Source organism: Nocardioides sp. URHA0020 (genome assembly GCF_000620705.1).
Lineage (GTDB): Bacteria > Actinomycetota > Actinomycetes > Propionibacteriales > Nocardioidaceae > Nocardioides.
Map to the genome: position 1 here is coordinate 406073 of NZ_KK211166.1, position 110598 is coordinate 516670.

Annotated in this window: 119 protein-coding genes and 2 tRNA genes (2 of these 121 only partly in view); 67 read left to right on the forward strand and 54 right to left on the reverse strand. The window is 71.2% G+C overall.

The genetic code is table 11. The features are described from left to right. On the reverse strand, positions 1–485 hold the 5' portion of the coding sequence (locus N542_RS26465) for a hypothetical protein (RefSeq protein ID WP_155992872.1). 211 nt of this gene lie to the left of the window's left edge; only the first 485 of its 696 coding nucleotides appear in the window; the start codon lies at positions 483–485; its stop codon lies off the left edge, out of view. A 67-nt stretch (positions 486–552) separates the two neighbouring features. Continuing rightward, positions 553–1797 (reverse strand): HNH endonuclease signature motif containing protein, encoded by a 1245-nt coding sequence (locus N542_RS26470; RefSeq protein WP_051551448.1) that lies wholly within the window; start codon positions 1795–1797, stop codon positions 553–555. 544 nt (positions 1798–2341) lie between these two features. Between N542_RS26470 and N542_RS0106400 the strand changes: the two genes are divergently transcribed. The 4 genes from N542_RS0106400 (at position 2342) to N542_RS23685 (ending at position 5515) form a co-directional block, all read left to right on the forward strand. After that, complete coding sequence (locus N542_RS0106400) at positions 2342–3100, forward strand: alpha/beta fold hydrolase (RefSeq protein WP_028643217.1); 759 nt, start codon at positions 2342–2344, stop codon at positions 3098–3100. An 82-nt stretch (positions 3101–3182) separates the two neighbouring features. Further along, complete coding sequence (locus tag N542_RS0106405) at positions 3183–3848, forward strand: response regulator transcription factor (RefSeq protein WP_028643218.1); 666 nt, start codon at positions 3183–3185, stop codon at positions 3846–3848. Positions 3849–4076: 228 nt separating this feature from the next. Further along, positions 4077–4805 (forward strand): GAF and ANTAR domain-containing protein, encoded by a 729-nt coding sequence (locus N542_RS27420; RefSeq protein WP_028643219.1) that lies wholly within the window; start codon positions 4077–4079, stop codon positions 4803–4805. Further along, entirely contained in the window at positions 4805–5515 is a 711-nt protein-coding gene (locus N542_RS23685) for an ANTAR domain-containing protein (protein ID WP_051551449.1), read from the forward strand. The genes N542_RS27420 and N542_RS23685 overlap by 1 nt, the downstream gene beginning before the upstream one ends. A 40-nt stretch (positions 5516–5555) precedes the next feature. Here N542_RS23685 and N542_RS0106420 read toward each other — a convergent pair whose 3' ends face one another. Both N542_RS0106420 and N542_RS23690 read right to left on the reverse strand, forming a co-directional pair. Then, positions 5556–5834 carry a hypothetical protein gene (locus N542_RS0106420; RefSeq protein WP_028643220.1) on the reverse strand — a complete coding sequence of 93 codons (279 nt, stop codon included), beginning with the start codon at positions 5832–5834 and terminating at the stop codon, positions 5556–5558. A 30-nt stretch (positions 5835–5864) separates the two neighbouring features. Further along, the gene (locus N542_RS23690) at positions 5865–6530 is read right to left on the reverse strand and encodes a cysteine hydrolase family protein (protein WP_155992873.1); all 666 of its coding nucleotides are present in this window, start codon (positions 6528–6530) and stop codon (positions 5865–5867) included. Positions 6531–6835: 305 nt separating this feature from the next. Between N542_RS23690 and N542_RS28250 the strand changes: the two genes are divergently transcribed. From N542_RS28250 to N542_RS0106440, 3 genes are all read left to right on the forward strand, one after another. Further along, the gene (locus tag N542_RS28250; RefSeq protein WP_269319761.1) at positions 6836–6961 is read left to right on the forward strand and encodes a hypothetical protein; all 126 of its coding nucleotides are present in this window, start codon (positions 6836–6838) and stop codon (positions 6959–6961) included. 119 nt (positions 6962–7080) lie between these two features. Then, the gene (locus N542_RS0106435; RefSeq protein WP_028643221.1) at positions 7081–7497 is read left to right on the forward strand and encodes a DUF7144 family membrane protein; all 417 of its coding nucleotides are present in this window, start codon (positions 7081–7083) and stop codon (positions 7495–7497) included. A 10-nt stretch (positions 7498–7507) separates the two neighbouring features. Further along, a complete protein-coding gene (locus N542_RS0106440) occupies positions 7508–9127 on the forward strand; it encodes an MFS transporter (protein WP_028643222.1) in 1620 nt (539 codons plus the stop codon). A 24-nt stretch (positions 9128–9151) separates the two neighbouring features. Here the strand turns inward: N542_RS0106440 and N542_RS0106445 are convergent, their stop codons facing one another. The 12 genes from N542_RS0106445 to N542_RS0106500 all read right to left on the reverse strand — a co-directional run bounded on the left by N542_RS0106445 (position 9152) and on the right by N542_RS0106500 (position 19675). Further along, on the reverse strand, positions 9152–10234 hold the full coding sequence (locus N542_RS0106445) for a sulfite oxidase (protein WP_051551451.1): 1083 nt from the start codon (positions 10232–10234) through the stop codon (positions 9152–9154). 39 nt (positions 10235–10273) lie between these two features. Continuing rightward, positions 10274–11134, reverse strand: a complete 861-nt coding sequence (locus N542_RS0106450) for an enoyl-CoA hydratase/isomerase family protein (protein WP_051551452.1) — start codon at positions 11132–11134, stop codon at positions 10274–10276. Between the two features lie 26 nt (positions 11135–11160). Beyond that, complete coding sequence (locus N542_RS0106455) at positions 11161–12501, reverse strand: Dyp-type peroxidase (RefSeq protein ID WP_028643225.1); 1341 nt, start codon at positions 12499–12501, stop codon at positions 11161–11163. Between the two features lie 2 nt (positions 12502–12503). After that, positions 12504–13649 (reverse strand): DUF4331 family protein, encoded by a 1146-nt coding sequence (locus N542_RS0106460; RefSeq protein WP_028643226.1) that lies wholly within the window; start codon positions 13647–13649, stop codon positions 12504–12506. Between the two features lie 21 nt (positions 13650–13670). After that, positions 13671–14219, reverse strand: coding sequence for a hypothetical protein (locus tag N542_RS23695; RefSeq protein WP_051551453.1), 549 nt, complete (start codon positions 14217–14219; stop codon positions 13671–13673). Between the two features lie 193 nt (positions 14220–14412). Next, a tRNA-Ala gene (locus tag N542_RS0106470) sits at positions 14413–14488 on the reverse strand. A 59-nt stretch (positions 14489–14547) separates the two neighbouring features. Next, positions 14548–15390: a divisome protein SepX/GlpR gene (sepX, locus tag N542_RS0106475; protein WP_155992874.1), complete on the reverse strand. Its 843-nt coding sequence runs from the start codon at positions 15388–15390 to the stop codon at positions 14548–14550. Between the two features lie 61 nt (positions 15391–15451). After that, positions 15452–16072, reverse strand: coding sequence for a GNAT family N-acetyltransferase (locus N542_RS0106480; RefSeq protein ID WP_231482468.1), 621 nt, complete (start codon positions 16070–16072; stop codon positions 15452–15454). Positions 16073–16076: 4 nt separating this feature from the next. Continuing rightward, a complete protein-coding gene (locus N542_RS0106485; protein ID WP_036506589.1) occupies positions 16077–16556 on the reverse strand; it encodes a MogA/MoaB family molybdenum cofactor biosynthesis protein in 480 nt (159 codons plus the stop codon). Beyond that, positions 16553–17041, reverse strand: coding sequence for a cyclic pyranopterin monophosphate synthase MoaC (moaC, locus tag N542_RS0106490; protein ID WP_028643230.1), 489 nt, complete (start codon positions 17039–17041; stop codon positions 16553–16555). Before moaC ends, N542_RS0106485 begins: the two co-directional genes overlap by 4 nt. After that, a complete protein-coding gene (gene glp / locus N542_RS0106495) occupies positions 17041–18282 on the reverse strand; it encodes a molybdotransferase-like divisome protein Glp (RefSeq protein WP_028643231.1) in 1242 nt (413 codons plus the stop codon). The genes moaC and glp overlap by 1 nt, the downstream gene beginning before the upstream one ends. A gap of 4 nt (positions 18283–18286) precedes the next feature. Next, a complete protein-coding gene (locus tag N542_RS0106500) occupies positions 18287–19675 on the reverse strand; it encodes a UTP--glucose-1-phosphate uridylyltransferase (protein ID WP_028643232.1) in 1389 nt (462 codons plus the stop codon). A gap of 23 nt (positions 19676–19698) precedes the next feature. On the opposite strand from N542_RS0106500, the gene N542_RS0106505 reads away from it, so the two are divergent. The 4 genes from N542_RS0106505 to N542_RS23700 all read left to right on the forward strand — a co-directional run bounded on the left by N542_RS0106505 (position 19699) and on the right by N542_RS23700 (position 21787). Next, positions 19699–20286, forward strand: coding sequence for a 5-formyltetrahydrofolate cyclo-ligase (locus tag N542_RS0106505; RefSeq protein WP_028643233.1), 588 nt, complete (start codon positions 19699–19701; stop codon positions 20284–20286). 91 nt (positions 20287–20377) lie between these two features. Continuing rightward, positions 20378–20686 (forward strand): FmdB family zinc ribbon protein, encoded by a 309-nt coding sequence (locus N542_RS0106510; RefSeq protein ID WP_028643234.1) that lies wholly within the window; start codon positions 20378–20380, stop codon positions 20684–20686. Between the two features lie 63 nt (positions 20687–20749). Further along, positions 20750–21379 carry an SAF domain-containing protein gene (locus N542_RS0106515; RefSeq protein ID WP_028643235.1) on the forward strand — a complete coding sequence of 210 codons (630 nt, stop codon included), beginning with the start codon at positions 20750–20752 and terminating at the stop codon, positions 21377–21379. A gap of 9 nt (positions 21380–21388) precedes the next feature. Next, positions 21389–21787 carry an MscL family protein gene (locus tag N542_RS23700; RefSeq protein ID WP_051551454.1) on the forward strand — a complete coding sequence of 133 codons (399 nt, stop codon included), beginning with the start codon at positions 21389–21391 and terminating at the stop codon, positions 21785–21787. 2 nt (positions 21788–21789) lie between these two features. Here the strand turns inward: N542_RS23700 and N542_RS27790 are convergent, their stop codons facing one another. Both N542_RS27790 and N542_RS0106530 read right to left on the reverse strand, forming a co-directional pair. Next, positions 21790–21963, reverse strand: a complete 174-nt coding sequence (locus tag N542_RS27790) for a hypothetical protein (protein WP_197025913.1) — start codon at positions 21961–21963, stop codon at positions 21790–21792. A gap of 10 nt (positions 21964–21973) precedes the next feature. After that, on the reverse strand, positions 21974–23179 hold the full coding sequence (locus tag N542_RS0106530; protein ID WP_028643236.1) for an LCP family protein: 1206 nt from the start codon (positions 23177–23179) through the stop codon (positions 21974–21976). 213 nt (positions 23180–23392) lie between these two features. Here N542_RS0106530 and N542_RS0106535 point away from each other — a divergent pair. Continuing rightward, positions 23393–23465: transfer RNA gene (locus tag N542_RS0106535), tRNA-Arg, on the forward strand. A gap of 102 nt (positions 23466–23567) precedes the next feature. On the opposite strand, the gene darG is transcribed toward N542_RS0106535, so the two are convergent. From darG to N542_RS0106555, 4 genes are all read right to left on the reverse strand, one after another. Then, a complete protein-coding gene (gene darG / locus N542_RS0106540) occupies positions 23568–24602 on the reverse strand; it encodes a type II toxin-antitoxin system antitoxin DNA ADP-ribosyl glycohydrolase DarG (RefSeq protein ID WP_028643237.1) in 1035 nt (344 codons plus the stop codon). A gap of 10 nt (positions 24603–24612) precedes the next feature. Next, a complete protein-coding gene (gene darT / locus N542_RS0106545; protein ID WP_051551455.1) occupies positions 24613–25245 on the reverse strand; it encodes a type II toxin-antitoxin system toxin DNA ADP-ribosyl transferase DarT in 633 nt (210 codons plus the stop codon). A gap of 550 nt (positions 25246–25795) precedes the next feature. After that, positions 25796–26998, reverse strand: a complete 1203-nt coding sequence (lhgO, locus tag N542_RS0106550; RefSeq protein ID WP_028643239.1) for an L-2-hydroxyglutarate oxidase — start codon at positions 26996–26998, stop codon at positions 25796–25798. Positions 26999–27457: 459 nt separating this feature from the next. Continuing rightward, positions 27458–28633 (reverse strand): saccharopine dehydrogenase family protein, encoded by a 1176-nt coding sequence (locus tag N542_RS0106555; RefSeq protein WP_028643240.1) that lies wholly within the window; start codon positions 28631–28633, stop codon positions 27458–27460. Between the two features lie 43 nt (positions 28634–28676). Between N542_RS0106555 and N542_RS0106560 the strand changes: the two genes are divergently transcribed. Together N542_RS0106560 and N542_RS0106565 are read left to right on the forward strand one after the other, a co-directional pair. Continuing rightward, on the forward strand, positions 28677–28946 hold the full coding sequence (locus N542_RS0106560) for a DUF2277 domain-containing protein (RefSeq protein WP_028643241.1): 270 nt from the start codon (positions 28677–28679) through the stop codon (positions 28944–28946). Further along, positions 28943–29758 (forward strand): NAD-dependent protein deacetylase, encoded by an 816-nt coding sequence (locus tag N542_RS0106565; RefSeq protein ID WP_028643242.1) that lies wholly within the window; start codon positions 28943–28945, stop codon positions 29756–29758. The genes N542_RS0106560 and N542_RS0106565 overlap by 4 nt, the downstream gene beginning before the upstream one ends. Before the next feature lie 3 nt (positions 29759–29761). Here the strand turns inward: N542_RS0106565 and N542_RS0106570 are convergent, their stop codons facing one another. Continuing rightward, positions 29762–30109 (reverse strand): hypothetical protein, encoded by a 348-nt coding sequence (locus N542_RS0106570; RefSeq protein WP_155992876.1) that lies wholly within the window; start codon positions 30107–30109, stop codon positions 29762–29764. A gap of 186 nt (positions 30110–30295) precedes the next feature. Then, positions 30296–30982, reverse strand: a complete 687-nt coding sequence (locus N542_RS0106575) for a metal-dependent transcriptional regulator (RefSeq protein ID WP_028643244.1) — start codon at positions 30980–30982, stop codon at positions 30296–30298. A gap of 47 nt (positions 30983–31029) precedes the next feature. Here N542_RS0106575 and N542_RS0106580 point away from each other — a divergent pair, with 47 nt between their 5' ends. From N542_RS0106580 to N542_RS0106595, 4 genes are all read left to right on the forward strand, one after another. Then, the gene (locus tag N542_RS0106580) at positions 31030–32367 is read left to right on the forward strand and encodes a cryptochrome/photolyase family protein (protein WP_028643245.1); all 1338 of its coding nucleotides are present in this window, start codon (positions 31030–31032) and stop codon (positions 32365–32367) included. A gap of 68 nt (positions 32368–32435) precedes the next feature. Beyond that, positions 32436–33422, forward strand: a complete 987-nt coding sequence (locus tag N542_RS0106585) for a hypothetical protein (protein WP_028643246.1) — start codon at positions 32436–32438, stop codon at positions 33420–33422. Next, positions 33415–34116, forward strand: coding sequence for a hypothetical protein (locus N542_RS0106590; RefSeq protein ID WP_028643247.1), 702 nt, complete (start codon positions 33415–33417; stop codon positions 34114–34116). The genes N542_RS0106585 and N542_RS0106590 overlap by 8 nt, the downstream gene beginning before the upstream one ends. A 26-nt stretch (positions 34117–34142) precedes the next feature. Beyond that, positions 34143–35744 (forward strand): glycoside hydrolase family 13 protein, encoded by a 1602-nt coding sequence (locus N542_RS0106595; RefSeq protein WP_028643248.1) that lies wholly within the window; start codon positions 34143–34145, stop codon positions 35742–35744. Positions 35745–35777: 33 nt separating this feature from the next. On the opposite strand, the gene N542_RS0106600 is transcribed toward N542_RS0106595, so the two are convergent. The 7 genes from N542_RS0106600 to N542_RS0106630 all read right to left on the reverse strand — a co-directional run bounded on the left by N542_RS0106600 (position 35778) and on the right by N542_RS0106630 (position 41625). Beyond that, on the reverse strand, positions 35778–36230 hold the full coding sequence (locus N542_RS0106600; protein WP_051551456.1) for a MarR family winged helix-turn-helix transcriptional regulator: 453 nt from the start codon (positions 36228–36230) through the stop codon (positions 35778–35780). 17 nt (positions 36231–36247) lie between these two features. Next, positions 36248–37861 carry an MDR family MFS transporter gene (locus tag N542_RS0106605; protein WP_028643250.1) on the reverse strand — a complete coding sequence of 538 codons (1614 nt, stop codon included), beginning with the start codon at positions 37859–37861 and terminating at the stop codon, positions 36248–36250. Between the two features lie 200 nt (positions 37862–38061). Then, positions 38062–38298 (reverse strand): carbon storage regulator CsrA, encoded by a 237-nt coding sequence (gene csrA, locus N542_RS0106610; protein WP_028643251.1) that lies wholly within the window; start codon positions 38296–38298, stop codon positions 38062–38064. Between the two features lie 73 nt (positions 38299–38371). After that, positions 38372–38773: a flagellar assembly protein FliW gene (fliW, locus tag N542_RS0106615; RefSeq protein WP_036506596.1), complete on the reverse strand. Its 402-nt coding sequence runs from the start codon at positions 38771–38773 to the stop codon at positions 38372–38374. Positions 38774–38829: 56 nt separating this feature from the next. Further along, positions 38830–39720, reverse strand: a complete 891-nt coding sequence (flgL, locus tag N542_RS0106620; RefSeq protein ID WP_051551457.1) for a flagellar hook-associated protein FlgL — start codon at positions 39718–39720, stop codon at positions 38830–38832. A gap of 11 nt (positions 39721–39731) precedes the next feature. Further along, complete coding sequence (gene flgK / locus N542_RS0106625; RefSeq protein WP_028643254.1) at positions 39732–41147, reverse strand: flagellar hook-associated protein FlgK; 1416 nt, start codon at positions 41145–41147, stop codon at positions 39732–39734. 1 nt (position 41148) lies between these two features. Then, positions 41149–41625: a flagellar protein FlgN gene (locus tag N542_RS0106630; protein ID WP_028643255.1), complete on the reverse strand. Its 477-nt coding sequence runs from the start codon at positions 41623–41625 to the stop codon at positions 41149–41151. A gap of 242 nt (positions 41626–41867) precedes the next feature. Here N542_RS0106630 and N542_RS23705 point away from each other — a divergent pair, with 242 nt between their 5' ends. The 30 genes from N542_RS23705 (at position 41868) to N542_RS0106785 (ending at position 66816) form a co-directional block, all read left to right on the forward strand. Further along, the gene (locus N542_RS23705) at positions 41868–42716 is read left to right on the forward strand and encodes a sigma-70 family RNA polymerase sigma factor (protein ID WP_231482473.1); all 849 of its coding nucleotides are present in this window, start codon (positions 41868–41870) and stop codon (positions 42714–42716) included. A gap of 166 nt (positions 42717–42882) precedes the next feature. Beyond that, positions 42883–44073 (forward strand): flagellin N-terminal helical domain-containing protein, encoded by a 1191-nt coding sequence (locus tag N542_RS28255; RefSeq protein WP_028643256.1) that lies wholly within the window; start codon positions 42883–42885, stop codon positions 44071–44073. A 121-nt stretch (positions 44074–44194) separates the two neighbouring features. Further along, a complete protein-coding gene (gene fliD, locus N542_RS0106645; RefSeq protein WP_028643257.1) occupies positions 44195–45535 on the forward strand; it encodes a flagellar filament capping protein FliD in 1341 nt (446 codons plus the stop codon). Between the two features lie 51 nt (positions 45536–45586). Beyond that, positions 45587–45973, forward strand: a complete 387-nt coding sequence (gene fliS / locus N542_RS0106650) for a flagellar export chaperone FliS (RefSeq protein ID WP_028643258.1) — start codon at positions 45587–45589, stop codon at positions 45971–45973. 6 nt (positions 45974–45979) lie between these two features. After that, positions 45980–46294, forward strand: a complete 315-nt coding sequence (locus N542_RS23710; RefSeq protein ID WP_036506599.1) for a hypothetical protein — start codon at positions 45980–45982, stop codon at positions 46292–46294. Between the two features lie 144 nt (positions 46295–46438). Further along, complete coding sequence (locus N542_RS0106660; RefSeq protein ID WP_028643259.1) at positions 46439–46789, forward strand: flagellar basal body rod protein FlgB; 351 nt, start codon at positions 46439–46441, stop codon at positions 46787–46789. Beyond that, on the forward strand, positions 46789–47181 hold the full coding sequence (locus N542_RS0106665; RefSeq protein WP_028643260.1) for a flagellar basal body rod protein FlgC: 393 nt from the start codon (positions 46789–46791) through the stop codon (positions 47179–47181). The genes N542_RS0106660 and N542_RS0106665 overlap by 1 nt, the downstream gene beginning before the upstream one ends. Continuing rightward, a complete protein-coding gene (gene fliE, locus N542_RS0106670) occupies positions 47178–47510 on the forward strand; it encodes a flagellar hook-basal body complex protein FliE (protein WP_028643261.1) in 333 nt (110 codons plus the stop codon). The genes N542_RS0106665 and fliE overlap by 4 nt, the downstream gene beginning before the upstream one ends. Further along, a complete protein-coding gene (gene fliF / locus N542_RS0106675) occupies positions 47507–49111 on the forward strand; it encodes a flagellar basal-body MS-ring/collar protein FliF (RefSeq protein WP_028643262.1) in 1605 nt (534 codons plus the stop codon). The genes fliE and fliF overlap by 4 nt, the downstream gene beginning before the upstream one ends. Continuing rightward, a complete protein-coding gene (fliG, locus tag N542_RS0106680) occupies positions 49111–50127 on the forward strand; it encodes a flagellar motor switch protein FliG (RefSeq protein WP_197025881.1) in 1017 nt (338 codons plus the stop codon). Before fliF ends, fliG begins: the two co-directional genes overlap by 1 nt. Further along, a complete protein-coding gene (locus tag N542_RS0106685) occupies positions 50120–50803 on the forward strand; it encodes a FliH/SctL family protein (protein ID WP_028643264.1) in 684 nt (227 codons plus the stop codon). The genes fliG and N542_RS0106685 overlap by 8 nt, the downstream gene beginning before the upstream one ends. Further along, a complete protein-coding gene (locus N542_RS0106690) occupies positions 50800–52104 on the forward strand; it encodes a FliI/YscN family ATPase (RefSeq protein ID WP_028643265.1) in 1305 nt (434 codons plus the stop codon). The genes N542_RS0106685 and N542_RS0106690 overlap by 4 nt, the downstream gene beginning before the upstream one ends. After that, the gene (locus N542_RS0106695; RefSeq protein ID WP_028643266.1) at positions 52101–52553 is read left to right on the forward strand and encodes a flagellar export protein FliJ; all 453 of its coding nucleotides are present in this window, start codon (positions 52101–52103) and stop codon (positions 52551–52553) included. The genes N542_RS0106690 and N542_RS0106695 overlap by 4 nt, the downstream gene beginning before the upstream one ends. After that, on the forward strand, positions 52553–53497 hold the full coding sequence (locus tag N542_RS28260; RefSeq protein ID WP_036506604.1) for a transglycosylase SLT domain-containing protein: 945 nt from the start codon (positions 52553–52555) through the stop codon (positions 53495–53497). The genes N542_RS0106695 and N542_RS28260 overlap by 1 nt, the downstream gene beginning before the upstream one ends. Beyond that, positions 53494–54810, forward strand: coding sequence for a flagellar hook-length control protein FliK (locus N542_RS0106705; RefSeq protein ID WP_028643268.1), 1317 nt, complete (start codon positions 53494–53496; stop codon positions 54808–54810). Before N542_RS28260 ends, N542_RS0106705 begins: the two co-directional genes overlap by 4 nt. A gap of 9 nt (positions 54811–54819) precedes the next feature. Continuing rightward, positions 54820–55308, forward strand: a complete 489-nt coding sequence (locus N542_RS23715) for a flagellar hook assembly protein FlgD (RefSeq protein ID WP_051551460.1) — start codon at positions 54820–54822, stop codon at positions 55306–55308. Between the two features lie 53 nt (positions 55309–55361). Then, positions 55362–56216 (forward strand): flagellar hook-basal body complex protein, encoded by an 855-nt coding sequence (locus N542_RS0106715; protein WP_028643269.1) that lies wholly within the window; start codon positions 55362–55364, stop codon positions 56214–56216. Positions 56217–56388: 172 nt separating this feature from the next. After that, complete coding sequence (locus N542_RS0106720; RefSeq protein ID WP_028643270.1) at positions 56389–56691, forward strand: flagellar FlbD family protein; 303 nt, start codon at positions 56389–56391, stop codon at positions 56689–56691. Continuing rightward, a complete protein-coding gene (locus N542_RS0106725; RefSeq protein WP_028643271.1) occupies positions 56691–57458 on the forward strand; it encodes a motility protein A in 768 nt (255 codons plus the stop codon). The genes N542_RS0106720 and N542_RS0106725 overlap by 1 nt, the downstream gene beginning before the upstream one ends. Continuing rightward, positions 57458–58522, forward strand: coding sequence for an OmpA/MotB family protein (locus N542_RS23720; RefSeq protein ID WP_081795047.1), 1065 nt, complete (start codon positions 57458–57460; stop codon positions 58520–58522). The genes N542_RS0106725 and N542_RS23720 overlap by 1 nt, the downstream gene beginning before the upstream one ends. A gap of 1 nt (position 58523) precedes the next feature. Then, a complete protein-coding gene (locus N542_RS0106735; RefSeq protein ID WP_028643272.1) occupies positions 58524–58979 on the forward strand; it encodes a flagellar basal body-associated FliL family protein in 456 nt (151 codons plus the stop codon). Between the two features lie 80 nt (positions 58980–59059). Continuing rightward, entirely contained in the window at positions 59060–60016 is a 957-nt protein-coding gene (locus N542_RS23725; protein ID WP_269319762.1) for a flagellar motor switch protein FliM, read from the forward strand. Beyond that, positions 60013–60804 carry a flagellar motor switch protein FliN gene (fliN, locus tag N542_RS0106745; protein ID WP_028643273.1) on the forward strand — a complete coding sequence of 264 codons (792 nt, stop codon included), beginning with the start codon at positions 60013–60015 and terminating at the stop codon, positions 60802–60804. Before N542_RS23725 ends, fliN begins: the two co-directional genes overlap by 4 nt. Before the next feature lie 9 nt (positions 60805–60813). After that, on the forward strand, positions 60814–61326 hold the full coding sequence (locus tag N542_RS26475) for a flagellar biosynthetic protein FliO (RefSeq protein ID WP_051551463.1): 513 nt from the start codon (positions 60814–60816) through the stop codon (positions 61324–61326). After that, complete coding sequence (fliP, locus tag N542_RS0106755; RefSeq protein WP_028643274.1) at positions 61323–62132, forward strand: flagellar type III secretion system pore protein FliP; 810 nt, start codon at positions 61323–61325, stop codon at positions 62130–62132. The genes N542_RS26475 and fliP overlap by 4 nt, the downstream gene beginning before the upstream one ends. Before the next feature lie 5 nt (positions 62133–62137). Continuing rightward, positions 62138–62407, forward strand: coding sequence for a flagellar biosynthesis protein FliQ (gene fliQ, locus N542_RS0106760; RefSeq protein WP_028643275.1), 270 nt, complete (start codon positions 62138–62140; stop codon positions 62405–62407). Between the two features lie 19 nt (positions 62408–62426). Beyond that, on the forward strand, positions 62427–63188 hold the full coding sequence (locus tag N542_RS0106765; protein ID WP_028643276.1) for a flagellar biosynthetic protein FliR: 762 nt from the start codon (positions 62427–62429) through the stop codon (positions 63186–63188). Positions 63189–63195: 7 nt separating this feature from the next. Further along, complete coding sequence (locus N542_RS0106770; protein WP_028643277.1) at positions 63196–64341, forward strand: EscU/YscU/HrcU family type III secretion system export apparatus switch protein; 1146 nt, start codon at positions 63196–63198, stop codon at positions 64339–64341. 103 nt (positions 64342–64444) lie between these two features. Beyond that, positions 64445–66481, forward strand: coding sequence for a flagellar biosynthesis protein FlhA (gene flhA / locus N542_RS0106780; protein ID WP_155992877.1), 2037 nt, complete (start codon positions 64445–64447; stop codon positions 66479–66481). Further along, positions 66478–66816 (forward strand): hypothetical protein, encoded by a 339-nt coding sequence (locus N542_RS0106785; RefSeq protein WP_028643279.1) that lies wholly within the window; start codon positions 66478–66480, stop codon positions 66814–66816. Before flhA ends, N542_RS0106785 begins: the two co-directional genes overlap by 4 nt. Positions 66817–67283: 467 nt before the next feature. Here the strand turns inward: N542_RS0106785 and N542_RS0106790 are convergent, their stop codons facing one another. The 4 genes from N542_RS0106790 to pdxH are packed head-to-tail and all read right to left on the reverse strand — an operon-like array spanning position 67284 to position 72295. After that, positions 67284–69281: an ABC transporter ATP-binding protein gene (locus tag N542_RS0106790; RefSeq protein WP_028643280.1), complete on the reverse strand. Its 1998-nt coding sequence runs from the start codon at positions 69279–69281 to the stop codon at positions 67284–67286. Next, positions 69278–71014 carry an ABC transporter ATP-binding protein gene (locus N542_RS0106795; protein WP_028643281.1) on the reverse strand — a complete coding sequence of 579 codons (1737 nt, stop codon included), beginning with the start codon at positions 71012–71014 and terminating at the stop codon, positions 69278–69280. The genes N542_RS0106790 and N542_RS0106795 overlap by 4 nt, the downstream gene beginning before the upstream one ends. Beyond that, complete coding sequence (locus tag N542_RS27795; protein WP_197025882.1) at positions 71008–71595, reverse strand: TetR/AcrR family transcriptional regulator; 588 nt, start codon at positions 71593–71595, stop codon at positions 71008–71010. The genes N542_RS0106795 and N542_RS27795 overlap by 7 nt, the downstream gene beginning before the upstream one ends. A 58-nt stretch (positions 71596–71653) precedes the next feature. Continuing rightward, complete coding sequence (gene pdxH / locus N542_RS0106805) at positions 71654–72295, reverse strand: pyridoxamine 5'-phosphate oxidase (RefSeq protein WP_028643283.1); 642 nt, start codon at positions 72293–72295, stop codon at positions 71654–71656. Positions 72296–72374: 79 nt separating this feature from the next. Between pdxH and N542_RS0106810 the strand changes: the two genes are divergently transcribed. Both N542_RS0106810 and N542_RS0106815 read left to right on the forward strand, forming a co-directional pair. Then, positions 72375–73481 carry a citrate synthase 2 gene (locus N542_RS0106810; protein ID WP_028643284.1) on the forward strand — a complete coding sequence of 369 codons (1107 nt, stop codon included), beginning with the start codon at positions 72375–72377 and terminating at the stop codon, positions 73479–73481. Next, complete coding sequence (locus N542_RS0106815; protein WP_197025883.1) at positions 73478–74329, forward strand: SDR family NAD(P)-dependent oxidoreductase; 852 nt, start codon at positions 73478–73480, stop codon at positions 74327–74329. The genes N542_RS0106810 and N542_RS0106815 overlap by 4 nt, the downstream gene beginning before the upstream one ends. Here the strand turns inward: N542_RS0106815 and N542_RS0106820 are convergent. Beyond that, positions 74326–75411 (reverse strand): NAD(P)H-dependent amine dehydrogenase family protein, encoded by a 1086-nt coding sequence (locus tag N542_RS0106820; RefSeq protein WP_028643286.1) that lies wholly within the window; start codon positions 75409–75411, stop codon positions 74326–74328. The two genes, N542_RS0106815 and N542_RS0106820, sit on opposite strands and share 4 nt — an antisense overlap. Positions 75412–75474: 63 nt before the next feature. On the opposite strand from N542_RS0106820, the gene N542_RS0106825 reads away from it, so the two are divergent. Continuing rightward, positions 75475–76212: a glucose 1-dehydrogenase gene (locus N542_RS0106825; protein WP_028643287.1), complete on the forward strand. Its 738-nt coding sequence runs from the start codon at positions 75475–75477 to the stop codon at positions 76210–76212. 17 nt (positions 76213–76229) lie between these two features. Here N542_RS0106825 and N542_RS0106830 read toward each other — a convergent pair whose 3' ends face one another. Together N542_RS0106830 and N542_RS23735 are read right to left on the reverse strand one after the other, a co-directional pair. Next, entirely contained in the window at positions 76230–76793 is a 564-nt protein-coding gene (locus tag N542_RS0106830) for a hypothetical protein (protein WP_028643288.1), read from the reverse strand. A 17-nt stretch (positions 76794–76810) separates the two neighbouring features. Beyond that, complete coding sequence (locus tag N542_RS23735; RefSeq protein WP_036506610.1) at positions 76811–77404, reverse strand: hypothetical protein; 594 nt, start codon at positions 77402–77404, stop codon at positions 76811–76813. Positions 77405–77427: 23 nt separating this feature from the next. On the opposite strand from N542_RS23735, the gene N542_RS0106840 reads away from it, so the two are divergent. Further along, entirely contained in the window at positions 77428–78024 is a 597-nt protein-coding gene (locus tag N542_RS0106840; RefSeq protein WP_028643289.1) for a class I SAM-dependent methyltransferase, read from the forward strand. Here the strand turns inward: N542_RS0106840 and N542_RS0106845 are convergent. Further along, positions 77994–78476, reverse strand: a complete 483-nt coding sequence (locus tag N542_RS0106845) for a GNAT family N-acetyltransferase (RefSeq protein WP_231482498.1) — start codon at positions 78474–78476, stop codon at positions 77994–77996. The two genes, N542_RS0106840 and N542_RS0106845, sit on opposite strands and share 31 nt — an antisense overlap. A 47-nt stretch (positions 78477–78523) precedes the next feature. On the opposite strand from N542_RS0106845, the gene serC reads away from it, so the two are divergent. Beyond that, on the forward strand, positions 78524–79645 hold the full coding sequence (gene serC / locus N542_RS0106850; protein ID WP_028643291.1) for a phosphoserine transaminase: 1122 nt from the start codon (positions 78524–78526) through the stop codon (positions 79643–79645). A 240-nt stretch (positions 79646–79885) separates the two neighbouring features. Next, complete coding sequence (locus tag N542_RS0106855; RefSeq protein WP_028643292.1) at positions 79886–80515, forward strand: VOC family protein; 630 nt, start codon at positions 79886–79888, stop codon at positions 80513–80515. Between the two features lie 10 nt (positions 80516–80525). On the opposite strand, the gene N542_RS0106860 is transcribed toward N542_RS0106855, so the two are convergent. Next, positions 80526–81761: an RNA polymerase sigma factor gene (locus tag N542_RS0106860; RefSeq protein WP_028643293.1), complete on the reverse strand. Its 1236-nt coding sequence runs from the start codon at positions 81759–81761 to the stop codon at positions 80526–80528. Between the two features lie 13 nt (positions 81762–81774). Then, positions 81775–82194 (reverse strand): YciI family protein, encoded by a 420-nt coding sequence (locus N542_RS0106865; RefSeq protein ID WP_028643294.1) that lies wholly within the window; start codon positions 82192–82194, stop codon positions 81775–81777. 147 nt (positions 82195–82341) lie between these two features. On the opposite strand from N542_RS0106865, the gene N542_RS0106870 reads away from it, so the two are divergent. Both N542_RS0106870 and N542_RS0106875 read left to right on the forward strand, forming a co-directional pair. After that, positions 82342–82821, forward strand: coding sequence for a DUF2975 domain-containing protein (locus N542_RS0106870; protein ID WP_028643295.1), 480 nt, complete (start codon positions 82342–82344; stop codon positions 82819–82821). Then, entirely contained in the window at positions 82821–83027 is a 207-nt protein-coding gene (locus N542_RS0106875; RefSeq protein ID WP_028643296.1) for a helix-turn-helix domain-containing protein, read from the forward strand. Before N542_RS0106870 ends, N542_RS0106875 begins: the two co-directional genes overlap by 1 nt. Here the strand turns inward: N542_RS0106875 and N542_RS0106880 are convergent. From N542_RS0106880 to N542_RS0106895, 4 genes are read right to left on the reverse strand one after another with little or no spacing between them, the layout of a single operon-like run. Next, complete coding sequence (locus N542_RS0106880) at positions 83024–83521, reverse strand: macro domain-containing protein (protein WP_028643297.1); 498 nt, start codon at positions 83519–83521, stop codon at positions 83024–83026. The two genes, N542_RS0106875 and N542_RS0106880, sit on opposite strands and share 4 nt — an antisense overlap. Continuing rightward, a complete protein-coding gene (locus tag N542_RS0106885) occupies positions 83518–84522 on the reverse strand; it encodes a DNA topoisomerase IB (protein WP_028643298.1) in 1005 nt (334 codons plus the stop codon). Before N542_RS0106885 ends, N542_RS0106880 begins: the two co-directional genes overlap by 4 nt. Next, positions 84506–85510, reverse strand: coding sequence for a hypothetical protein (locus N542_RS23740; RefSeq protein ID WP_051551464.1), 1005 nt, complete (start codon positions 85508–85510; stop codon positions 84506–84508). Before N542_RS23740 ends, N542_RS0106885 begins: the two co-directional genes overlap by 17 nt. After that, the gene (locus N542_RS0106895; protein ID WP_081795048.1) at positions 85510–86766 is read right to left on the reverse strand and encodes a class I SAM-dependent methyltransferase; all 1257 of its coding nucleotides are present in this window, start codon (positions 86764–86766) and stop codon (positions 85510–85512) included. Before N542_RS0106895 ends, N542_RS23740 begins: the two co-directional genes overlap by 1 nt. Positions 86767–87017: 251 nt before the next feature. On the opposite strand from N542_RS0106895, the gene N542_RS0106900 reads away from it, so the two are divergent. Together N542_RS0106900 and N542_RS0106905 are read left to right on the forward strand one after the other, a co-directional pair. Next, entirely contained in the window at positions 87018–87347 is a 330-nt protein-coding gene (locus tag N542_RS0106900) for a hypothetical protein (protein ID WP_155992878.1), read from the forward strand. A gap of 132 nt (positions 87348–87479) precedes the next feature. After that, positions 87480–88220, forward strand: a complete 741-nt coding sequence (locus tag N542_RS0106905; protein WP_155992879.1) for a hypothetical protein — start codon at positions 87480–87482, stop codon at positions 88218–88220. 27 nt (positions 88221–88247) lie between these two features. On the opposite strand, the gene N542_RS0106910 is transcribed toward N542_RS0106905, so the two are convergent. Further along, the gene (locus N542_RS0106910) at positions 88248–88772 is read right to left on the reverse strand and encodes an SRPBCC domain-containing protein (protein ID WP_028643302.1); all 525 of its coding nucleotides are present in this window, start codon (positions 88770–88772) and stop codon (positions 88248–88250) included. Then, entirely contained in the window at positions 88769–89086 is a 318-nt protein-coding gene (locus tag N542_RS0106915) for an ArsR/SmtB family transcription factor (protein WP_028643303.1), read from the reverse strand. The genes N542_RS0106910 and N542_RS0106915 overlap by 4 nt, the downstream gene beginning before the upstream one ends. 116 nt (positions 89087–89202) lie before the next feature. On the opposite strand from N542_RS0106915, the gene N542_RS0106920 reads away from it, so the two are divergent. Continuing rightward, on the forward strand, positions 89203–90699 hold the full coding sequence (locus tag N542_RS0106920) for an amidase (RefSeq protein WP_028643304.1): 1497 nt from the start codon (positions 89203–89205) through the stop codon (positions 90697–90699). 114 nt (positions 90700–90813) lie between these two features. On the opposite strand, the gene N542_RS0106925 is transcribed toward N542_RS0106920, so the two are convergent. The 4 genes from N542_RS0106925 to N542_RS0106940 form a co-directional block, all read right to left on the reverse strand. Then, positions 90814–91590, reverse strand: coding sequence for a sulfite exporter TauE/SafE family protein (locus N542_RS0106925; protein ID WP_197025884.1), 777 nt, complete (start codon positions 91588–91590; stop codon positions 90814–90816). An 81-nt stretch (positions 91591–91671) separates the two neighbouring features. Next, complete coding sequence (locus tag N542_RS26480) at positions 91672–92919, reverse strand: HNH endonuclease signature motif containing protein (protein ID WP_028643306.1); 1248 nt, start codon at positions 92917–92919, stop codon at positions 91672–91674. A gap of 757 nt (positions 92920–93676) precedes the next feature. Next, positions 93677–96409, reverse strand: coding sequence for an FAD-binding and (Fe-S)-binding domain-containing protein (locus N542_RS0106935; protein WP_028643307.1), 2733 nt, complete (start codon positions 96407–96409; stop codon positions 93677–93679). Between the two features lies 1 nt (position 96410). Further along, the gene (locus N542_RS0106940) at positions 96411–97670 is read right to left on the reverse strand and encodes a hydroxyacid-oxoacid transhydrogenase (protein ID WP_028643308.1); all 1260 of its coding nucleotides are present in this window, start codon (positions 97668–97670) and stop codon (positions 96411–96413) included. 58 nt (positions 97671–97728) lie between these two features. Between N542_RS0106940 and N542_RS0106945 the strand changes: the two genes are divergently transcribed. The 8 genes from N542_RS0106945 to N542_RS0106980 all read left to right on the forward strand — a co-directional run bounded on the left by N542_RS0106945 (position 97729) and on the right by N542_RS0106980 (position 107633). Further along, positions 97729–98904, forward strand: a complete 1176-nt coding sequence (locus N542_RS0106945; protein WP_028643309.1) for a glycoside hydrolase family 5 protein — start codon at positions 97729–97731, stop codon at positions 98902–98904. A gap of 173 nt (positions 98905–99077) precedes the next feature. Next, positions 99078–99290, forward strand: coding sequence for a hypothetical protein (locus tag N542_RS0106950; RefSeq protein WP_028643310.1), 213 nt, complete (start codon positions 99078–99080; stop codon positions 99288–99290). Beyond that, on the forward strand, positions 99287–101422 hold the full coding sequence (locus tag N542_RS23750; RefSeq protein WP_051551465.1) for a glycosyltransferase: 2136 nt from the start codon (positions 99287–99289) through the stop codon (positions 101420–101422). Before N542_RS0106950 ends, N542_RS23750 begins: the two co-directional genes overlap by 4 nt. Beyond that, positions 101419–103128, forward strand: coding sequence for a hypothetical protein (locus N542_RS0106960; protein WP_028643311.1), 1710 nt, complete (start codon positions 101419–101421; stop codon positions 103126–103128). Before N542_RS23750 ends, N542_RS0106960 begins: the two co-directional genes overlap by 4 nt. Then, complete coding sequence (locus tag N542_RS26485) at positions 103128–103976, forward strand: hypothetical protein (protein WP_028643312.1); 849 nt, start codon at positions 103128–103130, stop codon at positions 103974–103976. The genes N542_RS0106960 and N542_RS26485 overlap by 1 nt, the downstream gene beginning before the upstream one ends. Next, complete coding sequence (locus tag N542_RS0106970) at positions 103976–105157, forward strand: hypothetical protein (RefSeq protein WP_028643313.1); 1182 nt, start codon at positions 103976–103978, stop codon at positions 105155–105157. Before N542_RS26485 ends, N542_RS0106970 begins: the two co-directional genes overlap by 1 nt. Then, positions 105157–106611 carry a substrate-binding domain-containing protein gene (locus N542_RS0106975; RefSeq protein ID WP_028643314.1) on the forward strand — a complete coding sequence of 485 codons (1455 nt, stop codon included), beginning with the start codon at positions 105157–105159 and terminating at the stop codon, positions 106609–106611. The genes N542_RS0106970 and N542_RS0106975 overlap by 1 nt, the downstream gene beginning before the upstream one ends. Positions 106612–106616: 5 nt before the next feature. After that, positions 106617–107633, forward strand: a complete 1017-nt coding sequence (locus tag N542_RS0106980) for a hypothetical protein (protein ID WP_155992880.1) — start codon at positions 106617–106619, stop codon at positions 107631–107633. Here the strand turns inward: N542_RS0106980 and N542_RS0106985 are convergent. The 3 genes in view from N542_RS0106985 to N542_RS23765 are tightly spaced (at most 12 nt apart) and all read right to left on the reverse strand, a layout consistent with a single transcriptional unit that may run on beyond the window. Then, a complete protein-coding gene (locus tag N542_RS0106985; protein WP_028643316.1) occupies positions 107596–108495 on the reverse strand; it encodes an NUDIX hydrolase in 900 nt (299 codons plus the stop codon). The two genes, N542_RS0106980 and N542_RS0106985, sit on opposite strands and share 38 nt — an antisense overlap. Beyond that, on the reverse strand, positions 108492–109739 hold the full coding sequence (locus N542_RS0106990; protein WP_028643317.1) for a geranylgeranyl reductase family protein: 1248 nt from the start codon (positions 109737–109739) through the stop codon (positions 108492–108494). Before N542_RS0106990 ends, N542_RS0106985 begins: the two co-directional genes overlap by 4 nt. 12 nt (positions 109740–109751) lie before the next feature. Continuing rightward, positions 109752–110598 carry the 3' portion of a hypothetical protein gene (locus N542_RS23765; RefSeq protein WP_197025885.1) on the reverse strand. 182 nt of this gene lie beyond the right edge of the window, so only the last 847 of its 1029 coding nucleotides appear in the window; its start codon lies beyond the right edge, outside the window; its stop codon occupies positions 109752–109754.

The window sequence follows — 110598 nt, forward strand, 5'->3', positions numbered from 1 at the left end:
CCGAGGAGCGCCGCGACCGCGAGGTGCGCGACCATCATCGGCGCGTGCGCCGACAGGTCGTCGACCAGGTGGCCGACGGGCAGCGTTGGTGCCAGCGCACCCGGTTGGTCGCCGGCCCCGTCGTACGCGTCCTGGAGCGATCCGACCCGGCGGCCGTCGAGGACCGGGAGGGTGTCCAGGGCGGCGCCCCGTGCCACGCCCACACCGGCAACCTGGTCGCCGGCGTGGCCCGCGGTGACCGACAGCACGAGGTGCAGCAGGGTCTGGCCGCCGACGAGCATCGCGACGATGCGCGACGACGACGCCGGCCGGCCGAGCATCGGGGCGCTCAGCAGCACCGACATCACCAGCAGGGCTCCGAGGAACGTCGGCCCGGGCAGCAGCCCGTCGGCCGTCACGTGGCCGACGACCCCGAGGAAGAACGCCAGGCCGCCCAGCACCAGCGCGCGCGCCCACAGCACACCGGCGTCGACACGGGCTCCCACGGCAGGAGTGTCCCACGTGGAGCCGTGGCCCTCCGACTCCGGTGATCCGTTGGGCCGTCGTGCCTCGCTAGCTCCTGCGGTGGAAGCTGACCTTGCCGGGATGTCGGGTCGTCTCGTACGTCGGGTCGTGGGCTCGGGCGTGATGTCTCGGGCAGAGGAGTCCGGCGTTGTCGAGATCGGAAGGACCTCCGTCGGTCCACCTGGTCCAGTGGTGGGCGTGGCACATCCACGGTGGCCAGTCGCAACCCTCAGCCACACAGCCTCCGTCGCGCAGACTGATGGCGGTGAGCTGGGCCTTGGTGAAGAACCGTCTGGCTCTCCCGACGTCGAGGACCTCGGAGTCCGCGCCGAGGACGACGGGGATGATCCTCGCGGTGCACGCCAGCCGTCTGGCTGTAGCTGCGGAGATCCGTTCTCCGGTGTCGAGGACCCCGGCCTTCTCGAGCCGGCCGAGGAGGGTGTCGTGGTCGATGGTCACCACGATCGTCGCGTCCCTGCCGCCGACCTGGGGGAGGTCCTTGGCGCTGATCCTTTCGATGAGCTCGGCGAACGCTCTGCCCATCCGCTCGGGTCCGGGTCTGCGTTCGACGCCGGGGCTGTGGGTGGCGGCGAGGTGCTTGGGTGCGGCGAGGCCGATGAGCATCTTCTTCAGCTCTGCTGCCTCCAGGGCGGGGAGGGTGAACCGTCCGTGGACCTTGCCGTGTCCGTCGTCGCTCATCGTGAGCCGGCACGCCTGTGCCGCCTTTGCTTCTTCCCTCTCGAGGAGGTCGGACTCGTGCTGGTCGGCCAAGTCCGGGGCGATGACCTCCAGCAGCCGGCGCCCGAGGATGGTGAGGCGCTTCGCGTCGTGCTCTTCCGCGGCGGTGACGAGGTGCTCCTCGGCCTTGATCAGCAGCTCCGGGTCCAGACCTTCGGGCAGTGCCTTGACCGACCGGATGATCACGTCCGCCTGCTCCAAGCGGAGGTCGCCGCGGGCGAGCGCTGATCGGACCCGGTCGTAGATGCCGAGGTCGTAGCCGCGGCGCACGGTCCGGTATGCGGCAGACCTGGTCTCGCGGGTCTGGTGGGCGTACCAGTTCGATGTGCTCGTGGCGCCGGTCTCGGTGCCGACCTGGACCTCGTCGGCATGCGCGGCAACCCGGGTCTTCAGCTCCACGACCTGCGCCTCCAGGCGCGTGAGCTCGACTAGCGTCGACGCCGCTTCGGAAGCGCTCATCGACCACACCGACGCCTCCACCAGACCATCGGCGATCCCGCGCATCTGCGCGGTCGCTTGCGCCACCTGGTGGTGGGGCGTGGTCATCGTGGTCATGGTTCTAGCCAAGCACTGACCACCGACAGTGAGAGGCTCAGAACCCCTGTTTTCACAGGGTCCTGGGTCACGAAGAGGTCACGATCAGTGGGGTTCATCCACACCTGGAGCGGCGGTCTGTGGAGGGGCTTCCAGCAACGTTTGGGCCACGCGGACGACGTGTCTCTGGGTGGTGGTTTCGAGGCTCGGCGCTGGCGCGCCTCACACCTCAACCACCGGTAGGCCGGCAGGCGACCGCAACCACCGCTCGCGGTACCCGCGTAGCTGGCCTGTCGGCGAACGACCCGAGCGGACCTGGATGCCGTGCTCGTTGCCCTGCGTTCGCTGCGGGGGTTTCGAGGCTCGGGCCTGGCGGCCCTCACACCTCAACCACCGGGACGACGTACCGCGTCACCTCAACCACCGGGACGACGTACCGCCCCGTGCGGGTTTCGAGGCTCGCGCGTGGCGGCCCTCGCACCTCAACCACCGGGACGACGTACCGCGTCACCTCAACCACCGGGGAGCCGGGCAGGGCGTGTGGGCAACGCCTAGAGTCTGCGCCGTGCCCTACGTCGACGTGCTCGGCCACGCGAGCTACCACGAGGTGGCGGGTGCGGGTGAGCCGGTGCTGATGCTGCACGGCGGCTACTGCTCGATCGAGAACCTGCGCTCCCTGGGCGACGGGCTGATCGACGCCTACCGCGTGCATGCGCCGGAGCGCGTGGGCCACGGGCGCACGGCGGACCGCGTGGGCTCGCTGAGCTATGCCGGCGCGCTCGCGGAGACGATCGCCTACCTCGACGTGGTCGGGGTCGACTCGGCCCACGTCGTCGGGTTCAGCGACGGCGCGATCCTCGGGCTGATGATGGCGATGGAGCACCCCGCACGGGTCCGGTCGGTCGTGTCCATCAGCGCGAACCTCGACCCCGACGGCTTCGTGCCCGCCGAGGACTTCGCCCGCGCGACGTCGGCGGAGGCCAGCGCGCAGATCGAGCGCGAGTACCGCGACCTGACCCCCGACGGTCCCGGGCACGAGGAGGTCATCGTCGCCAAGCTCACCCGGATGTGGGAGACGGAGCCGCAGATCAAGCCGGCCCAGCTGGAGGCGGTGCGTGCGCCGGTCCTCGTCGTGGTCGGCGACCGCGACGTCATCCGCCCCGAGCACACGCTCCTGATCTCGCGGAGCATCCCCGAGGCCCAGCTCGCCGTCGTACCGGACGCCGGACACCTGGTCGCCCAGGACCGACCGGCGCTGCTCGGCCTGATCGTGCGCGAGTTCCTCGACGATGTCGCCGGAGGCCCGCGCGAGCTGTCGGAGTAGCAACGGAGCGTGGCGCGGACGGCGTCGGGCCCGGCCCCTCCGGCGCGATGACGCACCCGGCCGACGTGCGAAGGCTCGCGACATGGCCGCTGCCGCCCCGCCCGTGCGGATCGCGATCAACGACGACTACGAGCTCGTGGTCGCCGGAGTGGCCACGCTTCTCGCTCCGTACGCCGACCGGATCGAGATCGTCGAGCTGGACTCCAACGAGCCGACGGCGTCCGACGTCGACATCATCCTCTACGACACCTTCGCCCAGGCCCAGGGCGACGGCATCGACGTCGCCGGGCTGTCGGCCGGGGGCACGCCCAAGGTCGTCGTCTTCACGTGGAACCTCCATCACGAGCTGATCGAGCAGGCGATGGCGGCCGGGGCCGCGGGCTACCTGTGGAAGGGGATGCCGGTCGTCCGCATGGTGGAGGCCCTCGAGAAGATCCACGCCGGGGCGAGAGTGACGCCGCCCGCCGACGCGCGGCCCGACAGTGAGACCGGTGCGTGGCCCGGCAAGGACCTGGGACTGTCGGCCCGCGAGGCCGAGGTCATCGCGCTCATCACCCAGGGCCTCACGAACCAGGAGATCGCCGACAAGGCCTACCTCAGCATCAACTCGGTCAAGTCGTACATCCGCAACGTCTACCGCAAGCTGGGCGTCCAGCGCCGCTCCCAGGCGGTGGCCTGGGGGCTGAGGCACGGATTCGAGCCGGAGCGGTTCCGCTCGGTCAACGGCACCGAGCAGCCGGATCACTGACCGGGCGGCGACATGGGGAGCCTGGCGGACCTCGGCCTCCACACTGCGTAAGGGGATCGCCGAGGTCCGCCCCTACCCGTCCGTTATGTTGCCGCCACAACCGGTCCGGAAACCACCCGAACGGGTGGAGTTCGCCCGATCGGACCGCCTGCCGCCGCCGGCTCGGACCTGCGACCCGGCTGCCGGAGTACGGTTGAGCACCCAGCGTTCGCGAGAGGTGTTTGTTCGGTGAACGACCGTGGCGCCCTCGTGACCAGCCTGACCCGTGAGCTCGCGCGGATGGCGCCCGGAGAGCCGTTCGCGCTGCGCCTGTGCCGCGCTTACACCAAGTTCGCCGCCGCCGACGGCGGCGCCATCTCGCTCGGGTTCCCCACCGCCGAGCGGACCGTGCTGTGCGTGACCGACGAGATGGTCTCCCTTCTCGAGGACGTCCAGGACACGCTGCGAGAAGGGCCCAGCCTCGACGCCCTCCGCACCGCACGACCGGTCGCGAGCACGTCCTGGGACGAACAGCTCACGCGGTGGCCCGTCCTGATGACCTCGGCACCGCCTCCGGTGGCGTCGACGCTGATCTACGCCTTGCCCATGCTTCCGGACCGGACCCTGGTCGGGGTCGTCAGCCTCCACGTGCGTCAGAACCGTCCGCTCACCCGCTCGGTCGATGACCTCGCCTTCCTCGCCGACGTCATCGGGGCCGCCCTCGTCGGCGGCATCCCCGAGGAGGACGGCGACCACACGGTGTGGTCCGAGCGCGACAAGGTGTCCCAGGCCACCGGCATGATCGTGGCTCAGCTCGGCCTCGCACCTGCTGACGCGCTCGCCGTCCTGCGCGCCCATGCCTTCGCCCACGAGGCGACGATGGGCGAGGTCAGCCGCGCGGTCCTCGCGCGCGAGCTGACCTTCAGGCCCGACCCCGACTCCGACCTCGACGACGCCACCGATCAGAGGGAGACCTGATGTCGACTCGACCTACGACCGCCGAGGCGTTCGCCGACGCAGCCGCCGCGCTCGTCGCCGAGCCCGATGTCGCCGACGTCCTGCACCACCTCGTCACCGACTGCGCCCACCTCCTCGACGCCGACGCCGTGGCGATCCTCGCCCGCGACGCGGGCGGTGAGCTGTCGCTGCTGTCCGCGACGTCGCACCGCGTCGCCGAGCTCGAGATGCTGCAGGCCCAGCGCACCCAGGGGCCTTGCATCGACGTGCTGGCCACCAGTGCAGCCCTGTCCCTGTCCGGCGCCGACCACCTCAGGTCCAGGTGGCCCGAGGTGGGCCCCGCCATCGTCGACGCCGGCTACGCCCACGTGGAGGCGTTCCCCATGCGCTGGCGCGGGGTCGCGGTCGGTGGCCTCAACGTCTTCCGCCAGGCTCCGCGGTCCGTGGCCACCGATCCCCGGGCCGGCCAGGCGTTCGCGGACGTCGCCACCATCGCGGTCGTCCACTCCGTCCCGGTCTCCGTCGACGAGGCCGCCGCCCGCGTCCACGCAGCCATCGGTGCCCGTGAGCTCGTCGAGCAGGCCAAGGGCGTCATCGCCTACACCGACGACGTCGACATGAGCGCGGCGTACGACGCGCTCATCGCCCGCGCCGAGGCCTCCGGTCAGACCCTGACCCAGACGGCTCGAGGCGTCCTGCAGGCTCAGCGCCGAACGCCGAGCCCCGACTGAGGCCGGGCGGTCGGTCTCGACCGATCGGGGCGGACGTCGGTCACGGCGTCGCCTGGCCGCCGGGGGGCGATCCGTCCGGGCGACCGACGGACGGTGTCCGACCGGCTCGGATCCCCCGCTGGATCTCGTCGAGGGTCTCGGCGTCCGCGGCGACGATCCCGCGGCTCGCGAACTCCGCCTCCAGCCGCCGCTCGACGTCGGTCGCGGCATCGTGGGCGTAGGCCAGCGCGACCGCGTCGATCGCCTCCTGCGCCACGTCCCCGATGCGTGCACCCAGGTCATCCTGCTTGTCGCGGGCCACCTCGAACCTCAACATCATGCCGTGGGACGTACCCCGCAACGGCGGCCCTCATGTCGGTCCGGCACCCGGGTCTCCACCCCACCGTGCTGCGGTGCTGCTCCTGTCGGCGCCCACGGCGCTGCCCGGCGGCGCGTCGGCCAGGGCGACGATCGCCTCGTCCGCGCTCAGCGACGGCTGGCGGTACTGCGCGCGCAACCCGGCCAGCGTGTGGTCGTGCAAGTCCCACCGGACCGAGGCCGTGGCGTCGAGGACCACGGCCACGCTGAGGTCACGCGCGTACGCGTCGGTCGCGGTCGCCGCGATGCAGGACTCGGTCGAGACGCCGCACAGCAGGAACGACTCGACCCCGTGTGCGGCCAGCAGGTCGCTCAGGTCGGTGCCGTGGAAGGCGCTGTCCCGGGTCTTGGTCACGAGCGCGACGTCCCCGGTGCAGCCCGCATGGTGCAGTCCGTCGACCGGTGCGGCACCGGCGGTCCCCTCGATGGTCATCCCGGCGCCGTCGTCCACCATGTTCAGGGCCCACGTGCTCCCGTCGCGGCGGTGGACCGTGCGGATCTCGATGACCGGCAGACCGCGCTGGAGCGCTGCGTCGACCAGACGGTTGCAGGTCGTGACCAAATCCTCGCGACAGCGCTCCAGCTCGGCGTCGTTGAAGAAGTCGACCTGCATGTCGACCATCACCACGCCCTGCCAGGGCCGGTGCCTCTCGTTCACGACCACCCCACCGACGGTCGTCGCCGCCTGCGGAGGTGGCCCCGCCCTGCTCGTGACCGTCGATCACCGGAGGCGGGACCGGCGCCGCCACTCACGATGTCTCGTGCGGTTGTCATGGCTCCGTCCTCCCTGCCTGGCGCCGCCCGACCGGCGGCTGTCACGGGATCTCCGGTACCGACCGGGCACCCACGGCAAACCCACCGAGAGGGGTGACGTACGGCGGGATGCGCCCGGGACCGGCATGACCGCGCCGCCGTGGGCTACCGCCTCCACGACGTGGAGGTCGCGGGAGAGGAGCGTTGCCCATGCACCCGGCTCGAGACCGTGCGCCCCGGGCAGTCGTGGGCGGGGTGGCGGCGTACGTCGCGTGGTTCGTCGCGAGGCTCGTCCACGGCGCGGTGATCGTCGGACGCCGCCCTCCGCAGCGCTAGCCGACCGCGGGCGGTCGTCGGGCCGTCCTCGCCCGACGCGGGGGTCCACCCGTCCTGGGGTGGGGCGCCTCCACCCGCGCCGGAGGCACGATCGTGCTCCGACCTTCGGAGGAGGACACGTGAGCGCTCAGACCCGACCCGACGTCGACGACTCGGCACGGGGGTTCGTCGCGGACCTGACGGCCACCTTCGCCGGCGTGCTGCTCCTGCTCACCTCGGCCTTCGACATCCTCCAGGGCGGCTCCGCCGTCGCGAACGACGACCTCTACGCGCAGGGCAGCGAGTACCTCTACAAGTTCGACATGACGGCCTGGGGCTGGGTGCACATCATCCTCGGGGTGCTCGGCCTGGCGGTCGGCGTCGGCATCCTCCGGCGCGCGAGCTGGGGGCAGATCACGGGCATCATGATCGCGAGCCTGTCGATGCTGACCAACTTCATGTTCCTGCCGGTCTACCCGGTCTGGAGCGCGTTCATCATCGGCTTCAACGCCATCGTCATCTGGGCGCTGTGCGCGCAGCTCAAGACCACCCGGTGACCGGCAGCCGGTGAGGAGCACCACCGCGCACGGCACCGTCCTGCTGACGCTGGCGTCCGGCCAGTTCCTGATGACCCTGGACAGCTCGGTCATGAACGTGTCCATCGCGCAGGTCGCCGAGGACGTGGGCACGACGATCACCGGGGTGCAGACCGCCATCACGCTCTACACCCTGGTGATGGCGACGATGATGATCACCGGCGGCAAGATCGGCTCGATGATCGGTCACCGCCGGGCGTTCGCCATCGGGTGCGTGATCTACGGCGCCGGGTCGCTGACCACCGCCCTGTCACCCAACCTCGCGGTGCTCATCGTCGGCTGGTCGGTGCTCGAAGGGGTCGGAGCGGCGCTGATCATGCCGGCGATCGTGACGCTGGTGGCCTCCAACTTCGGCGCCGCCGACCGACCCCGCGCCTACGGTCTGGTCGCCTCCGCAGGCGCCATCGCCGTCGCCGCGGGTCCACTGATCGGCGGCGCCGTCACGACGTACTGGACCTGGCGGCTGGTCTTCGCCGGCGAGGTGATCGTCGTGATCGGCATCCTGCTCATGACCCGGAGGATCCAGGACGCGGCTCCCGGGGTGCGGGCGCGCCTCGACCTGGTCGGCGTGGTGCTCTCGGCGCTCGGGCTCGGCCTCGCCGTCTTCGGGGTGCTGCGCTCGGGCGCGTGGGGCTGGGTCACGCCGAAGCCCGGTGCCCCCGAGCTGCTGGGCATCTCGGCCACGGTGTGGCTGGTGCTCGCCGGCCTCGTGGTCCTCCGGGTCTTCTTCTGGTGGGAGGCGCGGATGGCGCGCCTCGGCCGCGAGCCCCTGGTCGACCTCGGCCTGCTGCGCAACGCCCGGCTCGTCGGCGGGCTGACCATGTTCTTCTTCCAGTTCCTGCTCCAGGCCGGGCTGTTCTTCACGATCCCGCTCTTCCTCTCCGTCGCGCTGGGGCTCAGCGCGCTGGACACCGGGGTGCGGCTGCTGCCGCTGTCCGTGACGCTGCTGGTCGCGGCCATCGGGATCCCTCGGGTCTGGCCGCGGGTCTCACCGCGGCGGATCGTGACCGGCGGCCTGGCCTGCCTGCTCGCCGGGATCATCTCGATGATCGGCGCCCTGGAGTACGGCGCCGGGGCCGAGGTCGTCACGGTCCCCCTGCTGCTCGCGGGCCTGGGTGTCGGCGCGCTCTCCTCCCAGCTCGGTGCCGTGACCGTCTCGTCCGTCTCCGACCAGCGCAGCGGCGAGGTCGGCGGGCTGCAGAACACCGCGACCAACCTCGGGGCCTCGCTCGGTACGGCGCTGGCGGGGTCGGTGCTCATCGGCGCGCTGTCGGCCAGCTTCTTCCTCGGCATCGAGGGCAACCCCGACGTCCCGGAGTCCGTCAGCGACCAAGCGCAGGTCGAGCTCGCCGGCGGCGTCCCCTTCGTCTCCGACCGGGACCTCGAGGACGCCCTGGCTCAGACCGACCTCACCTCGGCCGAGGCGGACGCCGTCGTCGACGAGAACACCACGGCACGGCTGACCGGGCTGCGGACCAGTCTCACGGTGCTCGCGGTCATCGCGGCGCTCGCCATCTTCCTGACCCGGCTGCTGCCGACCCGGCCGGTGGGCTCGGTCGACGACGGCACGACCGTCGGTGCCGAGACCTAGGCGCGACCACCGTCTCCGTCCGGCTCACCGTCGGTCGACGTAGATCACCTCGATGGCGTTGTTGCCGTAGCCGAGGCGGTTCCACGGCGGCACGTCCGGCTGGACGTTGCCGGCCGCATCGGTCGCGCGGGCGCGCAGGGTGTGCCGGCCGACGCCGGTGCCCTCCCAGGTGAAGCTCCACTCCTGCCACCCGAAGTCGCCCGGGGAGGCCGCCTCGAGCTGCGCAGGCTGCCAGTCACCCTCCCCCGTCAGGCTGACGTCGACCCGGGTGACGGGACCGGTGCCGGACCACGCCTTGCCGCGGACGGTGTGGGTCCCCTGGTCGATCGTCGACCCGGGTGCGGGGTCGGTGATGCGGGCGCGCACCCGCATCAGGGTGACGGGCTCGTGGGGACGGTCGGGCCACTCGTAGATGTAGTGGCCGGTCTGGAACTCCCCGGTGTGCGGCTCGGTCAGGACGTCGAGGCGTGCCAGCCACTTCACCGACGCGACGGCGTACCAGTGCGGCACGATCAGCCTGAACGGGGCGCCGTGGTCGCGCCCGAGGGGCTGACCGTTCATCTCGTAGGCGATCAGGATGCCGGACTCGGGGTCGGTGGCCTGCGCGATCGGGAGCGACCGGACGAAGGTCAGGTCGTCCTGGTCGGTGTCGGGAAGGATCGCCTGCAGGTGGTAGGGCCCGTGGTCGGCGCCCTGGGCGAGGAGCTCGACCGCGTCCGCCGCCGGCTGCACCGTGGCGAGGACGTCGTGGAGCAGGGCGCCGGTCCACCGCGCCGTGGAGACGGCGAAGTCACCCCAGGGCTCGCCGGTGGGCAGTGGCCGCATCTCCAGGCGGCCGTTGCCGGCGCACTCCAGGGTGACCGTGTGGTGGTGGGCCGGCAGCGCGCGCAGGTCGTCGAGGGTCAGGGTCCGAGGCGCCCCGACCGCGCCTGCTATCTCCAGGGTGCCGTCGTGGTCGGGGACCGCGAAGTTGCTGCGCACGTAGTGCAGCTCCGTGGGCGTGACGTCTCCCCTCAGGGCGGCCGGCGGCGCCTCCGCGTTGTACGGCGCCGGGTTGATCATCACGAGCGCGGCGCGTGCCGCCTCCAGATCGTCAGCAACGGTCATGCTGTTCGGCCTCCTAGGCGCGATGGACGTGGCATGGGCTCAGAAGTCGGAGTCGACGAACGTGGGCTCGCGACCGTCGTTGAACGCGCCAATGCCCTCGACGCGGTCGGGGTGGACCGCGGAGCGCCAGTGGGCGTCCATCATGATCGCGATCGCCTGCTCGACCGGCTGCCCCTCGCCCAGCTGCACCGCACGCTTCACGGACTGGACGGCGGTCGGGGAGTTGCCGGCGATCTTGTCGGCGATCCCCAGGGCCGCCGCCATCAGCTCGCCCGGTGGGTGGAGCTCGTTGACCATGCCCAGCCGGAACGCCTCGGCGGCGGGGAGCGGGTCTCCGGTCATGAGCATCTGCAGGGCCTTGCCGCGTGGCAGCAGGCGTGGCAGCAGGGCGGGCGAGCCGCCGCCGGCGGCCAGACCCAGCATGGCCTCCGGCTGCCCGAAGGTGGCGCTCGTCGCGGCGATGATGAAGTCGGTGCTCTGGGCCAGCTCGCAGCCACCGCCGTAGGCGAGGCCGTTGACGGCGGTGAAGATGGGCTTGCGGAGCTGGCGGACCGTGTAGAGGGTGCGGTCGAAGGCCTGGCGCTGGCGCAGCCAGTCCTCCTTGGTCATGGCCTTGCGCTGCCGCAGGTCGCTGCCGATGGAGAACGCCCGGTCGCCGGCCCCGGTCAGGACGACGACCCGCACGGCCGTCCGTACGGCGATCCCCTCGACGACCTCGGTCAGCAGCGCGCCCATCTCGGTGGTGATCGCGTTGTCGGCGTGCGGGCGGTTGAGCGTGATCCGTGCGACCCGGCCCTCGGAGAGGTAGTCCAGCAGGACCGGAGGCTCCGTCTCCTCGATCCCCGCAGCTGGTGGGGCGAAGTCGAGTGCTGCCCAGCGGTCGGTGCCTGATGTGCTCATCTGCTTCCTCTCTGGGTGGCGGTTCGTCAGGTGTCCAGGTCGGCGAGCCAGGCCAGGGCGCTCAGGCTCGGGGCGAAGCAGTACTCCCCGCCGCGGGTGACCACGAACGGCGGCAGGTCCTGCAACCGCCGTCGGATCGGGCGTTGCGGGACCGTGAACGACCCCACCCCGTCCCGCGGACCGACGAGCGGGTCGGACTCGAGCGGGGCACCGATGAAGATGCCGTCGTTGAGCCACTGCGTTTTCACGAACTCAAACTGTCGCTTGAGGTGGGCGCCTGCGAAGACGAAGATGATGCCGCGATCGATGCCGTCGTCGTCGGTCACGCCCTCCGGCAGCGGGGGCCCGTAGCTGGTGCCTCGTCGGATCATCCGGTGGAGCCGGACGTCGACGCTCCCTTCGTGGTCCAGTGCGTCCCGCGGGTTGGCCCTGCGGGCATGGGCACCGACCGGGCACTTGAACCCACGGGGGTCGTCGCCGAAGCCGAAGTCGTTGTTGCGTCTCGGGTCGCCCCCGAGCTCGCCGTCGTCCTCGTCGGGCGTGAGGGCGAGCGGCGCACCGCTCTGCCAGCGCCCGACCATCTTCGCGCCCAGCAGGTCCTCCTCTGCACGCGTCGCCGAGCGGGCGCGCAGATAGCTCCGGTACGCGGCGACCTTGGTGTGCAGCTTGCGGAACACGACGTACGTACCGTTGCGACCCAGGACGTCCGGGACCGGCATCGGGGGCAGGTCACCCGTCTCGTCGGGGTATCCCAGGACGACCTCGCCCGCCTTGAGGGGCCGCTCGCGGGGGTCCGTCGGTGGGCGGCCGCTCCCCTCCACAGCGGGCTGGCCGATGCCGTCCTTGAACCCGAACGACGTCCGCCCCGTCGCCAGCTGGTGGCAGTCCTGGCGCCAGATCAGCTCGATGCCCGGGAGCTCCGCGTGGGCTTCGCGCGCCCTCACCGCGACCTGCTCGAGCTGCGTCTCGTCCGGGGAGAGCACGGCGATCGCCACGTGCACGTCGGGCGAGCCGAGGGGCTCCTCCCATCGCTCCGGTCCGCTCTCACCGGTGTCGCCCAGCACCGCGGCGCGGGCCGCCATCCCCTGCCGGAACTCCGGGGAGAAGCTGTCCAGCGACGCCTGCGGCACGCCGAGGGCCTCGAGGCCGCGATAGGTGAACGCCACCGTCACCGAGGTCTCGCCCACCGGACCGACGGCCGTGGCCGGCTCGACGAGCCGGCGCAGCCGGCGGACCAGCTCACGCCCGTCCCGACGATCCCGGATGCAGAGCAGCAGGTAGGTCCCGACGTACGGCGAGGGGCGCTCGTAGAGAGCACCCGCCTGGATGTCGTCGAGCTCGAGGCTCACGCCTGTCGTGGCATCCATGGTCAGTGGTGCTCGGGGGGCTCGGGCGGGTGCGGGTTCGGCGTCGCCAGGTAGGGGAACGTGACGGTGCCGGGCCGCGTGGCGGCATCGACCCCGTCGCGGATCGTCGGGCCGCGACCCGCGTTGACGAGCTGGGTGAAGATCGTGTCCATGACGTCGTCGTTCAGCGTCCGGCCGCCGCTGGTGGCGTGCGGCTCACCGCGCCGGGCGGCGAGCTCGATCTCGAGGAACGACCCCTGCTCGACGTACGGCTTGCTGACGTCGACGACCAGGTAGTCGGCCAGGACCAGGTCGGTGAGCGGGTGGCTGCCACCGTCGTCGACCGGCCAGTCCTGCTTGCCGTCGAGGCCGTCCCAGAACGCGAGGTTGGCGTCCAGCCTCGCGCGGAAGGCGCCGGCGTAGGAGTCGCCCAGGCTGAAGGCGTCCTCCATGTTGTACAGGTCGCGGATCTCGAGGTCACGGTTGACCTGGTCGAAGTCCTTGGGTGCGAGCATCATGTTCTTCACCTCGGGACGTCCCACCCGCTCGATGCGGACGTTGAACTCGCCGCGGGTCAGGGTCTCGGCGACGACACCCACGAGGGGGCCGCCGGTCAGGAGTCCGGTGTCGAGCTCGACGACGACGCTCAGCACGTTCTTGCCGTCGAGGAAGATCGACCCGGACTCGCTGAAGGCGAGCTTGCGGGTGGCGATCGTGGCCAGGGCGGCGCGGGCATCCATGATGAACGGGTCCCACCGGACGCCCCCGAAGACCCGGACCCCGTGCCCCGCCCCGCCGCTCTCGTCGTTCACGCGGAAGGACACCGACTCCCCGCCGGTTGCGGTGCAGCTGCCGGTCTGCGCGTGGCCCGGTCGGCCCGTCGGGTCGGTGACGTGCTCCGGAGGGTCGAAGACACAGTCGACGACCACCTCCTCGTTCCCCGGCACGAACCCCCAGCCCGGTGCGTGCCCCGCCGCCGGAGCGAGCGGACGCAGCCGGAAGCGGTAGAGGAGTCCCGCGGAGAAGAGGTCCGAGGGCTTGGCCATCGGCATCGTGTTCAGGACGAGCACCAGGCGACCCGGGTCCTCCGGGCTCGGGAACGCGTAGACGTCGGTGATGTCCGCGATCGGGTCGGAGAGGGCGCGGGGCCCGGAGATGTGGTCAGACACGGCGTCGCGTCCCAGCCCCCGCTAGTCCGCGGCCTCGTCCAGCAGGGGTTGCAGCGCCGGATGCTGGAGGGCCTCGGCGGCCTGCGGATGGTCGAGGACAGCCTGGAACGCGGCGTTCACGCGTTGCGCCTTGCGGATCTCCTTGACCGTGCCGCCGTAGTTGCGGGCGTACGCCGCGGCGCCCTGCTCGGCGCCCAGGACGAACGAGCGCACGGCCGCCACGTCCGGCAGCCCCTCGTACCCCTCGACGTGGTTGAAGACCGCGTCGAAGAGCGCCAGCGTCGGACCCGAGGTGAAGAAGTCGTCCATGTACGCCTCCCACGGGCCGTCGAAGCTGGTGATGAACGCCAGCCGCGTGTCGTCGTCGAACAGCACGAACCGCGCCTCGTGGATGGTCTGGATCGTGATCCCGTAGTCGCCGGGGCGGTAGCCGGGGGTGTCCTGCAGGCTCGTGAGCGCCGCCCGGAGCGGCGCTGCTTCGCCCGGCTTGACCCGGAAGAACAGGCTGAACTCGCTGGTCGGCCCGACGCTCCGCCCCGGTGCGATCGCTGCATCGTCAGCTGCGGTCATCGAGTGCCTCCACGTCGTCCTCAGCCGGAGGGGGTCCGGCCACCAGCGACGCTAGGACCGGTCGGGGTGGGTGGTCCCCACCCTCCTCCGGGTGACTCGCCCGTCGAGGTGCGGCCACGGTGCCGGTGACATGCGGAGAGGCCGTGCCGGGGTCCTGTCTCAGGATCCCGGCACGGCCTCTGACCAGCGGTCTTGGTGGAGCTGAGGGGATTCGAACCCCTGACCTTCTCATTGCGAACGAGACGCGCTACCAACTGCGCCACAGCCCCAGTGCGTCGGAAACGTTAGCACCCGGATTCGGGAGCCACCGAATCGCCCCGCGGGTCGGTCAGGAGCCGACCGCCTGCTGGTCGTCGCCGTCACGGCGCGACTTGCGCGCGGCCTTGTCGGCCTCGTCGGACTCGCGGGCGATGGCCGCGTCTGCGTCGGTGCGACCGGAGGTCCACACGCCGGTCGAGTCCAGGTCGATGGTGCGGACGGTACGCCGCGTCGCGGCCGGCTTCGTCACGTACGTCGGCAGCGTGACCGGCACCGGGTCCCACATCGCCGGGTCGACGATCGCGGCGATCCCGGCCGACGTGTCCACCATCGGGTCGATCTCGTCGAGCTCGGGCTCGGCCTTCTCGACCCGCTGCTCCTCGGCCGGCGACTCGGCCGGGATCCGCGCGGTCGGGGCGACCGGCACGCGGCGCTCGCTCTTGACCATCAGCCGGCAGGCCACCAGCCAGGCGACCAGCAGGCCCACCGGGAGGGCGACGTACGGCCAGGAGACGACGGAGAAGGCGGCGAGGGCGATCACGACGAGGTTGACGGCCAGCACGACGGCCAGCACGTTGCGGCGCCGCTTGGTCGCCCGCTGGGCCGCGGCACGACGGGCGCGCAACTGCACCGGCGTCAGCTCAGCAGCCTTCTCAGCGGGCTTCTCGGCGGTCCGCTCGGCAGGCGCCGGAGCCGGCGCCGGCGTCTCAGCCTGCGGCTTGGCGTCCGGCGACACGAGACGGGCCGTTCTGCGGTCGATCACCTCGCGGCGGGCGAGCACCCGCAGGGTGTGCGAGAAGCGGTCCACCGTGCGGCTCCGCTCCGCCTCGTCGTGGCGCTTGATCGCCATCGGGACGAGATAGACGGCCCACGCCACGGCGAGGGCGACGAAGATCAATGCGCTGGGGTCCACGAGAGAGAGGCTATGAGGGTTACCTCACGGACCCTCGGATGTCTACAGGTGTGTCGCAAAATCACTCGTGTGACTTGTGGGGCTCCAGCCGGGCCAGCATCCCCTCCGGGCACTCCTCCGCGGTCATCGCATAGATGCGGTGGTCGCGCCAGGCGCCGTCGATGTGCAGGAACTTGGGCGCGTAGCCGACCTCCCGCAGGCCGAGCTTCTCGACCACCCGCAGCGAGTTGGAGTTCTCCGGCCGGATCGCGATCTCGATCCGGTGCAGCCCGGCGGCGGTGAAGCAGTGGTCGATCACCATCGCCACCGCACGGGGCATCACCCCCCGCCCGGCGTACTGCTGGTCGATCCAGTAGCCGACCGAGGCGAACTGCGCGGAGCCCCGCACGATGTTGTTGACGGTGACCTGGCCGGCGAAGCGGCCGTCCACCTCGATCGCGAAGGGGTACGTCGTGCCGTCGCGGGCCTGTCGGTGCAACCGGCGCACCAGGCTGCGGAAGGTCGACGGCCGCGCGTCGGCCCCGGGAGGGACGGTCGCGTCCCACGGGACGAGCCAGGCGGCGTTGCGGCGCCGGGCCTCCCGCCAGGCGGTCGCGTCGGCCACCGTCAGCGGCCGGACCGTCACGTCGCCGGACTGCAGGCGGACCGGCCACCCTCGGGTCACCGCTCGCTCCCCGCGCACGGGCTCAATGGTCGCTCCCGACGACCTGCTCCACGGCGTGGACCAGGATCGGGCGCAGCACGGCGAGCCCGTCCCGGACCCCTCCACGCGAGCCGGGGAGGTTCACGACCAGGCAGCTGCCCACCACCCCGGCCACGCCGCGCGAGAGCACGGCGGTGGGGATGTCGTGGGCGACGCCGTACGCCCGGATCGCCTCGGCGATGCCGGGCACCTCGAAGTCCAGCAGCGCCCGGGTCACCTCGGGCGTCCGGTCGGTCGGCGTGAGACCGGTGCCTCCCGTGGTGAGCACGACCCGCGCACCACCGTCGGCGGCAGCCGCGATCGCGGCACCGACGGGCTCGCCGTCCGGCACGACGACAGGTGCCTCCACCAGGAAGCCGAGCTCGGTCAGGAAGTCGACGATCAGCGGACCGGTGGTGTCCTCGTAGACGCCGGCGGCGGCACGGTTGGAGGCCACGACGACCTCGGCCCGCAGAGCGGTCATCGCGACCAGTCCCCGGACTTGCCGCCGGTCTTGGTCTCAACCCGGACGTCGGTGATGACCGCGCCCTTGTCGACCGCCTTGACCATGTCGATGACGGTGAGCGCCGCGACGGAGACCGCGGTAAGCGCCTCCATCTCCACGCCGGTCCGGTCGCTCGTGCGCACGGTGGCACTGATCTCGACGCACGGCGCCGGGTCGTCGGCGAGGGTGAGGTCGACCGTGACCCCGGAGATCGCCAGCGGATGGCACAGCGGGATCAGCGCCGGCGTCTGCTTGGCGCCCATGATCCCGGCGATCCGCGCGACGGCGAGCGCGTCGCCCTTCGGCACGCCCTCGCCTCGCAGGAGCCCCACCACCTCGGCCGAGACCAGCACCCGGCCCGACGCCGTGGCGACGCGCGTGGTGACGGCCTTGCCCGAGACGTCGACCATCCGGGCCGCGCCCGACTCGTCAACGTGGGTGAGCCGTCCGGACGGTTCGGACATCAGAACTCCTCGTCGAGCCTCAGCACCTGGACCTGCTCGCCGGCCGCGACCGCGGTCACGGCCGCCGGCACCACGACCAGCGCGTTGGACGATGCCAGATCGCCGATCAGGTGGGAACCGTGTCCACCGACCGGGGTGGCGTACGCACCGCCGGAGTCGACGCCGTGCTCGGCCCGGACCAGCTGCTCGCGCCCGTCGGGCGACGAGATCGCGTGGGTGAGCCGGGCCGTGACCGTCGGCCGGGCGTACGGCGTGAGCCCCATCAGCTTGCGGATCGCGGGCAGCACGAACTGCTCGAAGGAGACGTACGACGAGACCGGGTTGCCCGGCAGCGTGAAGATCGGCGTCCGGTCGTCACCGACGTGACCGAAGCCCTGCGGCTTGCCCGGCTGCATCGCGATCCCGCCGAACCACACCGTGCCCAGCGGGCGCAGCGCCTCCTTGACCACGTCGAAGTCGCCCTGCGACACGCCGCCGCTGGTCACCACGATGTCGGCGCGGACCAGCTGGTCCTCGAGCGCGGCGAGGAACGCGCGCGGCTCGTCGGGCACGATGCCGACCCGGTAGGCGATCGCGCCGGCCCGGCGCGCCGCCGCGGCGAGGAGGTAGGAGTTGCCGTCGTAGATCGAGTCGCGCCCCAGCGGGGTGCCGGGGTCGCGGAGCTCGGAGCCGGTGGAGATGACCACGACGCGGGGGCGCGGGCGCGACCGCACGCTGGCCCGCCCGACCGAGGCGAGCAGCCCGATGTGGCGCGGTCCCAGGACGGTGCCGCGCGAGATCAGCATGTCGCCGACCGAGACGTCCTCGCCGGCCGGGCGCACGTGCTGGCCCGGGGTGCTCGCCCGAGCGATCCGCACCCGGGCGACCCCGCGGTCGGTCCACTCGTACGGCACGACGCTGTCGGCGCCGGTCGGGACCGGGGCCCCGGTCATGATCTTGGCGGCCGTCCCGGGCGCCAGCGCCATCAGCCCGCCCTGGCCGGCACCGATCTCACCGACCACCGGCAGGTGGACCGGGGACTCGTCGGTCGCGCCCTCGACGTCCTCGGCACGTACGGCGTACCCGTCCATGCCCGAGTTGTCGAAGGACGGCAGCGCCACCTCGGCGACGACGTCCTCCGCGGCCGCGAGGCCGAGGGTCTCCATCAGCGGCTGCGGGAAGTCGGCCAGCGGCTCGATGGTCTCGAGGATGCGCGCCCGATGGTCGGCGACCGATCGGAGCCCGGGTCCGGGTCCACCCATCCCGTCAGGCGTCCGAGCCGGCTCTGAGCACGGCGTCGGCGGGGACCCGCTGCGCCGAGGTGGCCTCGAGGTCGACGTCGCCGACGACCTGGACGCCCTGGCCGAAGGTCCAGTCGCCGGCCACCCGCAGCGAGTTCGCCTTCTTCATCGACGGCGCTCCCTGCGGGAAGCGCTTGTCGAAGTCACCGACCAGCTTGTAGAAGTGGCTGTCGAGCTCGACGAAGGGCACCTCGTCGGCGACCTGGTCGAGCACGAAGTCCTGACCGATGGCGTAGACGTCGGAGCGCAGCACCAGCAGGTCGTTGGTGGTCTTCACCGGCACGAAGCGCTCGCGACCGACCTCGATCAGCTGCGAGCCCGCGAAGACCTCGACGGCCGCGCCCATCGCGGTCTCGATCTGGATCACCTCGGGCGTGCTCTTGTCGGCCGGGTCGAGGTTCTTCACGTTGCGGATCAGCGGCAGGCCGAGGATCCCGTCGCGGCGGTCGAGCTCGTTCTGCATCGCCACCAGGTCGAACCACAGGTTGTTGGTCGAGCAGAACCGGTGCCGGTCCAGGTCGGCCAGGGCCTCCAGGTCGGCGGCCGGCGTCTGGGCGGTCTCGCGGAGCACGATCCGGCCGTCGGACCGCCGGCGCGCGAAGTGGCCGCCCTTGCGGTCCGAGGGCGTACGACGGACCGCCTCGATCGCGAACGGCGCGCCGCTCGTGGCGAACCAGCCCGCGACCTTCGGGTCCGGAACCGCGCCGAGGTTGTCGGAGTTGGAGACGAAGACGTAGCGGTAGCCGGCCTCGATGAGCCGGTCCAGCAGCCCGGTGCCGCGCAGCGCCGTGTAGAGGTCGCCGTGGCCGGGCGGGCACCACTCGAGGTCGGGATCCCTGGGGTACGTCGCGGGGCTGAGGTCCTTGGCGAGGAGCTTGGGCTCCTTGTTCTGCAGGAACTCCAGCGGGAGGTCGGTGACCGGGAGGTCCGCGTAGCGCGCGAGCGCGGCCATGGTGTCGCCGGAGGTGCGGAAGCTGTTCATGAAGATCAGCGGCAGCGGGGCGCCGTACTCGCTGCGCAGGTGCAGCACCTGCCGGGCGATGATGTCGAGGAAGCTCAGCCCGCGGCGCACGCAGAGCAGCGACTTCGCGCGGTCCATCCCCATCGACGTGCCGAGGCCGCCGTTGAGCTTGATGACCGCGGTCTGCCGGATCGCGTCGGCACCGGCGGCGGCGGAGACCTCCACGTCGGCCAGCGACTCCATCGACACCGGGTCGATCGACGCCTCGGGGATCATCCCCGTCTCGCCGTGCTCGAGGAGCCGGTAGTAGTGCGCGAACGTCTCGACCGCCGTCGGGTCCACGCCGGCAGCGGCCATCTTGTCGCGCGCCTTCTTCAACCCTGCACTACCCATGCTCACGATCGTAGGCTTCCCCCGTGGGCCGCACCCAACCACCTGCCAAAGTCGCCTTCAGGGACCAGCTCCTGGCCGGCCGTCACCGGCGGCCGCTGGTGGAGGTCGTCGCCGCCGCGGAGGCCATCGCGACGCATCTCCTGGCCACCTCCGACGTACGCCGGGCCGCGACCGTCGCGGCGTACGTCTCGATGAGCGCCGAGCCCGGCACGGGCGTCCTCCTCGACGCGCTGGTCGCGGCCGGGAAGCGGGTCATCCTCCCGGTCCTGCTGCCCGACGCAGACCTGGACTGGGCCGCCTACCGGGGTCCGCAGCACCTCGAACCATCGCGGCTCGGCATGCTGCAGCCGTCCGGTCCACGGCTGGGCGTCGGGTCCGTCGCGACCGCCGACGTCGTCCTCGTCCCGGGCCTCGCGGTCGCCCCCGACGGAGTCCGGCTGGGGCGCGGCGGCGGCTCCTACGACCGGGCACTCGGGAGGGTGCCGGTCGGCACCTTCACCTGCGTGCTGCTCTACGACGGCGAGGTCGGGGTGCCCGTCCCGGTCGAGCCGCACGACCGTCCGGTCGGCTGGGCGGCGACGCCGACGGGTGTGGTCCGGCTCGGCTCCTGACCCGTGGGGCGCCTCGGGTATCCTTGGCACTCGTCCGGGTCGAGTGCCAGTTGTCGGACCGCCGAACGAACGCAGCCATCGAAGGAGAACCGTGCCCACCTATCAGTACGCCTGCACCGAGTGCGGCCACGCCTTCGAGCAGGTCCAGAGCTTCTCCGACGACGCGCTGACCGTCTGCCCGAACTGCCAGGGCAAGCTGCGCAAGGTCTTCAACGCCGTCGGTGTCGTCTTCAAGGGCTCCGGGTTCTACCGGACCGACTCCCGCTCGGGGAGCTCCGCCACCGACGGCGCGGCGCCGAAGAGCGAGACCAAGACCGAGACCAAGGCGGACGCGGCGCCCGCCGCCAAGACCGAGTCGAAGCCGGCTGCGTCGACGACCACCTCGTCGTCCTCGGACTGACCGCGGTCCGGGGCCTGTGGAGAGCCGGAGCGCGCTGCCCCGCCCCTCTCCTACCGTCACGGGATGTCTGTCCGTGACCGCCTCACCGCCACGCGACGCTCGCTGCGCCGCGCGGTCCTCGCCCGTCGTCGGCTCCTCGCCGCCCTGCTGACCGCGATCGCCGTCGCCGTCGGGCTGCACGCGACGATGGCGCCGCCGCCTGCGACGGTCCGGGTGCTGGTGGCCTCCCACGACCTCCCCGCCGGCGCGGTGATCGGTGCGGACGACGTACGCCGCGTCGGGTTCGCGCCCGGGTCGGTCCCGGAGGGGCTGGCGCGGGACCCAGCGGGTCGCACGCTCGCCGGCCCGCTGCGGGCGGGCGAGCCGCTGACCGACGTACGCCTCGTGGGCCCGGCGCTGATCGACGGCTACCCCGGACTGGTCGCCGTCCCGATCCGGCTGCCCGACGCCGGCATGGCCGGGCTGCTGCGGGTGGGCGACCGGATCGACCTGGTCTCCGCCGACCCCCAGGGTCGCGCGGCCGAGATCGTCGCCGTCGGCGTACCGGTCCTCGCGCTGCCCGACACGCCCACCGAGGTCGGAGCCGCCGGCCTGTCCGGTCGCCTGGTCGTGGTCGGTGTGGCACCCCGCGAGGTGGCCCGCATCGCGGATGCGTCGGTGCGGACCTTCGTCACGATCGCGTTTGCCCACTAGCGTCAGGGCATGACCGGATTCAAGAACTTCATCCTCCGAGGCAACCTCGTCGAGCTGGCCGTCGCCTTCATCATGGCCGGTGCCTTCGCCGCGGTGGTCACCGCGACCGTGGGCCTGATCATGGACCTCATCGGGAAGATCGGCGGCACGCCGGACTTCTCCGACTACGAGTACAAGGGCATCTCCGTCGGCGTCTGGCTGACCGCAGTGATCTCCTTCGTGGTGATCGCCACGGTCGTGTACTTCTTCATCGTGACGCCGTACACGAAGGCGAAGGAGAAGTTCTTCCCGAGCCCGGCCCCCGGCACGCCGGAGGACATCAAGCTGCTGCAGGAGATCCGCGACCTGCTCGCGGAGCAGCAGGGGAAGCGGGCGACGGCCACGGACGGCCAGTCCCCGAGCGTCTGAGCTCAGCCACCGTGGTGCGGGGGCACCTGCTCCCGCAACCACTGGTCGGTGCCGGACTCGCGCGCGGTCGAGGGCTGGTCGCGCTCGTCGCTGGTGGTCTCCGGCAGGACGTCGCCGAAGACCTCGGCGAGGCGTCGCCGTCGCTCCCAGTCGCTCTCGGTCCGACCGTCGCTCACCACGACAGCGTCACACGCACAGACCGGCGTCGGCGAGCGCCTGCTTGCTGGCCTCGTCCTCGGCGCTGCTCGACGGGGTGCTGCTGGGGCTGCCCGACGGGCTGCTGCTCGGGTCCGCCGACGGGCTCGACGACTCGCCCTTGCCGGGCAGGTCGCCGGCGCTGATGACGTCGGTCGAGAGCCGCTTGGTCAACGGCTTGTCCTTGCGGACCTTGCGCCAGACCTGGTCGGCCTCGGGCTGCTGGAAGGCGAGCCGGTTGGGGTCGGTGGGCGCGGTGATGATCGGGATGGTGATGAACTGGATGTTGTCCAGGCCGATGCCCTTGAACTGGTCGCCGAGCTTCGCGAGCTTGACGACGTTCTTGAGGCCCGGGTCGACGGTGAGCGACTTGGTCGCCGAGTCCAGGAAGCGCACCAACCGGTCGGGGCGGGCCAGCGTGCCGGCGGTGACGACCTGGTGGGCCATCGACGCGATGAACGCCTGCTGCCGCTTCATCCGGCCGACGTCCGAGCCGTTGCCCACGACGTACCGCTCACGGACGTAGTTGAGCGCCTGCTTGCCCTTGAGCTTGCGGGTGCCGGCGGAGATGTGGATGGCGTGGGCGGGGTCGTCGATGTCCTCGGGGATGCACACCTCGACGCCGCCGATGGCGTCGACCATGCCGCGGAAGCCCTCGAAGTCGACCACGACGAAGTGGTCGAGACGGATGCCCGACACCTGCTCGAACTGCTGGATCGTGCAGGCCGGGCCACCGAGCGCGAACGCCTCGTTCCACATCACCTGCGTGGCCCCGGGGATCGTGGTGCCGTCCTTCTTCTTGCAGTCCGGCCGGTCGACGAGCAGGTCGCGCGGGACGCTGATCCCGTAGGCGCGCTTCCGGTCGGCCGACAGGTGCATCAGGATCGTGGTGTCGGACCGCTCACCGCCACCGGTCAGGCCGTCGATGTTGTTGCCGGCGCCTTCGCGGCTGTCGGAGCCCATGACGAGCACGTTCAGCGGCTCGCGCGGACCCTCGACCACGGCCTTCTCGGGCCGGTTCGACAGCTGCGAGGTCGGGTCGAGGACCTGGAGGTTGCCGTTGAGGTGGCGGTAGAGGAAGACGACGCTGAGGCCGGTCGCCAGGGCCAGCACGACGATGCTCGCCAGGAGCACCTTGCCGACGGTGTGCCGCTTGCGGACCTTGCCGCGGCGCTTGGGGCCCCCGGGGGTCGCCACGCTGGGCTCGGACGGAGTACCGTCGAGTTCAGCGTCGGACACAGATCTACCTCGGAGTCGAAGGCTCGGGAGCCGCTCGGCGGCACCGCGAGCGTACGGTGCCAACCTGAATTGTCCCTGTGACGAGTCGGTAGCGCCAAACCGGCGCACTGCGCCCCCTCCCGTGCCGCTAAGGTGGGCGACCGGTCGGCGGCACCGCCGTACGACCGCGACGCCCCAGTAGCTCAGTGGATAGAGCAGCCGCCTCCTAAGCGAAAGGTCGCGAGTTCGACTCTCGCCTGGGGCACAAATTCGAGACCAGCACTGCCTCTGTCGAACTCTCAGCCGGGTGATCGACGTCCTCGACCGACCTGCCTTCGGCAGGTCGCAGATCGAACGCGCAGGGCACCTACGCGACGAGGGACGCCTCCTTCAGACGCTGAAGTGCCTTGCCTACGTGCCTGGGCGTGAAGATTTCACCCTTCCGCGGAGTCCAGGACTGCACATACTCGACAATCGCATCCGTATCCGACGTCTTCAGATCCTCGGAGGCCCAATGAACCGTCGCTAGGAGCTCGAGCCCGTAAGTGGTCTCGAAGCCTCGGACTAGGTCGGCGACGTTCCGGACTGCGCTAGCCGCGGCTTCGTCTTCTTGAAGGTAGGCCTCGACGCGTGGCTCGGCCTCCGGGAGAACTCGCAGAGCCATCTCAGTGCTGCGGTCCCCGTAACCACGTACATAGTGGCCTTCAAGTGCCTGAAGCGCGTGATTAAGGTTCTCGGCGTACGGTCCGTACTGACCCTTGATGTAGTTCAATTTCATCGGGTACCCAGATGCCTGGATGAAGTACGCGAGTTTCTGCGTCTCGATGGCAGTCAGCGGGTAGTCCGGCAGAAGGTACCGGCGCATCACAGCAAGAATGGCCGCACGCGGTCCGGTCATCCCAGGTGCTTTCGTGCCGATGAGCATGTCCTCGTTCGCCGGCGCACCGTCAGGGGCATGCAAGTACACGGTCACGTCCGGCAGCTGATTCAACGCCGCGCGGATCAGAGGTTCGACCACGGCCCACTCAAGGCCACCGTTACCGCATCCGAGCGGCGGCACTGCCACCGACTTGATTTCGTACTCGCGGAGGACGCGCACGAGATCCTCAAGTCCGCTTTCGATGTACTCCAGCTTGGACTTGCCCTTCCAATGCCTCTTGGTAGGGAAGTTGATGATGTAACGAGCCGACGGGCCGAGCTGACCAGTCTCGAAGACGAACATCTTGCCGGTCTCGACCTCGCCCCGCTTGCAAGCAGCGGCGTACGCCTTGAAGGCGTCGGGATACGCGTTCTTGAACTGCAGGGCGATGCCCTTACCCATCACCCCCACGGTGTTGACCGTGTTGACCAGGGCCTCTGCATCCGAAGCCAGCAGGTTTCCAGTTCCATGCTCGATCGTCATGAAGTCCTCACTAGTAGTACCAGTCCTTGTGTATCTCGACCGGCGGGATATGCGCACACCCGGCCAAGAGCGCCAGCACACGCTCAGCGCACGCATCCGACGGAACGCCGATGCTCTGAACGTGCTCCCAAGCCACGGCGGTCTTCGCCAGGAACTCAGACTGCTTCTTGCGCTTCGTTTCGTCGGTGGGGTCGTAATAGTGACCCCACTTCTGACTGTTGACGGCCGCCCAGTCCAGCTCAGTTAGATCCGTCAGATCTGTGAAGAAGTCACTCAGATCCATGATCGCGTGACCGTTTGTGAAGACGCACTCTTGCTCGTCCATAAGATCATCTGCCGACAGGACAAGGTGCACGATCTGCTTCTGCCCGTCGGTGACGCTCGCAACGTTGCCCTTGTTGATCGTGTACAACATGGGCGACCTGGGTGCGAAGTAGAAGGGCACGTACTCATCCAGTGTTCCCCCTGGTTCGCACGGGACTTCTGTCTCAGCACGGATCTGCTTGATCTCGTTGTGCGCGATGCTGTGGAACGGCGTGCCGAGTGCGACCTCGCTATCGCACAGTAAGCCAAGCTCCGCGATGCTCCGCAAGTTGTCTGCGTGAGTGATGTGGTAGATCGACGTCGGCACAACCACCTCCACTTCCCCGACTCTCCGGAGTGTAGGAGGCCCCACCGACATGCGTCCCGTCGACGGGCCGCAAGGGACTCGCACGGGCATGCGAGGTTCCACGTCGCGTGAACGGCGAGGTTCCCCGACTTCCTAGTGCTTGACACCCGGTCGCGGAGCGGCCGGACGCAATGCAACGCCACGACGCTTGAGCGCTCGCTGAATCGTGCTGGCGTATACCTCGAAAAATTCGCCGATCTCGGTCGTGGTCAGGCCGCTTCGGTAGAGCCGCTGAATCTCGTCGACCTGATCCGCTGTGAGTCGCTGCCTCGTTCGCACCGGCACGCGGACTCCAGCGACCACCGCACGAACTGTTTGACGGTGCATGCCGAACTCCGCGGCCAACGCCTTAACCGTCTCACCGGCCTTATAGCGCCGTGCCAGGTCCGCGTGTAGGGCCTCGGTCGCCGCCGCTCGCCTCTGCCGGGACGTCGTTGAGACGGCTAGCTTCTCCCTACCATGAGGGATCTCCCCTTGGATCAGTTCAAAGTTCGACAGTGCTGCCACGAGGCGCACGCCAGCTTCATCGTCGAGGTGGATCCATCCGGTCCACGACGTACGCCGCGATCGCCAGGCTGGAGGTCGCCGCGGGCGACGGCGCGTTGCGCACGCTGGTGATCCCGTCCTCCTGCTGGATCACGAAGTCGTCGACCAGCGAGCCGTCGCGCTCCACGGCCTGGGCGCGCAGCCCAAGCCGGTTGCGGGTGACGTCGGTGACGCCGATCGCGGGCACGTAGCGGGTGGCCGCCCTCAGGTACGCGCGCGTCGACAGCACGCCCTGGACCTCGGAGAGGCCGGTGCGCCAGTGCTGCCCGGCGAAGCGCCAGAACCCCGGCCACGTCAGGGTGTCGGCCAGGTCGCGCGGCGAGACGGACAGCCGCCCGTAGTCCTGCCGACTGAGGGCGAGGAAGGCGTTGGGACCGACCTCGAGCCCGCCGTCCACCCGGCGTGTGAAGTGGACGCCGAGGAAGGGGTAGCGCGGGTCGGGCACCGGGTAGACCATCCCCCGGACCAGCTCCTGCTTGGCGGGGACGACCGCGAGGTACTCGCCGCGGAACGGCACGATCCGTGGTGACGGGCTGCCGCCGACGAGCCGTCCGAGGCGGTCCGACTGCAGGCCCCCGCAGACCACCAGCCGGTCGACGACCTGGCGGCCGGAGCCGGCGACGACCTGGATCCGGCCCCCGGACCGCTCGACGCCGGTGACCTCGGTCGAGAGCAGGATGCGTCCGCCGGCCTCCTCGATCTCCGCCCCGAGCCGCTGCGCCACCGCGACGTAGTCGGTGATCGCAGTGTGCGGCGAGTGCAGGGCGGCCAGGCCGACGGCGTACGGCTCGAGCTCGGTGATCCCGGCTCCGTCGACGCGGCGCAGCCCGGGGACGCCGTTGTCGCGGGCGGTCCGCTCCAGCGCATCGAAGCGCCCCAGCTCACCTGGGTCGACCGCGACGACCAGCTTGCCGCACTCGACGTACGGCAGCGCGTGCTCGACGCAGTAGTCCCGCATCAGCGCGCGGCCGCGGGCGCACAGCTCGGCCTTGAGGCTGCCCGGCCGGTAGTAGAGGCCCGCGTGCACGACACCCGAGTTGTGACCCGTCTGGTGCGCCGCCAGCCGATCCTCCCGCTCCAGGACGACGACCCGCACGCCGGGACGCCGACGGACGAGCTCGCGGCCGATCGCCAACCCGACGATCCCACCTCCCACGATCCCGACCGTCTCCTCCAGCATGGCCCGATCCTCCCCGACTCCGCCCCGGAGCTGGCTGAGAGCCCGGTGGTTGAGGTGCGAGGCGCGCCAGCGCCGAGCGGTGGGTCCCGGTGGTTGAGGTGCGAGGCGCGCCAGCGCCGAGCCTCGAAACCCCCGCAGCGAAGAAGTGGCAACAGGCGTGGCCTGCGGGTCCGCTCGGCTAGCCCCCGACAGGCCGCTACGCGGGTAGCGCCGCCCTGATCCTGTCTGGCCGGGTGGTTTCGAGGCTCGGGCCTGGCGGCCCTCGCACCTCAACCACCGAGCCGTCAGCTCGGTCATCGTCGTCGTCCTCGGCGCCGACTCCGACCTCCACCACAGCGGACTGCTCTGCCCAAGAGATCACGCCCGAGCCCACGACCCGGCCTACGCCATGGCGAAGCAACCCAACGGCAAGATCACCTTCACCCGACGCCACTAGGCCGAGCTAGCTGGGCATCACGGCTAGCCCAGCACGACCTCGAACCGCATGCCGGCTGCCTGCAGCCGGGCGAGCAATGCGTCCCCCATCGCCTGGGCGGTGGTGACCTGGCCGGCCGTCTGGGGGTTGTCGTCGAGGGCCAGGCACAGGGCGGCCTCGGCCAGCATCTTCGCGGTCTCGTCGTAGCCGGGGTCGCCGCCCGAGACCCGGGTGTGCAGCGTGCGGTCGTCGCCCTCGGCGACGAAGTCGACCTGGAACCACGACTTCGCCCGGCGAGCCTCGTCGGGGCCGTCGCCCTGCTTGACCCGGTCGAGGGCCAGGCGGCGCAGCGGCGGCACCTGCGCCGTCAGGAACATGGCGGCCGCGGCCGCGGCACCGCCGGCGGCGTACCGCAGCGTCTTGGTGCCGGCGTAGTGGGAGTAGCGGAAGTCCGGGCCGTACGACGCGAGCGCCGCGCCGCTGCGCGCGACCACGAGCGGGTCGATCGTCGGCAGCGGGAGCAGCCAGTAGCCGAGGAGCGGATCCTTGTGCGGCTTGCCCTGCACGGCCCGCGACCGACGGCCCTCGGGACGGCCCTCGGCCTGACGGCGCTGCTTCGTGACGGCGCCCGTCTGGCGCACACGGGAGAAGGCCGTCATCGCGGAGTGGAAGGTGCCGCCGGAGAACGTCGCACTGGCGCGGACGACGCCGCGCACGCTCACCGGACCACGGACGTCGAGCTGCTGCAGCGTGTAGAGGACCCCGAGGTCGTGCGGCACGGAGTCGAAGCCCGCGGCGTGGACGATCCGGGCGCCTGTGCGGACGGCGGTCTCGTGGTGGGCGAGGTACATCCGGTCGACGAACTCCGGCTCACCGGTCAGGTCGACGTAGTCGGTGCCGGCGGCCGCACAGGCGGCGACCAGCGGCTCGCCGTACGCCAGGTAGGGCCCGACGGTGGTGATCACGACGCGGGCCCGGGCGGCCACGTCGGCCAGCGAGTCCGGATCGTCGACGTCCGCGTGGAGGAGCGGGAGCTCGGCCAGCGCGGGATCCACGTCGGCGAGGCTGCGGCGAACGTCCTCGAGCTTGGCCCGGTTGCGGCCGGCCAACCCCCAGCGCAAGCCGTCCGGGGCATGCCGCGCGAGGTAGTCGGCGGTCAGCGCGCCGGTGAAGCCGGTGGCGCCGAAGATGACCAGGTCGAGCTCACGAGGATCGGGCATGTGACCCATGTTGACAGGCCTCCGGGCGACGTAGGCTCGGAGCATGTGCCGCAACATCCGCCCGCTGAACAACTTCGAGCCGCCGGCCACCTCCGACGAGGTCTCCGCCGCCGCACTGCAGTACGTGCGCAAGGTCAGCGGCGCGACCAAGCCGTCACAGGCCAACCAGGCGATCTTCGACCAGGCCGTGCGCGAGATCGCGCACATCACCGCGCACCTGCTCGAGGACCTCACCACGACGGCACCGCCCAAGAACCGCGACATCGAGGCCGCGAAGGCACGCGCCCGGGCGGAGCTGAGGTACGCCCGGTGACGCTGTCCTCCCTGGAGGCGGTGGACGCGCTCGCGTTACTGCGCGGGCGCCCGCTGGTCGTGCTGACCGGGGCCGGGGTGTCGACGGACTCGGGCATCCCGGACTACCGCGGACCGGGCGCCGTCACGCGGCTGCCGATGACCTACCAGGAGTTCGTCTCGGGACCGGCGGCGCGACAGCGGTACTGGGCGCGCAGCCACCTCGGCTGGGGCCGGATGCGCCGCGCGGAGCCCAACGCGGGGCACCAGGCGCTGGCCCGGCTGGGTCCGGAGCTCCTCATCACCCAGAACGTCGACGGGCTGCACGAGCAGGTCGGCACCCCCCGTCTCGTGGCGCTGCACGGGCGGATCGCCGACGTCGTCTGCCTGGACTGCCGTACGACGTCCCCGCGCGCGGCGCTCCACCGGCGGCTGGCCGAGCTCAACCCCGGCTTCGCCGAGCAGCACGCGGCGGTGGCCTCACGCCCGGACGGCGACGTCGACCTCCAGGAGACCGCCGACTTCGTCGTGCCGGCGTGCCCGGAGTGCGACGGCGTGCTCAAGCCCGACGTCGTGTTCTTCGGCGAGAACGTCCCCGCGCCCCGGGTCGCCCGGTGCTACGAGGCGGTCGACGCCCTGGTGGACGTCGACGGCGCGCTGCTCGTGGCGGGTTCCAGCCTGACCGTGATGTCGGGGCTGCGGTTCGTACGCCGCGCCGCGAAGTCCGGGACTCCGGTCGTGATCGTCAACCGGGGAGAGACGCGGGGCGACCCGTTGGCGGCGTACCGGATCGATGCCGGGTGCAGCGAGTTCCTGACGACGCTCGCCGGCTGAGGATCAGGAGGCGCGGCCGCGCAGCTGGCCGAGGAGGTCCACCAGCTCGTGCAGCGACAGGTCGTGCACCTCCGGGTCGAGTCCCTCGACCCGCTCGACCGCGAGGTCCTCGGGGAGGCGGGCACCGACGGTCAGGGTGTAGATGGTGTCGTCGATCTCGAACTCGATGCCACCGACCTGGGCGGCGTAGAAGTCACCTGAGGCGGTCTCGAGCACGACGGACTCCCGCGGCTCGAGGCCGCGGGTCAGCTGCGTCAGGGAATGACCGATCACGAGGGTGCGCTCCCCGCGCACACTCACCGTCGAGTCAAGTACAACGATCTCCATCATGACCTTCCCACTGCCCAGCATGGCAGGCCCCCGTGTCGCCGCATCCATGCCGCGCCGATCGGAAAACTATCCTTTGGCGACCCACGGGTAACCCACAAGTCGGACAATTCTCGTCCACAAACCGCTGACGAGACGTGATCTGCCCCACACTGCGCCCTGCTGGTGGCGGCGGGATGAACCGGAGACGGCTCCGAGGTGACGAGCGCCTCAGAGGCGGCGTACGAAGATGTGGTCTGCGGCCTCGGGGACGATCTCCGCGGTCTCGCCACCGGAGCCGACGAGCACCCCGGCCTCGGTCGTCACGACCGTGACGGTCTTGTCCGGCAGCGCGCCGACCCGGCGCATCGCACTCATCAGGATCTCGTCCTTCTGCATCTCCTCGGAGATGCGGCGCACCAGCACCCGCCCCTCCGTCGGGCTGGCCGCCCGCGACAGCGGCTCCACGCCCTCCATGAAGCTCTCGCCGACCTCGAGCTCACCGAGCTCGTCGAGGCCCGGGATCGGGTTGCCGTACGGCGACTCCGTCGGGTGGTCGAGCAGCTTGAGCAGCCGCCGCTCCACGGTCTCGGACATCACGTGCTCCCAGCGGCAGGCCTCCTCGTGCACGAGCTCCCACTCGAGCCCGATCACGTCGATCAGCAGCCGCTCGGCGAGGCGGTGCTTGCGCATCACCCGGGTCGCGAGCCGCATGCCCTCGTCGGTCAGCTGGAGGTGCCGGTCGCCCTCGACGGTCAGCAGCCCGTCGCGCTCCATCCGGGCCACGGTCTGCGAGACGGTCGGGCCGCTCTGGTGCAGCCGCTCGGCGATCCGCGCACGCAACGGGACGATGCCCTCCTCGACCAGCTCGTAGATGGTCCGGAGGTACATCTCGGTGGTGTCGATCAGGTCGCTCACGCGGACCATTCTGTCGCATCCACCTAGTGCCTGGCAGGCTGGCGTCGATGGCATCCATCATGTGGTTCCGCCGAGACCTCCGGCTCGCGGACAATCCAGCCCTGGCCGCGGCGGCCGCCGACGGGCCGGTGGTGCCGCTCTTCGTCCTGGACCCAGCCCTCTGGGGGCCGGCCGGGCCGAGCCGTCGGCACTACCTCGCCGCGTCGCTGCGGTCCCTCGACGCGAGCCTGCGCGGCCTCGGCGGTCGGCTGAGCCTGGCCCAGGGCGACCCCGCGCAGCAGGTGCTGGCCGCCGCTCAGGAGGTCGGCGCCGATCAGGTGCACATCGCCGCGGACGTCGGTCCCTACGGCCGGGAGCGCGACGCCGCCGTCGAGCGGACGCTCGCCGAGCACGGGATCGAGCTGGTGCGCACCGGCTCGCCGTACGCCGTGACCCCGGGGCGGGTGACCACGGGGGCGGGCGAGCCCTACAAGGTCTTCACGCCCTACCACCGGGCCTGGGCCGAGCACGGTTGGCGCGGGCCGATCGACGCCCCGAGAGGCGTGGACTGGGCCGAGCTGGCCGAGAGCGTCGCGATCCCCGAGGTGACGCTGCCCGACGGGCTGACGCTCCCGGAGGCCGGCGAGGACGCCGCCCGCCGGCGCTGGCACGACTTCCTCGACCAGGTGGCGGCGTACGGCGCGGAGCGCGACCGGCCCGGCGTCGAGGGCACGTCGCGGATGTCGGTGCACCTGAAGTGGGGCGAGATCCACCCGCGCACGCTGCTGGCCGACCTGGCATCGCTGCGCAGCGACGGCGCCGCGACGTACCGCAAGGAGCTCGCCTGGCGGGAGTTCTACGCCGACGTCCTCGCGGCGCGCCCCGAGACGGCCCGGGAGTACCTGCGACCCGAGTACGCCCGGATGCGGTACGACGAGCCGGGTGACCAGCTGACCGCCTGGCAGGAGGGCCGCACCGGCTACCCGGTGGTCGACGCCGGCCTGCGCCAGATGCGCGCGACCGGCTGGATGCACAACCGGGTCCGGATGATCGTCGCCAGCTTCCTGGTCAAGGACCTGCACCTGGAGTGGCAGCACGGCGCCCGGCACTTCATGACCTGGCTCGTCGACGCCGACCTCGCCTCCAACCAGCACGGGTGGCAGTGGGCGGCGGGCTGCGGCACCGACGCGGCGCCGTACTTCCGGGTCTTCAACCCGACCGGCCAGAGCCGCAAGTTCGACCCGCAGGCGGCGTACATCCGGCGATGGGTCCCCGAGCTCGCCGACGTCGCCGACCCGCACGAGCCCTCCGCCGACGACCGCGACCTCGTCGGCTACCCGATGCCGATCGTCGACCACGCGGCCGAGCGCCGCGAGGCGCTGGACAGGTGGGAGGAGATCCGCTGACTTAGGTCGGGGGTCGTCGCCGACCTGGGGCGGTTCCGGGGCTCGTCGCGCCCCCCTAGCGTCCAAGGGTGCGCACCGCCTGGCTCCCGGCTCTCGGGCTCTTCGTCCTGGCCCCGGTCTGCGCCGAGTACCTCTGGGGCTACGACGACAGCACCGGCCACCCGGGCACGCTCCTCGGCAACCTCGTCGTCTTCTCCCCGCTGTACGGCGCTCCCGCGCTGCTGATCCGCGAGCGGGCTCGGCGACGCGGGCTGGGGTGGCCGGGCATCCTGCTGCTCGCGGCAGCGTTCGGCGTCGTGGAGGCGGCCATCGTGGACCAGTCGATGTGGAGCACCGGCTACCGCGACATCCCGTACTGGGAGGAGATGTCGGTCCCGACGTACCTCTCCCCGATCGGGCTGAGCCTCTACCTCGCGCTCTCCTTCGTGGGCGGCCACGTCATCTTGAGCATCGGCTCGCCGATCGCCCTGGTCGAGACGCTGGCACCCCGGCGCCGTCACGACCGCTGGCTCGGGCCGGTCATGACGTGGGTGGTCGCCGCCCTGTACGCCGCGGCGTGCGCGCTGGTGCTCGCGGATGCCCACGCCACCGGCGAGGCCAGCGCCACCTGGGGCCAGCTGCTGGCCTCGGGCGTCGCGGCCGTCGGGCTCGTCGTCGCTGCGCACGTCGTCGGCCGCCGGCCGGCGCTGATCGTGCCGGGCCCGGTCCCCCGACCGGCCCTCGTCGGGGCTGCTGCGCTCGTGGCGATGATCGGCTGGGTCGCGATCCCGCCGACCCGGATCGGCACGGCCCTGGTGGCGCTGCTCGCCGTGGGCGCGGTGACGCTCGTCCTGCGGTGGTCGCGCCGGGGCGACTGGGGCCAGCGCCACGTGCTCGCCCTCGCGAGCGGCGCGCTCGTCGCTGCGGGGTGCTTCGCCTTCCTCACGACGCCGATCGGCGACGTCGGCGACGCGCAGAAGTACGGCCACAACATCGTGCTGCTCCTCGTGGTCGCGCTGCTCAGCGCCTGGGCGGCCCACCGCGCGCGACCCGGGTACCGTCGGGCCCGTGCCTGACCTGCTCGTGCCCCGCCGCTTCTGCGGCCCCCCGTCGTCGGGCAACGGCGGCTACACCGCCGGCGCGCTCGGCACCCGCGTCGACGCGGCGACCGTCTCGGTGTCGCTGCTGGCCCCACCGCCGCTGGACACCCCGATGGGCGTCGACGTCTCCGGCGGCAAGACTGTCGCGAGCGTCGACGGCAGGCCCATCGCCCGCGCCGAGACCGGCGACCTCGACGGACCGACGGTGGACAGCGTCCCGGTCGACGAGGCGCGAGCCGCCGAGGCGTCGTACGCCGGCCTCACCGCCCACCCCTTCCCGACCTGCTTCGTGTGCGGCACCGGCCGCGACGACGGGCTGCGGATCTTCCCCGGCCCGGTGGCCGACCAGGACGGGCGACCGCGGGTGGCCGGCACGTGGACGCCCGACGAGACGGTCGCCGACGACCTGCTCGCCGTCACCTGGTCGGCCCTCGACTGCACCGGTGGCTGGGCCGGCGGTCTGGCCGAGCGCACGATGGTGCTCGCCCGGATGACCGCCCGGGTCGACGCGCTCCCCCGCGTCGGCGACGAGCACGTCGTGGTGGGGCTGGGACGCCGTACCGAGGGTCGCAAGACCTTCACCGCCGCCGCCCTCCACGACGCCAGCGGTCGCCTGCTCGGGCGCGCGGAGCACCTCTGGATCGCAGTGGACCCCGCTGCCTTCGCCTGACCGATGCGCTGCCTAGGATGGAAACCATGGGCTTGACCGATAAAGACAGCGGCCACGAGTGGTGGCGGCACGCCGTCACCTACCAGATCTACCCCCGCAGCTTCGCCGACGCCAGCGGCGACGGCGTCGGCGACATGCTAGGCATCACCACGCGCCTGCCGTACCTGCGCGACCTCGGCGTGGACGCGATCTGGCTGTCGCCGTTCTACACCTCTCCCCAGCACGACCACGGGTACGACGTCGCGAACTACTGCGACGTCGACCCGCTCTTCGGCACGCTGGGCGACGCCGACGCGATGATCTCCAAGGCGCACGCGCTGGGGCTCAAGGTGATCGTCGACCTGGTCCCCAACCACAGCTCCACCGAGCACGTGTGGTTCCAGGCCGCCCTGGCCGCCGGTCCGGGCAGCCCCGAGCGGGCCCGCTACATCTTCCGCGACAGCCCCGAGGGCGCCCCCGAGGGGACACCGCCGAACAACTGGCACTCCGTCTTCGGTGGCCTCGCGTGGACCCAGGTGCCCGACGGCCAGTGGTACCTCCACCTCTTCGACTCCAGCCAGCCCGACTTCGACTGGCGCAACCCCGAGGTCGGCGACATGTTCGTCGATGTGCTGCGCTTCTGGCTCGACCGGGGCGCGGACGGGTTCCGGGTCGACGTGGCCCACGGCCTCTTCAAGGAGGAGAGCCTCCGCGACCAGGTCGTCGAGGAGGGCGAGACCCCGGACAGCGGGGCGCAGACCGACACCTCGATGGTCGAGCGCACGCTGCGCGACGAGCCGATGTGGGACCAGCCCGAGGTGCACGACGTCTACCGGCGCTGGCACCAGGTGCTGGCCGAGTACGACGGCGACCGGATGTTCGTGGCCGAGGCCTGGACGCAGACGCCGGAGTCGATGGCGCGCTACGTCCGGCCCGGCGAGTTCAGCCAGGCGTTCAACTTCGCGTGGCTGCTGGCCTCGTGGTCGGCGGCCGAGTTCAGCGACGTCATCACCGGCACGATGGACGCCCTGCGCCCGGTCGACGGCTCCCCCACGTGGGTGCTGAGCAACCACGACGTCGTCCGCCACGTCACCCGGTACGGCGGCGGAGCGGTCGGCCTGGCCCGCGCCAAGGCGGCCACCATGACGATGCTGGCCCTGCCCGGCTCGGCGTACGTCTACCAGGGCGAGGAGCTCGGCCTGCCCGAGGTCGAGGTCGCCGACGAGTTCCGCACCGACCCGCTCTTCATCCGCACCGGACAGGGCGGCCGCGACGGCTGCCGGGTGCCGATCCCGTGGAGCGGCACGGCAGCGCCGTACGGCTTCGGACCGGGCAGTGGCCAGCCGTGGATCCCGCAGCCCGACGACTGGGCCGACCTCACGGTCGAGGCCGAGGAGGCCGACCAGGAGTCGACCCTCGCGTTCTACCGGGCAGCGCTCGCGGCGCGCCGTACGTTCGCGACGACGGCGGGCGACGACGTCGAGATCCTCGACGCCGGCTCCGACGTGCTGTCCTTCCGGCGGGGCCCGGTGACCGTGGTCCTCAACTGCGGCACCGACCCGGTCGCCCTGCCCGACGGCGAGGTGTTCCTGGCAAGCGGCCCCGTCGACGGCAAGCTGCCCGCCGACACCGCCGTCTGGCTGCGCTGACGGGCTGCACCGACCGGTGGCCCGGACCAGAGGTCAGGCGTCGAGCGCGGCGTTGTAGCTGGCGAGCATCCGGACGAACTCCGACAGGTCCTGGTCGGGCCAGTCGCCGAGCCGCTCGTCCAGCCAGCGCCGCCGGTCGTGCTTCACCTCGGTGATCCGCTCGGCCGCGGCGGCGCTGATCGAGATCAGCGTCGCCCGGCCGTCGTCGGGGTCCGGGGTGCGGTCGACCAGGCCGAGGTCCAGCAGGTGCTGGACCTGGCGGCTGATCGCACCCTTGTCGATGCCGAGCGACTCGACCATCGCCGACGAGCGCTGCGCGCCGTGCTGGGTGAGCCAGGTGAGCATCAGGTACGACGAGGACTGCAGCTCGGGGTGCACGGCCCGGGCCCGCTCGCCGATGACCCGCCGGATCCGGCGGATCATCACCCCGACCTCCTGCTCGAGGCCGCCCAACAGGTCGGCGCGCGACGTGCTCGTCTCCGTCATGGCGCTCATTGTGGCGCTCACTTGCTCGGGACGGCGTGGTGCAGCTCGGCCGCGACCTCGGGGGACGCCTCCGCCTGCTCCTCGATGTTGGAGGTGCGCAGCGGCACCTCCTTGATGAAGAGGACGCAGACCAGGGCGACGAGCGCGAACGGCACCGCGACCAGGAAGATCTCGCCGAAGGCCTGACCGAAGGCGTGCTCGAAGACCTCACGCACCGGGGCCGGCAGCGTGGCGAGGTCCGGGACGGAGTGGCTCTCGGTGCCGGAGCCGTCGATGCCGATCGCGGCCAGGCCGCTGGTGACCTTGTCGGCGACCTGGGCGCTCAGCAGCGCACCCAGCGCGGAGATGCCGATGGAGCCACCCATGGACCGGAAGAACGCGACGACCGCGCTGGCCGAGCCCATGTCGGACATCTTCACGTTGTTCTGCACCGACAGCACGAGGTTCTGCATGGTCGCGCCCAGGCCGATGCCCAGGATCGCCATGAAGCCGCCGACGGCGACCAGGCTGGTGGTGTCGTCGATCGTCGAGAGCAGCGCCAGGCCGATGACGACCAGGACCATGCCGCCCACCAGGAAACGCTTCCACCGGCCGCTGTCGCTGATGATCCGGCCGCTGATGACGCTGGAGATCGAGAGACCACCGACCATCGCGATCGACATCAGACCGGCGTGCGTCGGGCTCATCCCGCGCGCCACCTGGAAGTACTGGCTCAGGTAGACCGTGGAGCCGAACATCGCGACGCCGATCATCACCGACGCCGTCGTGGCGAGCGAGATGGTGCGGTCCTTGAAGAGGTAGACGGGGATGATCGGCTCGATGGCGACCTTGGCCTCGACGTACACCGCGACGGCCAGGATCAGCACGCCCCCGACGACCATCACCGCGGTCGTCGTCGATGCCCAGGCGAAGTTGTTGCCGGCGAGCGAGACCCAGATCAGGAGGGTCGAGATGCCGGCGACGATCAGGGTGGCGCCCAGGTAGTCGATGTGCACCGGGCGCTTGACGACCGGCAGGTGCAGGGTCTTCTGCAGCAGGAAGAAGGCGATCACGGCGAAGGGCAGGCCGATGAAGAAGCAGCCGCGCCAGCCGAGCGCCGAGTCCACGACGACGCCGCCGATGAGGGGGCCGCCGACGGTGGCGAGGGCGAAGGTCGCGCCGAGGTAGCCGGAGTAGCGTCCGCGCTCGCGCGGCGACACCATCGTCGCGATGACGACCTGGACCAGCGCCGTCAGACCGCCGACACCCAGGCCCTGGACGACGCGCGCGCCGATCAGCACCTCCATGCTCGGCGCGAACGCCGCGACCAGCGACCCAGCGGTGTAGATCACCAGGGCGGTCTGCACCAGCAGCTTCTTGCTGAACAGGTCGGCGAGCTTGCCCCAGATCGGCGTGCTGGCGGTCATCGCGAGCATCGTCGCGACGACGATCCAGGTGTAGCCGGTCTGGCTGCCGTGCAGGTCACTGACGATGCGGGGCAGGGCGTTCGAGACGACGGTGCTCGAGAGCATCGCGACGAACATGGCCAGCAGCAGGCCGCTGAGGGCCTCCAGGATCTGACGGTGGGTCATCTGCACGGCCTGCTCGGCCGGAGCAGCAGGTACGGCGGGGACGGGTGACGCCTGGGACACGGAAGCTCGATTCACGTTCGATATAAGGTTGCCGTCGGCAACTATATTCCGGAATCGTTGCAGACGACAACCAAATCGACGTGTGGCCCGGGGCACAGCAGCGGGGTAGTCCCTGACGCTTGCGGGGTCTTCCGGCGCAGATCACCCCCGAAACGTCAGGGACTACCCCAGCGGTGTGGCGACCGAGACCAGGACGAGGGTCACTCGCGCTCGCGGCCGAGGGCCTGCGAGAGCTGGGCGACCAGGTCGTCGCTGGGAGACGCCGCATTGCGGTTGCTCTCCTCGAGCTGCGCGAGCAGCTCGGCGCGGTGGACCTTCAGGGACCGGGGTGCGTCGATGCCGATCCGCACCACGTCACCACGGACCTCGAGCACCGTGACAGTGATGTCGTCCCCGAGAACGATGCTCTCGCCCGCCCGGCGACTCAGAACCAGCATGGACACACCGTACCCGCCGCAGCTCATGCGGCGTCGGCAACGACCCGATCGTGGTCAGATCGCTGCACGACGGTCACCCGAGCAGGGGCGCCGCCACCGAGAGACCGGGCTCGTCGAGCACGACCTGGCCCGCCCGCAGGTTGAGCGGGTTGAAGAGCACCGGCGCGGCGAGGTTCGCGGTCGTGTCGTGGAGACCCCGGCCGGCGTTGAGGACCACCAACACGAGCACGTCCGAGGCCGACTCGATGCCGAGCGCGGCGATGACGTCCTCGCCCACCTCCGCGACATAGTCGGGGAAGAACGCGTCGGGCGGGACGACCAGGAAGCGCAGTCCGTCCTCGTCGAGCGAGACGAGGCTGCACAGGTCGCTGGCGCCGTCGAGCTGCACGAGCGCGAAGCCGCGGTGCTCGGGGAAGCCCAGCATCGGGAGCACCATGTCGATCACGGGGATCTCGATCGGGTCGGTCTCGGCCACGGTGCCTCCGTCAGCTCGGTCAGGGGCAACCATCATGTCAAGGGCCTGGGTCGCCGTCATCGCAGGAAGTCCAGGAGGCTCGACTGCAGCGCCTTGGCGGTCGCCCCGAGGGCTGCCTGGTAGGCCACCTGGGTCAGCCCCAGGTCGACCGTGGCCTTGGCCAGGTCGACGTTCTCGACGCTCGAGAGCGCGTTCGAGAGGGTGAGGGTGGCGTCGGTCGCCACGCTGCGGGCGTTCTCGACCCGCACGGTGCGCGCGCCGATGTCGGCCTGGGCGTTGGACACCCGGTCCGAGTCGGCCTTGAGCTTGCCGATGGCGCCCTGGATCGCGACGGAGTCGCCGCCCTTCAGCGCGATCGACAGGTCGTCGAGGTGCTTGAAGACCGAGTCGCCCTCGGGTCCGAAGGCGGCCGGGCCCTCCACGTCGATGCGGATCCGGGCGCCGTCGGCGACCGTCCGTACGACGCCGGAGGCGGTGCCGATCGCGTCCGGGTCCGCCAGTGTGCCGTCGGGCAGGTAGGCCTGTGCGCCGGAGGTGATGCCACCGAAGATCGGCCGGTCGAGGTACTTGGCGTTCGCCGTCGTGATCAGGCCGTCCCGGATCTGGTCGACCTCGGTGGCGAGGGCGTCGAGAGCCTTCTGGCCGAGCGCGCCGGAGTTGGCTCCCTGGAGGGCGATGTCGCGCGCGCGGCTGATCTGGGTGGTGGCCTCCTGCAGGGTGGAGTCGCTCTGGTCGAGCCAGCCGACCGCGTCGTCCGCGTTGCGCACGTACTGCTTCTGCGCCGCCAGGGACGAGCGGATCCGCATCGCGCTGGTCGCACCCGTCGGGTCGTCCGAGGGACGGTTGATCAGCCGACCCGTCGTCAGCTGCTCCTGCGCCTTGGCCACCCGCGACATCGCGGTCTGCATGCCGCTGAAGGACTGGCGGCTCAGCATGTTCTGGGTCATCCGGACGAGAGTCATCGGCCGACCAGCCCCGTGCGGTTGATCAGGGTGTCGAGCATCTCGTCGACGGTCGTCATGACCCGCGCCGCGGCCTCGTAGGAGCGCTGTGCCATGACCATGTTGACGGTCTCCTCGTCGATGCTGACGCCGGTCTGCTGCTCGCGGGCCGCGTCGACCTGCGAGGTCATCGCGACCTGGTTGTCGGCGAGACGCTGGATCGAGGCGACCGCGCTGCCGAAGCCGTTGACCAGGCGCTGGTAGCCGTCCTGGATCTTGATCGAGTCGGCGAGCTTGCCCGCGTTGCCGGTGTCGTTGTTGCCCACACCGGGGACGGTGCTGGCGACCGCCGACACCGCGATCGCGGAGGTGGAGCCCACCACGACCTTCAGGGTGCCGGCCCGGTCGGGGTCGGTGTAGTCGAAGAACTTGCCGCCGGCGCCCCCGTTCACGTCGTACCCGTCGTCGTGCGCGTCGTTGAACGCGTCGGCGAACTGCTTGACCAGGGCGTTGAGGCCGTCGGCGTAGCCCGGCAGCACGACGTCGATCAGGTCGACGCTCGCGGCGAGGTCACCGGTCGGCGGGGCCACCGTGGGGGCGGTGACGCCGTCCGGCTGGAGCAGGGTGAAGGTGACCGGGCTGCCGTCGGCGGCGCCGGCCGGCGTGATGCCGGTCGCGATCTGCAGCGTCGAGGCACTGCGGCCGGTGACGAGCGACTCGCCGTTGAGCTTCATGTCCATGCCACCGTCGGGGCGCGCCGTCGCGGTCGCACCGGTCAGCTCGGAGAGCCGCAGCGCGAGCTGGTCGCGGGTGTCCATGAGCGTGGCCGTGTCGCTGCCGTTGCCGCTCGAGGTCGAGATCGTCAGGTTGGTGTCGGCCAGCTGCTTGGCGACGTCGTTGACCTCCTGGACGGTGGAGAGCACCCGGGCGCGCTGGTCGCCCGTCTCGTCCTGGAGGTTGCGCGCCTGGATGTTGAAGGCGTCGGCGACGACGTGGGCGTTCGCGAGCACCTGGCTGCGGGCAGCGTCGCTGCTCGGCGCGTTGTTGAGGTCGTCGAGGCTCTTCTGGAAGGTGTCGACGGCCTTCGCGACCCCGGTCTCGGAGGGCTCGGCGATGCCGGTCTCGACGCGCCCCATGGCGGCGGCCTTGAGGTCGAGGTAGGTCTGGCGACCGTGCTCGCGGCGGACCCGCGCATCCAGGAGCGGGTCGATCATCCGCTGGACGCCGGAGGACTGGACACCGCTGCCGATCTCGTTCGAGCGCGACCACACGGCAGGCGCGGTGGCCGCACCGACGGTCTCGCCGACGACGCGGCGGCGTACGTAGCCGTCCGTCGAGGAGTTGGCGATGTTCGTGCTCGCGATGTCGAGTGCGGACTGCTGGTAGCGCAGCGCCGACAAGGCGGTGTTGATCGAGGAGAACGCCCCGGCCATGTCACAAGCTCCAATCTAGAACTGCGCTGCGCGCGTCGCCGCGGGCGACGGAGCCGGCGGCTGTGTACGTCGCGGCGCTCTGGTCGATGCCCAGCAAGGTGTCCTGGGTGGCCCGCAGCCCGGCGACGATGAGCGCGCGGTTGGTCTGTGCGACCCGGGCGATCTCGTCGGTGAGCGCGAGGAAGGTGTCGCGGTGCTCGGTCAGGATGGAGTGCCACGGCTCGACGGCGGCGTCGATGAGCTGGCCGAGGGAGGCGTTGGGGGCGAGCCCGACCGCCTCGGCCGCCTCGTCGGCGGCCACGGCCCGGAGGACCTCCATGTCACGCAGCGCGGCCGAGGCCGCATCCACGTCGTTCGCGGCGTTGGTCAGCCAGCGGGTACGACCCGTCGACATCACCATGGCCTCCAGCTCGAGGCGGTAGAGCAAGGCCTCGAGGAGCTCGCGCTCTCGCCAGAGGACCCAGGTCAGCTTCTCCACGTCACTCCCAGAATGCGTCGTGATGGTCCAGACCAGCCGCACGGTTCGGCGGTGGCGTCAGGGGGCCCATCGGCACGCTCGACGGCGATGCTGAGAGAAAGCGGCCCAGAGATCGTCGCCGAGCGGGCGATTTCCGGCCTAAACCCATTTGTGATCAGGGTCACAGTGTCGCGGAGGTAAAAAGATCAAGTTTTCTGCCAGATATGCGGACGGGCCAATCTTTGAAATGCACAATATCGATCGTGACTCATTACAGCGACGTCCCGCCGGGCTCCGAGGCGTTGATCGTTGTGCACGTACCCCTGGTCGGACACATCGTCCGCGAGACGATGGCCAGGGTTCCGTCGCACGTCGATCGCGACGACCTCGGCTCGGCCGGCCTTGCCGCACTCGTGCAGGCAGCCCACTCCTACGACCCCGACCGCGGCGTGCCGTTCAACCGGTACGCCAGCACGCGCATCCGCGGCGCCATTCTCGACGAGCTGCGCAGCATCGACTGGGCCTCGCGCTCCGTACGACGCCGCGCCCGCGAGCTGGACTCCACCCGGTCGCACCTCGCCACCCTGCTGGGCCGGACGCCCACGACCGCCGAGATCGCCCAGGCCTCCGGGATGAGCACCGACGAGATCGCTGCCAACGTGGATGACGTCGCCCGGGCCCAGGTCCTCTCGCTGCACGCCTCGGAGGACGACTCGATCGGCGACAGCCTGGCCAGCAGCAGCCCGACCCCGGAAGCCGTCCTGGAGCACCGTGAGCGCCTCACCTATATGACGGAGGCGATCGCCGAGCTCCCCGAGCGGCTGCGCCACGTCGTGGAGCAGTACTTCCTCGCGGAGCGACCGATGGCGGAGATCGCGGCCACGCTCGGCGTGACGGAGTCGCGGGTCTCCCAGCTGCGGGCCGAGGCGCTCGTGCTCCTGCGCGACGCCCTCAACAGTGCCCTCGAGCCGGACCTCGTCCCCGAGGCCGCCCGCCCCGGCGGTGCCGCGGCCCGGCGTCGCGACGCCTACTTCGCCGCCGTCGCCGCCCGGCACGCCGGCGGCGGCGTGCGTACCCAGGCGCGCGACCAGGTGCAGGTGAACAGCGCCTGACCGCAGACGCCCGACCGGTAGCCCACCCACGCCTGAGGGGATCGCCGCAGAAGTTTCCGAGATTTCTGCGCCGATCCCCTCAGGCGTTCTGGCGCCCGGCCGATTCAACCGTCGCAGGAGCCCACGGACGGGCTCCCTTTGACTCGAATCCAGGAAGGGAATCATCATGAGTCTCCGTATCAACCAGAACATCGACGCCCTCAACTCGTACCGCAACCTGTCGGTCACGCAGGGTCAGATGAGCAAGTCCCTCGAGAAGCTGTCCAGCGGCTACCGCATCAACCGTGCGGCGGACGACGCTGCCGGTCTGGCCATCTCCGAGGGCCTGCGTTCGCAGGTCGGCGGCCTCAAGGTTGCCGTCCGCAACACGCAGGACGGCGTTTCGGTCGTGCAGACCGCTGAAGGTGCACTCACGGAGACCCACTCCATCCTGCAGCGCATGCGCGACCTGTCGGTCCAGGCCGCCAACGACGGTGGTCTGAACGACGACGCCAAGGGCAACATCCAGTCCGAGCTGACCCAGCTCAACAGCGAGCTGGACCGGATCGCCAGCACCACCAAGTTCAACGGCACCAGCCTGCTGGACGGTTCCTACAACGGCACCTTCCAGGTCGGCGCTGACTCCGGTCAGACCATCAGCGTCGCCATCGGCTCCGCCGGCAAGGGCATGGACGCTGGCGGCCTCGGTGTCGCCGGTGTCGACGTCACGAAGATCGCAGCCAACGGCGCCACCGGCGCCCGCACCACCGAGCCGGACGCGTCGACGGCGGCTGTCATCACCGTCACCGCTGCCAACTCGGGCGACTTCAGCGACACCACCGGTGTCCTCGACGGCTCGCTCACCTCTGGTGGCAAGACGCTCGACCTGGGCACCCTCAAGAAGGCCGACACCACCAAGGGCTGGGACGACACGGCGAACGCCGCTGTCATCACCTCGGCGCTGGACAAGACCTTCGGCACGGGCAAGATCACGGCCGCGGTCGGCACCACCGACGTCGTCTTCACCGGCTCCGTCCCCGGCGGCACCGGCAGCACGGCGGACATCGCCTCGGCCGACGTCACCTTCAGCGCCCTCTCGGGTGCTTCGGGTGCGATCGACAAGATCGACGCCGCGATCAAGACCGTCTCGACCACCCGCGCCAACCTCGGTGCGCTGCAGAACCGGTTCGAGCACACGGTCAACAACCTCAACGTCGCGGTGGAGAACCTGTCCGCGTCGGAGAGCCGCATCCGCGACACCGACATGGCCTCGGAGATGATGAACTTCACCCGCAGCCAGATCCTGTCGCAGGCCGGTACGGCCATGCTGGCGCAGGCCAACCAGGCGCCCCAGGGCGTCCTGTCCCTGCTCCGCTGATCTCGTTGGCGGGTCGGTCGTCGACTGGCCCGCCGACGAATCCACTACTCCGGGAGGGCGCAACCCGCCCTCCCGGAGCACGGGTCCTCGTGGCCCCCCATTCTCTTTCCAGGAGGTTCTCGTGGCCGGCGCCAGCAGCATCAGCGGCCTGTCCAGCGGTCTCAACACCGCCGACATCGTCGACCAGCTCATGCAGCTGGAGGCGGTGTCGCAGACGCGCCTCCAGACCCAGCAGAACTCCGAGAAGTCCGTCCAGACCGCGCTCCGCGCGCTGAACACCAACACCTCCGTCCTCGCCAGCAAGGCCGAGGCACTGGGCAAGCCCGCGACCTGGCAGACGCTGAAGGCCACGGTGACCGGCACCGGCGTCACCGCCGCGGCGACCTCGTCGGCGAGCGCCTCGTCCTTCTCCGTCACCGTCGACCGGCTGGCCAAGACCCACCAGGTCGCTCTCACCGACACGGCTGCCCTCACCGACGTGGTGGCCGGCTCCTCGATCAAGCTGACGACGAACGACGGCACGGTGCACGCCATCAGCACCGGCGGCGGCACGCTCAAGGAGGTGGCGGCGGCGATCAACGCCAAGTCCACCGAGACCGGCGTCTCCGCGACCACGGTCAAGGTCGCGGACGGCAGCTACCGCCTGCTCACCGAGTCGACCGCCACCGGCGCCAAGACGTCCTTCACCCTGACCAAGGGTGACGGCACCGCGCTGCTCGGCGGATCGACCGTCCGGGCCGGCGAGGACGCACAGATCAGCCTCGGCGTCGGCATCACCGCGACCTCCTCGACCAACACCTTCGCCGACATCACTCCGGGCGTCACCCTGACGCTCGCCGCCTCGGCCACCATCGGCTCCGCCGTCTCGGTCAAGGTCGCCCAGGACCCGAGCAGCGTCTCGTCCTCGGTGAGCGACCTCGTCGACCAGGTCAACCAGCTCCTGACGACCATCGACTCCCAGACAGCCACCAAGTCCGACACCGCTGCGGCGGGGGTCCTGGTCGGCGACCCGACCGCCCGGACGCTGCGCAACCAGCTGCTCGAGACCGTCTTCGGCGGCACCGGCTCGATGTCGGCCCTGGGCATCCAGACCGACCGGTACGGCAAGCTCGTCTTCAACGCGGACACGTTCAAGACGGCGTACGCCGCCGACCCGGCGGCCGTGGCCGCGAAGTTCACCGCCGGCGCCACCCCGGCAGCCGATGGCTGGGCCGCCCGCGTCGCCCGCGTGACCAAGGCGGCGTCCAACTCGACGACCGGCACGATCACCTCGGCGATCAACGGCCACACCAGCTCGATCACCACCCTGGGCAAGGGCATCACCGACTGGGACGACCGGCTGGCGCTTCGCCGCGAGTCGCTCGAGCGGCAGTACACCGCGCTCGAGACCGCCCTGTCGTCGCTCCAGAGCCAGAGCTCCTGGCTGTCGAGCCAGATCGCCAGCCTGCCGACGTACTCCTGATCTCGCAGCGCCGCTCGTCCGCCCCTCATCGTGACCATGGAAGGAAGACCGATGACGATCCACAACCCGCGCGACACCTATCTCGCCGCCTCCGTCTCGACCGCCACCCCCTCGCAGCTGCTCGTCATGCTGTACGGGCGGCTGGTCCTCGACGTCCAGCGTGCGACCGACGCCCTGCGTCGAGGTGAGCCCAGCCAGGCCCACGAGCCGCTGCTGCACGCGCAGGAGATCGTCCTCGAGCTCAACGCCAGCCTGGACGTGAAGTCGTGGGACGGCGGAGCCGGTCTGGCCTCCCTCTACGACTACCTCCACCACGAGCTGGTCAAGGCCAACATGGCCAAGGACCTCAAGGTCGCCGAGTTCTGCCTCCACGTCGTCACCGTCCTGCGCGACACCTGGACCGACGCCGCGGGCTCGCTGCTGGCGAAGACTGCCTGAGCAGGGATGTACGGCGACCGGCACCACCTGCACTGGGCCACCGCGCTCGACCGGCTCGAGCTCGAGGTGATCCTCGCCGAGCGTCGGCTCGAGGACCCGAGCCGCCCGGCGCCCGAGGCGTGGGACGAGCCGCTGCTCGAGGGACCGATCCCCGCCGACCTGCGCGAGCGGGCCCTGGCCCTGCGCGAGCGTCAGCAGCGCGTGCGCGTCGAGCTGACCACGATGCTGGGCACGATCGGGCGCCAGCACGACTTCGCCACCCGCGTCGACCGGGCCACCCGCGTCGCCGGGACGGCTGTGTTCCTCGACGTCACTGCCTGAGGCAGACGCTCCGAGGAACTCAGGGACCTTTTCCCTCCCGATCTCCTCAAGACCGACGGCAAACCGCCGATCACTCTCGCGAGCACGGACGCTCCACCCCCGCCGACGGAACGGCACAAACCTCATCTTCCTCGGAGGCATGGCGTGTCGTTCCACCTGTCCGATCCTGTCGGCGCGATCCTCGGATCCGCCCTCGACGGGATCGCCCTCCGTCAGCGTGTCATCGCTGACAACATCGCGAACGTCGACACCCCGCACTACCGCGCGAGCAGTGTCGACTTCGAAGACAACCTGCGTGCGGCGATCGCCTCGGGTGACACCGACGGCTCGATCGCGCCGACGCTGACTGCCACCGACACCCCGGTCGGCGCCAACGACAACAACGTCGACCTCCGCAAGGAGACGCTCGCCGCGGTCCAGTCGCAGTTCCAGTACCAGATGCTCACGCGCGCCACGAGCGACCGCTTCGAGCTCCTCAAGACGGTGGCTGCCTGATGGGCGCGTTCGACGCCCTGCGCATCGCGGGCTCGTCGATGGGGATGCACCAGACGTGGCTCGACGCGCTGGCCAACAACATCGCCAACGTCAACACGGTCGGCCCCACCAGCCAGGCCGCGTTCCAGGCACAGATCCCGATCGTCAAGGCCTCGGCCGGCGGCGGCGTCGAGGTCACGGGCATGGCGCTCAGCGACCCCACGGGCCGCCTGGTCTCCGACCCGAGCAACCCGATGGCGGACGCCGACGGCTACGTCCGCGCCCCCGAGGACGACCTCGGCACCCAGATGACCCAGCTGGTCATGGCCCAGCGTGGCTTCCAGGCCTCGGTCCAGATCACCAAGGACGCGCAGGAGAACTACCGCAGCGCGCTCTCGATCGGCCAGCGATGAGTGTCTCCGGGATCGAGTCCATCGGCTTCCAGCCGTACGTCGCCCCGCAGCTGCCGGCCGACTCCGTCACCGCCACCGCGGGCACCAAGGGTGCGTCCGGCACGAGCTCGGCGTTCGGCGACCTGCTGGTCGACGGCCTGGACCGCATCGAGGCGGTCCAGGACAAGTCCGACAAGCTCGCCGTCCAGGCCGCCACCGGTGACCTCAACGACATCCACGACTACACCGTGGCCGCCACCGAGGCCTCCGTGACCTCCCAGCTGACCGTCGCCGTGCGCAACCGCGCGCTCGAGGCGTTCAACGAGATCATGCGGATGCCGATCGGATGAAGCAGAACCTCACCCGCACGCTCTCGCGCCTGCGGTCGACCTTCATGTCCTTCACCATGGGCCAGCGCCTGGTGGCCGTCGTCGGCACCGCGGCCCTGCTGCTCGCCGCGTTCATGGTGTTCCGCTGGGTGTCGACGCCCAACTACGCGCCGCTCTACAGCAACCTCGCGTCGAAGGACGCCTCGGCGGTCGTCGACGAGCTCGACGCCCAGGGCGTGCCCTACGAGCTCAGCGACGGCGGCAGCACGATCATGGTGCCGCGCGACAGCGTCTACTCCACCCGCATCGAGCTCTCCGGCCAGGGTCTGCCCGCCGACAGCGGCGACCAGGGCTACTCGCTCCTCGACGGTCAGGACATCTCGACGTCCGACTTCCAGGAGCAGACCGACTTCAAGCGCGCCATGGAGGGCGAGCTCGGCAAGACCATCGAGGCGATCGACGGCGTCAACACCGCCGTGGTGCACCTCGCGATCCCCGAGAAGAAGGTGTTCTCCGACGAGCAGGACCCGACCACCGCGTCCGTGCTGATCGACACCTCCGCCGGCACCGCCGTCGCTCCCGAGAAGGTGCAGGCGATCGTCAACCTGGTCGCCTCGAGCATCGACGGTCTCGACCCGGGCAACGTCACCGTCGCCGACTCGACCGGCAAGGTCCTCTCCGACCAGACCGGTGCGGGCGGCGTGGGCGCCGGTCCGCAGGCCCAGGCCGTCACCGACTTCCAGTCCCGCAAGACCCAGCAGATCCAGACGATGCTCGACCGGGTCCTGGGCGCCGGCAACTCGACCGTCCAGGTCTCCGCCGACCTCGACTTCGACAAGGCGATCCAGGAGTCGACGACGTACAACACCAAGAAGAAGGCGCCGGCGCTCTCGGAGTCGACGAGCAAGGAGACCTACAACGGTGCGGGCGCCGGAGGTGGCAGCACCGGTGTCGTCGGCCCCGACGGGCAGATGGACTCCACGGGCGCCGCCGCCGCTACCGGCAACGCCGCGTCGAAGTACTCCAAGGAGTCGGCGACCAAGGACAACGCGGTCGAGACCACCAAGGAGCACCGCGAGGCCGCTCCTGGGAGCGTCAGCTCCCTGCACGTCGGCGTGGTCGTCGACCCGTCGGCCAACCCCGGTGTCGACCCGGTCGCCATCAAGCAGCTCATCGCGGCGACCGTGGGCATCGACCCCAAGCGCGGTGACACCGTCGAGGTCTCGACGATGGCGTTCGACCGCTCGGCGGACACCGCCGCGGCCGCCGAGCTGGCCGCGGCCAACAAGGCCAAGGCCGACGCCCGTCGGTGGTCGATGATCCGCAACGGCGGCATCGCCGCCGCGATCATCGGGATGATCCTGCTGGCCTGGATCCGGGCCCGCCGCCGCAAGCGCGACAAGGACGCTCGCACCGACATCCTCGTCGAGCAGCTGCGCGCCGAGGCCGCAGCGCGGACCGCCGCGACCGCCGCCCTCGAGCCCGCACCGGCCCTCGCCGCCCTGGAGTCTGCCGAGCAGGCCGCCAACGACGAGCTCCGCCGTGAGATCAACGCCCTGGCCGAGCGCCAGCCCGACGAGATTGCCACGCTGCTCCGCGGCTGGCTGGTGGAGCGTTCCTGATGACGATGAACCTCGCGTCCCTCGGCGTCCGCAAGGCCGCCATCATCCTGATCCAGCTCGGCCGTGAGAAGGCGGGTGAGGTGCTCAGCCACCTCTCCGAGAACGAGGTCGAGGCGATCTCCGCCGAGATCGCGCAGCTCGACGTCGTCGACGCCGCCGAGAGCGGCGCCGTCCTCATGGAGTTCTCCGAGATGGCGACCGCCCACGCGAACATCGCGCACGGTGGACTGGCCTTCGCCCGCACCATGCTCGAGCAGTCGCTCGGCTCGGACCGCGCCGGCGAGATCATGGACCGCCTGCAGGCGGCCGCGGTGAAGATGCCGTTCCAGTTCCTGCACCGCGCCGACCCCAGCCAGGTCCGCACCTTCATCGCGGACGAGCACCCGCAGGTGATCGCCCTCGTGTTGGCGCACATGACCCCGGACAAGGCGTCGATGGTGATGGCCGGCCTGCCGCCGCACCTGCAGGCCGAGACCGCCCACCGCATCGCGGTGATGGACCGCACGACGCCGGAGATCATCCGCGCCGTCGAGGCCAACCTCGAGCGCAAGCTCTCCTCGGTCCTGCAGCCCTCCGAGCTGTCCCGGGTCGGCGGGGTGGACCCGCTCGTCAACATCATCAACCGGTCCGACCGCATCACCGAGCGTCAGATCGTCGAGGGGCTCGAGTCCCTGGACGCCGAGCTCGCCGACGAGGTCCGCAGCCGGATGTTCATGTTCGAGGACATCGTCCACCTCGACGACCGGTCGGTGCAGCTGGTGCTGCGCGAGGTCAACGAGGCCGAGCTGGCCCTGGCGCTCAAGGGCGTCAGCGAGTCGGTGCGCGGCAAGATCACGTCGAACCTGTCCAGCCGAGCGGCCGAGAACCTCATCGAGGAGGTCGAGCTGCTGGGCGCCGTCCGCCTGACCCAGGTCGAGGAGGCGCAGCAGAGCGTCATCCGCAAGATCCGTCAGCTCGAGGAGCAGGGCCAGATCATGGTCCACCGCAGCGGAAGCGAGGAGGAGCTCGTTGTCTGAGGCACTCGCGCACCCGGACGTCGCCGCTGCCTGGCAGACCGCCGAGCGCCCCGACCTGCGTCGAGGTGTCTGGACGCGGCTGGGCGGCGAGCGGGTCCTGGGCGACGGCGCCACCGAGGCGGTCCTCGGCCGTCTCGCCGAGCGCACCGTGACCGCCGCGCAGGCGCAGGGGTACGCCGTCGGCTGGGCCGAGGGCCAGCGCGCCGCCCTGCGGCGCGGAGCCGAGGCCTCGGCCGTCACCGCCGAGCGGGCCGAGCAGGCCGAGCAGCGGCGTGCCCGCGAGCACGCCGCGGCGATCGCCGGGCTGCGCGCGGCTGCCGCGGCCGTGGCCGACTCCGCCAACGACGTCGCGACCCAGATCGCCGAGCAGGCCACCGAGCTCGCGTTCGAGGTCGTCCACACGCTGCTCGGCCACGAGCTGGCCGCCGCCTCCGACCCCGGCCCCGGTGTCGTCGGCCGGGTGCTCGCGGTGCTCCCCAAGGACCCGACCACGAGTGTGCGCCTGCACCCCACGACGATGACCTCGGCCGCGGTCGCGGAGCTCGCCGAGCACGGTGTCGCGCTGATCCCCGACGTCTCGCTCGACCTGCACGACGCGGTCGTCGAGACCAGCACGACGGCGATCGACCTGCGGCTCGCGCTCGCCGTCGACCGCCTGCGCGAGGCGCTGACATGAGCACGCTGACGTCCGAGCACCGGACGGCGCTGCGCGCGGCCGCCGTACCGCAGCGCCTGGGACGGGTCGCCGGCCTGCTGGGTCTGCGGGTCACCGTCGTCGGGGTCTCCGCCGCCCTGGGCGACCTGCTCGAGGTCCGCGGCTCCGCCGGCCCCGTGCCGGTCGAGGTCGTCGCCAGCGAGCACGGCGTGCTGACCTGCCTCCCACTCGCCGAGACCACCGGTCTGCGCGTCGGCGACCACGTCGAGGCCAGCGGACTCGGCCTGCGCATCGCCGTCGGCGACGAGCTGCGGGGCCGGGTCCTCGACGGCCTCGGCCGACCCATCGACGACGGACCGTCGCTCGGGCACCTGCCCCAGGTCGTCGTCAACAACGGCACCCCCAACGCCCTCCTGCGTCCGCGCATCGACCAGCAGCTGAGCCTCGGCGTACGCGCCATGGACGCACTGACCCCCTGCGGTCGTGGCCAGCGCCTCGGCATCATGGCCGGCTCGGGCGTCGGCAAGTCGAGCTTGCTGTCCATGATCGCCCGGGGCACCGACGCCGAGATCTCGGTGATCGCCCTGATCGGTGAGCGTGGCCGCGAGGTCCGCGAGTTCCTCGAGAACGACCTCGGACCCGAGGGTCTGGCCCGCTCGATCGTCATCGTCGCGACCTCCGACGAGCCGCCGGTCGTGCGGCTGCGGGCGGCCTTCGTGGCCACCCGGATCGCCGAGTGGTTCCGCGACGCGGGCCGGCACGTCGTGCTGATGATGGACAGCCTCACGCGGGTCGCCCTCGCGCAGCGAGAGATCGGCCTGTCGGCCGGCGAGCCGCCTGCCACCCGGGGCTTCCCGCCGAGCGTCTTCGCGATGCTCCCCCAGCTCCTCGAGCGGGCGGGCACCTCGCCCGACGGCAGCATCACCGGGCTCTACACCGTGCTGGTGGAGGGCGACGACATGCAGGACCCGATCGGCGACTCGGCCCGGTCCATCCTCGACGGCCACATCGTCCTGACCCGTGAGCTCGCGACGTCCGGGCACTTCCCGAGCATCGACGTGCTCGAGTCCATCTCCCGGGTCTCCGCGATCGTGTCCCCGACCGGCAAGCAGGACGCGCAGCGACTGCGCCGGCTGCTGGCCGCGCACCGCAACGTCAAGGAGCTGGTCGAGATCGGCGCCTACGTCCACGGCACCGACCCCGACGCCGATCTCGCGCTGGCCCTGATGCCGGCGATCGAGTCCTTCCTGCGCCAAGACATGGAGGACGTGACCCCCGCGGCCGAGACCTGGGCCGCCCTGAACCAGCTGGTGACCACATGAGACGCAAGCAGGGCAACCTCGGCGGACTGGTCCGCCTGCGCAGCGTGCGCGAGCGGGACAGCCGCATCGGGCTCGCCGCCGCCCTCCAGGAGGAGCGCCAGGCGGTGGCCAAGCTCGCCGACCTCGAGCAGCTGCTCGCGACCCTCCCGATGCCGGCCGTCTCCGACCTGGCCGCGTTCCGGGGCCGCCAGCACACCATCGACATGATCCGCGAGGCGCTGGCCGACACCCGTGCCACCCTCGAGACGGCTCGTCAGCTGACCGCCGCCGCGCGGGAGCGCTGGATCTCGGACCAGAACCGGCTGGCCGCCGTCGAGTCGCTCGTCGAGCGCCGGGTGGCCGCCGCCCGCGCCGAGCGCCAGCGCCGGGAGACCCGCGACCTCGACGAGGTCGCGCAGGACCTGTGGCGCCGCGGCTCCCTCGTCGCGGTCGCGGGCGGGGGTGCCTGATGAGCGTCGCCGAGGTCACCAGCCGGATCACCCAGATCCAGTCGCAGCTCGCGCTGCTGCGCCCACCGACCACCAGCAAGAGCACCAGCGCCACGGCGTTCTCCACCGCCCTGGACGACGCGACCACCGCAGCGCCGACCGAGACCCCCGCCACCGGCACCGCTCAGGGCGACGCCGTGGTCAAGGGCGCCCGGAAGTACCTGGGCGTCCCGTACGTGTGGGGTGGCACCGACCCGGCCAAGGGTCTGGACTGCTCGGGGCTCGTGCAGAAGGTCTACTCCGAGCTGGGCTACGACCTGCCCCGCGTCTCCTACCAGCAGGCGAAGGCGGGTCGTCCCGTCGCAAGCCTGGCCGAGGCCCAGCCCGGCGACATCCTCGCCTTCGGCTCCCCGGTCCACCACGTCGCCATCTACATCGGCGACAACCAGATGATCGAGGCACCGCGCCCCGGCAAGGACGTGCAGGTCTCCTCGGTCTACGAGACGCCGACCGCGATCCGCCGGATCGTGCCGGATGCCGGCTCGACGTCGGCGGTGGGCTCGGTCGACAGCGCACGAGCGGCCGCCGGCACGCCGTACGCCTCCCTCTTCGACAGCGCCGCCTCGAAGTACGGCGTCAGCGCCGACCTGCTCGCGGCCGTCGCCAAGCAGGAGTCGGGCTACAACCCGCACGCCACGAGCCCTGCCGGCGCTCAGGGCCTGATGCAGCTGATGCCGTCCACGGCCAAGAGCCTGGGCGTCTCGGACACCTTCGACCCGGCCCAGTCCGTCGACGGTGCCGCCCGGCTGCTCAGCAGCCTGCTCGACCGCTTCGGCAGCACCAAGCTCGCACTCGCGGCGTACAACGCCGGCCCGGGTGCGGTGCTCCGGTACCACGGCGTCCCGCCGTACGCCGAGACCCAGAACTACGTCCGCTCCATCATGTCGACGCTGGAGGCAGCATGAACCCCACCACGCTCCTGAGCGGCCTCGGCGCCGCGATCACCGCAGATCCGTCCCTCGGTGGTGCGAACAGCTCCGGCCGGGGCGCGACCCCGGGCAGCGGTGACATGTTCCTCGCCCTCGTGACCGGCCTCCTGCAGGGCTCCGGCCAGGTCGCCCCCGGCAGCACCCCCGCGGACCCGGCGGCCACCGAGGAGACCGCCGACCCCGCTGCCGACCCCGCTGCCGGCCCGGCTGCCGGACCGGCAGCCACGGCCGTCTCGCTCACGACCCCGGACCCGGCATCGGTGCCGGCGGCGTCGGACGATGCCGCATCGGTCACCGAGCCCACCGAGGCCACCCCCGACGTGTCCCAGCTGCCGATCGCTCTCGTGCTGCCGCAGCTCGTGGTCCAGGCGACCGCGGCCGGACCGGGCGCCGGCGAGGGTACGACGTCGAGCACGACCGTCGACGCCACCGCGACCACCCCCGTCGCCGGCGCGACGGCCGGCACCGCCGGTGCAGCGACCGACGGCGGCACGGCAGGGTCGGGCGATCCCGACCCGGGCCCCGGCTCCCCGGCACCGGTCCTCACCGTGACCCCGACCGACCCGACCGGACCCACCGCAGCCCCCGCCGACGTCGCCGACCCCGCCGCCCCCGCCGACCAGCCCGCCGGCGCACCGTCGGTCCCGCGGACGGACGCGCCCACCTCCGCCGTACCGACCCCGACGTCCGGAGTGTCCGGAGCGGCCTCGGTGATCGGTGCCGTCGCCCCGACCGCGACCCTGACGTCCCCGGCTCCCACCGCGTCCCCCGACCTGCACCGGGTCGCGGACCAGGTCTTCCCCGAGGTGGTCCGCGCGACCAGCAACGCCGGCACCAGCCGGGTGACCGTCAAGCTGAACCCCGAGTCGCTCGGCGAGGTCCGGGTCGTGCTCACCCAGCGCCGTGGCGAGCTCGAGGTCAGCCTCGCCGCCGGGTCCGACGCCCGCCGCGCGCTCACCGACGGGGCGCCCGAGCTGCGGCGCCTCCTCGAGTCGGTCGGCCGGGCCGACTCGCGGATCCTGATCCGTGACCTCCCGACCGGTCCCCTGGCGCCCGCCGGCGCCACGAGCGCGCCGGCGACGACGCGCACCGATGTCTCGACCGACCTGGCCGGCGCCTGGTCGGGAGCCGGACGCCCTGGCGGCGAGTCGGCACCGGACCGGGAGCAGTCCCGGCCCCATCACCCAGGAAGCAGCACCGCCACGGATGGCACTCCCAGCGCGGCGTTCGCGTCGCGACCGACCACGACGACACGTCAGGGCCACACCGGCCTCGACCTGACCATGTGAGGAGCGGCCATGTCCGTCTCAGCAACTGAGGCCGTCACGAACGCGGGGCTCTACCAGCCCGCCACGACGACCACCGCGAACAGCGCCGACAAGACCATGTTCCTGAACCTGATGGTGGCGCAGCTGCGCTACCAGGATCCGTCGAACCCGACCGACTCCTCGCAGATGATGGCGCAGAACGCCCAGTTCACGGCGCTGGAGAAGATGCAGGACGTCGCCGACCAGACGGCAGCGCTGCTGTCCGCCCAGATCTCGTTCGGCGCGGCCGGGATGGTCGGCAAGAACGTGACCTACCTGGACCGGGACGGATCCGCGAAGTCCGGACTCGTCGGCTCGGTGACGTACGACGAGAGCGGACCCATGCTCGTGGTCGACGGCGCCAGCGTCTCGCTCGGCCAGGTCCAGTCCATCTCCGCGACCGCCACCCCGACCGCCACCCCGAGCACGCCGCCGGCCACCCCGGCCACCCCGAGCACGCCGCCGGCCACCGCCGGCTGACCCACCCGCACGCCCACCTTCACCCCACCTTCCCGAGCACCAGGAGACCCACCATGCTTCGCTCCCTCTTCGCCGGCATCAGCGGCCTGCGCGTCAACCAGGCCATGCTCGACGTGACCGGCAACAACATCGCCAACGCCAACACCGTCGGCTTCAAGTCCAGCTCGACGGTCTTCTCCGACACCCTGTCGCAGATGCTCACCTCGGCCTCGGCGCCCGACGCCGCCAACGGCCGCGGCGGCAGGAACCCGATCCAGGTCGGACTGGGCGTCCAGCTCGCCTCGACCAACACCAACTTCAACCAGGGCTCCAACCAGACCACCGGTCGGGTCACGGACATGATGATCCAGGGCGACGGCATGTTCGTCGTCAAGAAGGGTGCCGACGAGGTCTACACCCGGGCCGGTGCCTTCTCGTTCGACCAGGACGCCAACCTGGCCGCGCCCGGCGGCGGCCTGGTGCAGGGCTACACGACGTTCGATGCCACCGGCGCGTACGACCCGACCGTCGCCCCGACCCAGATCACGCTGCCGACCGACGACGGCGCCGGCCACGCGCTGAAGTCCTACGAGATCAGCGCCGACGGCAAGATCACCGCCACCTTCGACGACGACACCCGCAAGGTCATCGCCCAGGTCGCGATCGCGGACTTCAAGAACCCGATGGGTCTCGAGAAGGTCGGCGGCACCAGCTTCCGCGCCTCCTCCAACTCCGGCGGCGTGCAGTACGGCGTCGCGGGCGAGGGCAGCCGCGGCGAGATCGTCCCCGGCTCGGTCGAGATGTCGAACGTCGACCTCGCGCAGGAGTTCACCAACCTGATCCTCGCCCAGCGCGGCTTCCAGGCCAGCTCCCGCGTCATCACGACCTCCGACCAGGTCCTCGAGGAGCTCGTCAACATCAAGCGCTGACGCCTGCTCGGGCACGGCCCGGCACGACCCAGCCCGACCAGCACGCGGGCGCCCCGCCCGGCGCCCGCGTGTGTCGGCGGAGCGACACCCCTCAGGTCACCGTGTCGCTGGCCGATGGACATCTCGAGTCGCCACGGACGGCGCTCTGCGCAAGGCCCAAGGACGGTGCAACATGATCACGCTTACGCGACTCTCGGGGACCAAGTTCGCCCTGAACTGCGATCTGATCGAGCGCGTCGACGCCACGCCCGACACTGTGGTCACGCTGGTCGACGGCAAGAAGTACGTCGTCGTCGAGTCTCTCGACGAGGTCCTCACGTCGGTCCGCCGCCATCGCGGCGAGGTGCTCGCGATGAGCACCGCGATCGATCTCGATGTCTGGGCACGCAACCAGACGAGGCCGACCCATCTCGGCACCGTCTTCGAACACCCGACGGCACGGCTCGGGCTGGCCCTCGACGAAACGGACGACTGATGGATCCGGCAACCCTGATCGGCGTCATCGGCGCCCTGGTCTTCATCGTCGTCGCCAACGTGATGGAGGGCGGCAACCCGATGAGCTTGATGCTCATCCCGCCGATCCTCCTCGTCGTGGGCGGCACCGTCATGATCTCGCTCGCCGGCGGCACCATCGCCGACTCGAAGCTCGCCGTACGCGGTCTGAAGAAGGCCTTCACCGGCTCGGCGCAGAACGCCGCGGTGCTGGTGCCCACCCTGGTCTCGCTGTCGGAGAAGGCCCGCCGCGAGGGTCTGCTGGCCCTCGAGGACGCGCTGACCGAGGTGGACGAGCCGTTCCTGTCGCGTGGTCTGACCATGGCGATCGACGGCACCGACCCCGAGGAGGTCCGCGACATCCTCGAGGCCGAGGTGATCGCCGTACGCGCCGAGGCCAAGCAGGCCGCCAAGTTCTTCAACGCGGCCGGCGCCTACGCCCCGACCATCGGCATCATCGGCACCGTCATGGGGCTGGTGCACGTGCTGGAGAACCTCGCCCAGCCCGAGGAGCTCGGCCACCTCATCGCCGGCGCGTTCGTGGCCACCCTGTGGGGCGTCATGTCCGCCAACGTCTTCTTCCTGCCGGTCGGTGCGCGCATCCTGCGCCTGGGCGAGCTCGAGACCGCGCGGATGGAGCTGATCATCGAGGGCGTCGCCGCCCTGCAGGCCGGCTCGAACCCGCGTGTCGTCGCCCAGCGGCTGCAGTCGCTCCTCCCTGCCGACCAGCGCGAGCCCGAGGCTGCGTGATGACGCCCCCACCCGCCCGGCACGGTCGCCGGCAGAAGCACGTGGAGCCGGAGGAGCACGTCAACCACGAGCGGTGGCTCGTCACGTACGCCGACATGCTGACGCTGCTGATGGTGCTCTTCATCGTCATGTTCGCGATGAGCCAGGTGGACCAGACGAAGTACAACGCGCTCAAGAACGGGCTCGCCGACGGCTTCGGGTCGAAGGACTCGGTGCTGAAGGGCTCCGACTCGATCCTCCAGGAGAAGATGGAGGACCTGAGCCCGAACACCCCCAACCTCTTCGCGAACCTCAGCACCGCGCAGCAGGAGGCGGTCGTGCAGGCGGTCGAGAAGTCAAAGGAGACCGCGGCCGCAGGCGCGGGCAAGAGCACGACCGAGAGCGCGGCGTACGCCGCCGCCCGCACGGAGTACAACCGTCTCGAGCGGGTACGCCGCAAGATCCGCTCCGCCCTCGCGAAGAGGGGGCTCACCGAGGACGTCCAGGCGGTGATCGACGAGCGCGGCCTGGTCGTCAGCCTGGTGTCGAAGCACGTGGTCTTCCAGCCCGACGTCGCCCAGCTGAGTCCTCGCGGGCGGAAGGTGGTCGACACCCTCGCGCCGGTGCTGCGTGGCCTGACGGAGCAGCTCCGCATCGACGGGCACACCAACCAGGTCAAGGTCCACCCGCGCTACTTCGCCACCGACTGGGACCTGTCGGCCGCGCGTGCGGTCACGGTGCTGCGCCGGCTCAACGAGAGGAACCACGTGCCGGCGTCCCGGCTCTCGGTCTCCGCGTTCGGTCACGAGCGGCCCCTGGTCAACCCGGCCCGACCGCGCGCGCAGGACGTCAACAAGCGGGTGGACATCGTCGTCCTCCCCGACGTCGACAGCAACACCCAGGACCTGCTCGACGACATCGCGTCCGGACGGGGTCCGGCCAAGGCGCCCACCACGACCGGCACCACGGCCAGCACCACCACCAGCAAGTCCAGCAGCACGACCGACAGCACGGGAGCCAGCAACGACGCCGGCCACACGATCGACGACACGGCCGCGGGCACCGGCCAGCAAGGACGGGGATGACATGGCGACCAAGACAGCCGACAAGGCCGAGGACAAGGCGGAGGGCACCGAGGAGGAGGGCGGCTCGCGCGGGATCCTCAAGAAGGTCCTGATCCTGGTCGGCGTGCTCGTCGTCGTCGCCGGCGCCGCCTGGTTCTTCGTGCTGAAGCCGTCCCCGCCCAAGAAGATCGAGCCCGGCGAGATCGTGACCCTGGACTCGACCCAGGTGAACCTCGCGGGTGGGCACTACCTGCGGCTGGGCCTGGCCCTGCAGCTGACGACCGACGCCGTCGCCGACGACGTCGACGGCAGCAAGGCGCTCGACGCCGCGATCGACATGTTCAGCGGGCGCAAGATGGCGAACCTGTCGCAGCCGGCCCGTCGCGACGAGCTCAAGGAGAAGCTGGCCGACAAGCTCAAGGAGAGCTACGAGGGGGAGGTGATGGACGTCTACTTCACCGAGTTCGTGACCCAGTGAGGCACCGCTGCCGCACGGTGATCCAGGTCACCTCGACACAATCGCTCAGGTAGGGGCGCACGGAGCCGATTCGTCTCTCCGTGCCGCCCTCAGATACCCCTGACTCACCCCCCGGCGCCCTCGTGGCGGACCGGGGCGGTCGTCGTGCCCCGACGGAGCCCGTCCTCTACGACTTCCGGCGTCCGATCCAACTCTCGCGAGAGCACTCGCGGATGCTCCAGGTCGCGCTGGACGGCTTCTGCCGTCAGGCCACGACCGTGATGACGTCGTCCCTGCGCACCGTCTGCGCGGTGACGCTGACCGGGATCGAGCAGAGCAGCTACGCGGAGTACGTCGACTCGCTCGAGGGCACGACGTACCTCACGATCTTCTCGGCCGAGCCGCTGCTCAGCAAGTGCGTGCTCGAGATCCCGCTCACCGCCGTGATGACCGCCGTCGACCACATGCTCGGCGGCCCGGGTCGTGACGACCAGCCCGAGCGTCCGCTGACGGAGATCGAGACCGGGGTCTCCCGGGGCCTGATCGAGCGTCTGCTCCACGAGCTGCGCTACTCGATGGCGTCGATCGTGGCGTTCGAGCCGGTCATCACCGGCGTCGAGTACAGCCCGCAGTTCGCCCAGGTGGCCGGCGCCTCGGACGTCATGGTCGCCGTGCACCTCGAGCTGAAGCTCAACGAGCGCTCGTTCCGGATGTCCATGTGCATGCCGTTCTCGGGCCTGCTCCCCCACCTCCTCCGCGCCGCGGCGCCGGCGCCGGTGTCGGACCGTGAGCGCGCCCAGCGCGCCCGGTCAGCAGCGGTGCTCAAGGACCAGTTCCAGCGCGTCCCCGTCGACGTCACCGTCCGGCTCCGCCCGACCACGCTGAGCCCCGGCGACCTCGCCGCGCTGCAGCCCGGCGACGCCATCCGTCTCAACCATCCCGCGTCCGCACCCCTCGAGGTGGTGGTGGACGGCATCAACTTCGCGCATGCCAGCGCCGGAACCAGTGGGTTCCGGCTCGCCGCCCTGATCGTAGGCACCCCCAAGGAGACCCCGTGACCACGAAGAACACCGCTGCCGAGCTCGTGCTCAGCACCGCTGCAGCCGCCGGAGCGGCGGTGCTGCCGTCCAACGAGCCGCTGACCGTCGGCACGATCGCGCCGGGCGACCCCAAGATCGCCGGCCCCTTCGCCGGCGCCGTCATCGCGGACCTCGACGCCGCGGTCCCCGGCCGGATCGCCGTGCTGGTCGGCCAGGAGCTGGTCGCCGCCCTGGCCGAGAGCCCGCTCGGCGGACTCGACCTCGCCGCGGCGCTGCAGCCCACGCTCGACGCGGTCGCCTCCGCCCTGCACGGCCGGGTCGGCGCTGCCCGCGAGGTCGCGCTCGGCGAGGTCGACCGTGACGTCACCTCCCCCTTCTCGGTCGCGTTCCTCAACGCCACCTCGGTCGCCGCCGCGGTCCTGGTGCCCGACAACGTCCTGGCCGGCGCCCACAACGTCGAGCTGTCCGCCGAGGCCATCGCCCTCGACGGGCCCGACGACGCCGCGCCCGGCAACGTCCTGTCCTCGGTCGGCCACCTCGACCCGACGACCCGCAGCACCCCGGGCATCGAGCTGCTGCACGGCGTCGACATGGAGGTGACCGTCGAGATCGGTCGCACCCGGATGACGGTGCGCGACCTGCTCGACCTGACCCCCGGAGCCGTCCTGGAGCTGGACCGCGCAGCGGGGAGCCCGGCCGACCTGCTCGTGAACGGCCGCCTCATCGCCCGCGGCGAGGTCGTGGTCATCGACGAGGACTTCGGTCTTCGCATCACCGAGATCGCCGTCGACGCGGCAGCGAGCTGACCGGCAGACATGCTCGAGCTCGCTATCCGGTTGGTCTTCTCCCTGGCCGTCGTCCTGGGTCTCCTCCTGCTGCTGACCAAGTTCGGCGCCCGTCGCTTCCGCGGCGGCAAGGAGTCCATGGTCCAGGTGCTGCACCGCCAGCACCTCTCGCGCGGCACCGCCGTCTCGGTCATCTCCGTGGGCACCCGCGTCCTCGTCCTGGGCACCACCGAGCACCAGGTCCGGGTCCTCGCCGAGCTGGAGCCCGACGAGATCATGGAGCACCTGCCGGCCGAGCTCCCTGAGCTCACCGCACTCACCGGGCTCGACGACCTCGACAGCCTCGACAGCCTCGACAGCCTCGACAGCGCAGACTCCTACGCCCTGCAGGCCGTCCCGGCCGTCCCGGCCGTCCCGGCCGCCCCCGCCGCCCCCAGGCCCCCGGCCACGGCCGGCGCTGCGACCGGCGCCCTCGCGGGCTCGGTCCTCAGCCTCGACACCTGGCGCCAGGCGCTCGCCGCAGCCACCGGGAAGGCATCGTGATCGCCGCCGTACGCCGCGCCGTCACCCTGCTGAGCGCGCTCGTCGTCACCGTCGTGATCCCGGCCGTCGTGCTGCCGCTGGCGGCCCGGGCCGACCCGACCAGCCCGGCCGGCCCGACGGGCCCGACCGGAGCCACCGGGGGCTCCAACGTCACCATCGACCTCGATGGACTGACCAACGCCCCGAGCTCGTCGGTCACGGTGCTGATCGGGCTCACCCTGGTCTCCCTGCTCCCGGCGATCCTGCTCAGCTGCACGGCCTTCACCAAGATCTTCGTGGTGCTCGGCCTGACCCGCAACGCGCTCGGTCTCCAGCAGACCCCGCCCAACCAGGTGCTCGCCGGGCTGGCCCTCTTCCTCAGCCTCTTCGTGATGGGTCCGGTGCTCAGCGAGATCAACGACATCGCCCTCCAGCCCTACCTGGCCGGTGAGCTCAGCGCGGGGACCGCGCTGCAGACCGGCATGGAGCCGCTGCGCGGGTTCATGCTCGAGAACACCGACGACGACGAGCTCGAGCTGCTCACCAACGTGGCCGACCGCGACCTGCCGACCGACCGCACCGAGGTCTCGACCGCGACGCTGATCCCGGCCTTCGTGCTGACCGAGCTGAAGCAGGCCTTCATCATCGGGTTCATCATCTTCATCCCGTTCCTGGTCATCGACCTGGTGGTGAGCGGGGCGCTGATGGCGCTCGGCATGATGATGATGCCGCCGGTGATGGTGTCACTGCCCTTCAAGCTGTTGCTGTTCGTGATGGTCGACGGCTGGGCCCTCGTCATCAAGTCCCTCGTCGCGAGCTACGGGTAGGCGCCATGTCTGACACTGCCATCATCCACATCGCCCTGCAGACGATGCTGGTCGCCCTCAAGCTCTCTGCCCCGATCCTGGTGACGTCCCTCGTCATCGGCTTCACGGTCTCGCTCTTCCAGTCGCTGACCCAGATCCAGGAGGTCACGCTCGCGTTCGTGCCCAAGCTGGTCGGCGTCGGCATCGCCCTGCTGCTGTGCGGCAACTGGATGATGCACACCCTGGTGTCCTTCACGAACGACCTCTTCGACGGCATCCCGTCGTTGTTGGGCTGAGGACCGAGCGCACCCGCCGATGACCCTCACCATCTCGGGGGAGCCCCTCGTGGCCTACCTCCTGGCCTCCGTGCGCATCGTCGCCTGGCTGGCCGTCGTACCGCCGTTCTCCGGCCGGACGGTGCCGTCGATGGTCAAGGTGGTCGTGTCGCTGGGCCTGGCCTTCGCCGTCGTGCCCAACGGCGACAGCATCCCCCTCGACACCGTCGGACTGCTGCTCAACGTCGCCACCCAGGTGCTGATCGGGGTCGCGATGGGCTTCGTCACCTACCTCCTGCTGGCCGCGATCGCGGCGGCCGGAAGCCTGATCGACGTGTTCGGCGGGTTCTCCCTGGCGCAGGGCTTCGACCCGCTGTCGATGAACTCCACGACCGTCTTCGGCAAGTTCCACCAGATGCTCGCCACGGTCTTGCTCTTCGTGAGCGGCGGTCACCTGATGGTGATCGGGGGACTGCTGCAGACCTTCAAGTTCCTGCCCCTGGGCACCTCGCCCGACTGGAGCAGCGCACCCGACGTCTTCCTGACGGCGTTCGGCCTCTTCTTCACCACCGCGGTCCAGATCGCGCTGCCCATGATCGCCGTGCTCTTCCTCGCCGACGTCGGCCTTGCCCTGCTCACCAAGGTCGCGCCGCAGATGCAGGCGATGACCGTCATGTTCCCGGTCAAGATCGGTCTGACGCTCCTGCTCGTCGGTCTCTCGTTCCCGGTCATCCCCCACGCCCTCGACCGGATGGTCGACCTGTCGACCCAGGCGATGTCGACGTTGTCGGGAGTGGGGTGAGCATCCGGTGAGCGAGGAGAAGTCCGAGAAGGCGACATCCAAGAAGAACAAGCAGAACCGCAAGGAGGGCAAGGTCCCGCGCACCCAGGAGCTGGGGGCCTGGTCGGCGCTCGCGCTCTTCGCGGTGGCCCTGCCCAAGCTGCTCGGGCGCGAGGCGACGGCGCTGCAGAACCTGATGGCGGCCAGCCTCAGCATGGGCGGCGAGGCAGATGTCGAGAAGGCGCTCGGGCTGCTCGGACAGGGCCTGTGGCACGTCCTGGTGGCCCTGCTGCTCCTCGGCACCGGAGTCATGCTGGTCGGCGTCGCCGGCGCGATCGCCCAGGGCGGCTTCTACATCGCCTCCAGCTCGGTGAAGCCGAAGCTGTCCAAGCTCAACCCCCTCCAGGGCATCAAGCGGATGTTCGGCGTGCGCGCCTTCTGGGAGGCCGCGAAGATGCTGGTGCGCAGCGCCGTCGTGGTGGTCCTCGTGTGGATGACGATCAAGGCTGCGATGCCGATGGTCGGTGGCTTCGTCCCGGTCCAGGTGGTGCTCGACCAGACGGCCGCCAGCGCCCTGTCGATGATCCGCAACGTCGCCGTGGTCGGGATCGTGCTCGGCGCGGCCGACTACGTCATGCAACGCCGGCTGGTCGGCAAGCAGGCGCGGATGACCAAGGAGGAGGTCAAGCAGGAGCACAAGCAGTCCGAGGGTGACCCGATGCTCAAGGGCGCCATCCGGTCGCGACAGCTCGCCGCCTCACGCAACCGGATGATGGCGGACGTCCCGACCGCTGACTTCGTCCTCGTCAACCCGACCCACGTCGCCGTCGCGCTGCGCTACGACCCCCAGCGCGGCGCCCCCCGCGTGGTCGCCCGCGGCGCCGGCGTGATCGCGACCGCCATCCGGGAGAAGGCCGGTGAGGCCCGGGTGCCGCTCGTGCGGGACATCCCGCTCGCCCGCGCTCTCTACAGCTCGACCACGGTCGGCCAGGAGATCCCCGCCGAGCTCTTCGCGGCGGTCGCCCACGTGCTCGCGTTCGTGATCAGTCGGCGTACCCACGGCCAGTGGGGCGGGGAGCACACGAGCCCGCGGCCCGAGGGCGAGCTGCCCGCGGTGACCCCGCACGGACATCGTCGCCGGAATGCCTCAGGCGCTGCCCTCGCCGGCCGATGAACCCCCTGGACCCCAGGACGGAGTCACAGATCGGTGCCACGGACGGCGCGCACAGTCCTGTGCTCGACCCGTTCGAACTCCTGGAGGACCGACCGTGAAGCGGATGAACCAGCTCGGTGTGCCCATCGGCATCGTGATGATCGTCGTCATGCTGGTGGTCCCGCTGCCGGCCGCCGTGCTCGACCTGCTGATCGCGCTCAACATCACCGGTGCGCTGCTCGTGCTGATGACGGCGATGTTCGTGCACAAGCCGCTCGACTTCGCCGCCTTCCCGGCCGTGCTGCTCGTGATGACGCTCTTCCGGCTCGCGCTCAACGTCAGCGCCACCCGGCTGGTCCTGCTCAACGGCTTCGCCGGCAAGGTGATCGACACGTTCGGCCACTTCGTCGTCGGCGGCTCGCTGATCGTCGGCCTGATCGTGTTCGCGATCCTGCTCGTCATCCAGTTCGTCGTCATCACCAACGGTGCCGGACGAGTCGCGGAGGTGGGCGCGCGCTTCACCCTGGACGCGATGCCCGGCAAGCAGATGGCCATCGACGCGGACCTGAACTCCGGCCTCATCGACGAGGACGAGGCCCGACGCCGTCGGGCGGAGGTGCACGCCGAGGCCGACTTCTACGGCTCGATGGACGGTGCGTCGAAGTTCGTGAAGGGTGACGCCATCGCGGCCATCATCATCACGCTCGTCAACCTGATCGGTGGTTTCGCGATCGGCGTCGGGCAGATGGGGATGCCGTTCGGCGAGGCGGTGACGACGTACAGCCTGCTGTCGATCGGTGACGGCCTAGTCTCCCAGATCCCGGCCCTGCTGCTCTCGGTGGCGACCGGCCTGATCGTGACCCGGTCGGTCAACGACAACGACATGGGCTCCGACATCGTCCGCCAGCTGATGGCCAACCAGATGCCGCTGCGCGTGGCCGGGTTCGGCGCGCTCGGGCTGTGCCTGATCCCCGGCCTGCCCAAGCTGCCCTTCATCGTCGCCGGCGGACTGATGCTCGTCGCCTCGTCCCGCGCCGGAGCCGCCGCCAAGGAGGAGGCCGCCGAGACCGAGCAGATCCAGCAGGCGCTGGTCTCCCCCGACACCCCCGAGATGCTGGCCGTGGAGATCCAGGTGGATCCCCTCGGCCTGGAGCTGGCCGCCGACATGATCGACCTGGTCGACCCCAGCAGCGGCGGCGACCTGCTCGACCGGGTCAAGGCGCTGCGCCGCAAGATCGCGACCGACCTGGGCATCGTGGCCCCGCCCGTGCGCACCCGCGACAACCTGCAGCTCCCCAGCCGGAGCTACGCGATCCTGCTCTTCGGCATCGAGGTCGCCCGCGGCGAGGCGCCTCCGGGCACGGTCCTCGCGATCGGCGACTTCCTCGGCTCGCTGCCGGGCCAGCCGACCCAGGAGCCGGTCTTCGGGCTGGAGGCGAAGTGGATCCCCGCCGAGCTCCGCAGCCAGGCCGAGCTCAGCGGCGCGACCGTCGTCGACCGTGCGTCGGTCATCACCACCCACCTCGCCGAGGTCATCACCCAGCACGCCGGCCGCCTGCTCGGCCGCGAGGACGTGCGGATGCTCGCCGACGTCGTGAAGCGCAGCCACCCGGTCGTGGTGGAGGAGCTGACCCCCACGCAGCTGAGCCTGGGCGAGATCCAGAGCGTGCTGCAGGAGCTGCTCGACGAGAGCGTGTCGATCCGCGACCTGGTCCGGATCTTCGAGGCCCTGTCGTTGCGGGCCACGCGCACCAAGGAGCTCGACCCGCTCGTCGACGCCGCCCGGCAGGCCCTCGGCCCGGCCATCGCGGCGCCGTACGTCGTGGACCGCACCCTGCACGTCCTCACCCTCGAGCCCCAGCTGGAGCAGCAGATCCTCGAGTCGCTGCGCCCCAGCGAGTACGGCCAGGGCATCGCGCTCGACCCCGAGACCAGCCAGGCGCTGATGCGCAACCTCGCCCAGCTCGCGCAGGACGTCGAGAACCGCAACATCCGCCCGGTGCTGGTCTGCGCGCCCCAGGTGCGGGCCTCGCTGCGCCGGCTCGTCAGCCCGATCGTCCCGGGGCTCGCGGTCCTGTCCTACCAGGAGCTCACCGGGGCCGACCAGATCCGCTCCGAGGGTGTCGTCACGGCCGAGAACCGGCTGGCGGTCACCGTATGAGCCCCATCTCGTGGCCGGTCCTGATCGGCACGCTGGGGGTCGGCTCCCCGGCCCTGTACGCCGCGCAGGTGGACGGCACGCTGTCGCTGGACGTCGCGCTCGTGCGGCTGCTGGTGTGCATGGCCGGGGTGTGGCTGGTCGGCTCGATCGTGGCGGGCATCGTCGAGTCGACGGTGGCCGCCAACAAGGCGGCCGAGGCGGCTGAGAAGGCCGCTGCCGCACTGGCCGCCGCCGAGGCGGCCGGGGAGTACGACCCGGCGGAGTCCGCGGGGATGAGCGCGGGGACGGGCGCCGAGATGAGCGCCGAGGAGCTCGGGGAGACCGAGGCGGCCTGACCGGCGCCGGACAAGCAGCGACCCGCAGGCGTTCGGGCCCTGGTGGGCCCGGCTCCGGTGGACGTGATGACCGGATCGCCTGCGGGTCGGGTGACTGCTTGGAATTCACCAGCAGCCTGGTGCTGATGGGCTGCTAGCGGGCAGCCACCTCACGCGTCCTAGAAGAACTCATTCTTCGGACCACCTCCTTTCCCGTGTACGACAACGGTAGATCGCCGGTCGGGGCTCTTCAAGGGAATTTCTCTCGACTCCCCTTTCGGGGCTGCCGCCCGCACCTCGGGCGCACCCCGATCGGAGGCTCGCCGTACCGGTGGAGCGCCGAGGCCGCCACGCGCTGGGTCGCCACGACCGCCCCACTTCTCGGGCAGTCCCGTCACTTCTCGGGCGTTGCATCGCCCGAGAAGTGACGGTTTCACCGGTGCACCGGTGAAACAGTCACCAGCCGCGCCGCAACCCCCACCCGACCCTCAGACGACCTCCACCTCGAGCGCCGCAGCGGTGAACTGGGCGTGGTAGAGCCGCGAGTAGGCACCGTCCGCGAGCAGCAGCTCGTCGTGGTTGCCCTGCTCGACGATCGCGCCGTCCTCCATCACGAGGATCAGGTCGGCGTCGCGGATCGTGCTCAGCCGGTGGGCGATCACGAAGCTGGTGCGGTCGGTGCGCAGCGCGGCCATCGCCTGCTGCAGGAGCAGCTCGGTGCGGGTGTCGACCGAGCTCGTGGCCTCGTCGAGGATCAGCAGCGCCGGGTTGGTCAGGAACGCCCGCGCGATCGTGACCAGCTGGCGCTCGCCCGCCGACAGGTTGGAGCCCTCCTCGTCGATGACCGTGTCGTAGCCGTCGGGCAGCGAGTGCACGAACCGGTCCACGAACGTCGCCCGCGCGGCCTCGAGGATCTGCTCCTCGGTGGCGTCGGGGCGACCGTAGGCGATGTTGTCGCGGATGGTGCCCTCGAAGAGCCAGGTGTCCTGGAGCACCATCCCGATCTGGCCGCGCAGCGCTGAGCGCGGCATGCCGGTGATATCGACCCCGTCGATGGTGATCCGGCCGGAGTCGAGGTCGTAGAACCGCATCACCAGGTTGACCAGCGTGGTCTTGCCGGCTCCGGTCGGCCCGACGATCGCGACCGTCTGACCGGGCCGCGCGACCAGGGAGAGGTCGGTGATCAGCGGCCGGTCCTCGTCGTACCGGAACGAGACGTGCTCGAAGGCGACCTCGCCGCGGCGTACGGCGGCGACGGCCAGCTCCGGGGCGTCGGACGGCTCCTCGTCGGCGTCGAGCAGCTCGAAGACCCGCTCGGCCGAGGCCACGCCCGACTGCAGCAGGTTGGCCATCGACGCCACCGTCGTCAGGGGCTGCGTGAACTGCCGGCTGTACTGCACGAACGCCTGCACGTCGCCGAGCGAGAGTGACCCGCTCGACACCCGCAGGCCGCCGATCACGGCGATCACGACGTAGTTGAGGTTCCCGATGAACATGATCGACGGCATGATCAGCCCGCTGACGAACTGGGCGCCGAAGCTGACCTTGTAGAGCTCGTCGTTCTCGGCGGCGAAGCGCTCCTCGACCTCGGCCTGGCGACCGAAGACCTTGACCAGCGCGTGGCCGGAGTAGGCCTCCTCGATCTGCGCGTTGAGCTTGCCCGTACGCCGCCACTGGGCGACGAACTGGCCCTGGGAGCGCTTCATGATCGCGCGGGTCACCAGCAGGGACAGAGGGACGGCGACCAGCGCCACGAGCGCGAGCAGCGGCGAGATCCAGAACATCATCCCGAGCACGGCTAGCACCGTCATCAGCGAGGTGAGCAGCTGGCTCATCGTCTGCTGCAGGGTCTGGCTGACGTTGTCGATGTCGTTGGTGACCCGGCTCAGCAGCTCACCGCGCGGCGACCGGTCGAAGTAGCCGAGCGGCAGCCGGTTGATCTTGTCCTCGACGTCCGAGCGCATCCGGAAGATCGTGCTCTGCACGACGCCGTTGAGGATGTAGCCCTGCATCCAGGCCAGCAACGAGGCGCCGGCGTAGATCGCGAGCACGATCATCAGCACGTGCCCGAGCGCCGCGAAGTCGACGCCCTGACCGGGTACGACGTGGTCCATCGCGGCCAGCATGTCGGCCTGCCGGTCGTCACCCGTGGCCCGCAGCTCCTCGACGGCCTGGTCCTGGCTGACGCCGGCCGGGATCCCGCGGCTGATCAGCCCCGAGAAGATCAGGTCCGTGCCGTGGCCGAGGATGCGCGGCCCGACCGACATCAGCGCGACGCTGAGGATGCCGAGCAGCACCACCGCGATCGCCTTGGCGCGGTCGGGTCGCATCTGGCTGACCAGCCGCTTGGCGGACGGGCCGAAGGTCATCGCCTTCTGGCCCACCATGCCGCCGCCCATCGGGCCACGGCCGGGTCCGCCCTGGGGCGCCTCGATCCGCTCGGTGGCCTCGAACTCCTGCTTCTTGGGCTTCTCCGGGGTGCTCATGCTGCTTCCTCGGCCGTCATCTGGGAGGAGACGATCTCCTGGTAGGTCTCGCAGCTCTCGAGCAGCTCGCGATGGGTGCCCCGACCGACGACGCGGCCGTCCTCGAGCACCAGGATCAGGTCGGCGTCGATGATCGTCGTGACGCGCTGGGCGACGATGACCACGGTCGCGTCGGCGGTGGTGGGCCTGAGGGCGGCCCGCAACCGGGCGTCCGTGGCGAGGTCGAGCGCCGAGAAGGAGTCGTCGAAGAGGTAGATCCCGGGTCGGCGGATCAGGGCCCGCGCGATCGCGAGCCGCTGCCGCTGACCGCCGGAGAAGTTCGTGCCGCCCTGGACGACCGGGGAGTCGAGCCCGTCGGGCAGGGCCTCGACGAAGTCGCGGCCCTGCGCCACCTCGAGCGCCGCCCACATCTCGTCGTCGGTCGCGTCCGGCTTGCCGTACTGCAGGTTGCTGCGGACCGTGCCGCTGAAGAGGTACGCCTTCTGCGGCACCAGCCCGATCTGGTCCCACAGCAGGTCGGGGTCGACGCGTCGTACGTCGCACCCACCGACGCGGACGACGCCCTCGGTCGCGTCGAAGAGACGCGGGACGAGGTTGACCAGGGTCGACTTGCCGGCACCGGTCGAGCCGATGACCGCGATGGTCTGCCCCGGGCGCGCGGAGAAGGAGACGTCGCTCAGGACCGGCTCCTCGGCGCCCGGGTAGGCGAAGGTCACGTGCTCCACGTCGAGGTGGCCGCGCAGCGCCGGGTCGGGCGCGATCGGGTCCTCGGGCGGCGCGACGGAGGTGTGCGTGTCGAGCACCTCAGCGATGCGATCTCCGCACACGGCGGCACGCGGGATCATCATCAGCATGAAGGTCGCCATCATCACCGACATCAGGATCTGCATCAGGTAGGACAGGAACGCCGTCAGCGCGCCGACCTGCATCTGGCCGCTGTCGACCCGGTGCCCGCCGAACCAGATGACCGCGACGCTGGAGACGTTCACGACGAGGATCACCAGCGGGAACATGGTGGCCATCCACCGGCCGGCACGCACGGCGACGTCGGTGAGGTCGGCGTTCGCCTCGCCGAACCGCTTGGTCTCGTAGGGCTCCCGCACGAACGCGCGGACCACCCGGATGCCGGTGATCTGCTCGCGCAGCACCCGGTTGATCTCGTCGATGCGGGTCTGCATCTTGCGGAAGTTCGGGACCATCTTGCTGACCACGAAGCCGACGCTGACGAAGAGCGCGGGCACGACGACGGCCAGGATCCAGCCGAGACCCATGTCCTCGCGCAGCGCCATGAAGACGCCGCCGACCATCATGATCGGCGAGGACACCGCGATCGTGCAGGCCATCAGCACCAGCATCTGCACCTGCTGCACGTCGTTGGTGCTGCGGGTGATCAGCGACGGGGCCCCGAAGTGCTGGACCTCCTTGGTGGAGAAGCTCCCGACCCGGTGGAAGAGCGCGGTGCGCACGTCGCGGCCGAAGCCCATCGCGGTCCGCGCCCCGAACCACACCGCGGTCACCGAGCACACGATCTGCACCAGCGAGACGCCGAGCATGATCGCGCCGATGCGCAGGATGTAGCCGGTGTCGCCGGTGACGACGCCGTTGTCGATGATGTCGGCGTTGAGCGACGGCAGGTAGAGCATCGCGACGACGCCGATGAACTGCAGGACGACGACGATCGTCAGCCAGAGCTTGTACGGCGCGAGTCGCTCGCGGAGAAGGCGGATCAGCATGGGTCTCTCCTCTGGAGTCCGAGCAGGACGGTGTCGACGATCTCGTCGGGGGTGAGCAGCCGACCGTCGGCGATGTGCTCGTGGCTGCCCGCGAAGGTGAGCAGGCGCAGGACGTGGATGAAGTGCTCGAGAGGTACGACGAGCTGGTCGGCGTCGCCGGCCACGACCTCGCCGAGCAGGCCCTCGAGGCGCTTGCGCCAGGCGGCGGCCGCCTCGGCGTCGTGGAGGTGCGTGGGCGGGCGGACCAGGCCCATCTTCTGCATCAGGTCGAAGGTGGCCCGGAACCGCTGCTGCATGATCGCGACCAGCGTCACCAGCCGCTCGCGCAGCGGCAGCTCCCGGTCGATCTCCTCGAGCCGGGCGACCAGGTCCCCCGGCTCGAAGGCCCGGGAGATCGCCGCGTCGAGCAGCTCCTCCTTCGAGGCGAACGCCCGGAAGACGGTCCCCTCCGCGATCCCGGCGGCCTCCGCGATCTGGCGGGTCGTCACGTCGCGGCCGTGCAGGCGCAGCAGCCGGAGGGCGACGTCGGTGAGGTGGGCCCGACGCTCGTCGGGCGACATCGGGCGGGCACGGGGGGACACCCGACGGATCCTAGAGTGAGTGAGCACTCACTCACAAGCCCCTTTCCCGAGCAGCGCCCTAGGGGGCCAGCCGCTCCGTCACCCACCCGGTCGGCGTACGGCGGTAGACGAGCCGGTCGTGCAGGCGCGACGTGCGCCCCTGCCAGAACTCCACGACCTCGGGGCGTACGACGTACCCGCCCCACTCCTCGGGGGTCGGCACGTCGTCCGGGTAGCGGGCGTCGGCGTCGGCGTACGCCGCCTCGAGCTCCGCGCGTCCCGACACCACCTGGGACTGGTGCGAGGCGACGGCCCCGAGCTGGGAGCCGTGCGGACGGCTGGAGAAGTAGGCCTCGACGTCGGCGCGCGGGAGCGGGCTCGCGACGCCGTCGACGCGGACCTGGCGCTCCAGCACGTGCCAGGGCAGCAGCAGGGCGCACCGCGGGTTGGCCGCGAGCTCGGACCCCTTGCGGGACGCGGTGTTGGTGAAGAAGACGAAGCCGTCGGCGGAGACGCCCTTGAGCAGCACCATCCGCGAGGACGGCGCTCCGTCGGGGCCGACCGTGCTGACCACCATCGCGTTGGCGTCGTGGTGGATCGCCGCGTGCGCCTCGCCCATCCAGCGCTCGAACATCGCGAACGGGTCGGCCGCGAGATCCGACTCGTCGAGGCCGTCGCGGGCGTAGTCCTCGCGCAGGGCGGAGAGGTCGAGAGGAGCCATGCCCTCGACCCTAGTCGCGGCCCGGGTGCACAATGCGGGGCGGCGCCTGACGCCCGTCAACTTCGACCTGAGGAGCCCGATGACCGAGGTACACCACGGACTGGAGGGCGTCGTCGCCTTCGAGACGCAGATCGCGGAGCCCGACAAGGAGGGCTCGGCGCTGCGCTACCGCGGCGTGGACATCGAGGACATCGTCGGCCGGGTCCCGTTCGAGAACGTGTGGGGGCTGCTCATCGACGGCAGCTACACCCCCGGCCTCTCCCCCGCCGAGCCCTACAACCTCCCGGTCCACACCGGCGACGTACGCGTCGACGTGCAGGCGGCGGTCGCGATGCTCGCACCGGCCTTCGGCTTCGGCCAGACCTACGACATCAGCGACGAGCAGGCCCGCGAGGACCTCGGCCGGGTGGCCGTCATGGTCCTGTCGTACGCCGCGCAGTCGGCCCGCGGGCTCCACCAGGCCGTCGTGCCGCAGCGGCTCGTCGACGAGGGTCGGACCCTCGCGGAGAAGTTCCTGATCCGCTGGAAGGGCGAGGCGGATCCCAAGCACGTCAAGGCGATCGACGCCTACTGGAGCTCGGCGGCCGAGCACGGCATGAACGCCTCGACCTTCACCGCCCGGGTGATCACCTCGACCGGCGCGGACGTCGCGGCCGCCTTCTCCGGCGCGATCGGGGCGATGAGCGGACCGCTGCACGGCGGCGCCCCCTCGCGCGTGCTCGGCATGATCGAGGAGGTCGAGAAGCGCGACGGTGACGCGACGTCGTACGTCAAGGAGCTGCTCGACAGCGGCGAGCGGCTGATGGGCTTCGGCCACCGCGTCTACCGCGCCGAGGACCCGCGCGCCCGGGTGCTGCGTCGTACGGCGAAGGAGCTGGACGCCCCGCGCTACGCCGTCGCCGAGGCACTGGAGCAGGCGGCGCTCGCCGAGCTCCGCGAACGCCGGCCCGACCGGGTGCTCGAGACCAACGTGGAGTTCTGGGCCGCGATCGTGCTCGACTTCGCGGAGGTGCCCGCGCACATGTTCACCTCGATGTTCACCTGCGCGCGCACGGGCGGCTGGTCGGCGCACATCCTCGAGCAGAAGACGACCGGCCGCCTGATCCGGCCGTCCGCGATCTACACCGGCCCGGCCTCGCGCCCGGCCTCGGCCGTTGACGGGTGGCGGTCCGAGTGGGACGTGTGAGGGCCGACGTCGACGCGCACTTCGCCGGCAGGACGGCGATCGTCACCGGTGCGGGCTCGGGCATCGGAGCCGCCCTGACCCGGGCGCTGGTCGCGGCCGGCGCCGAGGTGGTCTGCGCCGACCTCGACGAGGTCGCCGCGTCACGCACCGTCACGTCCGTCACCGGCCCGGGCACCGCGAGGGCCGCCGCCCTCGACGTCACCGACGCCGCGGCGGTGCAGGCGCTGGTGGACTCCGTCGACCCGGACCTGCTCTTCAACAACGCCGGCATCACCTTCGGCGGCGAGACGGAGGACCTGACGCTCGCGCAGTGGAACGCGATCATCGACGTCAACATCCGCGGTGTCGTGCACGGTGTCGCGGCGGCGTACCCGCGCATGGTCCGCCGCGGCTCGGGACAGATCGTCAACACCGCGTCGATGGGTGGGCTGATGGCGGCCGGGCTGATCACGTCGTACGTCATGACGAAGCACGCCGTGGTGGGCCTCTCCCTCGCGCTGCGCACGGAGGCGGCGGCCAAGGGCGTCGGCGTCACGGTCGTCTGCCCGGCCGCGGTGGACACCCCGATCCTCGACAAGGGCTACATCGGCAAGTTCCACGGCCGCGACTTCTACCTCAAGGGCCAGGGCGTCCGGCACCCGCTGGACCCGGACGTGTTCGCCGCCGAGGTGCTGCAGACCGTCGCCGACGACCGGGCCATGCTCGTCACGCCCCGTCCGGCGCGGATCGCGTGGCGGCTGGGCCGCTTCTTCCCGGGCTTCGTGCAGAAGCAGGCGATCGGGTTCGTCGCCAAGCAGCGCCGGCTGCAGGACAAGCGGGCGAGGAAGGCGCTGAAGGCGGCCGCCTAGGAAACTGCCGGCGCGGCGTACGTCCCGCGGCCGGTCGGCAGCGGCAGGTCGAGCGTCGTCCGGATGCCGGGGGCGGCCGCGCGGACGTCCGGGATGGCGTTCACGATCCGGCCGCAGGCGGCGACGATCGCGGCGTGGTTGTGGTCGCCGTGCTCGCTGCTGGGCACCACGTCGACGACGTACGACGGCTCCCCGGTGATCTCGACCCGGTAGGAGCCGCCGCCGGCGGACGGGCGGGCCCAGTCGGGTCGCAGGTCGTCGCGGGTGCGGGTGACGTGCTCGACGACGATCGCCGGGTGACCACCGACCATGCCGCTGATCGAGAAGTGCAGCGCCGCGATCGTGCCCTTCTCGATCCGCCCGGCGGCGATGTCGTAGGACTCCGGCGCCGGCTCCGCCTCCCAGAACTCGACGATCTCGTCGACCTCGATGCCGAGGCCGGCGGCCATCATCCGGATCGCGGTGCCCCAGGCGAGCCCGAGGACGCCGGGCAGGAAGAGCAGCGGCGTGGAGTCGACGGGGCTGCCGAAGCCCATCAGGTCGAACATCACCTCGGTGCCGTCGTACGTCGCGTAGTCGGCCAGCTCGTAGCAGGTGATCTGCTCGACGCGCTGGCAGGTGCTGGCCAGCGCGAGCGGCACCAGGTCGCTGGCGAAGCCGGGGTCGACGCCGGTGATGTAGACCGACGCGCCGCCCGCCTGCGCCGACGCCTCGACCTTGTCCAGCACGGCCTGCGGCATGGTGCCCCACGGGTACTGCAGCGTGCCGGGAGCCGAGCCCACCACGTCGATGCCGGCCTCGAGCAGCCTGCGTACGTCGTTGGTCGCCTCGCGCGGACGGGTGTCGCCCATCGCGCAGTAGACGACGCACTGCGGGCCGGCCGCGATCAGCGCGTCCAGGTCACCGACGGCCGCGATCCCGGTGACCGTGTCCACACCCGCCAGCTCACCCGCGTCCCTGCCGACCTTCTCCGGCGTCGACGTCGAGACGGCCACCAGCTCGAACCGGTCGTCGGCGATGAGCTGGCGCAGCGTGAGCCTGCCGGCGTTGCCGGTGCTCACCTGGGCGACGCGGATCGACATGCGGTTCTCCCTCGAACTGGAACGTGTTCTACCCGACGGGAAACTAAGTTATCGTCCCGACGCATGGGACGTGTAGACGGCAAGGTCGCGCTGATCAGCGGCGGGGCACGCAACATCGGCGGCGCCAGCGCCCGGCTGCTGGTGGCCGAGGGAGCGAAGGTCGTCATCGGCGACCTGCTCGACGACGAGGGTGCCGCCTTGGCCGAGGAGCTCGGCGACGCCGCGCGCTACATCCACCTCGACGTGACCGACGCCGACGACTGGAGGCGCGCGGTCGCCCACACCGTCGAGGAGTTCGGTGGGCTCCACGTCCTCTTCAACAACGCCGGCATCTTCAACGGCGGCCAGCTCCAGCGCTACCAGCAGGAGCTGTGGCAGCAGATGCTCGACGTCAACCTGACCGGGCCGTTCCTCGGCACCCGCGCAGCCGCCGATGCCATGATCGCGTCGGGCGGCGGCTCGATCATCAACACCTCGTCGATCGAGGGCCTCCGGGGCACACCGTGGGCGCACGGGTACGTCGCCTCGAAGTGGGGACTGACCGGCCTGACGAAGTCCACGGCCCTCGAGCTCGCGCCGCACGGCATCCGCGTCAACTCGCTGCACCCCGGCCGGATCAGCACGCCCGCCACCGACGCGATGCCGGTCGACCTCATCCCGATCCCGCTCGGCCGCCCCGGCCTGCCCGAGGAGGTCGCCGCGTTCGTGCTCTTCCTCGCCAGCGACGAGTCGTCGTTCGCCACCGGGGCCGAGTTCGTCGTCGACGGCGGGACCGTCACCGCGATCCCGACCAAGGTCTAGCCCGATCCAGCCGTCGGTCAGAGGCGCGTGGCGTAGAAGCTGGTGCGGCCCAGGGCGCCGCGCTTGCTCAGCGAGACGTGCACGTGGTCGCGGTGCCGCAGGGTCTTCGAGCACTTCTTCCGGGTCCGGCAGCTCGAGGAGAGGTACGGCTCGGGCCGGAACCCGTTCCACGCGGGATACATCCGGTCGTTCCAGATGACGTACATGATGCCCATCCGGCGAGCGCGGGCATCGAGGTTGCCATGCGCGTCCGCCGCGAAGAGGCTGCGCAGCAGGCGCGTGACCCGTCGTCGGTCGGCCGGCTTGCGCACGTTCGCCGACCAGTCGAAGGCGCGCCCGGTCTGGTGCTCCGAGGTCACCCGTCGGTGCTTGCCGCACGCCCGCGCGGTGCCGACGTAGCCGCCGCCGTAGTGGTGCGTGACCCAGCGGCCGAGGTACGCCGTACCGCGGAACGGCTTGGGGTGGCACGTCACCGGTTCGTCGTACGACGCGTAGCCCTCGATCGGCCGCGCGGCGTCGGCCGGCGGGAGCAGGGTGAGCGAGAGCAGCAGGGCGGCAAGGCCCGAGACGAGGAGGCGCACGATCGATCACGATAGGTCTAGACCAGTGTCCGCGTGGTCCTTTCGAGGTAAGCCACCCCTCGGGGTGAGACCTCGTAGCCGACGTCGAAGCTGCGGGTGAGCCCGAGGTTCTTGAGCTTGCGCACGTCGATCTTGAACGGGTCGCGCTCCCGCCCCAGCTCGGCCGCCAGGTCTGGCGCACGGGTGTGCGGTCGGCGCCGGATGATGTCGAGCGTCGCCATCGTCCACGGGCCGTGGCTGCTGGCGCGGTCCAGCCGCTCGAGCCGGGCGTCGATCACGGCGACCTCCTCGTCGCTCAGGTCCGCGCTCTCGCGCAGGGCGACGCGCGGGTCCGGCCCGGCCCAGCTCAGGATGACGCGGTACGTCGCCAGGTCGCCCTCCACCTTGTCGAGCTGGCGGCGCAGCCGAGCGGCGTCGGGCCAGCCCGCAGCGGCGGCCTCCTCGTCGGTGATCGTGTCCGGATCGACCACCTCGACCTCGTCGACGCGGACCACGCCGGCGACGGTGACGAAGGTCGCGCCGACCGCGACGTCCTGCTTGCGCCATCGTCGGAAGGCCAGCGTGACCGTGCCGTCGGCGACGCCGTGAGCCACCGTGGGTGGGAGCAGCATGCGGGTCAGCCTAGGGTCGGATGATGACCTCTCGGGACGCAGAGCTCTGGGACGACCAGGCCGCCACCTTCGACGACGAGCCCGACCACGGCCTGCGCGACCCCCTCGTGCGCGACGCGTGGCGCAGCCTGATGATCTCCGTGCTGCCGCCGGTCCCGGCCCGGGTCGCCGACCTCGGCTGCGGCACGGGGACGCTGTCGATGCTGCTCGCGGAGCTCGGGTACGCCGTCGACGGGATCGACTTCTCGCCGGAGATGGTCCGGCGCGCGACGGCCAAGGCGGGGTCCTACCCGAGCACCAGCTTCGCCATCGGCGACGCCGGCGCGCCCGCGCTGCCGGAGGGCGCGTACGACGTCGTCCTGTGCCGCCACGTGCTGTGGGCCCTGCCGGAGCGGGCGACCGTGCTCGAGCGGTGGGTCCGGCTGCTGGGTCCGGACGGTCGACTGGTCCTGGTCGAGGGCTCGTGGTCCACCGGGGCGGGGCTGACCACCGCCGAGACCGTCGCGCTGGTCGAGGGCGCCGGTCGCGCCGCCGACCCCCGTCGGCTCGACGACCCGGCGTACTGGGGCGGGCCGGTCGGCGACGAGCGCTACGTGGTCATCGGCAGGCGCTTGCCGTAGCAGCGCGAGACGGGCTCGTCCTTGTAGTGGCCGAACGCCGGGACGTCCACGTAGCCGCTCGACGTGTAGAGGGCGATGGCCTCCGGCTGCCGGGTGCCGGTCTCGAGCACCATGGCCTCCGCTCCGTGCGCGAGCGCGTCGGCCTCGAGGTGGGCCAGCATCAGTCGCGCCAGGCCACGTCCGCGGCCGGTCGGGGCGACGTACATCCGCTTGATCTCGGCGGTCCTCGTCGTCCCGAGCGCCTCGACGGTGGTCCGCCGCCACGCCCCGGTCGCGAGCGCCTCGCCCTCGGCGTACCCCACGAAGAAGCTGCCGCTCGGCGGCTCGAACATCAGGGGGTCCAACGGCGTCTCGTCGGGCCCGCCGTAGCGGACGACGTACTCCGCCTGGACCTCGGCGATCAGGCGCATCGCGTCGTGGTGGCCGTAGCCGACGCGGTGGATGCTCATCATCTGTCATTTCCTCGGGTGTCGATGGCGCGGCTGACAGAATAGGGACCGTGACCGACGCCCTCGAGATCCCCTCCGACCTGCTGCCCTCCGACGGTCGGTTCGGCGCCGGTCCGTCGAAGATCCAGCCGGCCCACCTCGATGCGCTGGCCGCGACGGGGACCTCGCTGATGGGCACCTCGCACCGCCAGGCGCCGGTGCGTGCGCTGGTCGGCCGCGTGCGCTCGGGCCTCGCCGACCTCTTCTCGCTGCCCGAGGGCTACGAGGTGGTGCTCGGCAACGGTGGCGCCACCGCGTTCTGGGACGTGGCGACCTTCGGGTTGATCGAGCAGCGGAGCCAGCACCTGTCCTTCGGGGAGTTCTCGGCCAAGTTCGCGTCCGCGGCCGAGGCGGCCCCGTGGCTGTCCTCGCCGTCGGTGATCAAGGCCGACCCCGGATCGCTTCCCGTGGCGGTCGCGGAGGACGGCGTCGACGTCTACGCCTGGGCCCACAACGAGACCTCGACGGCCGTGATGGCGCCCGTCGTACGCCCCACCGGAGCGTCGCCCGACTCGCTGGTGCTGATCGATGCGACCTCCGGCGCCGGCGGCCTGCCCGTCGACCTCGGCGAGACCGACGTCTACTACTTCGCACCGCAGAAGAGCTTCGCCTCCGACGGCGGGCTGTGGCTCGCGACCATGTCGCCGACCGCGCTCGAGCGCGCCGCCGCGATCGCCGCGACGGACCGGCACATCCCGGCGTTCTTCGACCTGCCGACCGCGATCTCGAACTCCGCCCTCAACCAGACCTACAACACCCCGGCCCTCGCCACGCTCTTCCTGATGGCCGAGCAGCTCGACTGGATGAACGGCCAGGGCGGCCTGTCCGCGATGGTCGCGCGCACCACCGCCTCCTCCGACCACCTCTACACGTGGGCCGAGAAGTCGCCGTACGCCTTCCCGTACGTCGCCGACCCCGCCCACCGCTCGCTGGTGATCGGCACGATCGACTTCGAGGAGCCGATCGACGCCGCCCGCATCGCCGCCGTGCTGCGCGCCAACGGGATCGTCGACACCGAGCCCTACCGCAAGCTCGGCCGCAACCAGCTGCGGATCGCGATGTACCCCGCCGTCGATCCCGCCGACGTCGAGGCCCTGACCGCCTGCATCGACTGGGTCATCGACCGCCTCTGACCCGCCTCGGTGGTCGAGGTGCGAGGAGCCCCGGTGGTTGAGGTGCGAGGAGCCCCGGTGGTTGAGGTGCGAGGAGCGCCAGCTCCGAGCCTCGAAACCACCCCAGCGCCCCGGTGGTTGAGGTGCGAGGAGCGCCAGCTCCGAGCCTCGAAACCACCTGACCGAACCCCAACAGGCCGCAGGCCGTCGGCCCGAGCGCCACACCCCGGCCACGTCGCAGGTCCTGGCTACGGTGAATCCATGCACCTCGAGAACCTCGTCATCGACGCCCTCGAGCCCCAGCGCCTGGGCACCTTCTGGGAGGAGCTGCTCGGCACCGAGCGGCTGACCGACGAGCCCGACATCGTCGAGACCCGCCTCGCGATCGAGGACGGGCCGCTGCTCGACCTGTGCTTCCAGCAGGTCCCCGAGCCCGTGTCGGTGCGGCCGCGGCTCCACGTCGGCGTGACCAGCCAGGGCTCCGCGACCCGCACCGACCCGGAGGGCAACCCCTACCAGGAGCAGGCGGCGTACGCCGGTGCCGGTCCACTCGCGGCGCTCTCGCTCGACTCGGCCGACCCCGACCGGGATGCGGACTTCTGGTCCTGGCTGACCGGCTGGACCCCGGTCGCGGCGAGGACCCTGCGCCACCCGTCGCGGCGAGGCCCGGTCCTCGAGCTCCGCTCCGAGGCCGCCCCCAAAGGCACGACCAAGAACCGCATGCACCTCGACGTCCGACTGGAGCCCGGCGAGGACGCCGACGACGTCGCGGCGAGCATCCTCGAGCGCGGCGGCAACCGGCTCCGTCGCCCGGAGTGGGGAGAGCTGCCGTGGCGGTCGTACGTCGATCCGTCGGGCAACGAGTTCTGCGTACTCCCGGCCAGCTCCTGAGAGCAGCCCGTCACCGGGCCGGCAACGAGGCGATCTTGCGCTCGAGCACCCGACGCTCGGGCTCGCTGCCACACAGGCGTACGGCGGCCTCGAGCTCGTCGCGGGCCTCGTCGGTGCGGCCGAGCCTGGTCAGCAGCTCGCCGCGGACGGTCGGCAGCAGGTGGGAGCCGGCGAGCGCCCCCGCCGAGGCGAGCCGGTCGACGATCGGCAGCGCGGCCGAGGGACCGTCGGCCATCGACACCGCCACCGCTCGGTTGAGGTCGACGACCGGCGACGGCATCAGCCGGCCCAGCGCCTCGTAGAGCACGACCACGCGGTCCCAGTCCGTCGCCGACACCGAGGGCGCGACCGCGTGGCACTCCGCGATCGCCGCCTGGACGCCGTACGCCCCCAGGCCCCGGCCGACCCGGCCGGCCTGCGCGAGGGCGGCGCGGCCACGCACGATCGCCGACCGGTCCCAGCGCCGGCGGTCCTGGTCCTCGAGCAGCACCGGGGCGCCGTCGCCGTCGAGACGCGCGGGGAAGCGGGCGGCCGTCAGCTCGAGCAGCGCCAGCAGACCGTACGTCTCGGGCTCGGGCATCAGCCGCGCGAGCATCCGGGCCTGCCGGATCGCCTCCCGGGCCAGGTCCGGGCGGATCAGCGCGCTGCCGGCGCTCGCCGACGAGCCCTCCGTGAAGATCAGGTAGACCACGCTCAGCACCGATCCCAGCCGCTCGCGACGCTCGTCGGCCGGGGGCACCTCGAACGGCACCCGGGCCGCTGCCAGCGTCTTCTTCGCCCGGGTGATCCGGGCCTGCACGGTGGCGGTCGGCACCAGGAACCCGCGGGCGATCTCGTCGCTGGTCAGGCCGCCGACCACGCGCAGGGTGAGGGCGACCTGCGCCTGCCGCGACAGGGCCGGGTGGCACGAGATGAACATCAGTGCGAGCACGTCGTCCTCGATGCGATCGGGATCCCACGCGAGGTCCTCGGCCTCGTCGGTCTGGTGCGCGATGGCGGCGTACCGCTGGTCGAGCGCCGACCTCCGCCGGGCCGCGTCGATGGCCCTCCGCCGGGCGGCGGTCAGCAGCCACCCGGCCGGATTGGCCGGTACGCCGTCGCGCGGCCAGGTCACCAGCGCCAGCGCGAGCGCCTCGTGCGCGACGTCCTCGGCCAGCGCGAAGTCGCCGGTGTAGCGGGCCAGGGAGCCGACGATGTGGGCGGACTCGATGCGCCACACCGCCTCGACCTCCCGGCGCACGCTCACCCCGCGACTCCGGTCACAGCTGACCGTTGGCCTCCCGCCAGGCCCGCTCCCTCTGGACCCACGGGTTGTCCTGCGGGAACTCGTCGATGCCGGGCACGCGGCGGATCTCGGTCTTGATGCCCGGCCTGGTCATCGGCAGCCGCTTGGCCCACTCGACGGCCTCCTCCTTCGAGGCCACGTCGAGGATGTAGTAGCCGCCGAAGAGCTCCTTCGTCTCGCCGTACGGCCCGTCCGTGACGACCGGAGGCGTCGAGGAGTAGTCCACGACGACGCCCTCCTCGGCCGCGTCGAGGCCCTCGGCCGCGACCAGCACGCCGGATGAGATCAGCTCGTCGTTGAAGCGGCCCATCGCCTCGAGCATGTCCTCGAACTTCACGTCGGCGAAGGACGCCACCGCCTCGTCGTCGCCCCGCATGATCAGCATGTACTTCATGTGTCCGCCTTCATCTGTCTGCGCATCTCAGGGTCGTCTCTCGACCCTCTCACCCAGCAGACGAGCGGCGCGGGCCCCGATCGACACCAACGACCGAGAATCTTGAGATCTATTGCTTTTCGATCGATAGTCAGCGACTCTCGATACATGTTGCCCGAACAGCGAGCCGTCGTCCCCCTCAAGGCCTGCCTCGTCCTGCTCTTCGCGATCCTGCTGGTCTTCCAGTTCATGTCCCTGCCCGGCCAGTTCCGCCACCTGGCGCAGGAGTCGCCCGCGGACGCCCACCTGCGCTGGCCGCTGACGCTGCTCGCGGGCTTCCTGGTGCTGTGCGTGCAGGTGGTCGTCGTGGCGACCTGGCGGCTCCTCGGCCTGGTCGCGGCCGACCGGATCTTCACGCGGCGCTCCCTGGTCTGGGTCGACGTGATCGTCGCGGCCGTCGCCGCCGGGTGGCTCGTCCTGTGCGGCCTCTTCCTGTGGGTCGGCTTCCACGCCGACGACCCCGGCGTACCGCTGCTGCTCTTCCTGCTGCTGGTCGCCGGTGCCGTCGTGGGCCTGCTGATGGTCGTGATGCGGGCGCTGCTCCGGCAGGCCACCGTCCTGCGCGCCGACATGGACGTGGTCATCTGATGCCGATCGTGGTGCGCATCGACGTGGAGCTGGCCAAGCGCAAGATGAGCGTCGGAGAGTTCGCCGACCGGGTCGGGCTCACCCCCGCCAACGTCGCGGTCCTGAAGAACGGGCGGGCCAAGGCGGTCCGCTTCAGCACCCTCGAGGCCATCTGCCGGGTGCTGGAGTGCCAGCCCGGCGACCTGCTCGAGTGGGTCGCCGACTAGCGGAGCGCTGCCTCCAGCAGCCCGTACGTCGACGCGTCGTACGCCACCAGGCGCGCCTCGGTGACGGACGTAATGGTCGAGCCGAAGGCCTCCAGCGCGCAGGCGATCGCGTCGTCCTTGGGCCAGCCGTAGACGCCGGCGGAGATCAGCGGGAAGGCGACGGTCGAGGCGCCGAGCTCGTCGGCCACCGCCAGCGCGCGGGAGTAGCACGACAGCAGCAGACCGCGGTCGGTCTCGCCGGCACGGCGGTTGGGGCCCACCACGTGGATCACCCACCGCGCGGGCAGGTCCCCGGCCGTCGTCCAGCCCGCGTCACCGGTGGCCAGCCCGGACGGGAAGCGACGCACGCAGTCCTCGAGGATCGCCGGACCACCCACGCGGTGGATCGCACCGTCGACGCCGCCGCCTCCGCGCATCGCGCGGTTGGCGGCGTTGACGACGGCGTCCGTCGCCTGCGCGGTGATGTCGCCCTGCACGGCGGTGATCTCCATCAGCTCCCCCTGATCAGCTTCAGCGTGGCACGCTCGAGCGCGGCCTGCCTCTCGTCGGGGGTGTCGTAGGTCCGCCGCGTCGCGCGGCTGATCGTCCGACCCTGCTCGTAGGCCTCGATGACGCGCGGGTCGACGTACGACGAGCGCGCCAGCGTCGGGGTGTTGCCGAGGAAGGAGGAGACCTCCTTCATCGCCCCCGACACGGCCCGCTTCTGCGACGCCTTGGTCTGCCCCGGCTCCGAGGTCTCCGCCAGCGCGGCCGCCGCCAGCACCGTGGCGTGCCACGTGCGGAAGTCCTTGGCGGTCGCCTCGAGCCCGGTGGACGCGCGGACGTACTCGTTGACCAGGGCGGGCAGCACCGAGCGCCACGACCGCCCGTCCTTGTAGGACAGCAGCCGCAGGTCGGATCCCCGGCGGCGGCGCATGATGTCGACGGCGGCGATCACGACCGCGTCGTCGATCTCGATCTCGTGCTCGACCCCGGACTTGCCGACGAAGGCGAAGATCAGCCGGTCCTGGTGACGACGCACGTGGCGGCGCTCCAGGGTGGTCAGCCCGAACGAGCCGTTCTCGTCGGCGTACACATCGTTGCCGATCCGGAAGTAGCCCAGGTCGAGGAGGCGGACCGCGACCGCGCAGGCCCGCTCGAGCGGCATCCCCTCGCGGCCGAGGTCGGTGATGACGAGCTCGCGCGCCCTGGTCAGCGCCTTGCCGAACTCCAGCATCCGGTCGAACTTCTGCGCATCCCGGCGGGTGCGCCACTCGGGGTGGTAGAGGTACTGACGACGACCCGCGTCGTCGGTGCCGACTGCCTGCAGGTGCCCGTTGGCGTACGGCGTGACCCACACGTCGGTCCACGCCGGCGGGATGACCAGGTCGCGGACGCGTTGCGCGTCCTCGTCGGACAGCCGGCTGCCGTGCTCGTCCAGGTAGACGAAGCCACGGCCGGCCCGGCGCCGGGTCCACCCCGGCTGGTCCGGAGCGGTTCTACGAAGCCTGACCACGACGCATCAGTAGCCATCCGGCGCCTGCGACAAACACCAGGGCGCCGCCGGCCGCCCACGGCCACACCGGAGCGCCGCCGTCCGGCTCGGGCGCGGACCCGGTCGCCGCCGGCGCCGGCCCGGGCGTGGAGCCAGGGGTCGCCGTGGGCGTCGAGGTCGACGCGGAGGTCGGTCTCGGGCTCGGCCCCATCGCACTCGCGATCGCCGCCGGGAGCCGCATCCGCAGCACCTCGCTGTGCTCGCCCTCGCTGCTGAGGTAGAGCCGGTCGTCGCCGCCGACCGCGATCCCCTCGCCCTGCTGCTGCGGCGGGAGGTCGAACGTGCCGAGGCTCTCGTGGCCGGGGAAGGTGTAGACGGCGGCACTCGCGTAGCCGCGGACGACGTAGTGCCGGCCGTCGGGGAAGAACGAGCCGTCGGTGGCGAAGGCGAACCCCGCGCCGACCGCGCGGAGCCGGTTGGGACGGTCCGCGGAGAGGCGCTTCGGCGCGGCGTAGACGGTGCCACCGAAGACGTCCTTCGAGACCACGAGGAGCTGTCCCGTCCGCGGGTCGGCCAGCAGCGTCTCGGCGTCGTGCGCCCGGTCGGGGTAGACCAGCTCGTACGCCGTCGGCGTGACCTCGCGGTCGCCGGTCCCGTACGGCACCCGGAGCACGGTGATCGAGTCGCGACCGCGGCGGTTGTCGCCGGTGTCACCGACCCACACCTCCCCCGGCCCCGCCGGAGCGAGCGACTCGACGTCGGTCGGCTCGTCGGCCCACGACGTCACGCCGACGGTCCTCCCGGACCGGTCGACCACGAACACCCGTCCGCGGTCGCCGGAGTCGTTGACGGTCAGGAAGAGGTCGCCCGACACCACGAGCCCGCTCGACTCGATGATCGCCGGGTCCTGGAAGGAGAAGGCGACCTCCGCCAGCCGGTCGGCGGGTCCGGACACCGCGCCGACGAGCATCGACAGCACCGATGCCGCCCCGAGGACGCGGTCCAGCATCAGACGTCGAGCAGCTCGGCGAGCTTCGGGTTGATCCCCCAGGTGGCGACCATCTCGTCGTACTCCTTGCGCACCGAGCCGCCCTTGACCGGTCCACCGGTCCGGGTGGCGCGCAGCATGGTGTTGCGCGGGGTGTGCTGGCTCTCGACGAACTGCACGACGTCGACCCGGTAGCCCTGCAGGCGCATCAGGGAGGCGCGCAGCCCGTCGGTGAGGGTGTCGGCGAGGCGCTCGCGCAGGATGCCGTGGCGGGTGAGCATGGCGTACGGCGAGGGGGTCGGCGTTCTGCGCAGCTGGGCGGCGATGTCGTGGTGGCAGCAGGGCGCGGCGAGGACGAGCTGGGCGCCCCAGCCCACCGCCTGGGCCAGCGCCTCGTCGGTCGCGGTGTCGCACGCGTGCAGGGCGAGGACGACCTCCGGAGCCGGGTCGAGGGCGACGCCGCCGATGGTGCCGACGACGAAGTCCGCCTCGACGCCGAGCTCGGCGGCCACCGAGCTGTTGTGCTCGGCCGACTGCTCCTTGACGTCCACGCCGGTGAGCCGCACGGGCAGCTTGCGGACGCCGGTCAGGTAGCGCTCGGCGGCGAAGGTCAGGTAGGCGTTGCCGCACCCGAGGTCCACGATGCGCAGCGGGTCCTCCACGGTCGGCCGGCGCAGGTGCTTCTTCTCGATCGCCTCGGTGATCGAGCTGTCGAGCAGCCGCAGGAACTCCTCGACCTGGCGGTACTTCGCCTGCCGGCTCGGCTTGATCCGGCCCTCGTCGTCGGAGATGCCGAGCACCAGGAAGACCGGGTCGTTCTCGGGCAGCAGTCGCTGCTTGGGCTTGTCGTGGCGACGGTCGACCTCGCCGTCACCGGTGGTCGACCCGGTCGCGACCCGGTCCGTGGTGCGCACGGTGGCCTCGAGCTTCTTGGCCCGGAGCTGGTGGCTCTGGGTCGCGGTGTCGACGTGCCAGTCGGCGAACGGCTCGTCGAGCAGGGCGTCGACGGCGTCGCGGGCCGCGTCCCCGACCGCGTGGTTGTCGGTGAAGGCCTGGGTCTGGTCGTACGTCGTGATCTGCAGGTGAGTGCCGGCCTTGAGGTCGACGTACCGCATCTCGACGCGCCGCCAGGTGGGCTGCTCACCCTTCTGGCGACCCGACGCGACCGCCTTCACGAGCACCTTCGGGTCGAGGATGTAGGACCGGAGCCGGTTCAGCTCGCGCAGCAGCGGCTGGGTCGTGGGCTGGGTCGTCGGCTGGGTCGTCGGCTGGCTCATCGACGCACCGCCGCGATCACGACGATCAGCAACAACGCCACCAGTGCGATCGGGATGACGAGACGACGGTGCCGGGGATTCACCCTCCGAGTCTAGGTGGGCAGGGCCCATCGACCGCACCGCCGGTCGCCTGCTCTCCGACGCACCCCCGTGAGGCGAGACGACGACGAGGGACTCGTTCAGGTCGATGCGCGCCCACCGGGTTGTGCGACGATCCCGACGTCTACCTCCACGAGATGGAGTGCGTGGACATGCAGTACGCGCCGCTCTCTCGACAGCTCGCGCTGACCTTCGAGTGCGTCTCCTCGGACTTGATGCCCGAATCGGTTGTCATCTTGACGTTCGACGACGCCCAGATCTACCAGTGGGAGACGGACTTCGACGATCGGGCGGACAACGACGCTCGGCTGCGTGGGCAGGTCAGCGGCTTCGACGCGATGCACGGTCCTCCCGACTCGGGCAACCTCGCAGGCGTTTCGTTCCACCTCCACTTGGTCGACGTCAGCGTCAGCTTCTACGCGTCCACGGTGAGCTGTGACTACCGCACCGGTCGTTGGAAGTCCGTGGGTGAATCTTCGTAGTCAGCGTGCGCCTGCCGATGCGTGACCGGAGCCTGTCGTCGGCGTTCACCACCGCACGCGATGAAGACGCTCGTGGACCGCTTCGCGCTGAACGGCAGCCACGGGCCCGCGCGCGCCGATAGCGTTCGCCCCGTGACGCAGAGCATCTACGGGATCATCGAAGCTGCTCTCGCGCTGACACGACCTGAGCGCGCCATGCTCGTGGAGCGGCTGCAGGACAGCCTCGTAGCGACGGACGTCGCGGGCGGCACCATCGTCGCCCCTCAGGACCTCGTGGACTTCGGAGCCCGCTACGAGTTCCCGAGCACCACCCGCTCCCCGCGGGAGACCGTCACGCTGACCGCCATCGCCGGTCCGGTCCTGTCAATGAGGTGGGGCGCCATCACGATCACCGACCCGTGGCGCCCGCAGGCCGTGCCACAGACACCGGACGCCGCACTGGGCCCATCGGACCACCCCACGGTCCTGACGGCGATCGCACGCACCGACACGAAGACCGGCACCACCGACCTGCAGCCGGTTGCTGCAGCGATCGGCGCGGTGGCGGAGGTGACGGCGTGGCACCCGCTCCCGGCGGAGGGTCAGTTCCAGCTGGATTCCGACTCGTCGCTCGGAGCGTTCTACGAGATCTACGAAGCACCCGACCTCCAGCCGCTCTTCGAGGACGCCGAGTACATGCAGGGGATCTTCAACCGAGCACTCGAGGAGCTGATCGTTCCTCTCGAGGTCGGTGGACGAACGGCGGCCGCGGTGTTCCTCTGCCCCAAGGATCTGCACCCGGCCTGGATCGGGTACGACGCGAACGGCAGCGGCGTCGCCGTGCTCCTCGACTTCGGGATACTCGCACTCGCTCGCGGCAAGGGCGGTCAGTAGCTGCTCGACGCGGCGGATCAGGCCGACTCAGGCAATCTCCATCCGCTGGTAGGTCGGCGTGAGCTCCTCCCAACGGTCCTTCCACCCCTGGGCTCCGGCCTCGGAGCTCCAGCCGTCCGGATGGACCGGGCCGTCGATCTCCAGCGACCGACCGAGATCCTCGAGGTGGACCCGCCAGCCGGAGGCGTGGAAGGGCAGCTGCGTCCTCGGCAGGCCGCGATCCTCGATCACCAGACGGGTCTGGGAGCCGTCCTCGGTCAGCCACACCTCGATCTGCCCCTCGTCGTCCGTCCCCGGCTCCGTCGTCAGCAGCAGGTGGTGGGGCGCATCGCACACCTCGACCCGTGCCGGACCGGTCCAGGTGCTCGTGAAGACGCACTGGATCGTGCCGCCCACCCACAGGTCGCCGTCGACCCGGGCGATCCAGCGGGCCAGCCGCTCCGGCGTCGTGCACGCCTGCCAGAGGTCGTCGATGTCCGTGTCGTAGAGGTCCTCGACCCGCACCGCTCCGCGGGTCTCGTCGAGTGCTCGCATCGTCGCGATCGTGGTCATCTGCGTGCCTTCTTTCCTCGGGCGATCTCGGTGTGGAGGGCGCCGAGCCGGCCCTCCCAGAGCTGGCGGTAGGGGCCCAGCCACTCGTCGACCTCGACGAGCGCCTCCGGGCGGAGGGTGTAGATCCGGCGCTGCGCGTCCCGGCGTACGTCGACCAGCCCGGCCTCCCGCAGCACGCGGAGGTGCCGTGACACGCCCGGGCGAGCGATCGGAAGGGCCTCTGCCAGCTCCCCTGCGCTCGCCTCGTGGTCGCGGAGGATCCGGAGAACGGTGCGCCGGCTCTCGTCGGCCAGCGCGTGCAGCACAGCATCCATGGACCGAAGGTAACCGTGTGGTTACGTACCCGTCAAGGTACTCCACTTTCCCGAGGCACCATGCCGTCCGCGCCGTTCCTCGCTCCGGAGGGGAGGCGCGCTCCTACACTCGCTCCGTGCACCTCGACGACTACCTGACCGCTGACGCCACCGACCTGGCCGCCCTGGTGGCCGACAAGCAGGTCACCCCGGCCGAGCTGCTGGCCCTGGCGCGTCAGCGCGCCGACCAGGTCAACCCGAAGATCAACGCGATCGTCAGGACGTTGGACGACGTGGCGGATGCGCGGGCCGCCGAGCCGCTGACGGGTCCCTTCGCCGGCGTACCTTTCCTGGTCAAGGATCTCGCCCAGGAGTACGCCGGGTTCCCCACCACCAGCGGCTCGCACGCGCTGGTGGACGACGTGGCCGACGAGCACGCGCTCGTCACGCAGCGCTTCCTCGAGGCTGGGCTCGTCGTCTTCGGCAAGACCAACACCCCCGAGTTCGGCGCCAAGGGCATCACGGAGGACGACCTGCTGGGCCGCGCCCGGAACCCGTGGAACGTGGCCCACACCCCGGGCGGCTCGTCCGGCGGCTCGGGTGCCGCCGTCGCCGCGGGCATCGTCCCGGCGGCCGGCGCGAACGACGGCGGCGGGTCGGTCCGCATCCCCGCAGCCTGCAACGGCCTGGTCGGACTGAAGCTCAGCCGTGGCCTCACGCCCTACGGACCTCAGGGCAGCGAGTCGATGTTCGGGATGGTCACGCAGGGCGTGGTGTCCCGCAGCGTCCGCGACAGTGCTGCGCTGCTGGATGCGATCGTGGGAGCGCCTGCCCGCTACGCGGCGTACGTCACGGCGACTCCCGATCGCTTCCTTCCGGAGCTCGACCGTCCGCCCACGCGGCTGCGGATCGGCTACACGGTCTCCTCGGCCATCAACCCCAGCCCGGACCCGGAGGCGGTCGCGGCGGTCGAGGGTGCTGCCCGCCTGCTCACCGAGCTCGGGCACGAGGTCGAGCCCGTCGACGCGCCGCACGACGACGACGCCCTGGCCCGCGACTTCCTGAGCATCTGGTTCGCCCAGCTCCACGGTCAGATCAGCCTGATCAAGGAGCGCCTCGGCTCGCCCGACAGCGCCTTCGCCGCCGACTCGCTCGCGGTGGCCGAGATCGGGCGGGCGGCCGGCGTCGGGGCGCTCTTCGCCGCGCTGGAGAACGTCACCCGGCACATCCGCGCGCTCGACGACTTCCACCAGCGCTACGACCTGCTGCTCACCCCGACACTGGCGAAGCCGCCGCTGGAGGTGGGCTCCGTCGACACCCCGCCCCTGCTGCAGCGCGCCTCGCGGATCATCGCCAAGGTGCACGCCGGCAAGCTCCTCAACGCCACCGGCATCCTCGACCAGCTCATCACCGAGAACCTCGGGTGGGTGCCCTACACCCAGCTCGCCAATCTCACCGGCCGCCCGGCCATCTCCGTGCCCCTGCACTGGACCGCCACGGGCCTGCCCCTGGGCGTGCAGTTCGTCGGCCCCCTCGCCTCCGACGGTCTCCTGCTGCGGCTCGCCGCCCAGCTGGAGCAGGCGCAGCCCTGGTCCCACCGGTACGCCCACCTCGACCCGACGCTGACCGCCTAGCACCGCGGCCCGGGCGACCGAGGGTCGGTCCCTCCGCGTCGACGAGCCTCGACCCTCCAGCTCCTTGACACCGAGGCGAGCCAGGTCCCGACGTCCATAGAAGCGTGGCTGCGTTCAGGTCACGGCTTGAACGACGTACACCACGGCCAGTCCGAGAGCCAGGAGACCGAGAAGCGTGCGGAGCAAGGTCTCGGGCATCCGCGGCTGGAGGGAGGCGCCGAGGTAGCCCCCGCACAGTCCCCCGAGCCCGCACGCTACGCCGAGCGACCAGTCCGGGGCGATGGACCCGGTCACGTTGAGCTGGAGGACCGCGAAGGTGGCCACCCCGACGATCGACGTCACGAAGGTGCTCGCCAGCGCAGCCGGCGCAACCACCGTGACCGCCATGCCCGAACCGACCAGGATCGGTCCGAGGATGGAGCCCCCGCCGATGCCGTAGATGCCGCCGGCGACTCCCACGCCGAGCGCAGCCAGTGTGACCGACCTCGGACTGAGCGGTGCCTTCGCCGGACGGATCGGACCGCGCCGAGTGGAGCGCAGGATGAACAGTCCTGTAGGGGCGAGCACCGCTGCGGCAAGCAGCTTGAACACGGTCGGGTCGTCCGCCACGTAGACCCGCAGGACCGCACCGATGACCACCCCGGGCGCCGATCCGATCACCAGGCTGCGTGCGAGCGGCCCGCGCAGCTGACCACGCCGGGCGTACCGGAACAGCGCTCCCGGACCGGACAGGACGTTGTAGAGAAGATTGGTCGGGGTGACCTGTGGGTTGGGCACGTTGAACACCGACAGCTGGACCGGCAGCAGGAACACCGCACCGGAGACCCCGACCGGGCTCGTGATGGTGGCGATCACGAAGCCGGCAACGAACCCCAGAAGGTCCCGCTCCACCATCCACCTCCTCGTCCGCGACATCCTCTCAGGACGACCGACGGCGGGCGAGCGACCGGGACACACGAGGCAGGCGCAGACCTAGTTGCGGCGGTGGAAGCGGATCGTGCCGTCGGGTTGTCGTTGCGTGTCGTACGTCGGGTCGTGGGCTCGGGCGTGGTGGTGGGGGCAGAGGAGCCCGGCGTTGTCGAGATCGGAAGGACCTCCGTCGGTCCATCTGGTCCAGTGGTGGGCGTGGCACATCCAGGGTGGCCAGTCACAGCCCTCAGTGACGCAGCCTCCGTCGCGTATGGACAAGGCGGTGAGCTGGGCCTTGGTGAAGAACCTGCGTGCCCTGCCGACGTCGAGGATCTCGGAGTCGGCGCCGAGGACGACGGGGATGATCTTCGCGGTGCACGCCAACCGGCGGGCTGCGGCTGGGCTGATGCGTTCGCCGGTGTCGAGGATCCCGGCCTTGTGCAGCCGGCCGAGGAGGGTGTCGTGGTCGATGGTGACCACGATCGTCGCGTCCCGCCCTCCGACCTGGGGTAGGTCTTTCGCGCTGATGCGGTCGATGAGCTCGGCAAACGCTCTGCCCATCCGCTCGGGTCCGGGTCTGCGTTCGACGCCGGGCCCGTGGGTGGCGGCGAGGTGCTTGGGGGCGGCGAGCGCGAGGAGCATCTTCTTCAGCTCCGCTGCCTCCAGGGCGGGCAACGTGAAGCGGCCGTGCACCTTGCCGTGCCCGTCGTCGCTCATCGTGAACCGACACCCTTGCGCGGCCTTGGCCTCTTCCCTCTCGAGGAGGTCGGACTCGTGCTGGTCGGCGAGCTCGGGTGCGATGACCTCCAGGAGCCTCCGCCCCAGGATGGTCAGGCGCTTCGCGTCGTGCTCCTGCGCGGCGGTGACGAGGTGCTCCTCGGCCTTGATCAGCAGGTCCGAGTCAAGGCCGTCCGGGAGCGCCCTGATGGAGCGGATGATCACGTCCGCCTGCTCCAGGCGCAGGTCACCGTGCGCGAGCGCTGATCGGACCCGGTCGTAGATGGCGAGGTCGTAGCCGCGGCGCACGGTCCGGTATGCCGCCGACCTGGTCTCTCGGGTCTGGTGGGCGTACCAGTTCGACGTGCTCGTGGCGCCCACCTCCGTGCCCACCTGGACCTCATCGGCATGCGCGGCAACCCGGGCTTCGAGCTCAATCACTTGAGCCTTCAGGCGGCCCAGTTCCACCAGCGTGGAGGCGGCTTCGGGAACGCTCATCGACCACACCGACGCCTCCACCAGAGCGTCGGCGATCCCGCGCATCCGCGCGGTCGCCGATGCCACCTGGTGGTGGGGTGTGGTGGTCGTGGTCATGGTTCTAGCCAAGCACTGACCACCGACAGTCAGAGGCTCAGAACCCCTGTATTCACAGGGTTCTGGGTCACGAAGAGGTCACGATCAGCGGGGCTCATCCACACCTGGGGCGGCGGCCTGTGGAGGGACATCCATCAGCCGCGAACGACGTGTCTCTGGGTGGTGGTTTCGAGGCTCGGGCCTGGCGGCCCTCGCACCTCAACCACCGGGGACCCGGCAGCGGCAGCAACCACCGCTCGCCGTACCCGCGTATCCAGCCTGCCGGCGGCCGACCCGAGCGGAGCTGGATGCTGCGCACATCGCCCTGCCTTCGCTGCGGGGGTTTCGAGGCTCGGGCCTAGCGGCCCTCACACCTCAACCACCGGGTCGGCGCTGGCGCGCCTCGCACCTCAACCACCGGGAAGCCGGCAGCGGCCGCAAGCCCCTGCCCGCCGTACCCGCGTAGTCAGCCTGTCGACGAACGACCCCAGCCCACCCGCAGGCCGCGCTCATCGCCCTGCCTTCGCTGCGGGGGTTTCGAGGCTCGGGCCTAGCGGCCCTCACACCTCAACCACCGGGTCGGCGCTGGCGCGCCTCACACCTCAACCAGCGGGAAGCCGGCAGCGGCCGCAAGCCCCTGCCCGCCGTACCCGCGTAGTCAGCCTGTCGACGGCCGACTCCAGCCCACCCGCAGGCCGCGCTCATTGCACTGCCTTCGCTGCGGGGGTTTCGAGGCTCGGGCCTGGCGGCCCTCACACCTCAACCACCGTGACCGGCGCTAGCGTCCTGCCTCGGGGCGCGCGCGAGAGGCGAAGAGCTCGGCCAGGTGCATGGTCGGGACGTCGGCGAGGTCGTCGAGCTGCACCCGGCAGGACATGCCGTCGGCGAGCACCACGGCGTCCGGGTTGGCGCGCACGGCGGGCAGCAGGTGCGTCTCGGCGACGGCGACCGACACCTCGTAGTGCCCCTTCTCCATGCCGAAGTTGCCGGCCAGCCCGCAGCAGCCCGCGACCTGGGTGACGCTCGCACCCGCCTTCTCCAGGATCCGCTTGTCAGCGGCCCAGCCGAGGATCGAGGCGTGGTGGCAGTGCGGCTGAGCGACGATCTGCACGCCCGACAGGTCCGGGAGGGGCAGGTCGAGCCGCTCGACCAGCTCGGCGAAGGTCAGCACGTCGAGGTTCGCGCCGGTGAGCTCGGCGGCGTCGCTGCGCAGGGTGGCCAGGCACGACGGCTCCAGGCCGACGACCGGCACCCCGGACTCGACGTACGGCGTGAGCGTGCGCACCGTGCGCTCCATGATCGAGCGCGCCTGGTCGAGCTGGCCGGTCGTGATCCAGGTGAGGCCGCAGCAGGCGTCGTCGGCGATCACCCGCGCGGTCACCCCGACCGACTCCAGCCAGCGGATGGCAGCGTGCCCGTTGTCGGGGAAGAAGTGGTCGCTGAAGGAGTCCGCCCAGATCCACACGTCCGGCACGACGTCGGGCACGCCGGCCGAGCGTCGCAGCGTCGTGGACGCGAACGCCGGGATCGAGCGCCGCTGGTCGATGCCTGCGGTGGCCTTGGCCAGCCGGGCGACGGGGCCGAGCCTCAGCATGGCGTTGGCGAGCGGCGCGACGGGCGCGGTGAGCGCGGCCCACTTCGGCAGCCGGCCGAGCAGGTAGTGGCTGCGCGGGCGCCGCTGCCCGAGCACGTCGTGCTTCTGGTGCAGGGTCTCCGCCTTGTACGTCGCCATGTCGACGCCGGTCGGGCAGTCGGACGCACAGCCCTTGCAGGCCAGGCAGAGGTCGAGCGACTCAGCGACGGCCGGGTGGCCGAGGCCACCGACGAGCTCACCGTCGAGGGCCTCCTGCAGCACCCGCGACCGGCCCCGGGTGGAGTCCTTCTCGTTGCGGGTGGCGAGGTACGACGGGCACATCACGCCGTTCGTCTTCGGGGCCACGCAGCGGCCGACGCCGGTGCAGCGGTGCACGGCGTTGCCGAAGACCCCGTCGTCGTGCACGAGCTTGAGCCCGGCGTTGATGGAGTGTCGCGGGCGGGTCGGCCGGAGGTCGGCGTCGAACGGCGCCGGGTCGACGATGTTGCCGGGGTTGAGCAGGTTGGCGGGGTCGCAGATGGCCTTGACGGCACCGAAGAGCGCGACCGACTCCTCGTCGTACATCACCGACAGCAGCTCCGAGCGCGCGCGACCGTCGCCGTGCTCGCCCGAGAGCGAGCCGCCGTGCTCACGCAGCTTGTGGGCGCAGGCGGTGAGGAAGTCACGGAAGACGGCGCTGCCCTCGGCGAAGGGGAAGTCGATCCGCACGTGCACGCAGCCGTCGCCGAAGTGGCCGTACGGCACGCCGTCGAGGTCGTAGGCCCGCAGCAGGTCGTCGAAGTCACGCAGCCAGGCGCCCAGCCGGGCGGGCGGGACGGCGGCGTCCTCCCAGCCGGAGTACGCCGGGCGCGACAGGCTCAGCGCGGCCAGGCCGGCACCGTCCTCGCGGATCCGCCAGAGCGCGGCCGCCTCCGACCCCTCGGCGACCACCCGGTGCTCGAGTGCCTGCCCCTCGGCGACGACCCGCGGCACCAGGTCGGGGTCGATCACCTCGACGAAGAGCCAGCCGGCGCCGCGCGGCAGGTCCGGCACCGCGCCGCCGCGATCGCGCACCAGGTCGACGATCCGGGCGTCCAGGCCCTCGCAGGCGATCATCCGGCCGTCGGTCGCCGCGATCAGGGCCGGTACGGCGTCCGCGGCCTCGATCATCGAGGGGTAGCCGAGCACCACCAGGTGCCGCTCGGCGTCGTCGGCGACGAGCCGCACGGTCGCCTGGCGGACCACCGCCAGCGTGCCCTCGGACCCGGCGAGGAAGCGGTCGAGGTTGCGACCGTTCTCCGGCAGCAGGTGCTCCATCGAGTAGCCGCTGACCTGGCGCCCGAACTGCCCGAAGCCGGTGCGGATGTGCCCGAGGTGCTGGTCGACCAGGGCCGCCAGCTCGCCGGCCACGTCACCGACGCCCGGAGCCCACGCGACGTCGAGGTCGACCACGTTGTCGACCGTGCGCCCGTAGCCCAGAGCCCGGGAGCCACAGGCGTTGTTGCCGATCATCCCGCCGATCGTGCAGCGGGTGTGGGTCGACGGGTCGGGCCCGAAGCGCAGGCCGTACGGCGCCGCCGCGCGCTGCAGGTCGGCATGCACGACCCCCGGCTGCACGACCGCGGTGCGCGCCTCGGCGTCGATCGAGACGACCTTGTTGAGGTGCTTGAGGGTGTCGACGACGATGCCGGTGCCGACGGCGTTGCCGGCGATCGACGTGCCGGCTCCGCGCATCGTCACCGGCGCACCGGTCTCGCGGGAGACGTCGAGGACGGCCGACAGCTCGTCGGGGTGCCGCGGGCGGACGACCACCTGCGGCACGACGCGGTAGAGCGAGGCGTCCGTGGAGTAGAGCGCCCGGGTCAGCGTCGAGTCGTCGACGTCGCCGACGCCCCGGCGACGCAGCTCACCAACCAGGTCCGGGGGCGTCTGCGTCACGTCACCAGTGTTCCATCGACTCCCTGAACACCGCCGCCAGGTCCTCCTCCGTGGGACTCCTGGGCGCCGTGGCCAGCAACCGCTGCTGCTGCAGCGCCCCGGCCACGAGATCGGGTACGTCGGCCTCGCCGTACCCGATCTCCGCGAGCCCGCTCGGGAGCCCGATGTCGCGCATCAGCGTCGCGATGACGTCCGGGAGCGCGTCCGGACCGTCGCCGGCCGCCGGGTCGAGCAGCCGGGCGGCGTGCAGGTGCCGCTCGGGAGCGGCCTCGAAGGTGAACCGGAAGGCCTCGGGCGACGTCAGCGCGACCGCCATCCCGTGCGGCACCATCGGCTCGTCGTCGGGGTAGCCGGCCGGTCGGTAGCCGCGCACCCGGCCGGCGATCGGGTAGGCGTTGGCGTGCGGGATGTGCACCCCCGCGTTGCCGAACCCGAGACCCGCGAAGGTCGCCGCCAGCGCCATCTGCTCGCGCGCGGCGGTGTCGCCGCCGTCGCGCACGGCGGTCCGGAACGCGCCGGCCAGGAGGCTCAGCGCCTTCTCCGACCACAGGTCCGCGATCGGGTTCGCGCCGCAGTAGGGCACCCGCTGCTCGGCGGTCTTGGCGTCGAAGTCGGCGTACCAGCGTGCGGTGTAGCTCTCGAGGGCGTGGCAGAGGATGTCCATCCCGGCCGCGGCGGTCACGAGGGTGGGCTGGGTCATCGTCAGCGTGGGGTCGACGACCGCCAGGGTGGGGCGCAGGGCGGGGTGGCTGATCCCCGTCTTCACGTGCAGGGACAGCACGTCGAGCACGCAGATGGTGGTGCTCTCCGAGCCGGTCCCGGTGGTGGTCGGCACCGCGACCAGCGGGAGCAGCGGCTGCGTGGGCGCCTGTGCCCTCCCGACCGGCGCGTTGATGTAGTCCATCAGCTCGCCCGGGTTGGTGGTCAGCAGGTTGACGGCCTTGGCGGTGTCGATCGACGAGCCCCCACCGACCGCCAGGATCGCGTCGAAGGGGCCGGCGTCGCGGGCGAAGCCGATCGCCTGCTCGAGCGAGGCGTCGGTCGGCTCGACCCGCGCGCCGTCGTACGTCGTGACGCTGATGCCGTACGACGTCACCTGCTCCGCGATCCGGGCCGGGTGGCCGGTCGCGGCGACGCCGGGGTCGGTCACGAGCAGCACCCGGCGGGCGCCGAGGCGGCGCAGGTCGTGGCCGAGCTCCGCGGCCGCACCGGGGCCGAACTTGAGCCCGGGCGCGGCGTACGTGAAGACGGACTCACTCATTCGACCACCATAGTTGGGGGGCCGGGCCGTACCATCCACTCCTGGAAGAGGGGGCTTCATGCGGCACGCGCGTTGGATCGTGCCGGTGGCAGCGGTGGTCGTGCTGCTCACCGGCGGTGCGATCTATGCCGAGCGACGCGACCCCGCACCGGAGCCCGCCGCGGGCGTCGACACGGGCGCGGCCCAGCCGGTCGTCGAGGGCAACAGGCTCGTCGACGCGCGCAGCGGCAGCCGGTTCATCCCGCGCGGCGTCAACTGGAGCAGCTTCGAGTACGCCTGCGCCCAGGGCTGGGGGATGTCCTCCCTCGACACGGCCGGCGGCGGTGGTGCGCCTGACGCCGAGGCGGCCGCGATCGCGAAGTGGGGCGGCAACACCGTCCGCCTGCCGCTCAACCAGGACTGCTGGCTCGGGACCCGGGGCGCCCCGGTGAGCGACCAGTTCGAGGAGCGCACCGCGCTCGACTACCGAGCGAGCGTCCAGGAGTTCGTGACCGCGCTCAACCGGCAGGGCATGGTCGTGGTCCTCGACCTCCACAGCCGCAAGCGCATCGGTCAGCCCGAGTTCGGCAACACCGCGATGCCCGACTCCGAGTCGCTGTCCTTCTGGCGCTCGATCGCCGGCGAGTACCGGGACAACCCGTCGGTCATGTTCGACGCGTTCAACGAGCCGTACTCGCGCTACGACGCCGTCGACAACCTCGTCTTCGACCTGACCTGGGAGTGCTGGCGCGACGGCGGCTGCTCCGCGCCGGTCGAGGACGACCAGACCGCCACCGCCGGCCAGGTCACGTACCCCGTGCACGGCATGGCCGACGTCGTCGGCGAGATCCGCGACGCCGGCGCCGCCCAGCCGGTGCTGCTCGGCGGTCTCGACTACGCCAACGACCTGTCCCGGTGGCTCGAGTTCGCCCCCGAGGACGACCAGCTCGTCGCGTCCTTCCACAGCTACGACTTCAAGAAGTGCAGCACCGCGAAGTGCTGGGACGCGGTCCTCGCCCCGATCGCCGACCGGGTCCCGGTGCTCACCGGTGAGCTCGGTGCCGACGACCCCACCGGCGGCTACGTCACCCGCTACCTGACGTGGGCCGACAGCCACGACATCGGCTCGCTGTTCTGGGTCTGGGCCGACCACCCGACCGACCCGATGGCGCTCGTGCGCACCGGCCTGGGCACCCCCACGGCGTACGGCGTGCTGGCCCGTGACTACCTCAGCTCGGCGGCCGCCAGACCCTGAGGAGAAGGTCCGCCGACTTGTTACCCCATTGTGGATCGGACGTGGACGCCCCGACGATCGTGCGCCTCTAGCCTCGATCTCAGCTGGGGGGAACCTTCTCGGAATCCCGCCCGGGACCTACCCAGGGGGAGTTCTCCATGTCCGTGCACGCCGCTTCGGCGCGCCCACAGCGCATGTCAGTCGGGGCCGCGATGCTCCGCGTGGTCATCACGCTGATGCTGTTCTTCGTCGTCTTCATCCCGTTCCTCATCGCCCCGTTGATCGCCCTCGGCGTCGGCTTCCTCATCTACGTCGTCTGGCGCTCCCGCGGCAGCCGTCCCCGCCCGAGCAGCCCCGGCAGCCCTGCCGCCCCGGCCGCCTCCGGATTCGGAGCAGGTACCTCATGACGACCGTCACCACCGCCCCCCAGGTCCGCTCCCGCCTCGGCGAGGGGGTGGCCACCGAGATCGGCCGGTTGCTGCCCGAGGGCATCTGCCGCACCTTCCGGGTGCTGCCGTACGGCGTCGCGGACGGGGTCGTCCTCGTGGCGGCCGTCGACGCCGACGACCAGATCACCCGGCAGGTGGTCGAGGAGCGCATCGATCGTCGGGTCCAGCTGGTCCGCCACACCGGCAACGAGATCACCGAGGCCATCGACGAGCTCTGGCCGCCCACCGAGGGCCAGGTCGAGACCGCCGACGAGCGTCGCTCGCGCGTCCAGCTGGCACGGATGCTCACCAGCAGCGGCCTGGTCACCACCGAGCAGCTCCAGCTCGGGATGATCGAGTACTCGCGCACCGGTGACCCGCTCGGCGACATCCTCGTCGCCCACGAGGCGATCTCCGAGGACGTGCTGGTCGCCGCCCTGTCGGAGATGTACCAGATGCAGCGGGTCGGCCTGGCCGACTTCGTGCCCGACCTCGAGGTCGCCCGCCGGCTGCCCGAGCACCTCGCCCAGCGCCTGCAGGCCGTCCCGGTCGCGGCGACCCAGGACCTCGTGCTGCTCGCCACCGCCCGGCCGCTCGACCCCGACCAGGCCCTGGCCGTCGAGGAGGCCCTCGGCTCGCCGTTCCGCCAGCTCCTGGCCAACCGCACCGAGCTGGACCAGCTGATCCAGCGCGTGCACAGCGAGCAGTACGCCCAGATCTCGACGGTCTCCCTGATGGAGTCCCAGCCCGAGGCCTCGGCCCACGTCGTGTTCACCGGCAGCCAGAAGGCGCTGGCCGTCTGCGCCGGGATCGGCCTGCTCCTGTGCGGCATCGTGTGGCCGATGGGCACGCTGGTCGGTCTGGTCGCCGGCTGCTCGCTGATCTACCTGCTCGTCTCCTGCTACAAGCTCCAGCTGACCTTCCGGGCTCTCGGCACCCACCTCGAGACCGACGTCACCGACGAGGACGTGCTCGGCCTGGACGAGCGGACGCTGCCCGTCTACACGATCCTGGTGCCGCTCTACAAGGAGGCCGGCATCGTGCGCCGCCTGGTCCGCGGCATCAACGAGCTGGACTGGCCGCGCACCCGCCTCGACGTCAAGCTCCTCTGCGAGGAGGACGACGACGAGACCATCGCGATGATCAAGTCGCTGAACCTGCCGCCGCACTTCCACCTCGTCGTGGTGCCCGACAGCCAGCCCAAGACCAAGCCGAAGGCCTGCAACTACGGCCTGCAGCTGGCCACGGGCAGCTTCTGCGTCATCTTCGACGCCGAGGACCGGCCCGACCCCGACGAGCTCAAGAAGGCGTACCTCGCCTTCCAGCACGTCGCCCCCAACGTCGCCTGCATCCAGGCCAAGCTCAACCACTTCAACCAGGACCAGAACCTGCTCACCGCCTGGTTCGCCAACGAGTACTCCATGCACTTCGAGCTGGTGCTCCCGGCCATGGGCGCGGCGGGCTCGCCGATCCCGCTCGGCGGGACGTCCAACCACTTCGTGACCGACGTGCTCCGCGAGCTGGGCGCCTGGGACCCGTTCAACGTGACGGAGGACGCCGACCTCGGCATCCGCCTGCACCGCCGCGGCTACCGCACCGCCATGATCGACTCGACGACGCTCGAGGAGGCCAACTCCAGCGTCCCGAACTGGATCCGCCAGCGCAGCCGCTGGATCAAGGGCTACCTGCAGACCTGGCTCGTGCACATGCGCAACCCGGGTCGGCTGGCCGCCGAGACCGGCTTCCGTGGCTTCGTCAGCTTCAACCTGACGATGGGCAGCGCCCTGGTGCTGCTGCTCAACCCGATCTTCTGGGCGCTGTCGACCTTCTACATCGTCAGCCAGGCCGGCTTCATCCAGCAGATGTTCCCCGGCTTCGTCTTCTACGCCGCCAGCGCCCTGCTCTTCGTCGGCAACTTCACGTTCGTCTACCTCAACGTCGCGGGCAGCCTCCAGCGCGGTGAGTTCGGCATCACCCGGACCGCCCTGCTGTCTCCCCTCTACTGGGGCCTGATGAGCTGGGCCGCCTGGAAGGGCGCCATCCAGCTCTTCACGAACCCCTTCTACTGGGAGAAGACCGAGCACGGCCTCGACAACGGAGACGACTCATGACCGCGACTCCCGAGGCCCCGGTCGAGGCTCCCGTCCTCGACGCCGCCGCCGTCCACATCCGCGCGTCGCAGGAGCGCAAGGCGACGCTGGTCCAGTCCATCCACCAGCGCACCTCCGACATCACCCGTCGTCCGTGGGAGAGCCTGGCGGTCTTCGTCGGGTTCACCGGGTTCTACATCTGGTTCGGCTACTGGCTCGTCGTCAAGATGCACGTCGTCGGGTTCGAGACCCTCGACCGGCTGGACCGCGCGCTGATGATCTGGCACAACGACCCGGCCAAGCTCTCGGCCCTCGGCTTCGACTACCCGCCGCTGGCGACCCTGCTGATCTCGCCGCTGGCGATCTTCCCCGGGGTCACCTCGTCCCTGGTCGCGGTGCCGCTCGCCTCCGCTGTCTTCGCCGGCATCGTCATGGTCGCCCTGAACACCATGATGCGGCGCGCGCAGCTGCTCGCCCCGCTGCGCGTGGCGGTCCTCGTAGCGCTGGGCCTCAACCCGCTCTTCCTCCTGTACGCCGCCGACGGCGCCCGTCAGTTCGTCTGGCTCGCCTTCGTGGTCGTCGCGATGGGCGGCATCGTCGCCTGGTACATCACGGCCGACGTCCGCTACGTCATGCTCTCGGGCCTGGCCTTCTCGGTCGCCGCGCTCGCCGGCTACTCCAGCCTGCTGTGGTTCGTGCTGACCGCGCTGATGATCGGCGCGATCCTGGCCAAGCTCGGCGCCGACGGGGTCGAGGTCGAGGGCACGACGATCGGCTTCGCCGTGCCCACGGCGTACGTCATCGCGCTCTGGACCGTCTTCAACCTGATCCTGCTGGCCAAGCCGCTCTACTGGATCACCTCCGCCAGCGACGCCGGCGGCATCGACCCGGGCAGCTTCACCGGCGTGGAGCTCGTCCAGGCCACCGGCTCCCTGGTGCTGTACGGCGCCCCGATCGCGATCGTCGTGCTGCCCGCGCTGATCTTCGTGGGCGTCGCCCGCAGCAACCCGTTGGCGCTCTGGCTCGGCATCCTGCTCGGTGCGGCCGTCGTCTCGCCGGCGCTGTCCGCGGCGCTGCACCTGACCGACTCCCCGATGCAGCTGCGCAACGCGCTCCCGATCCTGGTCTTCTCCGTGATCGGCGGCATCTGGATCGCCCGGTCCGCGGAGACCAACAACGCGATCGTCAGCGCGGTCCTGATCGTGCTGATGCTGGTCTCCATCCCGTGGACCTTCCAGGCGATGAAGAGCTACCGCTACCAGAACCTCGAGTCCAACTTCGCCGCCGCCCTCTCGACGCGCGACTCCCAGGAGGGCGCGAAGACCCTGAGCGGCGCGACCGTCGGCACCGTCGACGAGCAGGCCACGGCGGACTACATCACGGCCAACATCGCCGACAAGAACTCGATCCTCACCGACAACTCGCAGACGTACGCCGTCATCCTGCTGACCGGGAGGCCGGACCTCTTCGTCGACCGGGTCGACAAGAGCGACGGGCCCTGGAAGGACATCGCCGCGAGCCCGGCGGGCGTCGTCGACTACCTGCTGATCGCCACCGGCGACAACGACCTGTTGGGCCAGCAGTACCCCCACGCGGCTGACGGCTCGGACCCGTGCCTGATGGTCATCTACCGCACCGACCGGTACGTGCTGCTCGGCGTGCCGGCCGACTTCGACCCCGACGGTGGCACCTGCGCCGCGGCCAGCACCGACGGAGCAGCCCAGTGATGGACCAGCAGACCCACCCGATCCAGCCCCCGCCGTCGGTCGACGACCTGCTCGCGCTCGGCACCGAGTCGCGCGTCGGCCAGGTCGACTTCGCCACCCGGCTGCGGCTCGTCGACCCCGAGCCGCCCGCCGCGCCGGCCATCGCCCCGGACCTGGCCCCGCAGCCCGTCGTCGCGGACCTGGCCGCGGACATCGGCGAGCCCGCCGACGAGTCGTTCATCGACGCCGTCCTGGAGCCCGCCTCGGAGCGTGTCACCCAGCCCGTCGGGGAGCGCGTGGTCGAGCCGGAGCCGGAGGTGGCCCGGTCCGCCGGACCGGTCATCCTGCCGATCGCCCAGCTCTCCGACCTGACCCGGACGGTCGACCTCACCGTCGACGCCGTCGTCGTCTCCGTCGTCGCCCCCAGGACGACGCCCGTCCCGGCGTATGCACCGGCGTACGCACCGGCACCCGCGCCGGTCCAGCGCGTCGAGGCCTACCGCGCCCCCGAGGACACCAGCTATCTCCGCGGCAGCGTCCAGGAGGTCGCGGACGCCGCGATGGAGCGCCTGCGCGACGCGGAGGAGGCCACCCTGCACCACCTGGTGGCCCTCGAGACCGAGGCCGCTCGCCGCGCCGAGCTGCTGACCGCCCAGGCCGAGCTCGACGCCGAGCTGATCCGGATCACCGCTCGCCGCGAGGCGCACGCGATCATCAGCGCCGCCCGCACCGAGGCCGGCCTCACCAGCCAGCCCAGCCGGGAGGGTCGCCAGCTCGCCGAGATCAGCGACGCCGTGTCGCTCTTCGCCGAGTCCATCGAGTCGAGCCTGGCCCCGCTGCGCTCCCGATCCAGCCACGGAGACCAGTGATGTCCGCCCGATCCTTCCGCGGCACCCGAGCCGCCCTCGTGCTCGCCACGATCGGCGCACTCACGCTCGCCGGCTGTGGCGGCGGCGACGACCCGACCACGAGCACCCGCTCGGACCTCGAGGTCGTCGTCAACCCGTCCAACGCCTCCCAGGGCGTCTCGGTGCCCGAGCGACGCTTCTTCGCCGCCGACTCCCCCTGGAACGTGCGCATCGACGGCTCCGACGTCGACCCCCGCTCGTCGCAGATGATCAGCCTCGCGCGGGAGCGGGTCGGGGTCGTGCAGCGCGCCGGCTCGTCCGAGCTGCTGACCCAGCGCCGGGTCGTCAACGAGGGCGTCTACATCAACACCGAGCGCTGGACCACCGCCGTGGTCGCCGGCGGCGAGCCCACCAAGCTCGTCTGCCGCCAGCTCGTGTGCGGCGACGGCGCCGACACCACGATCCTCAACATCCCCTCGGACGTCGACCCGGATCCCCGCTACGACGGGTGGTTCACGATCTTCGACATCAGCAAGCCGATCGCCTACGACCTGTGGCGCGCGCGGCGCGAGGACGACGGCACGATCTCCTACCAGTTCATGCGCAAGTGGGACCTCGACGGCTCCGGCTTCCAGGCTCCGCAGACGGTGAGCGCGCGTGGCTCGGGGCTGCCGCTCTTCGCCGGTCTGCTCCGCCCCAAGGAGCTCCAGGCGGGCCTGATCACCCACGCGCTCGCCATCAGCGTGCCCGGTCCGGCGCAGGGCGTCTTCGTGAAGCCGGCGTCGTCGACCGACGGCAACGGCCGGCTGAGCTCGCTGCCCGAGGGTGCCCGGATCCGGCTCAAGGCCAACGTCACGGTCCCCCTCCCGACCGACCCGAAGACCGGCAAGCCGATCAGGCTGACCGCCCAGCAGCGGCGGATGGCGGACGCGATCGTGGCCGCCCTGCGCACGTACGGCGGCATCGTGGTCGACCGCGCCGCCGTCCCCACGCTCTACGCCCAGCGCGACGTCACCTCCGACATGATCGCCGGCAACGAGCTGGCCGCGCTGCACCTCGACGACTTCGAGGTCGTCAAGCTCAGTCCGCGCATCCGACTGACCCCCGGGGTGACGGCCGCGCCGTCGGCAGCGGCGACGGCGTCGGCGTCGGCGTCGGCGTCCGCCTCCCCGTCCGCCTCGGCATCAACGAAGGACCAGTGATGGCTACCCGTCGCACGATCGGCCGCGTGACCCTCGGCGCCGTCGCGCTCGCCGGCATGCTGCTGCTCGCAGCCTGCTCGCAGGACGTGGACCCCGACGCGGGCGACCTCGTCGCCGATGCCCAGGCGCAGGACTACGCCGCGCAGGCCGCCGCGCAGCACCAGGTCAAGCAGGCGAACGACGCGCTGCCCGAGCGCCCCGTCGGCACGCTGGCCATCGACGGGACGACGACGTTCTCCCTGACCCCCGACGAGGTCGATCGCTACAACGCGACGGGCAGCGCCACGGAGATCACCCTGGGCAAGAACACCCAGGACCAGGCGTTCCAGGAGCTGTGCGCGGGCAAGATCGACCTGGTCGACTCCGAGCGTCGGATCACCCGCAGCGAGTGGGAGGCGTGCCAGGCCGTCGGGCTCGACGTCGTCCAGTTCCAGATCGCCTCCGACGGCATCGTCGTCGCCATCAAGTCGGAGTCCGACGTGGGCGGCGACTGCCTGAGCACCGACCAGGTCCAGGAGACGTGGCGCGCCGGCTCCCCGATCACCAACTGGAGCCAGCTCGGCCTCGACGACGTCCCGGTGGCGGTCGGCGGCCCGTCGCAGTCCAGCTTCCCGGTCGGCTTCGAGACCTTCGGCAAGACCGTGCTCGGCTCCCCGGCCCCCGGCCCGACCGACCTGCGCTCCGACTACTTCAGCTACGACCGGTTCGGGCAGGCCCGCACGTTCCTCAACGGCGGCGCCCGCAACGCCAGGATCGCCCAGACGTACGCCGACAGCGCCCGCCAGCTCGGGCTGCGCAAGTCCGAGCTGGTGTCCTCCCGCCAGGTCCGCATCGATGCCCACAACGAGCTCGACAAGGCCACGGCCGAGCGCGCCAAGGGCATCCGCGACAAGCGCAGCCCCGCCGCCCAGGCCAAGGACGAGGCACGGGTGGTCGCCGCCCGGGCAGCGGTCACGAAGGCCGACGAGGCCGCGCGCAAGGCCCGGGTGGGCTTCGACCGGGCCAAGGCGCGTGCGGCCAGGGCCGCGACCGCCCGTCGCACGGTCGAGCGCAGCACCGGGCACGTCGTCTACGCCCGCTTCAGCTCCTACGAGCTCTTCGAGGAGGAGCTGCGGCCCTTCGAGATCACCACCCCCGACGGCCACCGCAACTGCGTCTTCCCGAGCCAGACCACCATCGCGAGCGGTGACTACCCGCTGTCGACGCAGGTCCTGATCACGACGACCACCCGGTCGCTGAAGCGCAAGGAGGTCACCGGCTTCCTGAAGGACTACCTCGAGTCGGCCCAGGAGGCCGCCACCGCGGCCGCGATGATCGGCCTGACGGACCGGGCTGTCGCCGAGGAGCTCCAGTGGCTCGACGGCGTCCACCGGCCGGTCCTGGTGGTCCCGGCCGAGGACGAGCCCGCGACCGACCCGGAGGCGATCGACACGCCGGCCGCCCCCGCACGATGAAGCCGGTGCGCCGCCTCCTCGCCGGAGGCACCGGCCTCCTGGTCCTCATGGCCGGGCTGGTCGCCGTGCAGCCGACGTCGTACGCCGGGGCCGGCCCGGCCCGCGTCGCCGTGAGGTCGGACCATCGGATCGTCGTCAGCTGGAAGGGCGAGCACAAGCGGCGCGTCTACCAGAAGAGCGTCAACGTCCCGGGCATCGGGACGGTCGACCTGACCTGCCGTCCCAGGAGCACCCAGATCCAGATCCGGCCCGCCAGCCGGGCGCCGGAGACCCAGATGTGGCTGGCGAAGTTCGAGGACAAGCAGGGCCGCGACGTCGTCTCGGTGAAGAACGTCCGGGTCTACACCTACGCCACGGCCGCCGACGACGGCCGCGGCGGCACCGGCCCCCGCGCCCACGAGGGCCTCAACCAGCAGTCCCGGATCGAGGACTTCCAGAAGGGCTACGCCTACGGCCTGGTCAGCCAGCGGCCCAGCCGCAGCCAGCCCGGCCGTGGCGCCCTGACCACGCCGGCGACGTCGTTCGAGCTGACCTGGTGGTGGGAGCGGTTCCGCCACCCCGGCCACCAGTACTGCCGGATGGCGCTCACGCTGCACACCGACACCGCCCGTCAGTTCGGGCTGAGCTGGCACGGCACCGCCGAGGGCGACGTGCGGAGCACCAGCACCACCACGATCCCCGGCCTCGGCGACGCGGTCGTGACCTGCGAGCCCGGGGCGGTCGGCGACCAGACGGTCGCGTTCCGACCGCGCGGCGCCAACCAGGCCGCCGCGCGCCTCTACTACCGGGTGATCGAGGGCGAGGGCGACGTCGACGACCAGGTGACGACGGCGAGCCTCGGGCGGGACCCGGACACCGGTCTGCTCGGCCCGGTCGAGCTGCCCCGCAACGGCATGATGATGCTGTGGGCGACCGTCAACGGCGTGAAGCGCGGCTACGTGCTCTCGTCGTACTACATCGTCAACAACAAGCTGCGCCCCGAGCTCAACTCGTGCGAGGTGGCGGCGACCCCGCTGCCCTGAGGGTCTCGCGCACCAGGTCGAGCACCGGGAGAGCGCCGGACTCGACGTCGGCGACCGGCACCCACGCGACGGCGTCGGTGGTGCCGTCGACCTCGGCCAGCACCGGCTCGGCCGCGTCGTCGACGGTGACCTCGAAGGCCAGCGCCACGGCGTGGAAGTCCTCGTAGCGCCCGGACGGCGCCGTACCGCTGAAGTGGTCGTCGTGCACCGCGACCAGGGCGCCGACCGCGCCGTCGACCCCGCACTCCTCGCGCAGCTCACGGCGTACGGCGTCACGCGGCTGCTCGCCGTGGCCGACCCCGCCGCCCGGCAGCGTCCAGGAGCCGGTGTGGAAGCCGAGCGCCGAGATCCGGGTGAGCAGCACCAGGTCGTCGCGCCGGACCAGGGCGTAGGCGCCGAGCCGCTGGTGCCGGAAGGGCTGGTGGTCGGCGAGCGCCTCCAGCACCATCGGGCCGACCGGCACCGTGCCGTCGAGCACCTCCTCGACCGACTTCCAGGCGGCCTCCATCGTGGAGCCACCGACCTCGACGACGTGCGGCTCCGGGGCGTCGGGAGCGACCCAGCCCTCGTAGACGATGCGCAGGGCGTGCGCGTCGACCCGTCGACCCTCGCGCCACACCCCGGGCAGGTGCGCGGAGTAGAGCCGGGCGGTCTCGCCGACGACCGCGTCGAGGCCGGTCTCCTCGTGGATCTCGCGCACCACCGCGTCGCGCGGGTCCTCACCGTGGTCGAGGCCCCCACCCGGCAGCGTCCACAGCTCCTCGGCCGTGACGCTCGGCGCCAGGCGGCTGAGCAGGATGGCGCCGTCGCGCAGGATGACGGCGTACGCCGCCACCCGCTGTCGCTTGGGCAGCCCGGTCATGCGAAGGGCGGTCGGTGGTCGCGGGCGAGCGAGCGGCGGCCGGCCCAGCGCCAGACCCGGGCCGCACGGTCGCGGTCCTCGTCGGTGATCAGGTTGCCCATCCACCGCAGGGCGAGCGTCATCAGCCAGTCCGAGCGCATGCCGGCCGGCCCGAGGGCCGGCAGCAGCCGCGGCACGGTGACCAGGCCGGCGAGCCGGCGCGCGATCGAGAACGACTCGCCGTAGTGGTCGCGCAGCAGCGCGGGCCAGGTCTCGGAGAGGTCGTCGTGCTCGGCCATCAACTCCACCAGCAGCCGTCCGGACTCGAGGCCGTAGTCGATGCCCTCGCCGTTGAGCGGGTTCACGCAGGCAGCGGCGTCACCGATGAGCGCCCAGTTGCGGCCCGCGACGTGAGACACCGCGCCACCCATCGGCAGCAGCGCCGAGGTGGACATCCGCAGGTCGCCGCTGAGCTGGAACTCCTCGCGGCGCTGGTCCGCGTAGTGCGCCATCAGCGGCTTGACCGCGAGGTCCGTCGGCCGCTTGGAGGTCGCGAGCGTGCCGACGCCGAGGTTCACCTCACCGTTGCCGAGCGGGAAGATCCAGCCGTAGCCGGAGATGATCGTGTCGTGCTCGTCGCGCAGCTCCAGGTGCGAGCTGATCCACGGGTCGTCGGAGCGCCCCGAGGTGAGGTACGACCGGCCGGCGACGCCGTACACGGTCTCGCGGTGCCACTCGCGCCCGAGCACCTTGCCGAGCGGGGACCGGACGCCGTCGGCGACGACCAGACGTCGACAGCGGACCTCCCGGAGCTCGGTGGTCGAGCCGGTCGCGACCCGGAAGACGACCGCGGTGACCCGGTCACCCTCGCGGCGTACGTCGACGGCGCGGTGCGCGTCGAGCGCGGTCGCCCCCGACTTGATGGCGGTGGTGCGGAGGTGGTCGTCGAGCTCGGTGCGGGCCACGGCCGAGCCCCAGTCGGGCAGGGTCCCCCCGGGCCAGGGCAGCAGCAGCGTCTGGCCGAAGCCGTGGGCGCGCAGGCCCTGGTTGACGGCGTGCGCACGCAGCCAGTCCTCGAGCCCGAGCCGCTGCAGCTCGCCGATCGCGCGGGGCGTCAGCCCGTCGCCGCAGGTCTTGTCCCGGGGGAAGACCGCAGCGTCCGCGAGCATCACCTCGGCGCCCGAGCGCGCCGCCCAGGCGGCGGCCGCCGACCCGGCCGGGCCGGCGCCCACGACGAGGACGTCGGTCTCCGCAGGGATGCTCACCCTCCGATTGTCTCAGCGCACGACCGACGCGGTCACGGTGGGTCGCCGCGCGCCGAGGAAGAAGATGCCCGGCTGGGTCTCGAAGCGCCTGCTCGGGTTGCGCTCCAGGGTCGAGTGCCGGATCCGCATCGTCCCCGTGCGGTCGTTGCTCACGAAGAAGACCGCTCCGCCGCCCTCGTTGGCCACGTTGCGGCGGACCAGCGTGCCGCCCAGGTCGAGCGTGAACCGGTTGCCGTCGAGGTAGATCGCCCCGCCGCTGCCGCCTCCGGCGGTGCCGCTGCGAGCGGGGTTGGCGCCCCGGCCGATCGCGCGGTTGTCGACGAACGTGCTGTTGAGCACCCGCCACGACACCCCGATGCTGCTCAGCGCTCCCCCGTTGGCGCACCGGCCGCGGCGGAAGTCGCTGCCCACCACGTGGACCGGGCGGTCACGATACTGGTCGAGCACCCGGACGGCGGCGCCGCCGAGGTCGGCTCCGCGCCGGTCGCAGCGGTTGGCCACGAAGCGGGCGTCGACGATCTTCAGCCGGCCGCCCCGCACGAAGATCGCGCCACCTCCGCCACCGTCGTACCGCTGGCCGGTGGAGTTGCCGTGCGCGAGGGTGAGGTGCTGGACGACCAGCCGCGGCGTGGCCTGGTTGTCGCAGTGCGACGTGGTCCAGCGCTGCCGCCGGTCGCACGTGTCCTGGTAGAGGATCCGGCGCTTGCCGCCGCCGTCCAGGGTCACCAGGCCGCCGCCGTCGAGCACCACCCGACGCGAGGTGTTGAGGACCTTGGCGGTGTGTCGCATCGTGATCGTCACCGGCCGCGGACCGCAGTCGAACGTGATGACGCCACCGCGGCGCACCGCGCGCACGACC

What these genes read in the sequence shown, in the direction of transcription:
- N542_RS0106820 (WP_028643286.1), bottom strand. Translation starts at nt 75,411, where the DNA reads ATGTCGATCCGCGTCGCCCAGGTGAGCACCGGCAACGCCGGCAGGCTC.
- N542_RS0106455 (WP_028643225.1), bottom strand. Translation starts at nt 12,501, where the DNA reads ATGGATGCCACGACAGGCGTGAGCCTCGAGCTCGACGACATCCAGGCG.
- N542_RS23685 (WP_051551449.1), top strand. Translation starts at nt 4,805, where the DNA reads ATGTCGACTCGACCTACGACCGCCGAGGCGTTCGCCGACGCAGCCGCC.
- N542_RS23695 (WP_051551453.1), bottom strand. Translation starts at nt 14,219, where the DNA reads ATGACCGCAGCTGACGATGCAGCGATCGCACCGGGGCGGAGCGTCGGG.
- lhgO (WP_028643239.1), bottom strand. Translation starts at nt 26,998, where the DNA reads ATGCTGGAGGAGACGGTCGGGATCGTGGGAGGTGGGATCGTCGGGTTG.
- darG (WP_028643237.1), bottom strand. Translation starts at nt 24,602, where the DNA reads ATGACGATCGAGCATGGAACTGGAAACCTGCTGGCTTCGGATGCAGAG.
- N542_RS0106970 (WP_028643313.1), top strand. Translation starts at nt 103,976, where the DNA reads ATGTCCGCCCGATCCTTCCGCGGCACCCGAGCCGCCCTCGTGCTCGCC.
- N542_RS0106875 (WP_028643296.1), top strand. Translation starts at nt 82,821, where the DNA reads ATGCCGATCGTGGTGCGCATCGACGTGGAGCTGGCCAAGCGCAAGATG.
- N542_RS28250 (WP_269319761.1), top strand. Translation starts at nt 6,836, where the DNA reads ATGCACCCGGCTCGAGACCGTGCGCCCCGGGCAGTCGTGGGCGGGGTG.
- N542_RS0106485 (WP_036506589.1), bottom strand. Translation starts at nt 16,556, where the DNA reads ATGACCGCTCTGCGGGCCGAGGTCGTCGTGGCCTCCAACCGTGCCGCC.
- N542_RS0106665 (WP_028643260.1), top strand. Translation starts at nt 46,789, where the DNA reads ATGGGCGCGTTCGACGCCCTGCGCATCGCGGGCTCGTCGATGGGGATG.
- N542_RS0106580 (WP_028643245.1), top strand. Translation starts at nt 31,030, where the DNA reads ATGGCATCCATCATGTGGTTCCGCCGAGACCTCCGGCTCGCGGACAAT.
- N542_RS0106945 (WP_028643309.1), top strand. Translation starts at nt 97,729, where the DNA reads ATGCGGCACGCGCGTTGGATCGTGCCGGTGGCAGCGGTGGTCGTGCTG.
- N542_RS26485 (WP_028643312.1), top strand. Translation starts at nt 103,128, where the DNA reads ATGGACCAGCAGACCCACCCGATCCAGCCCCCGCCGTCGGTCGACGAC.
- N542_RS0106915 (WP_028643303.1), bottom strand. Translation starts at nt 89,086, where the DNA reads ATGGATGCTGTGCTGCACGCGCTGGCCGACGAGAGCCGGCGCACCGTT.
- N542_RS0106725 (WP_028643271.1), top strand. Translation starts at nt 56,691, where the DNA reads ATGGATCCGGCAACCCTGATCGGCGTCATCGGCGCCCTGGTCTTCATC.
- N542_RS0106985 (WP_028643316.1), bottom strand. Translation starts at nt 108,495, where the DNA reads ATGACCGGGCTGCCCAAGCGACAGCGGGTGGCGGCGTACGCCGTCATC.
- N542_RS23720 (WP_081795047.1), top strand. Translation starts at nt 57,458, where the DNA reads ATGACGCCCCCACCCGCCCGGCACGGTCGCCGGCAGAAGCACGTGGAG.
- fliS (WP_028643258.1), top strand. Translation starts at nt 45,587, where the DNA reads ATGACGATCCACAACCCGCGCGACACCTATCTCGCCGCCTCCGTCTCG.
- N542_RS0106865 (WP_028643294.1), bottom strand. Translation starts at nt 82,194, where the DNA reads ATGAAGTACATGCTGATCATGCGGGGCGACGACGAGGCGGTGGCGTCC.
- N542_RS23735 (WP_036506610.1), bottom strand. Translation starts at nt 77,404, where the DNA reads ATGCTGCTCCCACCCACGGTGGCTCACGGCGTCGCCGACGGCACGGTC.
- N542_RS0106795 (WP_028643281.1), bottom strand. Translation starts at nt 71,014, where the DNA reads ATGCTGATCCGCCTTCTCCGCGAGCGACTCGCGCCGTACAAGCTCTGG.
- flgK (WP_028643254.1), bottom strand. Translation starts at nt 41,147, where the DNA reads ATGGCCGGGGCGTTCTCCTCGATCAACACCGCCTTGTCGGCGCTGCGC.
- N542_RS0106950 (WP_028643310.1), top strand. Translation starts at nt 99,078, where the DNA reads ATGTCAGTCGGGGCCGCGATGCTCCGCGTGGTCATCACGCTGATGCTG.
- N542_RS0106555 (WP_028643240.1), bottom strand. Translation starts at nt 28,633, where the DNA reads ATGCCCGATCCTCGTGAGCTCGACCTGGTCATCTTCGGCGCCACCGGC.
- N542_RS23710 (WP_036506599.1), top strand. Translation starts at nt 45,980, where the DNA reads ATGTACGGCGACCGGCACCACCTGCACTGGGCCACCGCGCTCGACCGG.
- N542_RS0106445 (WP_051551451.1), bottom strand. Translation starts at nt 10,234, where the DNA reads ATGACCGTTGCTGACGATCTGGAGGCGGCACGCGCCGCGCTCGTGATG.
- N542_RS0106825 (WP_028643287.1), top strand. Translation starts at nt 75,475, where the DNA reads ATGGGACGTGTAGACGGCAAGGTCGCGCTGATCAGCGGCGGGGCACGC.
- glp (WP_028643231.1), bottom strand. Translation starts at nt 18,282, where the DNA reads ATGGGTGGACCCGGACCCGGGCTCCGATCGGTCGCCGACCATCGGGCG.
- fliE (WP_028643261.1), top strand. Translation starts at nt 47,178, where the DNA reads ATGAGTGTCTCCGGGATCGAGTCCATCGGCTTCCAGCCGTACGTCGCC.
- N542_RS0106855 (WP_028643292.1), top strand. Translation starts at nt 79,886, where the DNA reads ATGCACCTCGAGAACCTCGTCATCGACGCCCTCGAGCCCCAGCGCCTG.
- N542_RS0106810 (WP_028643284.1), top strand. Translation starts at nt 72,375, where the DNA reads ATGACCGAGGTACACCACGGACTGGAGGGCGTCGTCGCCTTCGAGACG.
- N542_RS0106960 (WP_028643311.1), top strand. Translation starts at nt 101,419, where the DNA reads ATGACCGCGACTCCCGAGGCCCCGGTCGAGGCTCCCGTCCTCGACGCC.
- csrA (WP_028643251.1), bottom strand. Translation starts at nt 38,298, where the DNA reads ATGCTGGTTCTGAGTCGCCGGGCGGGCGAGAGCATCGTTCTCGGGGAC.
- fliQ (WP_028643275.1), top strand. Translation starts at nt 62,138, where the DNA reads ATGTCTGACACTGCCATCATCCACATCGCCCTGCAGACGATGCTGGTC.
- N542_RS0106690 (WP_028643265.1), top strand. Translation starts at nt 50,800, where the DNA reads ATGAGCACGCTGACGTCCGAGCACCGGACGGCGCTGCGCGCGGCCGCC.
- N542_RS26475 (WP_051551463.1), top strand. Translation starts at nt 60,814, where the DNA reads ATGCTCGAGCTCGCTATCCGGTTGGTCTTCTCCCTGGCCGTCGTCCTG.
- N542_RS0106420 (WP_028643220.1), bottom strand. Translation starts at nt 5,834, where the DNA reads ATGATGTTGAGGTTCGAGGTGGCCCGCGACAAGCAGGATGACCTGGGT.
- N542_RS0106765 (WP_028643276.1), top strand. Translation starts at nt 62,427, where the DNA reads ATGACCCTCACCATCTCGGGGGAGCCCCTCGTGGCCTACCTCCTGGCC.
- N542_RS0106560 (WP_028643241.1), top strand. Translation starts at nt 28,677, where the DNA reads ATGTGCCGCAACATCCGCCCGCTGAACAACTTCGAGCCGCCGGCCACC.
- N542_RS28255 (WP_028643256.1), top strand. Translation starts at nt 42,883, where the DNA reads ATGAGTCTCCGTATCAACCAGAACATCGACGCCCTCAACTCGTACCGC.
- N542_RS0106720 (WP_028643270.1), top strand. Translation starts at nt 56,389, where the DNA reads ATGATCACGCTTACGCGACTCTCGGGGACCAAGTTCGCCCTGAACTGC.
- N542_RS0106600 (WP_051551456.1), bottom strand. Translation starts at nt 36,230, where the DNA reads ATGACGGAGACGAGCACGTCGCGCGCCGACCTGTTGGGCGGCCTCGAG.
- N542_RS0106735 (WP_028643272.1), top strand. Translation starts at nt 58,524, where the DNA reads ATGGCGACCAAGACAGCCGACAAGGCCGAGGACAAGGCGGAGGGCACC.
- N542_RS0106840 (WP_028643289.1), top strand. Translation starts at nt 77,428, where the DNA reads ATGACCTCTCGGGACGCAGAGCTCTGGGACGACCAGGCCGCCACCTTC.
- N542_RS0106895 (WP_081795048.1), bottom strand. Translation starts at nt 86,766, where the DNA reads ATGAGCCAGCCGACGACCCAGCCGACGACCCAGCCCACGACCCAGCCG.
- N542_RS23700 (WP_051551454.1), top strand. Translation starts at nt 21,389, where the DNA reads ATGACCGGATTCAAGAACTTCATCCTCCGAGGCAACCTCGTCGAGCTG.
- N542_RS0106570 (WP_155992876.1), bottom strand. Translation starts at nt 30,109, where the DNA reads ATGCTGGGCAGTGGGAAGGTCATGATGGAGATCGTTGTACTTGACTCG.
- N542_RS0106975 (WP_028643314.1), top strand. Translation starts at nt 105,157, where the DNA reads ATGGCTACCCGTCGCACGATCGGCCGCGTGACCCTCGGCGCCGTCGCG.
- flhA (WP_155992877.1), top strand. Translation starts at nt 64,445, where the DNA reads ATGAACCAGCTCGGTGTGCCCATCGGCATCGTGATGATCGTCGTCATG.
- N542_RS0106595 (WP_028643248.1), top strand. Translation starts at nt 34,143, where the DNA reads ATGGGCTTGACCGATAAAGACAGCGGCCACGAGTGGTGGCGGCACGCC.
- N542_RS0106450 (WP_051551452.1), bottom strand. Translation starts at nt 11,134, where the DNA reads ATGAGCACATCAGGCACCGACCGCTGGGCAGCACTCGACTTCGCCCCA.
- N542_RS23750 (WP_051551465.1), top strand. Translation starts at nt 99,287, where the DNA reads ATGACGACCGTCACCACCGCCCCCCAGGTCCGCTCCCGCCTCGGCGAG.
- pdxH (WP_028643283.1), bottom strand. Translation starts at nt 72,295, where the DNA reads ATGGCTCCTCTCGACCTCTCCGCCCTGCGCGAGGACTACGCCCGCGAC.
- N542_RS23715 (WP_051551460.1), top strand. Translation starts at nt 54,820, where the DNA reads ATGTCCGTCTCAGCAACTGAGGCCGTCACGAACGCGGGGCTCTACCAG.
- N542_RS0106845 (WP_231482498.1), bottom strand. Translation starts at nt 78,476, where the DNA reads ATGATGAGCATCCACCGCGTCGGCTACGGCCACCACGACGCGATGCGC.
- N542_RS0106900 (WP_155992878.1), top strand. Translation starts at nt 87,018, where the DNA reads ATGCAGTACGCGCCGCTCTCTCGACAGCTCGCGCTGACCTTCGAGTGC.
- N542_RS0106405 (WP_028643218.1), top strand. Translation starts at nt 3,183, where the DNA reads ATGGCCGCTGCCGCCCCGCCCGTGCGGATCGCGATCAACGACGACTAC.
- N542_RS0106515 (WP_028643235.1), top strand. Translation starts at nt 20,750, where the DNA reads ATGTCTGTCCGTGACCGCCTCACCGCCACGCGACGCTCGCTGCGCCGC.
- N542_RS0106695 (WP_028643266.1), top strand. Translation starts at nt 52,101, where the DNA reads ATGAGACGCAAGCAGGGCAACCTCGGCGGACTGGTCCGCCTGCGCAGC.
- N542_RS0106940 (WP_028643308.1), bottom strand. Translation starts at nt 97,670, where the DNA reads ATGAGTGAGTCCGTCTTCACGTACGCCGCGCCCGGGCTCAAGTTCGGC.
- N542_RS26470 (WP_051551448.1), bottom strand. Translation starts at nt 1,797, where the DNA reads ATGACCACGATGACCACGCCCCACCACCAGGTGGCGCAAGCGACCGCG.
- N542_RS0106715 (WP_028643269.1), top strand. Translation starts at nt 55,362, where the DNA reads ATGCTTCGCTCCCTCTTCGCCGGCATCAGCGGCCTGCGCGTCAACCAG.
- N542_RS0106870 (WP_028643295.1), top strand. Translation starts at nt 82,342, where the DNA reads ATGTTGCCCGAACAGCGAGCCGTCGTCCCCCTCAAGGCCTGCCTCGTC.
- N542_RS0106705 (WP_028643268.1), top strand. Translation starts at nt 53,494, where the DNA reads ATGAACCCCACCACGCTCCTGAGCGGCCTCGGCGCCGCGATCACCGCA.
- moaC (WP_028643230.1), bottom strand. Translation starts at nt 17,041, where the DNA reads ATGTCCGAACCGTCCGGACGGCTCACCCACGTTGACGAGTCGGGCGCG.
- N542_RS0106910 (WP_028643302.1), bottom strand. Translation starts at nt 88,772, where the DNA reads ATGACCACGATCGCGACGATGCGAGCACTCGACGAGACCCGCGGAGCG.
- N542_RS26480 (WP_028643306.1), bottom strand. Translation starts at nt 92,919, where the DNA reads ATGACCACGACCACCACACCCCACCACCAGGTGGCATCGGCGACCGCG.
- N542_RS0106785 (WP_028643279.1), top strand. Translation starts at nt 66,478, where the DNA reads ATGAGCCCCATCTCGTGGCCGGTCCTGATCGGCACGCTGGGGGTCGGC.
- flgL (WP_051551457.1), bottom strand. Translation starts at nt 39,720, where the DNA reads ATGACCCAGAACATGCTGAGCCGCCAGTCCTTCAGCGGCATGCAGACC.
- N542_RS23740 (WP_051551464.1), bottom strand. Translation starts at nt 85,510, where the DNA reads ATGCTGGACCGCGTCCTCGGGGCGGCATCGGTGCTGTCGATGCTCGTC.
- N542_RS28260 (WP_036506604.1), top strand. Translation starts at nt 52,553, where the DNA reads ATGAGCGTCGCCGAGGTCACCAGCCGGATCACCCAGATCCAGTCGCAG.
- fliF (WP_028643262.1), top strand. Translation starts at nt 47,507, where the DNA reads ATGAAGCAGAACCTCACCCGCACGCTCTCGCGCCTGCGGTCGACCTTC.
- N542_RS0106790 (WP_028643280.1), bottom strand. Translation starts at nt 69,281, where the DNA reads ATGAGCACCCCGGAGAAGCCCAAGAAGCAGGAGTTCGAGGCCACCGAG.
- N542_RS0106500 (WP_028643232.1), bottom strand. Translation starts at nt 19,675, where the DNA reads ATGGGTAGTGCAGGGTTGAAGAAGGCGCGCGACAAGATGGCCGCTGCC.
- fliG (WP_197025881.1), top strand. Translation starts at nt 49,111, where the DNA reads ATGACGATGAACCTCGCGTCCCTCGGCGTCCGCAAGGCCGCCATCATC.